General features: G+C 56.7%; 91 protein-coding genes, 1 tRNA gene, 1 other RNA gene and 1 pseudogene (1 of these 94 only partly in view). 62 read left to right on the top strand and 32 right to left on the bottom strand.

The features are described from left to right. Positions 1-75: 75 nt before the first annotated feature. The 4 genes and pseudogenes from QPM17_RS10935 to smpB all read right to left on the bottom strand — a co-directional run. Positions 76-590 (bottom strand): annotated as a pseudogene (locus QPM17_RS10935) (transposase); the annotation flags it as partial. A gap of 116 nt (positions 591-706) precedes the next feature. Further along, positions 707-1,088, bottom strand: a transfer-messenger RNA (tmRNA) gene (gene ssrA, locus QPM17_RS10930). Positions 1,089-1,170: 82 nt separating this feature from the next. Then, on the bottom strand, positions 1,171-2,598 hold the full coding sequence (locus QPM17_RS10925) for a WS/DGAT/MGAT family O-acyltransferase (RefSeq protein ID WP_285390751.1): 1,428 nt from the start codon (positions 2,596-2,598) through the stop codon (positions 1,171-1,173). A gap of 138 nt (positions 2,599-2,736) precedes the next feature. Continuing rightward, on the bottom strand, positions 2,737-3,216 hold the full coding sequence (gene smpB, locus QPM17_RS10920) for an SsrA-binding protein SmpB (protein ID WP_285390750.1): 480 nt from the start codon (positions 3,214-3,216) through the stop codon (positions 2,737-2,739). A 179-nt stretch (positions 3,217-3,395) separates the two neighbouring features. On the opposite strand from smpB, the gene QPM17_RS10915 reads away from it, so the two are divergent. The 3 genes from QPM17_RS10915 to QPM17_RS10905 all read left to right on the top strand — a co-directional run bounded on the left by QPM17_RS10915 (position 3,396) and on the right by QPM17_RS10905 (position 5,826). Next, the gene (locus tag QPM17_RS10915; protein ID WP_285390749.1) at positions 3,396-5,024 is read left to right on the top strand and encodes a sodium-dependent transporter; all 1,629 of its coding nucleotides are present in this window, start codon (positions 3,396-3,398) and stop codon (positions 5,022-5,024) included. Between the two features lie 77 nt (positions 5,025-5,101). Next, positions 5,102-5,548, top strand: coding sequence for a type II toxin-antitoxin system RatA family toxin (locus tag QPM17_RS10910; protein ID WP_285390748.1), 447 nt, complete (start codon positions 5,102-5,104; stop codon positions 5,546-5,548). Beyond that, a complete protein-coding gene (locus QPM17_RS10905; protein ID WP_285390747.1) occupies positions 5,545-5,826 on the top strand; it encodes an RnfH family protein in 282 nt (93 codons plus the stop codon). Before QPM17_RS10910 ends, QPM17_RS10905 begins: the two co-directional genes overlap by 4 nt. A 7-nt stretch (positions 5,827-5,833) precedes the next feature. On the opposite strand, the gene QPM17_RS10900 is transcribed toward QPM17_RS10905, so the two are convergent. Further along, complete coding sequence (locus QPM17_RS10900) at positions 5,834-6,160, bottom strand: outer membrane protein assembly factor BamE (RefSeq protein WP_285390746.1); 327 nt, start codon at positions 6,158-6,160, stop codon at positions 5,834-5,836. Positions 6,161-6,282: 122 nt separating this feature from the next. On the opposite strand from QPM17_RS10900, the gene fur reads away from it, so the two are divergent. After that, a complete protein-coding gene (gene fur / locus QPM17_RS10895) occupies positions 6,283-6,693 on the top strand; it encodes a ferric iron uptake transcriptional regulator (RefSeq protein WP_285390744.1) in 411 nt (136 codons plus the stop codon). A 100-nt stretch (positions 6,694-6,793) separates the two neighbouring features. Here the strand turns inward: fur and recN are convergent, their stop codons facing one another. Further along, complete coding sequence (gene recN, locus QPM17_RS10890) at positions 6,794-8,473, bottom strand: DNA repair protein RecN (RefSeq protein WP_285390743.1); 1,680 nt, start codon at positions 8,471-8,473, stop codon at positions 6,794-6,796. A gap of 245 nt (positions 8,474-8,718) precedes the next feature. On the opposite strand from recN, the gene grpE reads away from it, so the two are divergent. The 7 genes from grpE to greA all read left to right on the top strand — a co-directional run bounded on the left by grpE (position 8,719) and on the right by greA (position 18,612). Continuing rightward, positions 8,719-9,324 carry a nucleotide exchange factor GrpE gene (gene grpE / locus QPM17_RS10885; RefSeq protein WP_285390742.1) on the top strand — a complete coding sequence of 202 codons (606 nt, stop codon included), beginning with the start codon at positions 8,719-8,721 and terminating at the stop codon, positions 9,322-9,324. A 110-nt stretch (positions 9,325-9,434) separates the two neighbouring features. Then, the gene (dnaK, locus tag QPM17_RS10880; RefSeq protein ID WP_285390741.1) at positions 9,435-11,360 is read left to right on the top strand and encodes a molecular chaperone DnaK; all 1,926 of its coding nucleotides are present in this window, start codon (positions 9,435-9,437) and stop codon (positions 11,358-11,360) included. A 78-nt stretch (positions 11,361-11,438) separates the two neighbouring features. Then, positions 11,439-12,566 (top strand): molecular chaperone DnaJ, encoded by a 1,128-nt coding sequence (gene dnaJ / locus QPM17_RS10875; RefSeq protein ID WP_285390740.1) that lies wholly within the window; start codon positions 11,439-11,441, stop codon positions 12,564-12,566. Positions 12,567-12,586: 20 nt separating this feature from the next. Next, entirely contained in the window at positions 12,587-13,387 is an 801-nt protein-coding gene (gene dapB, locus QPM17_RS10870; RefSeq protein WP_285390763.1) for a 4-hydroxy-tetrahydrodipicolinate reductase, read from the top strand. A 401-nt stretch (positions 13,388-13,788) separates the two neighbouring features. Continuing rightward, a complete protein-coding gene (carA, locus tag QPM17_RS10865) occupies positions 13,789-14,913 on the top strand; it encodes a glutamine-hydrolyzing carbamoyl-phosphate synthase small subunit (RefSeq protein WP_285390739.1) in 1,125 nt (374 codons plus the stop codon). Beyond that, positions 14,913-18,128, top strand: coding sequence for a carbamoyl-phosphate synthase large subunit (gene carB, locus QPM17_RS10860; protein WP_285390738.1), 3,216 nt, complete (start codon positions 14,913-14,915; stop codon positions 18,126-18,128). Before carA ends, carB begins: the two co-directional genes overlap by 1 nt. Before the next feature lie 4 nt (positions 18,129-18,132). Next, complete coding sequence (greA, locus tag QPM17_RS10855; protein ID WP_285390737.1) at positions 18,133-18,612, top strand: transcription elongation factor GreA; 480 nt, start codon at positions 18,133-18,135, stop codon at positions 18,610-18,612. An 87-nt stretch (positions 18,613-18,699) separates the two neighbouring features. Here greA and yhbY read toward each other — a convergent pair whose 3' ends face one another. Then, positions 18,700-19,011: a ribosome assembly RNA-binding protein YhbY gene (gene yhbY, locus QPM17_RS10850; protein ID WP_137437277.1), complete on the bottom strand. Its 312-nt coding sequence runs from the start codon at positions 19,009-19,011 to the stop codon at positions 18,700-18,702. A 156-nt stretch (positions 19,012-19,167) separates the two neighbouring features. Here yhbY and rlmE point away from each other — a divergent pair, with 156 nt between their 5' ends. From rlmE to pnp, 14 genes are all read left to right on the top strand, one after another. Further along, complete coding sequence (gene rlmE, locus QPM17_RS10845; RefSeq protein ID WP_285390736.1) at positions 19,168-19,788, top strand: 23S rRNA (uridine(2552)-2'-O)-methyltransferase RlmE; 621 nt, start codon at positions 19,168-19,170, stop codon at positions 19,786-19,788. Between the two features lie 154 nt (positions 19,789-19,942). After that, complete coding sequence (gene ftsH / locus QPM17_RS10840; RefSeq protein WP_285390735.1) at positions 19,943-21,886, top strand: ATP-dependent zinc metalloprotease FtsH; 1,944 nt, start codon at positions 19,943-19,945, stop codon at positions 21,884-21,886. A gap of 93 nt (positions 21,887-21,979) precedes the next feature. Beyond that, positions 21,980-22,813: a dihydropteroate synthase gene (gene folP / locus QPM17_RS10835; protein ID WP_285390734.1), complete on the top strand. Its 834-nt coding sequence runs from the start codon at positions 21,980-21,982 to the stop codon at positions 22,811-22,813. After that, positions 22,810-24,153, top strand: coding sequence for a phosphoglucosamine mutase (gene glmM, locus QPM17_RS10830; RefSeq protein ID WP_285390732.1), 1,344 nt, complete (start codon positions 22,810-22,812; stop codon positions 24,151-24,153). The genes folP and glmM overlap by 4 nt, the downstream gene beginning before the upstream one ends. Before the next feature lie 74 nt (positions 24,154-24,227). After that, positions 24,228-24,986 (top strand): triose-phosphate isomerase, encoded by a 759-nt coding sequence (gene tpiA / locus QPM17_RS10825; RefSeq protein WP_285390731.1) that lies wholly within the window; start codon positions 24,228-24,230, stop codon positions 24,984-24,986. A gap of 49 nt (positions 24,987-25,035) precedes the next feature. Next, positions 25,036-25,410 carry a preprotein translocase subunit SecG gene (gene secG / locus QPM17_RS10820; RefSeq protein ID WP_285390730.1) on the top strand — a complete coding sequence of 125 codons (375 nt, stop codon included), beginning with the start codon at positions 25,036-25,038 and terminating at the stop codon, positions 25,408-25,410. Between the two features lie 7 nt (positions 25,411-25,417). Next, positions 25,418-25,502: transfer RNA gene (locus QPM17_RS10815), tRNA-Leu, on the top strand. A 329-nt stretch (positions 25,503-25,831) separates the two neighbouring features. Beyond that, entirely contained in the window at positions 25,832-26,293 is a 462-nt protein-coding gene (gene rimP / locus QPM17_RS10810) for a ribosome maturation factor RimP (protein ID WP_285390729.1), read from the top strand. A 42-nt stretch (positions 26,294-26,335) separates the two neighbouring features. Further along, the gene (nusA, locus tag QPM17_RS10805) at positions 26,336-27,829 is read left to right on the top strand and encodes a transcription termination factor NusA (RefSeq protein WP_285390728.1); all 1,494 of its coding nucleotides are present in this window, start codon (positions 26,336-26,338) and stop codon (positions 27,827-27,829) included. Between the two features lie 17 nt (positions 27,830-27,846). Beyond that, positions 27,847-30,432, top strand: a complete 2,586-nt coding sequence (gene infB / locus QPM17_RS10800; RefSeq protein WP_285390727.1) for a translation initiation factor IF-2 — start codon at positions 27,847-27,849, stop codon at positions 30,430-30,432. Then, entirely contained in the window at positions 30,432-30,872 is a 441-nt protein-coding gene (gene rbfA, locus QPM17_RS10795) for a 30S ribosome-binding factor RbfA (RefSeq protein WP_285390725.1), read from the top strand. Before infB ends, rbfA begins: the two co-directional genes overlap by 1 nt. Further along, positions 30,869-31,789, top strand: a complete 921-nt coding sequence (truB, locus tag QPM17_RS10790; protein ID WP_285390723.1) for a tRNA pseudouridine(55) synthase TruB — start codon at positions 30,869-30,871, stop codon at positions 31,787-31,789. Before rbfA ends, truB begins: the two co-directional genes overlap by 4 nt. 92 nt (positions 31,790-31,881) lie before the next feature. Further along, complete coding sequence (gene rpsO, locus QPM17_RS10785) at positions 31,882-32,151, top strand: 30S ribosomal protein S15 (protein WP_285390721.1); 270 nt, start codon at positions 31,882-31,884, stop codon at positions 32,149-32,151. 302 nt (positions 32,152-32,453) lie between these two features. Next, complete coding sequence (gene pnp / locus QPM17_RS10780) at positions 32,454-34,577, top strand: polyribonucleotide nucleotidyltransferase (RefSeq protein ID WP_422732753.1); 2,124 nt, start codon at positions 32,454-32,456, stop codon at positions 34,575-34,577. A 306-nt stretch (positions 34,578-34,883) separates the two neighbouring features. Here the strand turns inward: pnp and QPM17_RS10775 are convergent, their stop codons facing one another. The 9 genes from QPM17_RS10775 to QPM17_RS10735 form a co-directional block, all read right to left on the bottom strand. Next, complete coding sequence (locus tag QPM17_RS10775) at positions 34,884-35,750, bottom strand: alpha/beta hydrolase (protein ID WP_285390720.1); 867 nt, start codon at positions 35,748-35,750, stop codon at positions 34,884-34,886. Beyond that, positions 35,720-37,585: an Lnb N-terminal periplasmic domain-containing protein gene (locus tag QPM17_RS10770; protein ID WP_285390719.1), complete on the bottom strand. Its 1,866-nt coding sequence runs from the start codon at positions 37,583-37,585 to the stop codon at positions 35,720-35,722. The genes QPM17_RS10775 and QPM17_RS10770 overlap by 31 nt, the downstream gene beginning before the upstream one ends. Positions 37,586-37,678: 93 nt before the next feature. Continuing rightward, the gene (locus QPM17_RS10765) at positions 37,679-38,143 is read right to left on the bottom strand and encodes a DUF3015 domain-containing protein (protein WP_285390718.1); all 465 of its coding nucleotides are present in this window, start codon (positions 38,141-38,143) and stop codon (positions 37,679-37,681) included. Between the two features lie 171 nt (positions 38,144-38,314). Continuing rightward, on the bottom strand, positions 38,315-39,016 hold the full coding sequence (locus tag QPM17_RS10760) for an ABC transporter ATP-binding protein (RefSeq protein ID WP_285390717.1): 702 nt from the start codon (positions 39,014-39,016) through the stop codon (positions 38,315-38,317). A gap of 9 nt (positions 39,017-39,025) precedes the next feature. Then, complete coding sequence (livG, locus tag QPM17_RS10755) at positions 39,026-39,781, bottom strand: high-affinity branched-chain amino acid ABC transporter ATP-binding protein LivG (protein WP_285390715.1); 756 nt, start codon at positions 39,779-39,781, stop codon at positions 39,026-39,028. A gap of 6 nt (positions 39,782-39,787) precedes the next feature. Then, positions 39,788-41,059 (bottom strand): high-affinity branched-chain amino acid ABC transporter permease LivM, encoded by a 1,272-nt coding sequence (locus QPM17_RS10750; protein WP_285390714.1) that lies wholly within the window; start codon positions 41,057-41,059, stop codon positions 39,788-39,790. Continuing rightward, on the bottom strand, positions 41,059-41,982 hold the full coding sequence (gene livH, locus QPM17_RS10745; protein ID WP_285390713.1) for a high-affinity branched-chain amino acid ABC transporter permease LivH: 924 nt from the start codon (positions 41,980-41,982) through the stop codon (positions 41,059-41,061). The genes QPM17_RS10750 and livH overlap by 1 nt, the downstream gene beginning before the upstream one ends. 161 nt (positions 41,983-42,143) lie before the next feature. Further along, on the bottom strand, positions 42,144-43,256 hold the full coding sequence (locus tag QPM17_RS10740) for a branched-chain amino acid ABC transporter substrate-binding protein (RefSeq protein ID WP_285390712.1): 1,113 nt from the start codon (positions 43,254-43,256) through the stop codon (positions 42,144-42,146). 79 nt (positions 43,257-43,335) lie between these two features. Continuing rightward, the gene (locus tag QPM17_RS10735) at positions 43,336-44,181 is read right to left on the bottom strand and encodes a TPR end-of-group domain-containing protein (protein WP_285390761.1); all 846 of its coding nucleotides are present in this window, start codon (positions 44,179-44,181) and stop codon (positions 43,336-43,338) included. Positions 44,182-44,496: 315 nt separating this feature from the next. Here QPM17_RS10735 and QPM17_RS10730 point away from each other — a divergent pair, with 315 nt between their 5' ends. After that, positions 44,497-44,991 carry a MarR family winged helix-turn-helix transcriptional regulator gene (locus QPM17_RS10730; protein ID WP_285390711.1) on the top strand — a complete coding sequence of 165 codons (495 nt, stop codon included), beginning with the start codon at positions 44,497-44,499 and terminating at the stop codon, positions 44,989-44,991. A gap of 390 nt (positions 44,992-45,381) precedes the next feature. On the opposite strand, the gene lon is transcribed toward QPM17_RS10730, so the two are convergent. Beyond that, positions 45,382-47,832, bottom strand: coding sequence for an endopeptidase La (lon, locus tag QPM17_RS10725; RefSeq protein ID WP_285390710.1), 2,451 nt, complete (start codon positions 47,830-47,832; stop codon positions 45,382-45,384). A gap of 214 nt (positions 47,833-48,046) precedes the next feature. Between lon and QPM17_RS10720 the strand changes: the two genes are divergently transcribed. Then, a complete protein-coding gene (locus QPM17_RS10720) occupies positions 48,047-48,916 on the top strand; it encodes a thioredoxin family protein (RefSeq protein ID WP_285390709.1) in 870 nt (289 codons plus the stop codon). 98 nt (positions 48,917-49,014) lie between these two features. On the opposite strand, the gene QPM17_RS10715 is transcribed toward QPM17_RS10720, so the two are convergent. Then, positions 49,015-50,379, bottom strand: a complete 1,365-nt coding sequence (locus QPM17_RS10715) for a KamA family radical SAM protein (RefSeq protein ID WP_285390707.1) — start codon at positions 50,377-50,379, stop codon at positions 49,015-49,017. Positions 50,380-51,019: 640 nt separating this feature from the next. Between QPM17_RS10715 and aceE the strand changes: the two genes are divergently transcribed. From aceE to QPM17_RS10690, 5 genes are all read left to right on the top strand, one after another. Further along, positions 51,020-53,698 (top strand): pyruvate dehydrogenase (acetyl-transferring), homodimeric type, encoded by a 2,679-nt coding sequence (gene aceE / locus QPM17_RS10710; RefSeq protein ID WP_285390706.1) that lies wholly within the window; start codon positions 51,020-51,022, stop codon positions 53,696-53,698. A 10-nt stretch (positions 53,699-53,708) separates the two neighbouring features. Further along, a complete protein-coding gene (gene aceF / locus QPM17_RS10705; RefSeq protein ID WP_285390705.1) occupies positions 53,709-55,409 on the top strand; it encodes a dihydrolipoyllysine-residue acetyltransferase in 1,701 nt (566 codons plus the stop codon). A gap of 343 nt (positions 55,410-55,752) precedes the next feature. Continuing rightward, positions 55,753-56,286, top strand: coding sequence for a type IV toxin-antitoxin system AbiEi family antitoxin (gene abiEi, locus QPM17_RS10700; RefSeq protein WP_285390704.1), 534 nt, complete (start codon positions 55,753-55,755; stop codon positions 56,284-56,286). Continuing rightward, a complete protein-coding gene (locus QPM17_RS10695) occupies positions 56,279-57,205 on the top strand; it encodes a nucleotidyl transferase AbiEii/AbiGii toxin family protein (protein WP_285390702.1) in 927 nt (308 codons plus the stop codon). The genes abiEi and QPM17_RS10695 overlap by 8 nt, the downstream gene beginning before the upstream one ends. Before the next feature lie 113 nt (positions 57,206-57,318). Then, positions 57,319-58,557 (top strand): NADH:flavin oxidoreductase/NADH oxidase family protein, encoded by a 1,239-nt coding sequence (locus QPM17_RS10690; RefSeq protein WP_285390701.1) that lies wholly within the window; start codon positions 57,319-57,321, stop codon positions 58,555-58,557. 74 nt (positions 58,558-58,631) lie between these two features. Here QPM17_RS10690 and QPM17_RS10685 read toward each other — a convergent pair whose 3' ends face one another. After that, on the bottom strand, positions 58,632-59,774 hold the full coding sequence (locus QPM17_RS10685; RefSeq protein WP_285390699.1) for a DcaP family trimeric outer membrane transporter: 1,143 nt from the start codon (positions 59,772-59,774) through the stop codon (positions 58,632-58,634). Positions 59,775-59,980: 206 nt separating this feature from the next. Here QPM17_RS10685 and QPM17_RS10680 point away from each other — a divergent pair, with 206 nt between their 5' ends. From QPM17_RS10680 to astB, 6 genes are read left to right on the top strand one after another with little or no spacing between them, the layout of a single operon-like run. Next, positions 59,981-61,432 (top strand): exonuclease domain-containing protein, encoded by a 1,452-nt coding sequence (locus tag QPM17_RS10680; protein ID WP_285390698.1) that lies wholly within the window; start codon positions 59,981-59,983, stop codon positions 61,430-61,432. Between the two features lie 50 nt (positions 61,433-61,482). Next, the gene (locus tag QPM17_RS10675; RefSeq protein WP_285390697.1) at positions 61,483-62,700 is read left to right on the top strand and encodes an aspartate aminotransferase family protein; all 1,218 of its coding nucleotides are present in this window, start codon (positions 61,483-61,485) and stop codon (positions 62,698-62,700) included. Between the two features lie 15 nt (positions 62,701-62,715). Then, on the top strand, positions 62,716-63,732 hold the full coding sequence (locus tag QPM17_RS10670; RefSeq protein WP_285390696.1) for an arginine N-succinyltransferase: 1,017 nt from the start codon (positions 62,716-62,718) through the stop codon (positions 63,730-63,732). 28 nt (positions 63,733-63,760) lie between these two features. Further along, positions 63,761-64,807: an arginine N-succinyltransferase gene (gene astA / locus QPM17_RS10665; protein ID WP_285390695.1), complete on the top strand. Its 1,047-nt coding sequence runs from the start codon at positions 63,761-63,763 to the stop codon at positions 64,805-64,807. Positions 64,808-64,812: 5 nt separating this feature from the next. Next, positions 64,813-66,288 (top strand): succinylglutamate-semialdehyde dehydrogenase, encoded by a 1,476-nt coding sequence (gene astD / locus QPM17_RS10660; protein ID WP_285390694.1) that lies wholly within the window; start codon positions 64,813-64,815, stop codon positions 66,286-66,288. Between the two features lie 13 nt (positions 66,289-66,301). Then, positions 66,302-67,642: an N-succinylarginine dihydrolase gene (astB, locus tag QPM17_RS10655; protein WP_285390693.1), complete on the top strand. Its 1,341-nt coding sequence runs from the start codon at positions 66,302-66,304 to the stop codon at positions 67,640-67,642. Between the two features lie 287 nt (positions 67,643-67,929). Here astB and QPM17_RS10650 read toward each other — a convergent pair whose 3' ends face one another. After that, positions 67,930-68,571 carry a TetR/AcrR family transcriptional regulator gene (locus QPM17_RS10650; protein WP_285390692.1) on the bottom strand — a complete coding sequence of 214 codons (642 nt, stop codon included), beginning with the start codon at positions 68,569-68,571 and terminating at the stop codon, positions 67,930-67,932. 162 nt (positions 68,572-68,733) lie between these two features. Here QPM17_RS10650 and QPM17_RS10645 point away from each other — a divergent pair, with 162 nt between their 5' ends. Both QPM17_RS10645 and QPM17_RS10640 read left to right on the top strand, forming a co-directional pair. Beyond that, positions 68,734-69,813: an efflux RND transporter periplasmic adaptor subunit gene (locus QPM17_RS10645; RefSeq protein ID WP_285390691.1), complete on the top strand. Its 1,080-nt coding sequence runs from the start codon at positions 68,734-68,736 to the stop codon at positions 69,811-69,813. Then, positions 69,813-72,842 carry an efflux RND transporter permease subunit gene (locus QPM17_RS10640; RefSeq protein WP_285390690.1) on the top strand — a complete coding sequence of 1,010 codons (3,030 nt, stop codon included), beginning with the start codon at positions 69,813-69,815 and terminating at the stop codon, positions 72,840-72,842. The genes QPM17_RS10645 and QPM17_RS10640 overlap by 1 nt, the downstream gene beginning before the upstream one ends. Here QPM17_RS10640 and astE read toward each other — a convergent pair. The 6 genes from astE to QPM17_RS10610 form a co-directional block, all read right to left on the bottom strand. Beyond that, a complete protein-coding gene (gene astE / locus QPM17_RS10635) occupies positions 72,839-73,873 on the bottom strand; it encodes a succinylglutamate desuccinylase (RefSeq protein ID WP_285390689.1) in 1,035 nt (344 codons plus the stop codon). The genes QPM17_RS10640 and astE overlap by 4 nt on opposite strands. 26 nt (positions 73,874-73,899) lie before the next feature. Beyond that, entirely contained in the window at positions 73,900-74,622 is a 723-nt protein-coding gene (locus tag QPM17_RS10630; protein ID WP_285390688.1) for an ABC transporter permease, read from the bottom strand. Between the two features lie 3 nt (positions 74,623-74,625). Next, the gene (locus tag QPM17_RS10625; RefSeq protein WP_285390687.1) at positions 74,626-75,330 is read right to left on the bottom strand and encodes an ABC transporter permease; all 705 of its coding nucleotides are present in this window, start codon (positions 75,328-75,330) and stop codon (positions 74,626-74,628) included. Positions 75,331-75,381: 51 nt separating this feature from the next. Further along, entirely contained in the window at positions 75,382-76,134 is a 753-nt protein-coding gene (locus tag QPM17_RS10620; RefSeq protein ID WP_285390686.1) for a transporter substrate-binding domain-containing protein, read from the bottom strand. Between the two features lie 87 nt (positions 76,135-76,221). Next, positions 76,222-76,992, bottom strand: coding sequence for an ABC transporter ATP-binding protein (locus QPM17_RS10615; protein ID WP_285390685.1), 771 nt, complete (start codon positions 76,990-76,992; stop codon positions 76,222-76,224). Positions 76,993-77,105: 113 nt separating this feature from the next. Continuing rightward, on the bottom strand, positions 77,106-77,864 hold the full coding sequence (locus tag QPM17_RS10610) for an FCD domain-containing protein (RefSeq protein WP_285390684.1): 759 nt from the start codon (positions 77,862-77,864) through the stop codon (positions 77,106-77,108). A 248-nt stretch (positions 77,865-78,112) separates the two neighbouring features. Here QPM17_RS10610 and dctP point away from each other — a divergent pair, with 248 nt between their 5' ends. The 15 genes from dctP to QPM17_RS10535 all read left to right on the top strand — a co-directional run bounded on the left by dctP (position 78,113) and on the right by QPM17_RS10535 (position 93,964). Beyond that, positions 78,113-79,234 (top strand): TRAP transporter substrate-binding protein DctP, encoded by a 1,122-nt coding sequence (gene dctP, locus QPM17_RS10605; protein WP_285390683.1) that lies wholly within the window; start codon positions 78,113-78,115, stop codon positions 79,232-79,234. A gap of 101 nt (positions 79,235-79,335) precedes the next feature. After that, on the top strand, positions 79,336-80,040 hold the full coding sequence (locus QPM17_RS10600) for a TRAP transporter small permease subunit (RefSeq protein ID WP_285390682.1): 705 nt from the start codon (positions 79,336-79,338) through the stop codon (positions 80,038-80,040). Next, the gene (locus QPM17_RS10595; RefSeq protein WP_285390680.1) at positions 80,037-81,572 is read left to right on the top strand and encodes a TRAP transporter large permease; all 1,536 of its coding nucleotides are present in this window, start codon (positions 80,037-80,039) and stop codon (positions 81,570-81,572) included. The genes QPM17_RS10600 and QPM17_RS10595 overlap by 4 nt, the downstream gene beginning before the upstream one ends. 22 nt (positions 81,573-81,594) lie before the next feature. After that, positions 81,595-82,020, top strand: coding sequence for a GlcG/HbpS family heme-binding protein (locus QPM17_RS10590; RefSeq protein WP_285390679.1), 426 nt, complete (start codon positions 81,595-81,597; stop codon positions 82,018-82,020). A 40-nt stretch (positions 82,021-82,060) separates the two neighbouring features. Continuing rightward, entirely contained in the window at positions 82,061-83,533 is a 1,473-nt protein-coding gene (locus QPM17_RS10585; RefSeq protein WP_285390678.1) for an FAD-linked oxidase C-terminal domain-containing protein, read from the top strand. Continuing rightward, positions 83,526-84,590 (top strand): glycolate oxidase subunit GlcE, encoded by a 1,065-nt coding sequence (gene glcE, locus QPM17_RS10580; RefSeq protein WP_285390676.1) that lies wholly within the window; start codon positions 83,526-83,528, stop codon positions 84,588-84,590. Before QPM17_RS10585 ends, glcE begins: the two co-directional genes overlap by 8 nt. 160 nt (positions 84,591-84,750) lie before the next feature. Then, a complete protein-coding gene (gene glcF / locus QPM17_RS10575) occupies positions 84,751-85,959 on the top strand; it encodes a glycolate oxidase subunit GlcF (protein ID WP_285390675.1) in 1,209 nt (402 codons plus the stop codon). Positions 85,960-86,383: 424 nt separating this feature from the next. Continuing rightward, entirely contained in the window at positions 86,384-87,370 is a 987-nt protein-coding gene (locus tag QPM17_RS10570) for a thiamine pyrophosphate-dependent dehydrogenase E1 component subunit alpha (protein ID WP_285390674.1), read from the top strand. Between the two features lie 30 nt (positions 87,371-87,400). Beyond that, on the top strand, positions 87,401-88,429 hold the full coding sequence (locus tag QPM17_RS10565) for an alpha-ketoacid dehydrogenase subunit beta (protein WP_285390673.1): 1,029 nt from the start codon (positions 87,401-87,403) through the stop codon (positions 88,427-88,429). Continuing rightward, entirely contained in the window at positions 88,426-88,659 is a 234-nt protein-coding gene (locus tag QPM17_RS10560) for a biotin/lipoyl-containing protein (protein ID WP_285390671.1), read from the top strand. The genes QPM17_RS10565 and QPM17_RS10560 overlap by 4 nt, the downstream gene beginning before the upstream one ends. Positions 88,660-88,728: 69 nt before the next feature. After that, the gene (locus QPM17_RS10555; RefSeq protein ID WP_285390670.1) at positions 88,729-89,364 is read left to right on the top strand and encodes a 2-oxo acid dehydrogenase subunit E2; all 636 of its coding nucleotides are present in this window, start codon (positions 88,729-88,731) and stop codon (positions 89,362-89,364) included. Next, complete coding sequence (locus tag QPM17_RS10550) at positions 89,351-90,121, top strand: lipoate--protein ligase family protein (RefSeq protein ID WP_285390669.1); 771 nt, start codon at positions 89,351-89,353, stop codon at positions 90,119-90,121. The genes QPM17_RS10555 and QPM17_RS10550 overlap by 14 nt, the downstream gene beginning before the upstream one ends. 76 nt (positions 90,122-90,197) lie before the next feature. After that, on the top strand, positions 90,198-90,758 hold the full coding sequence (locus QPM17_RS10545) for a gluconate 2-dehydrogenase subunit 3 family protein (protein ID WP_285390668.1): 561 nt from the start codon (positions 90,198-90,200) through the stop codon (positions 90,756-90,758). A gap of 13 nt (positions 90,759-90,771) precedes the next feature. Continuing rightward, complete coding sequence (locus QPM17_RS10540; RefSeq protein WP_285390667.1) at positions 90,772-92,349, top strand: GMC family oxidoreductase; 1,578 nt, start codon at positions 90,772-90,774, stop codon at positions 92,347-92,349. Positions 92,350-92,758: 409 nt separating this feature from the next. Continuing rightward, positions 92,759-93,964: a porin gene (locus QPM17_RS10535; protein ID WP_285390666.1), complete on the top strand. Its 1,206-nt coding sequence runs from the start codon at positions 92,759-92,761 to the stop codon at positions 93,962-93,964. Between the two features lie 98 nt (positions 93,965-94,062). Here the strand turns inward: QPM17_RS10535 and QPM17_RS10530 are convergent, their stop codons facing one another. Continuing rightward, the gene (locus QPM17_RS10530; RefSeq protein WP_285390665.1) at positions 94,063-96,042 is read right to left on the bottom strand and encodes a sigma-54-dependent Fis family transcriptional regulator; all 1,980 of its coding nucleotides are present in this window, start codon (positions 96,040-96,042) and stop codon (positions 94,063-94,065) included. An 879-nt stretch (positions 96,043-96,921) separates the two neighbouring features. Here QPM17_RS10530 and QPM17_RS10525 point away from each other — a divergent pair. Both QPM17_RS10525 and QPM17_RS10520 read left to right on the top strand, forming a co-directional pair. Beyond that, complete coding sequence (locus QPM17_RS10525) at positions 96,922-97,683, top strand: LuxR C-terminal-related transcriptional regulator (RefSeq protein WP_285390664.1); 762 nt, start codon at positions 96,922-96,924, stop codon at positions 97,681-97,683. A gap of 235 nt (positions 97,684-97,918) precedes the next feature. Further along, positions 97,919-98,365 carry a DUF4124 domain-containing protein gene (locus QPM17_RS10520; RefSeq protein WP_285390663.1) on the top strand — a complete coding sequence of 149 codons (447 nt, stop codon included), beginning with the start codon at positions 97,919-97,921 and terminating at the stop codon, positions 98,363-98,365. A 24-nt stretch (positions 98,366-98,389) separates the two neighbouring features. Here the strand turns inward: QPM17_RS10520 and QPM17_RS10515 are convergent, their stop codons facing one another. Further along, entirely contained in the window at positions 98,390-99,361 is a 972-nt protein-coding gene (locus tag QPM17_RS10515) for a calcium/sodium antiporter (protein WP_285390662.1), read from the bottom strand. Between the two features lie 242 nt (positions 99,362-99,603). Between QPM17_RS10515 and QPM17_RS10510 the strand changes: the two genes are divergently transcribed. From QPM17_RS10510 to QPM17_RS10490, 5 genes are read left to right on the top strand one after another with little or no spacing between them, the layout of a single operon-like run. Next, positions 99,604-101,049: a YfcC family protein gene (locus QPM17_RS10510; RefSeq protein ID WP_340366527.1), complete on the top strand. Its 1,446-nt coding sequence runs from the start codon at positions 99,604-99,606 to the stop codon at positions 101,047-101,049. A 23-nt stretch (positions 101,050-101,072) separates the two neighbouring features. Continuing rightward, positions 101,073-102,302 carry an arginine deiminase gene (locus tag QPM17_RS10505; protein WP_285390660.1) on the top strand — a complete coding sequence of 410 codons (1,230 nt, stop codon included), beginning with the start codon at positions 101,073-101,075 and terminating at the stop codon, positions 102,300-102,302. 18 nt (positions 102,303-102,320) lie between these two features. Then, the gene (argF, locus tag QPM17_RS10500; RefSeq protein ID WP_285390659.1) at positions 102,321-103,322 is read left to right on the top strand and encodes an ornithine carbamoyltransferase; all 1,002 of its coding nucleotides are present in this window, start codon (positions 102,321-102,323) and stop codon (positions 103,320-103,322) included. Positions 103,323-103,336: 14 nt separating this feature from the next. Further along, a complete protein-coding gene (gene arcC, locus QPM17_RS10495; RefSeq protein ID WP_285390658.1) occupies positions 103,337-104,242 on the top strand; it encodes a carbamate kinase in 906 nt (301 codons plus the stop codon). Positions 104,243-104,294: 52 nt separating this feature from the next. Then, on the top strand, positions 104,295-104,450 hold the full coding sequence (locus QPM17_RS10490; protein WP_285390657.1) for a hypothetical protein: 156 nt from the start codon (positions 104,295-104,297) through the stop codon (positions 104,448-104,450). A 227-nt stretch (positions 104,451-104,677) separates the two neighbouring features. Here the strand turns inward: QPM17_RS10490 and QPM17_RS10485 are convergent, their stop codons facing one another. The 4 genes from QPM17_RS10485 to QPM17_RS10470 form a co-directional block, all read right to left on the bottom strand. Next, a complete protein-coding gene (locus QPM17_RS10485; RefSeq protein ID WP_285390656.1) occupies positions 104,678-105,769 on the bottom strand; it encodes an endonuclease NucS domain-containing protein in 1,092 nt (363 codons plus the stop codon). A gap of 155 nt (positions 105,770-105,924) precedes the next feature. Further along, positions 105,925-106,941: an Abi family protein gene (locus tag QPM17_RS10480; RefSeq protein ID WP_285390655.1), complete on the bottom strand. Its 1,017-nt coding sequence runs from the start codon at positions 106,939-106,941 to the stop codon at positions 105,925-105,927. 19 nt (positions 106,942-106,960) lie between these two features. After that, positions 106,961-108,712 carry a restriction endonuclease subunit S gene (locus tag QPM17_RS10475; RefSeq protein ID WP_285390654.1) on the bottom strand — a complete coding sequence of 584 codons (1,752 nt, stop codon included), beginning with the start codon at positions 108,710-108,712 and terminating at the stop codon, positions 106,961-106,963. Continuing rightward, positions 108,709-109,131, bottom strand: the 3' portion of a protein-coding gene (locus QPM17_RS10470) for a type I restriction-modification system subunit M (protein WP_285390652.1). 1,074 nt of this gene lie beyond the right edge of the window; 423 of the gene's 1,497 nt are visible here — the last part of the coding sequence; its start codon lies off the right edge, out of view — the gene reads right to left on this strand; the stop codon is at positions 108,709-108,711. Before QPM17_RS10470 ends, QPM17_RS10475 begins: the two co-directional genes overlap by 4 nt.

Raw genomic sequence — 109,131 nt, 5'->3', positions numbered from 1 at the left:
GTGTCCACTAGAAAATAAGTGGACACTATCCTGACGGCAGCAGCGCCAGGCTCAAGATGGGATTACCGGCCGCTTACGGTAAACCTTTTTATGATTCACATCTACGCCTTCCCGTCGCAACAGTTGGTGAACCCGTCGATAGCCAAACCGACGACGCTCATGGGCCAGTTCCGTAATGCGTTCGCTGAGCACACTGTCGCCAGCTGCAACGGTGGAGCGGTAGTGAAACGAAGCGCGGGATAACCCGACGAGAAAACAGGCCCTGCGTTGGGAAATCGGCGTTTGCTCCTGCATCGCCCGCACGGCCTCGCGCTTGTTCTCGACGGTCAGTACTTTCGGTTGAGAGCAGCCTTCAGAGCTTCGTTGTCCAGAAGAGATTCAGCCAATAGCTTCTTGAGCTTGGCGTTCTCATCTTCGACAGCCTTCAACCGGCGGGCTTCTGAAACCTCCATGCCGCCAAACTTCTTGCGCCAGGTGTAGAAGGTGGCGTCAGAAATGTTGTACTTGCGGCACAACTCCTTCACCGCCAGGCCTGCTTCGGCTTCCTTCAAAATGCTGATGATCTGCTCTTCTGAAAATCGCTTTTTCATGTTCATCGTCCTCTGCTGTGATGAACATTACTAAGCTGAAAACGGTTAAGCTAGAGGGGAGCAGGTCATAGAGGCAAAAAAAAGCCCCTGAAATCAGGGGCTTTCTTCTCTTTGGTTGGTGGAGACGGCGGGAATTGAACCCGCGTCCGCCAGTACTCAGCCTTGAGGTCTACATGTTTAGCGTCTCTCTATTGATTTAAGTTCAAGCGACCCGAGAGTCAGGGTGCAAGAACCGAGCTCTTTGAATCTTAGCCTTTAACCAGTGAGCTCTGGTTAAAGGAGCATCCCGTAAGCGATGACGTCCTGAGATGTTGCTTCCGGGCTACGGGCGACCCGGTCAGGACGGACCAAAACAGTTAAGCCGCTAGGCTAAACTGGTTGGACTGGTAGTTATCGTCGTTTGCGACTATTGCGTTGCAGCTTTGGATTAACGAGATTCGCTGCCATCTCGACATGCACTCAAGGGTTCGCCACCGGCGTCGAAGCCATGTCGTCCCCTTATGCTCAGTATATGTGTCCGAATTGCCGGACTTCAAGGTTTCTTTGTTGCTTTTTTGTGCGCCAGGGCAGGTAGTTGTACCTATGCCACTTTCCCTTTCTTGTCTTTCGTGCCGCCTTGTCGGCCTGCCAGCGCCACCTGGCTCAGGACCTCAAAGCTTTGTCGAAAATAGTCCATCACCAAATCTGGTTCGGCGTGGATGGCTTTATCGACGGTAATGCCGAACTGCACCGTGCCGTCGTAGCTGAGAATGCTCATACCGATACCGATATTGCCGCTTTGGGGCACCCAGAACATGGGTTGTGTCAGCTTGCCGCCCGCCAGGTACAGGGCATTTTTTGGTCCCGGCACGTTGGTCAGTACTGCGGAGGCTTTGTTGCTGAGCAGGTCCAGGGCCCGCCGTTCAATAACATCGGGGCCGCGGCCGAATAGATCCAGAAGGCTGTAGGTCACCTGGGCCTGGTAAGACCGCTTAAGCCGGTTCATATTCTCCTGTACCTGTCGAAAGCACATGATGGGGTCCTGCACTTCCACCGGCAGGGTAACCAATACCAGTCCGAACTTGTTGCCGAGGGTTTCGATGGGTTGATCAAGAGGCCGCAGATTAAAAGGAACGGCAACGCGAATTCCGCATTCCGGGATGGCTTCCTGATGCGCTGCAAAATGCCGCTGCAAAGCGCCGGTGACGGTGCACAGCAGGGTATCATTAATGGTGCCACCCAGTGCCTTGGCGCAGGCTTTTACGTCAGCCAGCTCCAGAGGCTCTGCCCAGGCAACCTGTTTGCGTCCGGAAAGAGCCTCTTTCAACCCGGTTTTGGGTTCAATGGGGGCGAGGCCGAGTTTGATCAGGTCCAGGGCCACGGCGCTGGCGGTCGACGCCAGTTTAAGGGGGTAATTAGGCTCTTCCCGAACGGACTGAATGAACAGTCTGCCCTGGTTCGTGGCGGTCTGGAGGTTGTCCACTGTGCGGTGGAGTAGTTGCTGGATTGCGGATCGCTTGCGCGGTTTTGAATGGCGCTTTGACACCACTTTGCTGAGTTTTGGTTCTGGCGTTTTATCAGTCAGTGACAGCATGACCCGGACCAGCGAGATGCCATCGGCAATACAATGGTGGACACGAATCAACAGCGCGCTGCCACCCTCATAATTGTCGATGTAATGCATTTGCCAGAGCGGCTGCCGAAAATCCAGAGAAGTACTGTTCAAGTCGCTGGCCAGTTTCTGGAGCTCGGCTTTGTCAGCTTTGCCCGGCAGGGCGATCTGATGGAGGTGATTATCCAGGTCAAACAGTGGGTCATCCTGCCAGTAGGCCCGGTCTCCGACCTCCACGACACGCTGCCGGAAGCGGTCGAAGCAGAGGAAGCGCTCCTCAATCGTGTGCCTGAGGCGGCTCATGGAAACGGGGCGGTCAAGCATCCACACTCCGCAGATCACCATGTGATTCTGGGGCGTGTCCATTCGCAGCCAGGCGTGGTCAACGGCGGACATGGGTGTCTGTTTAGGCGGCATAAGCTCTCCCTCTGCCCAGCACCGGGACTCCCGAGTATAGGCCTTTTGGAAATCTGAACAAAGAGAGAGTATGCGACACACCGGCCGGTGTTGCCCATGACCGGTGTCAGATATTTCGAGTTCTGTGCGGTGTCGTGATCAGAGGTTGTTGTCGCGCAGGATCCGCTGCTTCTGGCGGTTCCAGTCGCGCTCTTTTTCGGTGGCGCGCTTGTCGAACAGTTTCTTGCCTTTTACCAGGGCGATTTCGCACTTTACCTTGTTCTTTTTCCAGTACAGTGCGAGGGGAATGCAGGTATAGCCGGCCTGGTTCACCTTGCCCACGATCTTGGCAATTTCCTTCTCGTGCAAAAGCAGCTTGCGGGTACGGGTCGGGTCCGCGATGACGTGGGTGGATGCCGTGATCAGTGGTGTGATGTGAGAGCCGAGCAGCCAGGCTTCACCATCTTTCAGCAGCACATAGGCATCGGTCAGCTGCGCCTTGCCGGCGCGCAGGGATTTTACCTCCCAGCCCAGCAGGACGAGGCCGGCCTCGAAGCGTTCTTCAATGTGGTATTCGTGCTTTGCCTTTTTGTTCAGGGCAATGGTGGCGCTCGGTGCGCCGGGTTTCTTCTTGCTCATGAATCGATGATCCGGAGTCGGACAAGGAATTTACCGGGCGTATTCATGCCGGAAAAGCGCGCATTGTAGCTCAGTAGTGCCAGACTGGTCACGAAATCGGCGTGATTGGTTGTATCGGTGGTCGTATGGGGCGCGATTCCTCCGCTACAATGTGGTCTCAGATGTCGTCAGGAAATGGAATGCCTACTCCATACGAAACACCTATCGGGTCCTGGACCCGGCCAACCACTTTTTTCTGGGCTGCAACCGGAGCAACCTTCGGCCTGGCGAACGTGTGGCAGTTTCCGTACCTGGCGGGCAAACATGGTGGCGGGCTGTTTATTCTGCTCTATCTGTTCTGCCTGGTTCTGGTCACTCTGCCTTTGATGATAACCGAGTCCGCCATGGGGCGGCATTCCCGCCATGGTCTGGTGCTGGCGCTGGACGGGTACGTGCGTAGCGCGCGGGCCTCACAGTGGTGGGTCTGGGCTGGCCGGCTGGGTATCCTGGCCGCATTCCTGGTGCTCTCGTTTACTGCTGTCTTTGGCGCCATTGCCCTGGCGTACGTTTTCTACGGCGCCATGGGGATGTTCCTCGGCGCAGACGAGGCTGAGGCAGCGGGAATTCTTTCCACTCTGGTCTCGGATCCCAAAGACTATCGCGTGTTCATGGCCTGGCACGGGTTCTTTCTGCTGCTGGTGCTCTGGGTCTCCATGCAGGGCGTTGTGGAGGGTGTCGAACGTGCTGTGCGGGTGGTGGCGCCATCAATGCTGCTGATGCTGCTGGTGCTATGCGGTCTGGCGGCATGGACGGGGGAGCTTCGCAGTGCGTCGGACTTCATGCTCAGCTTCCACCCCGCAGATGTTACCCCGGAAAGCCTCCAGGCGGCGTTGTTTCATGCGTTCTTCACCCTTGGGCTGGGCATGGGGGTGTGGACCCTGTTCGGTGCCTATACACCAGTTGGCACGCGATTGAAGCGTTCGGTGCTTGCGGTTGTATTGATGGACACACTGGTCGCCATTGTCGCTGGCCTGGCGATTTATTCGCTGGTGCCGGGAGGGAGTTCCACGGAAGGTGAGCGTGGCTTCGCCCTGCTTTTCCTGTCCCTGCCGGTGGCATTGTCGGACCTGCCGGGTAGCCAGTTCCTGATTGCGACCGTTTTCCTGGTGGTTGTAATGATTGTATGGACAACTTCCCTTTCCCTGCTCGAGCCGGTGGTCGGGTGGTTCCGGGAGTGGACCGGAGCGCCAAGAGGCTGGTCAGTGTTTGTGATGGGGGCGCTGGTCTGGCTGGTGGGTCTGGGGTCCCTGCTGTCTTTCAATGCATGGTCGGAAGAGCGTTTTGCAGGGGGGACGGTGTTTCGGTGGCTCGAACTTGCCACGGGTGGCCTGCTGATTCCGGTGGTGAGTATCATGATTGCTGTTTTCGCTGGCTGGTGTCTCACACGGAATCTTACTTTCAGCATATTGGGGCGGGCTCCCGTCCTGTTCCGGAGTATCTGGTTCTGGGTTATGCGGCTGGTGCTTCCACTGGTTGTTGCGTTTATCGGTGTCCAGTATACGGTGGTTTCCCTGGCGACCATGTGCAGTAATGGCAGTGCTGCCCTCTGGTGCAATGAGGTATTGGCACCTGAACCGGTAAACCGACAAGGCTCTGGTGGAAGCTCCACCGAAGAAGACAACCACTCCACCGAGGAAGACAATCACGAGAAAGGGGCAGACCAGAAGGGCGTTGCGCCCACGCCAACGGAGGGCGAAAGCCAGCATGATGGTGCGGAGGGAAAGGAAAATGATCCCAACGAGGACGAGATCCTTTATCATAGCGTCTGACAAGGGCTGATTTCGCCCGAAAGGCTTCACGCAGTGCCATCTTTACAAGTACGTATCAAGCAGGACGTTCGCTTCCAATGCCCCATCAGATCGATAAAACTGCCCTGGTAATGCATCCGGCTGATCGCATGTTCCATCTGGTCAATGACGTAGCACGCTACCCGGAATTTCTCCCCTGGTGCGCAGAGACTGAAATCCACGAAGAAACAGGTGACCAGATCGTGGCTTCCATGGAAATCGCCAAGGGCGGTATTCGTCACCGACTGACCACTCGCAACCAGTTGTTGCTGCCGCACACCATTGAAATGAATCTGGTGGATGGGCCGTTTCAGAACCTGAGTGGGCGCTGGCACTTCAAGTCGCTCGACGACAATGCGTGCAAGGTGATTCTTACCCTTGAGTTCGAGTTTTCCGGATCGCTTTCACGCATGACATTCGGGCCCGTGTTCAGCCAGGCGGCAAACACAATGGTGGACGCGTTTTGCCGCCGTGCCGATGAACTTTATCGGGGAGGTGTATCGTGATCGATGTGGAGGTAGCATTCGCTCGACCGGACAGGCAGGAGATAATCAGCTTGCAGGTGGAGGAGGGTACCACCGCCGTGGAAGCGGTGAAGCGTTCCGGTATTACCGCTGTTTTTCCGGAGATCGATCCGGAAAAAGACGATATGGGGATCTTTGGCAAGGTGATAAAAAACCCGTCTGCCCATGAACTGCGGGACGGTGACCGGGTTGAAATCTATCGGCCCCTGAAAATCGATCCCAAGCAGGCCCGGCTGAACCGGGCAAAGAAGAAAGCCTGATACCGGCTCAGTAAGCCGGTGTTTCCTCAAGCAGTTGTGCTTCGTAGTAGGAATACTGATCGTTGTCGTAGTAGACAATGACCCTTTGTTCCTTGATGTCACCGCCGCTGCGCTGGAATGTGTACACGTAGTATTCCCGGGAAGGGTCAGCCGGATTGGTCATCAGGGGCGTTCCCAACAGGGAGTGAACCTGGCTGCGGGACATGCCCTTGGCCAGCGAAGTCAGCTCTTCGTCGGTGAGTATGTTTCCCTGCTGCACGTTGATTTTGTACACACCTGGGAAAGCACAGCCAGTCAGGATGAGAGTGAGAATCAGAGCTGTGATCTTTTGCATCGCCGGGGGAAATCCTCTATCTTGAAATCGCCTGCCAGGGGCAGGTGTGACACGGTCTGACCGTTAACATGCGGCTTCATCATACCGGAAGCCGTGAGGCACACCAAAGAGTGAATCGTAACATGTCATCTGAAAACACCGAATTGCGAAAAGTCGGTCTCAAAGTAACTCTGCCGAGAGTGAAAATCTTCAATATCCTGGAAAACTCCGAGGAGCATCATCTCAGTGCCGAGGATGTCTACAAAAAGCTTCTGGAGCAGGGTGATGACGTGGGCCTGGCGACTGTATACCGGGTGCTGACCCAGTTTGAGGCGGCAGGCCTGGTTCTGCGCCATAATTTCGAAGGTGGACATGCGGTTTTCGAGATGGCCGGCGACGACCATCATGACCATATGGTCTGTACGCAGACCGGGGAGGTCATCGAGTTCGTTGACGAAATCATCGAGGAGCGGCAGAAGAAGATCGCGGCAGAGCGGGGCTATGAGATTGTTGACCACAGCCTGATTCTCTACGTCAAACCCATCAAGTCCTGATTGTTTGGGCCGGAATCCATAAAAGAAAAAAGGGGCGGGTGTTCAGCCCGCCCCAACAACTCTCAGGATCGAGAGGGGAATTCTCTTGGTTCTCAAACGGTCAGTGATGTGTTGCCTGGCCTTTGGTGAACATTTCGTGGGCGTGGGCAATGGTGTGTTCCGTCATATCCACGCCGCCAAGCATCCTGGCCACTTCGGTTATCCGGCCATCGTCGTCCAGTGATTCGATTCTTGAGTAAGTGGCGTCCGCTTCCGTGAACTTGCTGACGAACAGGTGCTGGTGGCATTGGGCGGCTACCTGCGCCAGATGCGTTACGCAAAGAACCTGTCCGTTATCGCCCAGACTCCGCAGCAGGCGACCAACCACTTCAGCGGTTCCACCACCAATGCCTACGTCTACCTCGTCAAACACCAGTGTTGGTGTGGTGGAGGTCTGGGCAACCACCACCTGGATAGCCAGGCTGATACGTGACAACTCGCCACCGGACGCGACCTTGGCCAGCGGTCGCGCCGGCTGCCCCGGATTGGCGCTGACCAGGAATTCAATATCTTCCAGTCCGTGAGGGGCGGGTTCATCACCTTTGTTGCGGTTCAGGTGGGTGACAAACTGAACTGCCGGCATGCTCAGTTGAGCCAGCTCTTCCGCTATCCGCTGGTCCAGGTTGGCTGCGGCCTGTTGTCGTAACTCTGACAATTGTGTGGCCAGGGTGCTGAACCTGGCGTGCTGCTCTTCCAGTTCTGTTTCCAGTTTTTCAATGCTGCCTTCGCCATCGTCCAGCGAGGCAAGTTCGGCGCTAAGCTCACGGTGGAATTCAGGCAGGGTTTCCGGTGCGATGCGATGCTTGCGAGCCATCTGATAAATGGAACTCAGGCGCTCTTCCACCTCGGCCAGTCTGGCTGGATCTGCGTCATAATCTTCCACGAAGTGGCGCAGATTATCACCTGCCTCGGTAATCTGGATCTGGGCCTCGTTCAGCATCTGGATGGTTTCTGCCAGCGCTGGCACTTCTACCGGAAGCTGTTCCAGTTGCTGCAGCGCCTGCCGTACAAGGTCCGCCGCGCTGTTGTCATCTTCCGTGCATAGCAGGGTGGCCTGGTGACTGCTGTGCAGAACGGCATCTGCGTGGCTGAGCTGTTCCTGTTCTTTCTCCAGTTGCTCCTGCTCCCCTTCCTCCAGGGCCAGCCGGTCCAGCTCTTCAACCTGGTACCTGAGCAGTTGCAGGCGCGCTTCGGCTTCATCGGCATTCTGCCGGCGCTCGGTCAGCCGTTGATGAGTTCTATGCCAGGTTTTCCATGCCTCCCTGGTCTGGTCTGCCAGGTTCTCCACGCCAGCGAATTCATCCAGCAGTTTGCGGTGGGTCTCCTTGCGGAGCAGGGACTGGTGCTGGTGCTGGCTGTGGATATCCATCAGCATGCTGCCCAGATCCTTCAGGTGCACAAGCGGGGAGGGCTGGCCGTTGATGAAGGCGCGGGAGCGGCCATCCTTGCTGATAACCCGCCGCAGGATGCACTCGTTGTCGTCATCCAGCTCGTGCTCTTCGAGCCACTGCCTGGCTTCCGGAATAGCGGATACATCGAATGTGGCTGTGATATCTGCCCGCTTGGCGCCGTGTCGTACGGCACCGGCGTCAGCGCGACCGCCCATGGCGAGCCCGAGAGCGTCCAGTACGATAGATTTGCCGGCGCCGGTTTCCCCGGTAAGAGCTGTCATGCCCTTTCCAAACTGAAGTTCAACCCGCTCGGCGATGGCGTAATTGGAGACGGTGAGCTGTGTGAGCATGCAGATATCCTCCGCTCGTTTCCTGAATACTGTGGATGCATACAGTGACTGTGAATATATACAGGGATTTGCCGGTTTGCAAACATCCCCACAAGAATTTGTGAATGAATGATGGCCTCAACGGTTGAAACATTCGTTGCGGGCCCCATATCCGTTCGCAAACACGTTTTTCCCGGCTCTGTATGGCCGGGAGCCATAGTTAACCGGCCGTTGTTGTGGCCGTCGACGACCAAGCAGGAGTTGCCATGAGCGCTGACGAGAAGCGTAACGAACAGGTTGAGGAAGAACTGAAAGAGTCTGCTGAGGCGGCTTCCCGGGAACAGGGTGGCGCCGAGGATGCCTCAGAAAACTCTCCCGAGAGTGAGATTGAGGCGCTGAAGTTGCAGGCGCAGGAGTTCCAGGAGCAGATGCTGCGTTCCCAGGCGGAGATGCAGAATGTTCGCCGGCGGGCCGAGATTGACGTTGAGAAGGCCCACAAGTTCGCGCTGGAGAAGTTTGTGAAGGAACTCCTGCCCGTGGCGGACAGCCTTGAAAAGGCGGTTGAAAGCACCGAAGGGCATGAGGAAGCCGGCGATCTGGTGACCTCTATTCGTGAAGGGGTTGAAATGACCCTGAATCTGTTCATGAACAGCCTCAGGAAGTTCAATGTCGAGCAACTTAACCCTGTTGGTGAGCCATTCGACCCCCAGCAGCATGAGGCAATGTCCATGGTTCCGGCGCCTGACGCCGAGCCAAACAGCGTGGTGGCCGTGGTCCAGAAAGGCTACAAGCTGAATGATCGGCTGGTCCGCCCCGCGATGGTAGTGGTGGCCAAGGCCGAGGATGCACCAAAAATCGACGAACAGGCTTGAAAAGCAGATTAACGCGCCAATATAGCCAGTAAACAGGCAGCGCACCGGGGCTCCCGGAACAGCTTTTAAGTAGCCGGAACTGAATTGAACAATTGAATTGGAGTGTTTACATGAGCAAGATCATTGGTATCGACCTGGGAACGACAAACTCCTGTGTTGCCATCATGGATGGCGACAAGGTCAAGGTTATCGAGAACGCCGAGGGTGATCGCACTACGCCGTCCATTATTGCGTACACCGAAGACGGTGAAACGCTGGTAGGCCAGTCTGCCAAGCGCCAGGCGGTTACCAACCCGAACAACACCCTGTACGCCATCAAGCGTCTGATCGGCCGTCGTTTTGAAGATGACGTGGTCCAGAAAGACATCAAGATGGTGCCCTACAAGATCACCAAGGCAGACAACGGCGATGCGTGGGTAGAAGTGAAGGGTGAGAAGATGGCGCCTCCGCAGGTGTCTGCGGAAATCATCAAGAAAATGAAGAAGACCGCCGAAGACTACCTGGGCGAGAAAGTAACCGAAGCGGTCATCACCGTGCCGGCCTACTTTAACGACAGCCAGCGTCAGGCCACAAAAGACGCGGGTAAGATCGCCGGTCTGGATGTGAAGCGCATTATCAACGAGCCGACCGCTGCAGCCCTGGCCTATGGCCTGGACAGAAAGAGCGGCGACCGTACGGTAGCCGTTTATGACCTGGGTGGTGGTACCTTCGATATCTCCATCATCGAGATTGCCGACGTGGACGGTGAGCACCAGTTTGAAGTGCTGGCCACCAACGGCGACACCTTCCTCGGTGGTGAAGACTTCGACATGAAGCTGATCGAATACCTGGCTGATCAGTTCAAGAAGGACAGCGGTATAGACCTGCGTGGCGACTCGCTGGCGATGCAGCGCCTGAAGGAAGCTGCCGAGAAAGCGAAGATCGAGCTTTCCAGCAGTCAGCAGACTGACGTCAACCTGCCGTACGTAACGGCGGACGCCAGTGGTCCCAAGCACATGAACGTGAAAGTGACCCGCGCCAAGCTGGAGTCTCTGGTGGAAGAGCTGATTGAGCGCAGTCTTGCACCGTGCCGTACCGCACTGGAGGATTCCGGTGCCAAGATCGGTGAGATCGACGAGGTCATCCTGGTTGGTGGTCAGACACGCATGCCGCTGGTTCAGGAGAAGGTGAAGAACTTCTTCGGTAAGGAAGCGCGCAAGGACGTGAACCCGGACGAAGCCGTAGCCATGGGTGCTGCCATCCAGGCCGCCGTGCTTTCCGGTGACGTGAAGGACGTTCTGCTCCTCGACGTAACACCGCTGACCCTGGGTATCGAAACCATGGGTGGTGTGGCTACGCCGCTGATCGACAAGAACACCACGATCCCGACCAAGAAGTCGCAGACCTTCTCCACTGCGGAGGACAACCAGACTGCCGTGACCATCCACGTGGTCCAGGGTGAGCGCAAACAGGCGGCGCAGAACAAGTCACTGGGTCGCTTCGACCTGGCTGATATTCCGCCGGCGCCCCGTGGCACACCGCAGATTGAGGTCACCTTCGACATCGACGCCAACGGCATCCTGAACGTGTCTGCCAAAGACAAGGCAACCGGCAAGGAGCAGTCCATTGTGATCAAGGCCTCTTCCGGCCTGAACGAGGACGAAATCGAGAAGATGGTCCGTGATGCCGAGGCCAATGCCGACGAGGATCGCAAGTTCGAAGAGCTCGTCCAGGCCCGCAACCAGGGTGACGCGATGGTTCACACCGTTCGCAAGACTCTGGCTGATGCCGGTGACAAGGTAACGGACAGTGAGAAGGAGTCTATTGAAGCTTCCATCAAGGAGCTGGAGGAAGCGCTGGCCGGTTCCGACAAGGCGGACATCGAGGCCAAGACACAGAAGCTGACCGAAGCATCTTCCGAGTTGGCCCAGAAGATGTACGCGGACCAGGCAGAACAGGCACAGCAGGCCGGGGGTGAAGAGAGTGCCCAGTCCGGTTCTGGAGATGACGCTGTTGATGCCGAGTTTGAAGAAGTCAAAGACGACGACAAGCGATAAAACTTAAGATCATCAGGCAGTTGGAAAACGCGGGAGCTCTCCCGCGTTTTCCTCGTTTTACCAACAGGGTTTTAGAGCATGGCCAAGCGCGATTATTACGAGATTCTCGGGGTGTCCCGGGATGCGGATGAAAAAGAAGTCAAGCGAGCCTACCGCAAGCTCGCGATGAAGTATCATCCTGACCGGAATCCGGATGATGAAGACGCCGATCACAAATTCAAGGAAGCCAGTGAGGCCTACGAAATACTGGCGGATTCATCCAAACGCGCGGCCTACGACCAGTTTGGCCACGCCGGCGTTGATGGTTCTGCCGGTGGCGGATTCGGAGGAGGTGGCGGCGCCAGCTTCTCTGACATCTTTGGTGATGTGTTTGGCGACATCTTCGGTGGCGGTGGTCGCGGCCGCACCACCCGCGGCGCGGACCTGCGCTACACCCTGGAGCTGGACCTTGAGGAAGCCGTAAAAGGCAAGACCGTCCAGATCCGTATCCCCGGTCACACCGAGTGTGAAACCTGCGACGGCAGCGGCGCCGAAAAAGGCTCCCGTCCGGAAGCCTGTGGCACCTGTAATGGCATGGGGCAGGTTCGCATGCAGCAGGGCTTCTTCACCGTCCAGCAGGCGTGTCCCACCTGTCGCGGTTCCGGCAAGGTTATCAAGAATCCCTGCAAAACCTGCCATGGTGCTGGTCGCGTCCAGGAAGAAAAGACCCTTTCGGTCAAGGTGCCACCCGGCGTGGACACCGGCGACCGCATTCGCCTCTCTGGTGAGGGCGAAATGGGCGTCGATGGTGGCCCGCCCGGTGATCTGTACGTGCAGATTGCGGTTCGTGAACACTCCATCTTCACCCGCGATGGCCGTAATCTCTATTGCGAAGTCCCTATCAGCATCGTGGACGCCGCCCTCGGGGGAGAGCTGGAAGTGCCAACACTCGATGGCCGCGTGAAACTGAAAATCCCACCGGAAACCCAGACCGGTAAGCTGTTCCGCTTGCGCAACAAGGGCGTCAGCCCCGTTCGCGGTGGTCCATCCGGCGACTTGTTGTGTCGGGTGATGGTAGAAACACCGGTCAACCTCACCAAGCGTCAGAAAGAGCTGCTGGAAGAATTCCAGGAAACCCTCAACCGCGGCGATGGTAACAAGCATGGCCCCAAGAAAACGTCCTGGTTTGAGGGCGTTAAAAACTTCTTCGACGAAATGAAATTCTGAGGACAGCTGACATGGGCGACATAAGGGTAGCGATCATCGGCGCAGCAGGGCGCATGGGCAAGGTGCTGATCGAAGCTGTTGACGGTACGGAAGGCCTTGAGCTCGGAGCCGCCATTGTCGAGCCGGGTAGCAGCCTGATTGGCGCCGATGCCGGAGAAATGACCGGCATCGGCAAAACCGGCATAAGAATGGCCGGCAGCCTGGCGGAGGTGAAAGACAGTTTCGACGTACTTGTCGATTTCACTTTTCCGGACCTGACCCTGGAAAATGCGGAGTTCTGCAAAGCCAATGGCAAGATGATCGTTATCGGCACCACCGGCCTCACTGACGCCGAAAAAGAGCAGCTGGCTCTGGCGGCCGAACGTACCCCAGTGGTCTTCGCCCCTAACATGAGCGTGGGTGTCAACGTTACCCTCAACCTGCTGCGCACTGCGGCTGCAGCCTTGGGTGATGACTACGACGTCGAAATTATCGAGGCCCATCACCGCCACAAGAAAGACGCTCCCTCCGGTACCGCCCTGCGTATGGGCGAGGTAGTGGCCGATGCTCTTGGCCGCGATCTCAAAGAGTGTGCCGTCTATGGTCGTGAAGGCTTTACCGGCGAACGTACTCGTAAGGAAATCGGGTTTGAAACCATCCGTGCAGGGGATGTGGTTGGTGATCATACGGTTATGTTTGCCACTGAAGGTGAGCGTATCGAGATTACCCATAAGGCGAGTAGTCGGATGACGTTTGCCAAAGGGGCGATGCGAGCGGCGTTGTGGTTGGATGGCAAGCCTGCGGGGTTGTATGACATGCAGGATGTTTTGGGGTTGAAGTAGGGGGTTTGGTTTGAGTTGGTTTGTCGGATTACGAGGCTGGCGCCTCTAATCCGACCTACATGGGTTTCAGGATAATTCTGAGGCTGGTGGCTGGGTGCCCCCTCCGGGAATGTCTTCGGCCACGGATGGCCGAAGTCAAGCGCACATGGATGTGCTCGTAGCGTTTCCCGGAGGGGGCACCCAGCCATCGGCCGGTGTAGCGTCAAACCCAAATGAGCATGGACACAAAGCCTCATATTTCTTACAATGACGCGGTTTAACTGCACCAAGCGTAGCTTTGACAACGCTCTATAGAAAAAGCGGGACGGAGTTCAACTCCCTCTCGCTTTTTTGCGACCTGAATTTGCGCTTGCGTTCCTGTTCGTGACGAACCTGTACGCCACTCGATGAGGATACAAGCCTTGAGTACACCAGCCATCCTTGCACTCGCAGACGGAAGCCTGTTTTACGGCACCGCCATTGGCGCTGAAGGGGAAACCAGTGGGGAAGTGGTGTTCAACACCGCCATGACCGGTTACCAGGAAATCCTGACCGACCCGTCCTACTCCCGCCAGATTGTCACCCTTACATACCCGCACATCGGCAACACCGGTGTAAACGAAGAAGACATCGAATCTGATCGCGTCCAGGCTGCCGGCCTGATCATCCGTGACCTGCCGCTGCTTGTAAGCAACTGGCGCAGCACCGGTTCGCTGCAGGATTACCTGAAGACCAACAACATTGTCGGCATTGCCGATATCGATACTCGCCGTCTCACCCGCATCCTGAGGGACAAGGGTTCCCAGAATGGCGCCGTGGTTGCTGGTGCGGATGCCACCGCAGAACGGGCGCTGGAGCTGGCCAACGCCTTCCCCGGCCTCAAGGGTATGGACCTGGCAAAGGAAGTCACCGCAGAAAAAACCTGGACCTGGAGCCAGAGCGAGTGGAGCATCGACAGTGGCTATGGTGAGCGTACGGAATCGAAGTTCAAGGTGGTTGCCTGGGACTACGGCGTAAAGCTCAACATCCTGCGCATGCTGGCCGGCCGCGGCTGCGATATCACCGTAGTTCCCGCGCAGACACCCGCCTCAGAAGTGCTGGCAATGAATCCGGACGGTATATTCCTGTCCAATGGTCCCGGTGATCCCGAGCCTTGTGACTACGCCATCAAGGCCATCCGCGAAGTGCTGGAAACCGAAATTCCGGTGTTCGGCATCTGCCTCGGCCACCAGTTGCTGGCTCTGGCCAGCGGCGCAAAGTCGATCAAGATGGGCCACGGTCACCACGGCGCCAACCATCCGGTGCAGAACCTGAAAGACGGTACCGTGATGATCACCAGTCAGAACCACGGGTTTGCGGTGGATGAAACCAGCCTGCCGGATAACCTGGAGGCCACCCATAAATCCCTGTTTGACGATTCCCTGCAGGGCATTCGCCGTACTGACAAGCCCGCTTTCAGTTTTCAGGGACATCCGGAAGCCAGCCCGGGCCCCCATGACGTGGCGCCGCTGTTTGATGAATTTATTCGCCTGATGGAGGCACGTTGATGCCAAAGCGTACCGACATTAAAAGCATATTGATCCTCGGCGCTGGCCCCATCGTGATCGGGCAGGCGTGTGAGTTTGACTATTCCGGAGCCCAGGCCTGCAAGGCCCTGCGGGAAGAGGGGTACCGGGTTATCCTGGTTAACTCCAACCCGGCAACCATCATGACCGATCCGGTGATGGCCGATGCCACCTACATCGAGCCCATTACCTGGAAGACCGTTGAAAAGATCATCGAGAAAGAGAAGCCGGATGCGCTGCTGCCAACCATGGGTGGCCAGACCGCGCTGAACTGTGCCCTGGATCTGGAAAAGCACGGTATCCTGGAAAAGCACGGCGTGGAAATGATCGGCGCCAATGCCGATACCATCGACAAGGCTGAGGACCGTGACCGTTTTGACAAGGCCATGAAATCGATCGGTCTTGAGTGTCCGCGTGCCACCATTGCCCATTCCATGGCTGAGGCCTGGGAAGTTGCCGATGACATTGGCTTCCCCTGTATTATCCGTCCTTCGTTTACCATGGGCGGCTCCGGTGGGGGCATTGCCTACAACCGCGACGAATTCGAGGAAATCTGCACCCGTGGTCTGGACCTGTCGCCGACCAACGAGCTGCTGATCGACGAGTCCCTGATCGGCTGGAAAGAGTACGAGATGGAAGTTGTCCGCGACAAGAACGACAACTGCATCATCGTCTGTGCCATCGAGAACTTCGACGCCATGGGCGTGCACACCGGTGACTCCATCACTGTCGCGCCGGCCCAGACCCTGACGGACAAGGAATACCAGATCATGCGCAACGCCTCCCTGGCGGTGCTGCGTGAAATCGGTGTGGAAACCGGCGGCTCCAACGTACAGTTTGGTGTCAATCCGGATACCGGCCGTGTGGTGGTTATCGAAATGAATCCCCGGGTATCCCGTTCCTCGGCCCTGGCCTCCAAGGCTACCGGCTTCCCCATCGCCAAGGTCGCGGCCAAGCTGGCAGTGGGCTATACCCTCGATGAGCTGCGCAACGAAATTACCGGTGGTGTAACCCCGGCCTCGTTCGAGCCCAGTATCGATTACGTCGTCACCAAGATCCCGCGTTTTACCTTCGAGAAGTTCCCCCAGGCGGATGCCCGGCTGACCACCCAGATGAAATCCGTGGGTGAGGTAATGGCCATCGGCCGTACCTTCCAGGAATCCCTGCAGAAAGCCATGCGCGGCCTGGAAGTGGGTTCAGACGGCTTTGAAGAAAAGGTGGACCTGAGCACCACTGATGGCCAGGAAACCCTGACCCAGGAGCTGAACGTGCCTGGCGCTGAGCGCCTGTGGTATATCGGTGACGCCTTCCGTGCCGGTATGACGGTCGACGACGTATTCCGTAATACCCACGTGGACCCCTGGTACCTGGTGCAGATCGAGGACCTGATCCGCGAAGAGAATGCACTCAAATCTACCGGCAAGGCGGATATCGACCGCGATACCCTGTTCCGTCTCAAGCGGAAAGGCTTCTCCGATGCACGTCTGGCGAAGCTGCTGGGCATCTCCGAAGTCAGTATGCGCAAGCTGCGCCACGATATGAATATCCGTCCGGTTTACAAGCGGGTGGATACCTGTGCGGCGGAGTTTGCCTCCTCTACCGCGTACATGTACTCGTCCTATGAGGAAGAGTGCGAGGCGGATGCCTCTGACCGCGAGAAGATTGTGGTCATCGGCGGTGGCCCCAACCGCATTGGCCAGGGTATCGAGTTCGATTACTGCTGCGTTCATGCCGCCCTTGCGATGCGCGATGACGGCTATGAAACCATCATGATCAACTGTAACCCGGAAACCGTGTCGACTGATTACGACACCTCGGATCGTCTCTACTTCGAGCCGATTACTCTGGAAGACGTGCTGGAGATCATTAACGTCGAGAAGCCCAGGGGCGTGATTGTCCAGTATGGCGGCCAGACTCCGCTGAAACTGGCCCGGGGCCTGGAGGCGGCCGGTGTGCCCATCATTGGTACCAGCCCGGATGCCATCGACCGCGCCGAAGACCGGGAGCGCTTCCAGCAGATGATCGGCCGCCTGGGACTGATCCAGCCAGAGAACGCCACTGTCCGCAGTCACGAGGAAGGTATCCTGGCGGCGCGGGAGATTGGCTATCCGCTGGTGGTTCGGCCTTCCTACGTACTGGGTGGTCGGGCCATGGAGATTGTCTACGACGAAGAAGAGCTGGTTCGTTACATGCGCAATGCGGTGCTCGTCTCCAACGACAGCCCGGTATTGCTGGACCACTTCCTGAATGCTGCCATTGAGGTGGATATCGATGCCATCTGTGACGGCAAGGATGTGGTGATTGGTGGTATCATGCAGCACATTGAGCAGGCCGGCGTGCACTCCGGTGACTCCGCGTGCTCGCTGCCGCCGTACACGTTGCCGAAAGACGTGCAGGACGAAATGCGCGAAGCTGTGCGCAAGATGGCGATCGAACTGGACGTGATCGGGCTGATGAATGTTCAGCTGGCATGGCAGGATGGTCGGATTTACGTTATCGAGGTGAATCCCCGGGCTTCCCGGACGGTGCCATTCGTTTCCAAGGCTATCGGGGTTTCCCTGGCCAAGGTTGCGGCACGGGTAATGGCCGGAAAAACTCTGGCAGAACAGGGTTTTACCCAGGAAATTGTGCCGACGTATTATTCTGTCAAGGAGTCGGTGTTCCCGTTCAACAAGTTCCCGGCGGTGGATCCCATCCTGGGGCCGGAGATGAAATCCACCGGTGAGGTGATGGGCATTGGCGACAGCTTCGATGAGGCATTTGCCAAGGCTGCTCTGGCCTCTGGTGAGCGTTTGCCGGTGAAGGGAACAGCATTCATGTCGGTCCGTGACGTTGACAAGCCTGGTGCGGCCAAGGTGGCTCAGGATCTTGTGGATGCCGGTTTCAAGGTTATTGCCACCACGGGGACTGCCAAGGCACTGAAAGATGCAGGCATCACTGTTGACCGGGTCAACAAGGTTCGGGAAGGACGCCCGCACATTGTGGATGCCATCAAGAATGGCCAGGTGCAGCTGATTATCAATACCACCGAAGGGCGCAAGGCCATTTCCGACTCGGCGCAGATACGCCAGTCTGCCTTGCAGTCCAAGGTAACCTATACAACGACCCTGGCGGGTGGTGAAGCGTTCTGCAGGGCGATTATGTTCGGCCCCGAACGCACTGTACGCCGTCTTCAGGATCTACACGCAGGAAAGTAAGGCTATGGCTGACAGAGTACCCATGACAAAGGCGGGTGAAATCCGCCTCCGCGAGGAGCTTAAAAAACTCAAGTCCGAGGACCGTCCCCGGGTGATCGCTGCTATTTCCGACGCCCGTGAGCACGGGGATCTGAAAGAGAATGCGGAGTATCATGCCGCCCGCGAGCAGCAGAGCTTTATCGAGGGCCGCATCCAGGAAATTGAGGGCAAGCTGTCCGCGGCTCAGGTGATTGACGTCCATACAATTGAAAACACCGGTAAAGTGATTTTCGGTACCACGGTACATCTGCTTAACGTGGATACCGACGAGCAGGTGATCTATCAGATTGTTGGTGAGGACGAGGCCGACATCAAAGCCGGCAAGTTGTCTATATCTTCTCCGATTGCCCGGGCACTGGTGGGCAAGAGCGAGGGGGATGTGGTGGCAATCCGGGTGCCATCCGGCACTGTTGAATATGAAATCGAGCAGGTAGAGCACATCTGAGGCGCGACCTGCTTCGGGAGCCACAAAAAAGCCGGCTGGGAGATCCCGCCGGCTTTTTGGTTTTCGCGTCGGTAGGCCGAGACCGGCTCAGTGTTTTTGGCGGAGCAGGTTGGAGAGCTTGGGGTTGGGCTTTTTCGCCCGGCGCATGATAACGGCAATCTTGCCAATGGTTTGCACCAGCTCGGCCCCAGAGGCTTCACACAGGGCGGCAACCGCTTCCTGGCGGGCCTCGCGGTCCTGGCTGGCTACCTTGATCTTGATCAGCTCGTGGTCATTCAGGGCGCGTTCCAGCTCTTCCTGGAGCCCTTCTGTCAGGCCCTTGTCGCCAACAATGATCACTGGCTTCAGGTTGTGGGCTATGCCCCGGTACTCCCGGCGCTGTTCTGGCGAAAGACTCATTATGTAATCTCTTTATGGATGCGATTAACAAAACGTCAGCGGCGAAAGGGCCGACGATTACGTATAATCGCAGGATTGTAACAGATCGCCGGGCCGGTGAAATGGCAGTTACCACGTACCCGGCCCTGGGGTGAATTGTTTTTGTGGAGGTAGGTTTTGGCCCGTTCAAAAACCAGTGATCGCTGGCTCAAGGAACATTTTGACGATGTCTGGGTCAAAAAGTCCCAGGAAGACGGATATCGGTCCCGTGCAAGCTACAAGCTGATTGAGCTTGACGAAAAAGACCGGCTGTTCCGTCCGGGGCAGGTTGTTGTTGATCTGGGAGCCGCCCCCGGCGGATGGTCCCAGGTGGCGGTAGAGCGGGTTGGCGACAAGGGCGTAGTGATTGCCAGCGACATCCTCGAAATGAATCCGCTTGCAGGCGTTGAATTTGTTCAGGGGGATTTTACCGAGCAGTCGGTGCTGGATGAATTGCTGAAATTAATGGGTAGCCGACGGGCTGATGTTGTAATTTCAGATATGGCACCCAATATGAGTGGTATGGCGGCGGTGGATATTCCCAACGCTATGGGCCTGGTGGAGCTGGCGCTGGATATGGCGCAGCAGGTATTGAAACCAGGTGGAGTGTTCGTCGCCAAGGTCTTTCAGGGAGAAGGATTTGATGCCCTGCTGGCCGAGATGCGTAAAAGTTTTGGCACCGTTGTCAGCAGGAAGCCTGACTCCTCCCGGGCGCGATCAAGGGAGATCTACCAGGTGTGTAAGGGATTTAAGGGTTGACGCAGCCCCAGATCGCAAAGGCCATGGGAATGGAATTCCCTGCGGTGGTCGATACGGATAGGCCGAATCTGGTGGACGGGCGTACAATTGGTGTAAGGTGTCAGAAAAGGCTTTCTCCTGACGGGGCGATCCTTCAATTCACAGGTGATGATCCTTGAACGATATGGCAAAAAATCTGGTTCTCTGGCTGATTATAGCCGCCGTACTGCTGATGGTGTTTCAGAATTTTACTCCCACCACCACCGGCCAACAGGTAAATTATTCGCAGTTTGTGGAAATGGTGCAGGACGGACAGGTCCGTCAGGTAACCATTGACGGTCTGGAGGTTCAGGGTGTCCGTGGTGACGGTTCCCAGTTCCAGACTATCCGGCCCCAGCTGGCTGATCAGAAGCTGATGGACGATCTGCTGGCCAACCAAGTCGAAGTCATTGGCAAGGAGCCCGAGCGCCAAAGCCTCTGGACCCAACTGCTGGTGGCTGCCTTCCCGATTCTCATAATTATCGCCCTGTTCGTGTTCTTCATGCGACAGATGCAGGGCGGTGGCGGCGGCAAAGGGCCCATGTCCTTTGGCAAGAGCAAGGCCAAGCTGATGAGCGAGGATCAGATCAAGACCACCTTTGGCGATGTCGCCGGTGTGGATGAGGCCAAGGAAGACGTCAAGGAGCTGGTGGATTTCCTGCGGGATCCCAGCAAATTCCAGCGTCTTGGCGGCAGCATTCCCAAGGGCGTATTGATGGTGGGCCAGCCAGGTACTGGTAAAACCCTGCTTGCCAAGGCGATTGCCGGCGAAGCCAAGGTTCCCTTCTTCTCCATCTCCGGCTCGGACTTTGTGGAAATGTTCGTGGGTGTGGGCGCGTCCCGTGTCCGTGACATGTTCGAGCAAGCCAAGAAGCAGAGCCCCTGCATCATCTTCATCGACGAGATCGATGCGGTCGGTCGCCATCGTGGCGCCGGTATGGGTGGTGGTCACGACGAGCGCGAGCAGACCCTGAACGCGCTGCTCGTTGAGATGGACGGCTTTGAGGGTAACGAAGGCGTTATCGTGATCGCCGCCACCAACCGGCCAGACGTGCTGGACCCTGCGCTGCTGCGCCCGGGCCGTTTTGACCGCCAGGTTGTGGTCGGTCTGCCGGACATTATCGGCCGTGAGCAGATTCTGAAAGTGCACATGAAGAAGGTTCCACTGGCCGATGGCGTGGAGCCACAGCTGATTGCCCGTGGTACGCCCGGATTCTCGGGTGCTGATCTGGCCAACCTGGTGAATGAGGCTGCTCTTTTTGCCGCCCGCCGCAACCAGCGCCTGGTTTCCATGGAAGAATTCGAGCTTGCCAAAGACAAGATCATGATGGGCGCAGAGCGCAAATCCATGGTCATGAGCGAGAAAGAGAAGCGCAATACCGCCTATCACGAATCCGGCCACGCCATTGTCGGGCGGCTGGTGCCCGAGCACGACCCGGTCTACAAGGTGAGTATCATTCCCCGCGGCAGGGCATTGGGCGTCACCATGTTCCTCCCTGAGGAAGACAAGTACAGCCACAGCAAGCGCTTCCTGATCAGCTCTATCTGCAGTCTGTTCGGTGGCCGTATCGCCGAAGAGTTGACCCTTGGTTTTGACGGCGTCACGACCGGTGCTTCCAACGACATCGAGCGGGCAACGACCCTGGCTCGCAACATGGTTACCCGCTGGGGTCTGTCTGAAAAGCTTGGCCCGCTGCAGTACGATACTGACAGTGAAGAGCCGTTCCTGGGTCGCTCTGCCGGTCAGGCGCAGACAGTGTATTCTCCGGAAACGGCACAGCGGATTGACGAGGAGGTTCGCAACATTATCGATAGCTGCTATGAAACGGCGCGCCAGCTGCTGATTGATAATCGCGAAAAGCTCGACCTGATGGCTGAGGCCCTGATGAAGTACGAAACCATTGATCGCTTTCAGATCGATGACATCATGGAAGGCCGTGAGCCTCGCCCGCCAAAAGGCTGGGGCGATAATGGGCCTTCGGGAGGCGTTGCCGCTGATGAGCCGGAGCAGGCGCCTGCTCCGAAAGGCTCCGACGATGGACGTCAGCCAGGCGTTGGTCGCCCGGCCGGTGAGCACTGACCGGGTGTAACACCGCGTCAGAGATCACTAACCCAGATACGCCGCCCCGTCCGGGGCGGCGTTTGTTTTTGCAGGTTGCACTGAAGGTCGCTTATGCAAATGAACTTCGCGGGCCGAATTCTGGATATGTCTGGCTGTCACGTTATGGGAATACTTAACGTAACGCCTGACTCATTTTCCGACGGCGGTCGTTTTAACCAGGTTGATGCGGCGCTGGCCAGGGCCCGTGAAATGGCGGAGGACGGTGCGGTTTTTATCGATGTGGGCGGTGAGTCTACACGGCCCGGCGCGACACCTGTGCCAGTCGAGGAGGAGCTCGATCGGGTCTGCCCGGTGGTGGAGGCCATTGCCCGTGAACTTGATGTGATCGTGTCGGTTGATACCAGTTCACCGGCCGTTATGGGTGAGGTGGCAAAGCTGGGTGCCGGCATGATTAATGACGTCCGGGCGCTGCAGAGAGATGGCGCTGCGGAAATGGCTGCCAGGGCTGATATTCCTGTCTGTGTGATGCATATCCAGGGTGAGCCGGATTCAATGCAGGACGACCCTCGTTATCGCAATGTGAGGCGGGAAGTCAGCTCCTTCCTTACCGAGAGGATGCGGATCATCGAGAAGGCCGGAGTGCGGTCGGATAACATCATTCTGGATCCCGGTTTTGGTTTTGGTAAGTCTTTGCAGCATAATTTACAGTTGCTGGTCTCGCTGGAGCAGCTGCAGTTGCTGGGACATCCAGTGCTGGTTGGCATATCCCGCAAGAGCATGCTGGGTCATATCACCGGCCGCGACGTCAGTGAGCGCTTGCCCGCGAGCCTCGCTGCCGCGACAATATCGGCCATGAAGGGCGCATCCATTATTCGCGTTCATGATGTCAGGGAAACAGTCGATGCCGTCAAAGTGGTAGCGGCAATGGAGGAAGCTGGACGATGAGTGACAGAAAATACTTCGGCACGGACGGTATCCGGGGGCGGGTAGGTGAGTACCCCATTACGCCTGAATTCATGTTGCACCTGGGCTGGGCGGCTGGGCAGGCATTCAAGCGGGACGGCCAGCGTAACAGTGTGCTGATCGGAAAGGATACGCGCCTGTCGGGTTACATGTTCGAGTCTGCCCTGGAATCAGGTCTGTCAGCAGCCGGAGTGGACGTAAAGCTGCTGGGCCCCATGCCCACACCGGCTATCGCCTACCTGACCCGCACGTTCCGCGCCTCTGCGGGCATTGTGATCAGCGCTTCTCATAACCCGCATCAGGATAATGGCATCAAGTTTTTCTCGCCTGACGGCACCAAGCTTGATGATGCCCTGGAAGCCGAGATCGAACGTTGGCTGGACCGGCCGATTGAAGTCTGTGGAGCCAAGGAACTGGGTAAAGCGTTCAGGGTGGATGACGCTCCTGGCCGTTATGTGGAATTCTGCAAAAGTACAGTGCCCAACGAATTCTCTCTTGAGGGTTTGCACATAGTGCTGGATTGCGCCCATGGCGCCACCTATCACGTTGCTCCCAAGGTGTTCCGTGAGCTGGGTGCGACAATTTCCGTGGTTGGCGCAGATCCCGATGGACTGAACATCAACCTCAATGTGGGGTCCACGCACCTGGGTACGCTGCGACAGGCAGTACTGGAAAAACAGGCAGACCTGGGAATTGCCTTTGATGGCGATGGCGATCGGGTGTTGATGGTGGATCGTGACGGTTCTGAAGTGGATGGCGATGAGCTGCTGTACGTGATTGCCTCCCAGCGCCATGCTGCCGGTACCCTTAAGGGGGGCGTGGTCGGGACATTGATGACCAATCTCGGGGTTGAGCTGGCTCTCATGGAGCAGGGCATCGAGTTCGAGCGAGCCAAGGTGGGCGACCGGTACGTGATGGAGCGCCTGATCGAAAAAGGCTGGCTGCTGGGTGGTGAAGGGTCTGGTCACATGGTGATTCGTGACTGCACCAGTACCGGCGATGGTATTGTTTCGGCCCTGCAGGTATTGCTGGCCATCAGTCACGCTGACAGTTCGTTGGCGGACCTGCGCCGGGGTATGAGCAAGCTGCCACAGAAAATGATCAACGTGCGAGTCGACAAGCGTTTTGATCCCCTCGGGCGTGACGATATTGTCAGGGCGGTAGCAACAGCAGAGGCCAGGCTTGGTGGTGGTGGCCGTGTGCTGTTGCGGGCCTCGGGTACCGAGCCTCTGATCCGGGTTATGACGGAAGGGCAGGATGAGTCGGAAATTGTGAAGATTGCCGAGGAACTTGCTGTTGTGGTGGAGAATTCCCGGGCCTGATTTGTGCACAGGAGCAGTTGTCTGCTGTAAAAGACTGCTGTATAGTTCGCCCTCCCTTGATTCAGGGGTTTGTTATGCGCCGTAAGATCGTTGCCGGAAACTGGAAAATGAACGGGTCGAAGGACCTTGTGAATAGCCTGGTTGGTCAAATCCGGTCAGAGTTGGCATCGCTTGATAATGGTGTGGAGACTGTTATTATTCCTCCCGCCCTGTATGTCGGTGATGTTTTGAGTCAGGCCGGCGCCGCGCTGACTGTCGGCATCCAGAATGTTTCCTGCTGGGATTCAGGCGCCTACACCGGCGAAATATCCGCGGTCATGGCCAGGGACGCCGGTTGCAGTGTTGCGCTTGTAGGGCATTCAGAGCGCAGGCAGCTGTTCGGAGAAACCGACGAACAGGTTGCCGTCAAGGTCGGTAAGGCTTTGGCTTCAGGGTTGGACGCTGTTATCTGTGTCGGTGAGACCCTGGAAGAGCGGGAGGCAGGAAAGGCCGAGGAGGTTGTGTCCGCTCAGATCCGCAAGGCTGTCGCGGATGTCAGTAATGGTCAATGGTCGCAGGTTGTTGTTGCCTACGAGCCGGTATGGGCAATCGGGACCGGTAAAACCGCGACTGCTGACGACGCCCAGGCCATGCATGCCGCTATCCGTGGGGTGTTGAAAGAGCTCGGAGCTCCGGCGGAAGAGATAACGCTGCTTTACGGCGGCAGTGTAAAAGCGGATAATGCTGCCGCGCTTTTTGGTCAGCCGGACATTGATGGCGGCCTGATTGGTGGCGCATCGTTAAAGGCAGAAGATTTTGTAGGGATTTGCCGGGCCATGCCGGGCGAATCCTGAAAGTTAAAGGTTCGCAAAAGCCATTAGCACAAGTTATTAGAGAGACATTATGGATTGGGTAGAAACACTGGTTGTCGTTCTGCACGTGGTCATCGCGGTGGCACTGGTGGGTCTGGTGCTCATCCAGCATGGTAAGGGTGCGAATGCCGGCGCCGCGTTCGGGGGCGGAGCCTCCCAGACAGTATTTGGCAGCGAGGGCAGCAGCAGTTTTCTGACCCGGGCAACAACTTTGCTGGCCATTGTGTTTTTTGTGACAAGTTTTTCGCTGGCTGTATTTGCCAAGCAGCGTGCCGAAGTGGCAGGCGAGGCGGGTATTCCTGTTGTTGAGGAATCCCGTTCCGACGCCGGGCAGGCTGAGAGTGAAGCAGCGACTGAAGGCGAAACCGGGCGCGGGGATGAGAATGAACTCCCCGAGCTCGAGTAAGAGTGATGCCCAGGTGGTGGAACTGGTAGACACGCTATCTTGAGGGGGTAGTGGCGAAAGCCGTGCCGGTTCGAGTCCGGCCCTGGGCACCATATAGTAGAAAAACGGCTTGGACTTACCAGGCCGTTTTTTTGGTCAGTCCTTGACCAGCAAAGCCGGCATCTCTATACTCCGGCGGATATTGGAGCAGGCTCCGGGCACTATTTGCCCTGCCGGTTCCTGGCAGGCCAGGTGTCTGTCAGCAGGGGGTGTTTTACTGTGGTTATCCCCTGTGAGTTCTTGCAACAAAGGGCCCCACTTTTCAGGGGCTTTTTGATTAAGGGGCCTGGCGCATCAGGCCCTGGTGCATAAAAAGGGCTGATCAACAGCCCTTTTTTTGTTTTTGGGGTCGAAAAAAACGAGTAACGGAGACGCAATAGCCTTGTCAGCCAAGTTGAAGCAGCTGGAAGAAATACTCAGGCCGATCGTGGAAGGTCTGGGATACGAGTTTTGGGGCATTGAATTTCGGTCCCAGGGGCACCATTCCCTGTTAAGGATTTTTATTGACGATGCCGAAAACGGCATCGGCATTGAAGACTGTGAAAAAGTCAGCCGCCAGGCGAGCGGCGTGATGGATGTGGAAGACCCCATTCAGACAGAATATACCCTGGAGGTCTCGTCTCCGGGCATGGATCGGCCGTTGTTCCGACTGGAGCAGTATGAGGCATTCGCCGGCCATCAGGTCCAGATCAAATTACGGATGGCATTTGAGGGGCGTCGCAAGTTTCAGGGCCTGATTAAAGGTGTTGAGGGCGAAGACGTTGTCGTGGTTGTTGATGATCATGAATACCTGCTGCCATTCGATAGCATCGAGAAAGCCAACATCGTTCCAGTATTTGAATAAGTCAGTGGACGCAAAGTTTATTTTTAAGGGCAGGGCAATCCAATGAGTAAAGAGATCTTGCTGGTGGTTGAATCCGTCTCGAACGAGAAAGGTGTCGAGAAGGATGTGATCTTTGAAGCGATCGAGCTGGCACTCGCCACCGCTGCCAAAAAAAGGTATGACGACGAAGAGGCGGATATCCGCGTTTCCATCGACCGTCGCACCGGCGAATATGAGACTTTCCGCCGCTGGCTGGTGGTTGATAACGACGCTGTGCCGGCTCTTGGCACCGAGCTCACCATGCAGGAAGCCGAGGAAATCGATGAGAACCTGCGCCCCGGAGATATCTACGAAGAGAAAGTGGAGTCTGTTGCCTTCGGACGTATCGGCGCCCAGGCCGCCAAACAGATCATCTTCCAGAAAGTGCGGGAAGCAGAACGCTCCAAGATTGTCGACAGCTATCGCGACCGGGTCGGCGAACTGGTTTCCGGTACCGTAAAGAAAGTGACACGGGATAACGTCATTGTGGATCTGGGTGCAAACGCCGAAGCCCTGCTGCCCCGTGAACACCTGATCCCACGTGAGACATTCCGCATGGGTGACCGGGTCCGCTCCCTGCTGCAGGAGATTCGTACCGATCATCGCGGCCCGCAACTTATTCTGAGCCGTACCGATCCGCAAATGCTGATCGAACTGTTCCGCATCGAGGTCCCGGAAATCGCCGAGGAATTGATTGAAATCCGTGGCGCTGCCCGGGATCCCGGCTCAAGGGCCAAGATTGCAGTCAAAACCAATGATCGCCGGATCGATCCGGTTGGGGCCTGTGTCGGTATGCGGGGTTCCCGTGTACAGGCGGTTTCCAATGAGTTGGGTGGCGAGCGTGTTGACATCGTGCTCTGGGACGATAACCCCGCACAGCTGGTCATAAACGCCATGGCGCCTGCGGAAGTGGCTTCCATCGTGATGGACGAAGATCGTCATACCATGGAAGTGGCGGTTGCCGAGGACAATCTGGCGCAGGCTATCGGCCGTAACGGGCAGAATGTTCGCCTGGCGACGGAGCTGACCGGCTGGACACTGAACGTAATGACCGAGGAAGAAGCCGGCCAGCGTCAGGAACAGGAATACAACACCTTGCTGGAACACTTTACCAGCAACCTGGATGTGGACGAGGAATTTGCAGGAGTCCTCATAGAGGAAGGGTTTACGTCCATCGAGGAAGTGGCATACATCCCCATGGAGGAGATGCTTGCTATTGAAGGCTTTGACGAAGAGACCGTCACCGAGTTGCGTCGCCGTGCCAAGGATGCCTTGTTGAACCAGGCCCTGGCGAGTGAAGAGGCACTTGAGGGCGCGGAGCCCGCAGAAGATCTTCTGGCAATGGACGGTATGGACCGCGGCCTGGCATTCAAGCTGGCCGGCAAGGGTATCCGTACCATGGAGGATCTTGCCGAGCAGTCTGTTGATGATCTGCTCGACATCGAAGGAATGGAAGAAGAGCGTGCCGGCCAGTTGATTATGGCTGCACGCGCCCCCTGGTTTGAAGACCAGGCTTAATCGGGAGGAGGACCAGTATGGCTGATGTAACGGTAAAACAACTGGCCGCAGATGTAGGCGCTCCCGTGGATCGTTTGCTGCGACAGATTGTGGAGGCTGGCCTTAAGGCTCGCTCCGAGGAAGATTCTGTCACCAGTGATGAGAAGCAACAGTTGCTGACCTATCTGAGAAAGAATCACGGTGAGAGTGAGGCCGAGCCGAAAAAAATCACTCTCAAGCGCAAGACAACAACCACGCTGAAAGCGGGCCGTGCAAAAACGGTCAATGTTGAGGTTCGCAAGCGCCGTACATATATCAAACGTGCCGAGCTGGAGCCGGAAGCGGCCAAGCAGGAAGAGGCTCCAGCGGAGCAGCCTGCCGCAGCACCGGAAGAAACGCCAGCGGTAGCGGCTCAACAGGCACAGCCTGAAGAAACATCGAAGCCGGAAGCGGCGGCTTCAGAAACGCCTGCGGAAACATCAGAAGCCGAAGAGAAGCCGGCAACTGAAGAAAAACAGGGCGACAAAGAGAAAGAAGCAGCGAAGGTGGCTGCCGAGCAGGAACCGTCAGCGGTTCCCGCACCGGAAGACATGCCGATCCCGCCCCCTGAAGAAGGCGAAGGCAAGGATCGCAAGCCGAAGAAAAAGAAAGAAAAAGCTCGTGAGCGCGGCGACGAGCCGGACGAGGGCAAGCCCAAGAAGAAGTCCGCAGGGCATCGCGGCCCGCGGAACCGTCCGGTTGACGAACCTCTTGTTATTAGTGAAGAAGAGGAAGACACCACGCTGCGCAAGCCACTTCGTGCGAAAAAGAAACCCAAAGAGAAGCGTCACGCTTTCGAGAGGCCGACCAAGCCAATGGTAAGAGAAGTCGATATTCCCGAAACGATCACTGTGGGTGATCTTGCCCAGCGGATGGCTGTTAAATCCGCCGACGTCATCAAGAAACTGATGGGCATGGGGGTAATGGCGACCATCAACCAGGCCCTTGATCAGGAAACCGCCGTGCTGGTCACCGAAGAACTCGGTCACAAGCCGAACCCCGTCAGCGAAGATGCATTCGAGGAAGAGGTACTGAGCGAGTTTGTCTTCGAAGGCAAGGAAAAGACCAAGCGTGCACCGGTAGTGAGCGTGATGGGTCATGTTGACCACGGCAAGACCTCATTGCTGGACTACATCCGCCGCACCAAGGTGGCTTCCGGTGAGTCCGGTGGTATCACCCAGCACATCGGCGCCTATCACGTGCAAACAGACCACGGCATGGTGTCCTTCCTGGATACTCCGGGTCACGCCGCCTTTACGGCCATGCGTGCACGGGGTGCTCAGTGTACCGATATCGTCATCCTGGTTGTGGCAGCTGATGACGGCGTGATGCCGCAAACCAAAGAGGCGGTGGACCATGCCCGCTCAGCGGGTGTTCCGATCGTTGTCGCCATCAACAAGATGGACAAGGAAGGGGCCGATCCTGACCGCATCAAGACTGAACTGGCCGGTATGGAAGTGATTCCGGAAGACTGGGGCGGTGACGTCCAGTTTATTCCGGTATCCGCCCACACCGGAGACGGCATCGACGATTTGCTTGAAGCGTTGTTGCTGCAGGCCGAAATCCTTGAGTTGGAGGCGTCTCCGGATGCACCGGCCAAGGGTGTGGTTGTCGAGTCCAGCCTGGAGCGCGGTCGTGGTTCAGTGGCCACTGTGCTTGTCCAGAACGGCACCTTACGCCAGGGCGAAATGGTTGTCGCCGGTGGTTTCTTCGGCAAGGTTCGCGCCATGACCGACGAGGCTGGTAAACAGGTCAAGGAAGCCGGGCCTTCCATCCCGGTGGAAATCCTGGGCCTGAACGGTACTCCGAATGCGGGTGATGAGTTCTTCGCAGTAGCCGACGAGAAGAAGGCGAAGGAATTGGCAGAGTTCCGCCAGAGCCGCGAGCGGGAACAGCGCCTGCACAGACAGCAGGCTGCCAAACTCGAGAACCTGTTCGAGAACATGGGCAAGGACGAGGTCAAGACCCTCAACGTGGTCCTCAAGACCGATGTTCGTGGTTCACTGGAAGCCATTACCAAGTCGCTGAAGGATCTGGGCAACGAAGAAGTCCAGGTCAAGATCGTGTCCTCAGGCGTTGGCGGTATTGCCGAGACGGATGTGAGCCTGGCTATGGCCACCAATGCGGTTATCTTCGGCTTTAACGTGCGTGCAGATACAGCCGCGAAGCGACTGGTCGAGCAGGAAGGCCTGGATCTGCGCTACTACAGCATCATCTACAATCTGATTGATGATGTGAAGGCAGCTCTGACCGGCATGCTGGCGCCGGAATTCCGCGAGGATATTGTAGGCATCGCCGAAGTGCGTGACGTATTCCGTTCACCGAAGTACGGCCAGGTGGCCGGTTGTATGGTGATCGAAGGTACGGTCTACCGTAACAAGCCTATTCGTGTTCTGCGGGACAACGTGGTTATCTTCGAGGGCGAGCTGGAATCCCTGCGTCGCTTCAAGGATGACGTACCGGAAGTCCGTAACGGCATGGAGTGTGGTATCGGCGTTAAGGGTTACGACGTGAAAGTCGGTGACCAGATCGAGGTGTTTGATCGCGTCCGGGTCGAGCGCAAGCTTGAGTCTACGGGGGCCTGATGCCAAGAGAGTTCAGCCGGATTGATCGCATAGGCGATCAGATGCAGCGCGAGCTGGCCCAGCTTATCCAGCGGGAGGTCAAAGACCCGCGGGTAGGCATGGTCACGGTCAATGCCGTCAAGGTGAGTCGTGATCTGGGCTACGCGGATATATACGTGTCTTTGCTCACCACTGAGGAACTGACAGAGGAATCACCTCAGGTAAAGGATTCCCTGGCAGTACTGAACAAGGCTTCCGGCTTCCTGCGTGGCCAGATCGGCCGCGCCATGAAGTTGCGGGTGACACCCCAGCTGCGTTTCCATTTCGACACGCTGCTCGGACATAGCCGCCATATGGACAGCCTGATTCGCGAGGCGGTTGGCGACAAGCCTGCGGTCGACCGTAGTGAGGAGGCGGATGACGACAACGCCTCCAATGACGATTCGGAGCGAGACGCTTGAGTCGACGCCGCAAAGGCCGTGATGTAAACGGCATCCTGGTCATCGACAAGCCCATGGATATTACATCCAATGGCGTCCTGCAGCAGGTGAAACGCCTGTTTGGTGCAGCCAAGGCTGGCCATACAGGCGCTCTGGACCCGCTGGCCACTGGCGTATTGCCGCTGTGTTTCGGTGAGGCCACCAAATTTTCCCAGATGATGCTGGACAGCGACAAGGCCTATATCGCCACTGCGCGTTTGGGTGTCCGTACCGAAACCGGTGACAGTGAAGGTGCGGTGGTGGCTGAAAAGCCGGTGCCAACGGGACTGGACGCTGAAACCCTGGAGCCGGTCCTTGACCAGTTCCGTGGTGAAATCCAGCAGGTTCCATCCATGTACTCCGCGCTGAAGCACAAGGGTCGTCCCCTGTACGAATATGCGCGGGAAGGCATTGAAGTGGAGCGCCCGTCCCGTCCGGTCACCATCTACGAACTGAAACTACTGGAAGTGCGTGACACCGAGATCGACATCGCAGTCAGTTGCACCAAGGGCACCTATATCCGTTCGCTGGTGGAAGATATCGGCGAGGTGCTTGGCTGTGGGGCTCATGTGACCGCACTGCGTCGGACCATGGCGTCGGGGTTCACACTGGCCGACGCCTGCGCGGTCAGCACTCTGGAGGCCATGCGTGAACAGGGTGAGAGTCTGGATGGCCTGCTGGTGGCCCCGGACGCGGCTCTGTCCATGTTCCCGGAACAGGAACTGGAAGGCAGTGCGCTGGTATCGATATTGAACGGACAACCAGTTAGAATATCGGGTCAGCCAGTTGAAGGATACGTTCGCCTCTATGGCAACGGACGCTTCGTCGGGCTGGCGGAAGGATTCCCGGAAGGGGAGGCCACCAAACTGGTGCCTCGTCGTCTGGTGAAGAGCAGCTGACAACCGTTTTACAATGGTTGTGGCTGATTAGCCGGGCTGTAGAGATGCGTGGTTCGGCCGAATTCAATAGCATCGCGACAATGAGGTGAGTTATGGCACTTTCTGCCGATGAGAAAGCACAGATCGTTAAGGATTTTCAGCAGGGTGAAGGCGATACCGGTTCTCCTGAAGTTCAGGTTGCACTGTTGAGCCACAACATCAACAAGCTGCAGGATCACTTCAAGACCAACAAGCAGGATCACCATTCCCGCCGCGGTCTGATCCGGATGGTTAACCAGCGTCGTAAACTGCTGGATTACCTGAAGCGCAAGAACGCAGACCGCTACCTGGAGCTGATCCAGCGTCTGAACCTGCGTCGCTAGTCCGGTAGTAATTATCGGCCGGCGGGGCATTTGCTCCGCCGGTTGTGCTTCTCTCCTGCATCGTGCCTGTCAGTGAACTCTGAAGGAACTCCCTGTCGTATTGGAAAGCCGAAATTGATAGCAGGTTGTTGAAAAGCCCGGCCCCACGAGATCTTTCCTGGCCCGGGGTTTTACAACAGCCTGTTAGCTTTCAGACGGGTTGCTCTTCAGTTCATCAGTTCAGGCGTTGATGCATTTAAAACGGATAATCCGCAGGGGCGGGTTGTCTGAGTCAATTTGAAATGATGAATTCAGGAGTTACCGTGGATCTTAATCCCGTAAAGAAAACGTTTGAACTTGGCGGCAAGACCGTCACTATCGAGACTGGCCGTATTGCCCGTCAGGCTACCGGCTCCGTGCTGGTTACCGTTGATGATATTTCGGTACTGGGCACTGTGGTTGCTGCCAAGGAAGCCAAGCCCGGTCAGCCGTTCTTCCCGCTGACCGTCAACTACTTCGAGAAGACCTATGCCGTGGGCAAAATCCCGGGTGGTTTCTTCAAGCGTGAAGGCCGTCCGTCCGAGAAAGAAACCCTGACATCCCGCCTGATCGACCGCCCGATTCGTCCGTTGTTTCCCAAGGGGTTCATGAACGAAACCCAGGTCATCACCACCGTGATGTCTTCCAGCAAGAACCAGGACCCGGATATTGCCGCCATGCTGGCCGCCTCTGCCGCCCTGTCCATCTCCGGTATTCCGTTTGACGGTCCGATTGGTGCCTCCCGCGTTGGGTACACCAACGAGCGGGGCTATTTCCTGAACCCGACCTTCGAAGAGCTGGAAACCTCCCTGCTGGACATGGTCGTTGCCGGTACAGAAGATGCGGTTCTGATGGTTGAATCCGAAGCCAAGGGCCTGATCGAAGACCAGATGCTGGGCGCCGTACTTTATGGTCACCAGGAAATGCAGACCGCGATTACCGCCATCAAGGAGCTTGCTGCTGAAGTAGGCAAGCCTCGTTGGGAGTGGCAGCCGGAGCCTGAGAACACGGAGCTTCTCAATGCGGTTAACGCCGAAGCCGCGGCAGCCATCGAGGAAGCTTACAGCATCCGCGACAAGATGGAGCGCTACGCACGCCTGGGCGAAATCAAGACCGCGCTGGTTGAGAAGCTGGCGGGCGAAGAGGAAGGTCAGCCTTCTGCGGATGACGTAAAGAAGTACTTTGCCAAGGTTGAGAAAACCATCGTTCGCCAGCAGGTTATCGAAGGCAAGCCACGCATTGACGGCCGTGACAACAAGACTGTCCGCCCGATTGAAGTGGAAGTTGGCATTCTGCCCAGCACTCACGGTTCTGCCCTGTTCACCCGTGGTGAAACCCAGGCCATTGTGACCACAACACTGGGCACTGCCCGTGATATGCAGATTATCGATGCCCTGGAAGGTGAGCGTAAGGATCCGTTCCTGTTCCACTACAACTTCCCTCCGTACTCCGTCGGCGAAGCCGGTCGTGTCGGTACGCCGGGACGTCGTGAAGTCGGCCATGGCCGCCTGGCGAAGCGTGGTGTGGCTGCGGTTATGCCTTCCATGGAAGAATTCCCGTACACCATCCGTGCGGTTTCCGAGATTACCGAGTCCAACGGCTCCAGCTCCATGGCGTCTGTCTGTGGCTCCAGCCTGGCGCTGATGGATGCGGGTGTGCCCATCAAGGCACCGGTTGCCGGTATCGCCATGGGTCTGGTCAAGGAAGGCGACAAGTTCGCGGTTCTGACCGACATCCTGGGTGACGAGGATCACCTCGGCGATATGGACTTCAAGGTAGCGGGTACGTCTGAAGGTATCACTGCGCTGCAGATGGATATCAAGATCCAGGGTATTACCGACGAGATCATGGAAATTGCCCTCGACCAGGCCAACACTGCGCGCCTGCACATCCTGGGCGAAATGGCGAAGGTGATTTCCGCGCCGCGTAAAGAGCTTTCAAGCCGCGCGCCGAGCATCACCACCATCAAGATCAACCCGGAGAAGATCCGTGACGTTATCGGTAAGGGCGGTTCTGTGATCCGTTCTATCTGTGACGAGACCGGTGCCTCCATTGATCTGGATGATGACGGCAACGTGAAGATCTATGCCGACAACCAGGATGCAGCCAATGCTGCGATGAAGCGGGTCATGGAAATCACCGCGGAAATCGAAGTGGGTGCGATCTACAGCGGCCGCGTTGAGCGCATTGTGGATTTCGGTGCTTTCGTCAACATCCTGCCTGGCAAGGATGGTCTGGTGCACATCTCCCAGATCTCTGACCGTCGCATCGAGAACGTCACCGACGAGCTCAGCGAAGGCCAGGAAGTTCTGGTGAAGGTGCTGGACGTTGACAACCGTGGACGCGTAAAACTGTCCATGAAAGAAGTAAAGGAAGGCGAGCAGCCCACGGATCTCTCCGCGCTGTAAGGTTCTTGCTTCCGTAGGTCGGATTAGCCACAGGCGTAATCCGACAAAAAAGCCCGCCGCTCTCTCGAGTCTGGCGGGCTTTTTCGTTTTTCAGACTATGGACTTTGGTGCTAGAGCACGCCGGGCAAGGCTGTTCAGGAAACGCCACAAGCACGTCCATGTGGGCTCGGGCTCCGCCATCCATGGCTCCGCACGTTCCTGAACAGCCTTGCCCGGCGCGCTCCCCAGATCTGTCGTTACCGCTAACAAATACCTCCTCACCCGTAGGTCGGATTAGGCAAAGCCGTAATCCGACAACCCAGCCCCCTATTCACCATTAGCATCCATAAACCCAAGCACCGCTGCCTGATACCCCGGAATCACAAACGTCGACCCATGCCCCGTATCCGTCCGTAAAAACCGCTTCGGCTCCTCCGCCTCCTCAAACAACCGCTCCCCATGATGAAACGGGATAATCCCGTCCCGTTCACTGTGAATCACCATCACCGGCACCGGACTGATGTCGGCAATTCGTTCATGGGCTTCGTATTCATCCGTGATGGTCCAGCTCAGGGGAACCTGGAAGGGCCAGGTAAGCCAGAATTCGCTGAGTTTTTCGCGGGCGATGGCGCGGAAGCCGGAGAATGTGCCATCAAGGATCACGCCGTCCATTGGCGGTTGTTCGTCCCGTTCGACCCATTCGCTGGCCAGAGCGGTACCCAGTGCGCCACCGAGGCTCTGGCCCAGCAGGAACAGGGGCTGCCCCTGTACGTCGGGCTGGTCTGTCAGCCAGCGAAGGCCGGTCTCAGCGTCGTGCAGGGTGCCTTCTATGTCCGGTGCGCCAGTGGAGCGGCCATAACCCCGGTAGTCGATGAGGAAAACGTTATAGCGCCTCTCAGGCAGCCAGGCGACGTTCATGATGTGGCTGCTGATGTTCTGGGCGTTGCCGTGAAGGAAGTAGACTGTGCCTTTCGGTTCGGATTGCGCAGGCAACCACCAGCCGTGAAGGGTTTCGCCGTCAGGGGTGTCCAGGTACACGTCGTCGTATTCGAGATTCAGGCGGTCCGGTGTCACATAGGTGACCTGATCGGGGTAGAAGAACACACTGCTGCAGCCTGTCTGCAGCAGCAGGGTGAATACGGCACCAATGCTGGCCAGTGTTTTCAGAAGTACGCGTGGAGTCCGAGTTGCCATGTGCTGCGGTACCTGTCGTAGTGGTCTTCACGGCTGAATTTCGCGAACAGGCTGAATTCCCGCCCGAAGTGCCAGTTGCCCTCCAGGTAGGCCTCGTCCTGTCGATGCTGGCTGCTGACGATCCAGGCTCTGGTCTTCACGCCCCCCAGCAGGCTGAACTGGTTGCTCTGGTGCAATATGCCCAGGTCGGCACCCGGGGCGGCGTCGTAGCCCCTGCGCAGGTCGTCGTCGATTTCCAGGTCGGCGGTGGCGAAGGCGAAGGCTTGGGTGCCGCTGGCCAGCTGCCAGCTGCCGCCTGCGCCACCCTCAAGGTAAGGAGTGAATACACGGTCGGTTTCCGTGTCTGTGCGACGGGCGCCAAAGCCGACCTGCCAGGACAGTGGCGAGAAGAACTGGTTGCGGGGCGAGAGGGAGCGGATTTCCACGCCCGTGAGTTGCTCGATCTGCAATTCGTCGTTGTCAGTGTATAGGCGGGCATCCAGACGCAGGAACTGGAGCTGGGCACCGCCGCGATATCCGGCGGGCGGGTCGAGAACATCGTGATAGGCGGGGCGCAAGGTCAGCTCACTGAAGTTGCGATCCCCCAGTTGCCCACCGCTGATGCTGGCGCGGAAGGTGGCGTGCCCCTGATCATCACGGATGGCAGGCTCGGGCGGACCTTTCCGGGCTGCCACACCGCGGATCTGGCTACGTTCCCGTAGCAGATCGTGGGAGAGGGGCGCTGCATGTTCCCGCGGCCAGCCGTCAGCCTCGCTCTGGTAACGGACATAGTCGTAAGTGGTGTCCAGTACCCGTGCCCGCTCTTCATCACCCAATACCCTTACTTCCGGCGCATCGGCGTCCACATAGCCGTTAGCGATGGCTGCGGCCAGTGTCTGGTGTTCGTCGGGCAGGGCGTTGATGCTGTGGGTCACGTTCGTTGCGGCAGACGGTCGGTAATAGACTTCCTCCACCAGCCCCCGGTCCACAACCCAGCGAACGGTATCCGATGGAATGGCGTGGGTGCTGACTTCGTCCAGCAGGTTGGTGCCGGGGCGGGCCACGTCAATCAGGGCCAGAAGCCGGTATGCGCAGTTCTCATCGAAGAAGTAGTAATCGAAGTTGCGGTCGCGGATCTCCCAGGTGTGGGCAAGCATCATATCCACTTCCGGCTGGGTAAGGTTGAGCTGGTATTCCCAGAGGTCCCGATGCTCGATGTCCGAGTAGAGCCGGATCTTTTCGTAGTAGGGCTGTATTGAAGTGATGCCGGGATAGCCGCCAAAGATGCCCTTGTAGGCGAACAGAATCTCGCTGTCGTGGGCGGCGGCATCCGCAGCGTAGGAAATGGTATTAGCCAGGATCAGGTTGGTTTCCTCATCTTCCCGCGGCGGATCAAGGCGCAGGAAGGTGTGGCCAAACATTGACGAGGGACTGTTCAGGTACGAGGCCGCAAACACCAACGTCACCGTTTCGGTATTCAGCTCTTCGGCCCATTCGTCGTAGGCCGGGCAGTTGGCTGCCTTTGATGGCAAGTCCAGTTGCTGTCTCAGCCAGCGGTCCCTGGCCGGGAAGCGGCAACGGGCGTGGTCATCGCCCCTTCCGGGTTGGGTAATGGCTCTCAAAGTGGCGTCAAGTTCCGCCTCCGGCGAGGTTTTGCCCTGCTTACTGAGGAAAAAACTGTCATCGTCCGCCTGGCTGGTGTAGCCATCACCGAAGCGGTCGGGCTGATAATGTACAAGAGTCAGCCATGCGGGGTGTTGGTGGAGATCTCCGGTGTGCGGTAGTGGGTTGGCGTATGCGTGAATACCTGTTGCCAGCCAGAGCAGGGCCAGCGCGAACCGAAGCGAAGTGCGCATGGATGGTCAATCAGTTCCGGGTTAGAAGACGGGTGATATCTCGTTAATGGTTGCGCCGTCCCTGGCGCGCTGTTTCCTTTTCCGGATCGAGAATCAGGCAGCTACGTACTTGCTCAGTGATTCATCCTTTTCCAGCAGGGCTACGATCGCATCCACCGCTTCACCGGATGTGGTTTCCGAGGAGGGAAAGATGGTCGCAAAGTTGTCCTGCAGGACCTTGCGGAATGAATCCCGGTCGGCCTCGTCAACACCCAGCAGCACCGCCAGGGTATCCAGGTTTTCCCCGGAGCCGCGGGACATGTCGCGGGCAACCTTGTCGATATTGCTTTCCATGTACATGGCCATGGATTGTACAGACTGGTTGGTCTGACAGCCCAGTGTGCCGGTGGTCATGCCAAAGGTCTGGTTACCGAAGGTACCGTTGGTAGTCGCTGCCAGAACGTGGGGGGCGATACCAGACTGTCCTTTCCAGATCATGGCACCAACGCCACAACCTGGCTGAGCAAAAGCTAGGGTAGAGGCTCCCATAAGCAGTGCACCTGCGATGAGTTTTTTCATTATCCACTCCTTTTTGGTTTTAGCTGTCGTCGCAAACGCGCCGCATCCACCTGAGAGGGTCCCGGGAGCGGGCGCGCTAACGGCCCTGACTGATTTCCCGTGGAGACAGGTCGACCGTTGACCCTGAGTATAGTTCATATATCAGGAAGGCAAGTTGCAAACGTCTCCTGGCTAACCCCCAAGGTAGGCATTCTGGACATCCGGGTTGGCCAGCAGGTTCTTGCCGGTGTCGTGCAAGCGGATACGTCCGGTTTCCAGTACATAACCCCTGTCTGCCAGGTTAAGTGCCTGGTGGGCATTCTGCTCTACCAGGAAGACGGTAATGCCCTCCTCTCGTAACTTGCCGATGATCTCGAAGATCTGTTTGATCACCAGCGGCGCCAGCCCCAGGGAAGGCTCATCCAGGATGATCATGTTCGGTTTGCTCATCAGCGCCCGGCCGATGGCCAGCATCTGCTGCTCACCGCCGGACATGGTGCCGGCACGCTGGTGCTCCCGCTCCTTCAAACGTGGAAACAACTCATAGACGTGTGCCTGGCTTTTGCTGATTTCCGATTTGGTGTTGAAGAAACCACCCATGTGGAGGTTTTCTTCTACGGTCAGGCCGGAAAACACACGCCGGCCTTCCGGCACGATGGCAATGCCTGAGCGCATGATGTTGGAGGTCATGTCGCGGGTAATATCGCGGCCCTGAAAGATAACCCGGCCCGACGTGGCCTGGGGGTTACCACAAACCGTCATCAGTAGCGTGGTTTTGCCGGCGCCATTGGCACCGATCAGCGAAACGATCTCACCCTTGTTGACTTCAACGGATACGCCGTGCAGCGCCTCGATCTTGCCATAATGGGTATGGACATCTTCTAGTACTAGCATGGAAATTCCTCAGGCCTCACCCAGATAGGCTTTGATAACGTCATCGTTCCGGCGGATTTCGTCCGGCGTACCGCTGGCCAGGGGGCGACCCTGGTTGATTACATTGATGCGGTCGGAGATATCCATCACCAGGCTCATGTCGTGCTCAATCAGCACTACGGAGACGTTGTAGTCCTCTTTCAGGCTGATGATCAGCTGGTTGAGGTCCTTGGTTTCTGCGGGGTTAAGGCCCGCGGCCGGCTCGTCCAGCATCAGCAGTTTGGGCTCGGTCACCATACAACGGGCAATTTCCAGGCGTCGCTGTTGCCCATAGGCAAGATTGCCCGCCTCCCGGTTGGCCATGTCCATCAGGCCTACCCGATTAAGCCAGTAGGCGGCGCGGTCCAGGGATTTCTGCTCCCTCTCCCGGTAGTTCGGTGTTTTGAGAATACCCGAGAGCAGGTTGGTGTTGAGATGCCGGTGCTGTGCCACCAGCAGGTTTTCTACCACCGTCATGCGACCGAACAGCCGCACGTGCTGGAAGGTTCTGACCAGTCCAAGGCGTGAAATCTTGTAGTCAGGCTTGCCCTGAATCTCTCTACCTTCGAACAGGATCTTGCCCCCGGTGGGCTTGTAGAAACCGCTCATGCAGTTAAAGACCGTGGTTTTACCGGCCCCGTTGGGGCCGATAATCGCCACAATCTCATGTTCCTGTACGTCCAGCGACACCTGATCAACCGCCAGGAGCCCGCCGAAGCGCATCGACAGATTCTGTACTTCAAGCATTACCCGTCACTCCTGAGGTTTCAGTTCGATGTGGATGCGTCGCATGGGCATCAGGCCCTGGGGACGCCAGACCATCATCAATACCATGGCCGCGCCGAATATCAGCATCCGGTACTCGGAGAATTCCCGTGCCAGTTCCGGCAGGATGGTGACGGCGATGGCCGCAAGGATCACGCCCATCTGGGAACCCATGCCACCCAGTACCACGATGGCCAGGATAATGGCCGACTCCAGGAATACGAACGACTCAGGGCTGATAAAGCCCTGCTTGGAAGCAAACACGGTGCCCGCAAAGCCTGCAAAGAAGGCGCCAATGGTAAAGGCGGACAGCTTTACGGCGGTGCGGCTCAGCCCCAGGGATTTGGCGGCAATTTCATCTTCCCGCAAGGCTTCCCAGGCCCGGCCCACCGGCATGCGCATCAGACGCCGAATGGCAATCGCGGTGATCACCGCCAGCACCAGGGCAATCAGGTACAGGAAGATCACCTTGTGTTCACTGCTGTAGGCAATGCCGAAGGTTTCGTGGAAAGACGTGTTGCCCTCCTCCTTGACCCGGCGGCCGAATTCCATGCCGAACAGGGTGGGGTCGGGAATGCCGCCGATACCGTTGGGGCCGCCGGTCAGGCTGGTCATGTTGTTCAGCAGGATGCGGATGATCTCGCCGAAGCCCAGAGTAACGATGGCGAGGTAATCCCCCCGCAATCGCAGCACCGGAAAGCCGAGTACCAGCCCGAACAGAGCGGCAAGCAGGGCACCGATGGGCAGGGCGAACCAGAAGGAGACGCCATAGTACTGGGACAGCAGGGCGAAGGTGTAGGCGCCGACGGCATAGAAAGCCACATAGCCCAGGTCCAGCAGACCAGCCAGGCCCACCACCACATTCAGCCCCAGGGCCAGCATGATGTAGATAAGCACCAGCGTTGCCAGGTCAACTGCCCCGCGGGAAGCGATAAAGGGCCAGATCAGGGCTCCGATAACCATCAGTGTGAGAAGTGCGGACTCCAGCTTCAGCCGCCTGCTCTGCTCCATCGGCTTGCGGTTGGCAAGCGGATTGACGGCAGGCAGTTGGCGCAACGATCCCATTACGTTGTCCCGGAACAGCTGGAACAGGAAGACGATAACCGCTGCCAGCAGTACGCCGATGACCGTGGAGGTTTTTGCCCCCTCAAGGATGACCGATGTGCCCTGACTTTCCAGGTTGAAACCCAGAATGGGGTACGAGATGACAAGAGTAACAATGGCGCAAAACAGCGCGTGTTTCAGATTATGAGCAGCCATCAGATCTTTTCAACCTCCGGTTTGCCAAGCAGGCCGGTGGGTTTGAACAGCAGGATCAGGATCAGCAGTCCGAAGGAGACAACGTCCTTGTATTCGCCACTGAGGTAGCCAGAGGTCATACTCTCGGCAACGCCCAGGATGAGCCCGCCAAGCATGGCGCCAGGTATGCTGCCGATACCCCCCAGCACAGCCGCAGTAAAGGCTTTGAGGCCCGCTATAAACCCGAATAGTGGGTCGATGGAGCCGTAGTACATTCCCAGAAGCAGGCCGGCGACCGCAGCCAGTGCGGCACCAATCACGAACGTCGCGGAAATAATGCGGTTGGTGTCGATGCCCAGCAGGTTGGCCATACCCAGATCCTGTGAGACGGCACGGCAGGCGCGACCAATGCGGGAGCGGGATATGAACAGCGAGAGAATCGTCATGCACACCAGGGTAGTAATGAATATGGTGATCTGAATGTAGGAAATGGAGGTCTGGAACGAATCGGCAGCGCCAAACCGGAAACCACCTTCGATCAGGTCAGGGAAGCCGATGTTGCGGGATCCCTGGGCAAGGTGGACGTAGTTCTGCAGGAAAATCGACATACCGATGGCCGAAATCAGCGGTATCAATCGGTGTTTCCCCCGAACGGGCCGGTAAGCCACCCGTTCCACCGCCCAGCCCATGGAGCTGGAGACGATCATTGCGCAGATAAGTGCCACGATCAGTACCAGTGGCAGCCACGCTATGCCCAGGGCTGCCAAGCCGGTAATGGCGATCAGCGAGGTGTAGGCACCAATCATGTATATTTCACCATGGGCAAAGTTGATCATGCCGATGATGCCGTAAACCATCGTGTAACCAATGGCGATCAGGGCGTAGGTGCTCCCGATCGTCAGCCCGTTGATGAGCTGCTGAATAAAATACAGGAGGTCTTGCATCTGTGTGGGACTCCGATAGCCTGCCCCTTCCGCTGCATTCAGTCACGGTCCGGGGTGCCGGGGGTGCTGGATACAGGATCAACAGGAGCCTAGAAAAACACCTTCTCCCGGATCGCGGTGAGAAGGTGTTCTCATAATTACCGTTTGTTAACGATTGCGGCTTAGTTTACCGGAGTTTTGCTGCCATCTGAATGCCATTCGTAGACAACAAACTCGAAGGATTCCATGTCGCCTTTGCTGTCGTACTCAACAGTGCCAATTGGCGTCTGGAAGGTGCCCTCACGCAGAGCTTCGGCAACGTCGAACGGGTCGGTTGACTCGGCAGCCTCGATGCCATCGGCAATCAGCTGTACAGCGGTGTAGGAGGTCAGTACGAACGGACCTGACGGATCCTCGCCTTTTTCTTCAAAGGCCTGAACCAGCGCCTGGTTTTCCGCTTTTTCGTCGAAACTTGGCGGCAGAGTTACCAGCAGGCCTTCAGCTGCATCGCCGGCGATGGTGTTGATGTCCTTGTTACCCACGCCTTCCGGGCCCATGAACGTGGCGTCCAGATCAGCCTGTTGCGCCTGGCGCAGGATCAGACCCAGTTCCGGGTGATAGCCGCCATAGTAGACGTAGTCCACGTCGGCCTGTCGGAGTTTGGTGACCAGTGATGAGAAATCCTTCGCACCGGCAGTAATGCCTTCAAACATGGCCACTTCAACGCCGCCCTCTTCGAGGGTGTCACGTACCGCCGTAGCGATACCTTCACCGTACTGCTGTTTGTCGTGAACAACGGCAACACGATCCGGTTCCTGGCTGATCAGGTAGTTTGCGGCAACCGGTCCCTGCATGCTGTCAAGGCCGATGGTGCGGAACACCAGCTCGTAACCACGCTCGGTAATGGCCGGGCTGGTTGAGGCGGGCGTAATCATCAGGATGCCTTCGTCCTCATAGATGTCTGAGGCCGGTTGGGTCGAACTGGAGCAGAGGTGACCAACCACGAAGCGAACACCTTCATTCACCATACTGTTGGCAACGCTTACCGCCTGTTTCGGGTCACACACGTCGTCGTATTCAACGGCGACGAGTTTTTCTCCCATAACACCGCCTTCAGCGTTGATCTGTTCGATCGCCATCCGGGCGCCGGCAAATTGCATATCACCATATTGGGCGACAGGGCCGGTCATCGGACCTGCGATGCCAATCTTGATTTCGGCCGCAGCGTGGCCTGCGCCCATTACCGCGATGGAAGTACCAATAGCAGTTACGAGTTTCTTGACTGGTGTACTCATTGGGTCTGTCCTGTTTCAGGGTTATTCTTATGGTCTCAGGGATGTAAACAAACACCACACATGCTGCCTTGTCAAGCAATCAGGTGTCCGTCTGCTCCTCTTCTTCTGGGAAAATCAGTTTCTTGAAGCTTTCGTGGTCCCGAAGCTGTTCGAAGCTGGGGTCAACTGAAGCATCGTCCTTATACGCTTCAGAAATGTCGATGGCTTTCTGCAGCGTTGCCACAGCATCATCCCAGCGACCGATCTCGGCATAGGCGCAGGCCAGTTGGTAATGGGCGTGACCGTTTTCAGGCGCCAGTTTCAGGGCGCGTTGACACAGACTGATTGCCCACAGGGGCTCCTGCATTTCCAGTACTGCATCGGCCTTGTAGCTGAGCGCCTCCACGTCATCCGGGCGCAAGTCCAGTATGGCATCGTAAGCTGCAATCTTGTTTTGCTGAGAGGTTTCCTGGCTGGCTTTCAGCCATAGGGAGTGCACTTCGTTGGTACGCTCAATTTCTGCCTGATTCTGATGGATAATATCGGATTTCTGTCTGAGCTGGTCCTCAATAAATTCCAGGCGCTTCTCGTACTCCACCACCAGTTCGTTGACCCGCTTTTCGGCCAGGGTCGTGAGCTGGTTACGCATGTCGCGGATGGAATTCCAGCCAACCATCACCAGAATGGAAGTGGCGCCGGCAATCAGATAGAAGAAGTAGGTGACGGTATCGGTCGCGTAGGACATGGTCTTGTCCGCCACTGATAGTTCTTTGTCCACCACCTTTTCGATCAGTTCGGCCCGGGTGTTCATCATTTCCTTTCGTAGAGCCTTGCTTTCTTCCAACAGGTACAGCTCTACAAATGGTGTGTACATGGGCTCTTCCAGTGTGTCGATGCGCTGTTGTACGTCTTCGGAGGTAAGATTCTCCCCGGGTTCCTGCGCCATGGTTCCGGCACTGAAGAGCAGTGTCAGAAGGCATGAGGCGATGAGCGCTGTCAGCCGTTGTCCGGAGGGGAAGTGTGGGAAGTTGCTCTGTATTCGGGTAGTCATCTGGCCATGTCCGTTCGCGGAAATTCAAAACCCGGAGACCTTAGCATAGTGGCTGGCGGAAAAAATGCTGAGAATCGTAAAAGATCCGGCGGGTCAGGGTAGTAGATGTTGCGGTGATGTGGAGGCTGCAGCTTGCAATATCCGGAACAAAGACCTCTAATAGTTAGTGGTATAAACAATCTGATGACTAGGTACTGCTGGAGTGGTGCGTTGAACAACTATGAAGAGGTTTTGGTGGCGTTGCGTCGGGTGATCCGGGCAACCGACCTGCATTCCAAACGCCTGAGCAAGCATGCAGGGCTGACTGGCCCGCAGTTGCTGATTATGCGTAGTATTCGTGATCTGGGTGAGGTAACCATCGGCACTATCGCAGACAAGGTCAGTCTGAGCCAGGCCACGGTGACCACCATTCTGGACAGGCTGGAGCATCGCAAGCTGGTTTATCGTGTCCGCAGTACCCAGGACAAGCGCAAGGTGCACGCGCACCTGACGAACGAAGGCATCGACATACTGGCCCGTGCGCCACAGCCGTTGCAGGAGGATTTCATCAAGAAGTTCCAGAGCCTGGCAGAGTGGGAGCAGACGATGATTCTGGCTTCGCTTCAGCGGGTGGCCAATATGATGGACGCGGATGACATCGACGCATCGCCGGTTCTGGATGTGGGTCCGGTGCTTCGTGAGGATGGGTGGAAGGCCAAGGCCTGAGCTTTGGGGCTGGTCCCGGGGCGGGAGTACCTTTTCTTTGGAAAAAGAACTCGCTTCGCTCGGACACCTTTTTCTGGCAGAAAAGGTACTCCCGCCCCGGGACCGATTCCGGCTTAGCGGGTCGCGCCTGAATTTGTCGGATTACGGCTTCGCCTAATCCGACCTACGATTGCCGGGGCCAATGGTTTTCGGGTTGCATTTGTCGGATTACGCCTTCGGCTAATCCGACCTACGACTCCCGAGGCCGATGGTTCCCCGTAGGTCGGATTAGGCCCAACGGGCCGTAATCCGACAACCCATCCAAAGGGGAGTCTCCAACCCGCACACCCGTAGGTCGGATTAGGCGAAGCCGTAATCCGACAACCAGGCCCCATCATCTTCCCGGTTCCATCAATGTACCGACGCCCCCTTCTTCGGCTTATCCCCGAAACACACCTGAAACACATCGCTGTAATGCTTCGCGAAATTCACCGTCAGCCCTTCCTTCAGGTAATCCGGCAATTCCTCATAATCCCCCCGGTTTGCTTCCGGCAGTATGAGGTTGCTGATTTTCTGGCGTCGGGCGGCGATGACCTTTTCGCGGATGCCTCCGACCGGAAGTACCTGGCCGGTGAGGGTCAGTTCGCCGGTCATGGCGATGTTCTGCTGGGGTGCCTCCTTGCGGGCAATGGACAGCAGGGCGGTGGCCATAGTGACGCCGGCACTGGGGCCGTCTTTTGGCGTGGCTCCCTCGGGTACGTGCAGGTGCACGAAGGATTTGTCGAAAAAGGTCGGGTCGCCTTTGAACCGCTTGAGGTTTGAAGACACGAAGCTGTAGGCGATCTCGGCCGACTCTTTCATTACGTCGCCCAGTTGCCCGGTGAGCTTGAAGCCGCGCTGGGTGCTGTGAATGCGTGAGGCTTCGATGCTCAGGGTGGCGCCGCCCATGGCGGTCCAGGCCAGACCGGTGACCACGCCGATGCCTTTGAGGGACTTTTCCTTACGGAATGCCGGCTGCCCCAGATAGGTCTGCAGGTCTGCGACGCCCACCTTCACCGGTTTGTCCGGGTTTTCCAACAAGCGCACGATCCCTTTGCGGATGACCTTGTGCAGCAGTTTTTCCAGGCCGCGCACCCCGGCTTCCCGGGCGTAACCGTCGATGATCTGTTTGATGGCGGCGTCGGTAATGTTCATCTGCTTTTTCAGCAGTCCAGCCCGCTTCAGCAGCCGTGGCATCAGGTAATGCTTGGCAATGGCGAGCTTTTCCTCGGCAATGTAGCCAGACAGGCGGATAACGTCCATGCGGTCCAGCAGTGGCCGGGGAATGGTGTCCAGCTGGTTGGCGGTGCAGATGAACAGTACCTTGGACAGGTCCATGCGAACGTCCAGGTAGTGGTCAAGAAATTCCCGGTTCTGTTCCGGATCCAGGGTTTCCAGCAGCGCGGAGGCAGGGTCGCCCTGGAAGGAGGCGCCGACCTTGTCGATCTCGTCCAGCATGATCACCGGATTGGATACCTTCGAGTCTTTCAGAGCCTGTACAAACTTACCCGGCATGGCGCCGATGTAGGTACGGCGGTGGCCCTTGATTTCGGCCTCGTCGCGCATCCCTCCAACGCTGAAGCGGTAGAATTTCCGGCCCAGGGCGTCGGCTACGGAGTGGCCGATAGAGGTTTTTCCCACGCCCGGCGGGCCCACCAGCAGGAGAATGGAGCCGCTGACCTCGCCCTTGAACGTGCCTTCGGCAAGAAATTCAACGATACGGCTTTTGACGTCTTCCAGGCCGTCATGGTCACGATCCAGAATGCGGCGGGCCTCGGCAAGATCAAAGTGATCTTCCGACGTCAGGCCCCAGGGCACCTGCGTGAGCCAGTCAAGATAGTTGCGGGTAACGCCGTATTCCGGGGAACCCTGTTCCAGCACCTGGAGCTTCTGCAGTTCGTCGTCAAAGCGCTCCTGCACCTGCTCCGGGGGGTTGAGCTTTTCCATGCGTTCCTGGAAACGCTCTGCATCGGCGGTCTTGTCGTCCTTGGCCATCCCCAGCTCACGCTGTATGACCTTGAGCTGTTCCTTGAGGAAGAACTCGCGCTGATGCTTCTGCACCTTCTCGTTTACTTCTTCACTGATTTCACTCTGCAGCCGGGCCACTTCCTGCTCTTTCGCCATCAGCAGCAATACTTTCTCCATGCGCCGTAGCAGAGGCACGGTGTTGAGCACTTCCTGCAGTTCTGTCCCCTTGGCACTGGTCATGGAGGCGCCAAAGTCCGCCAGGGGGGAGCTGTCGTCTGGTCCGAAACGGGACAGGTATTGCTTCACTTCTTCGCCGTAAAGCGGGTTGGTTCTCAGCAGTTCCTTGATAGAGCTGATGATGGCCAGAGTATAGGCTTTCAGTTCGTCGGCAGCTTCTTCCGGCTCTTCCGGGTATTCCACTTCCACCAGATACGGTGGCCGACGCCGCAGCCATTGGGTAATACGGAATCGTTGCAGGCCCTGGGCGATAAACTGAACCTTACCGTCGTCCCCCTGGGCATGATGAACCCTCACAGCGCAGCCAGTGGTTTCCAGCTCCTCGCTGCCGGGAATGCCCTGCTCGGGATCGCTGTCTTCCACAAAGCAGATACCCAGCACCTTGTGGTCGGTTTCCCCCACCCGCTTGAGTGTTTCCTGCCAGGGGTTCTGGTTCACCACAATCGGTTGCACCTGGGCAGGGAAGAACGGCCGGTTGGAGACAGGCAGAACATACATGCGCCTGGGCATATGCTGTTTCGGCAGTACCAGGCTTTTGCTGTTCTCATCCTTGCCGATGTATTCAGTCGGGTCTTCTTCTGGTGCTTCAAAAGAGTCGTTGCGGTTGTCGTCGTTCATACCGTGCAAGCATCCTCCGGGAAGGTTGATCCGGGGAGCAGTGCTCCCGGCCCTAAAGCCTATGTAGCGGCGTCAGCGATTATTTCAAGGCACGTGATGGTATTTGCCGATATGGCTGCGGTGATGTCCGCGGTCTTGAATTTCTGCTCCCAGCCCCCAAAACCAAGAACAATCCGTTTACGACATTTCAGGAATCCACTTTCAGGTGCCACCCATGAGCAACTCGCCATACGTTTTTGAAGCCACCATGGACAACTTCCAGAAGGATGTCATGGAAGCCTCGTCCACAACGCCAGTACTGATTGATGTATGGGCGGAGTGGTGCGCCCCCTGCAAGCAGTTAATGCCACTGCTGGAAAAGCTCGCGGATGAGTACAGGGGCGGTTTCATGCTCGCCAAGGTCAATGCCGACGAGCAGCAACAGCTCACCGGCAGCCTGGGCGTACGCAGCCTGCCTACCGTGATCCTGGTGAAAGACGGTCAGGCGGTCGACGGCTTCAATGGCGCCCTACAGGAAAGCGAGATCCGCAAAATACTCGACAAACACATCGAGATACCGGAAGACGAAGAAGCACCCTATGACAAGGCCCATCGGCTTTGGGAAGAGGGTGACGTGGAAGCGGCGCTGGCGGTTCTCACCGAGATGAACCGTAATGATCCCGAAGACCTCAGGGTATTGATTGACCTGGCGCAGCTGAAGGCCGAACTGGGCGATCTGGAAACCGCAGAACAGGTGCTGGAAAGCCTGCCGCCGGAAGAAAAAATGCAGCACCAGGCCAAACAGCTGGCAGCGCGGATCAAGTTTCTCAAGGCTTCAGCCGAACTGCCGCCAGTCGCTGAGCTGGAAGACGCACTCGACAAGGACCCCAAGGACCCCAATGCCCTCCACCTGTTGGCACTGCATCACATCCTGCAGGAAAACAACGCCGAGGCCATGGAGTTGCTGATTCGACTCATGCAGGTGGATAGCAAATACAAGGACGAAGTTGCCAAGACCACACTGATTGAGCTGTTCGACAAGCTGGGCAACAACAACCCGGATGTGCGCACCTACCGACGTAAGCTCTACACTCTTATGCACTAGTTGGTAGTAGGTCGGGTAGAGCCGCAGGCGAAACCCGACGGGTATCCCACAAAAAAAACGGCCCCAGTCAGGGGCCGTTTGAGAGAAAGCTGAAGGCCTTAACCGTTGCCCTTCTTCATTTCTGCATACTCATCCTCAAAGAAGAACTTTTCCTCCCCGAGGGCGGGTTCCAGTTCATGCAGCCAGGTGGCCGTTTCGCTGTATTTGGCGAAGAACGGGCGCTGCACCCAATCCGGGTTGCGGGCCTGAATGAAGCGCAGCACGAAGACCTTCTCACCGTTGATCTCGGTAATGCCCTGCACCTCTACCTTGCCCGGGCCGGCACTCATTGACGGCCCACGGGCGGTGCGGGCCAGGCCGGACACCTGTTTCATGGCCTCGCGGTAGATGCGGAATGCTTCCACCAGGGGCACTTCAAAGTAGTTCTTGGCGCCGGTGTCGCGCTCCACAAACATGTAGTAGGGAATGATGCCGAGCTGCACTTCCTTGTCCCACAACTTTGCCCAGTCGTCGGCGTTGTCGTTTACGTGCTTGATCAGCGGCCCCTGGGCGCGGATTTCTGCACCCGTCGCGCGTAGGCGACGAATGGCCTCTTCCGCGATGTCGGTGGTGATCTCCTGCCAGTGGTTGTAGTGGGCCATGATGGCCACGTGCTTGCCGGCGTCTACGAGGCGTGCGAACAGGTCAATCAGTTCGTCGGCGTCTTTATCGGTCACAAAGCGGTACGGCCAGAAAGTGAGGGCCTTGGTGCCGATGCGGATGGTCTGGATGTGGTCAAACTCCGGCTGCAGCAGCGGCTCCAGGTACTGAACCAGGTTCTTGGTCTTCATCACCATGGGGTCGCCACCGGTTACCAGCAGGTCGCTGACTTCGGTGTGCTCCTGCAGGTAGCCGTGAAGCTTCTCGGCTTCGGTACTGGCCATCTTCAGATCTTTGTCACCCACGAACTGCGCCCAGCGGAAACAGAAGGTGCAGTAGGAATGGCAGGTCTGGCCCTGGGCAGGGAAGAACAGCACGGTTTCACGGTATTTGTGTTGCACGCCGTCCAGAACTTCGCCATTCAGTTCCGGCATGTTCATTTCCATCTGGCCAGCGGGATGCGGATTCAACTCGTCGCGAATCTCCTTCGCCACTGCCTGGATTTCTTTCTTGTCGGCGCCTTCCCGGTGCATGTTTGCCATGCGCTCGTAATGCTCGTCCTTCAGCATGCCTTTCTGGGGGAACACCAACTGATAGATCGGGTCGTTGGGAACCTTGTCCCAGTTGATCAGCTCGTTGATCACGTATTCATTTACGCGGAAAGGCAGCACGCTGGCGACTACCTTCATTTCAAACAGGGTCTCTTCAGGGAGATTCTGGATAACGTCAATCTTGTCGAGCTGGCGGTCCGTATAGACCTTGAAGCGCCGCTCTTCGAACTCGGCAGTTGGGATGCGGTTCGGGAACGTGACGATGGAGTTCATAGATCGCCCTCTTGGGTTGTGCGCCAATTCAGGAGGGTGGGGGTCGCCACCGCTCCGCTGGTTAAAAAACGGGCAGGCGAGTATACATAAATCCAAAAGCATTTTCAGGTCTAATTAAAAATGTCATGATTAAATCTTGACCGGTATTCGTAAATAGATGAAAAGTAGGCATAAAATGTTGATTATTCTGGTCTGTTTGAAGGGCCCTGGAGTCTTATTCTTTTAGCGCGATAACGTTTTCACTCTGGGTAATTATCCTACGACATTGGTCTGACATTGCTTGTTTGAAGACCAGAAAAGCGCCATTCTTACGTAAGTAACCGAAATAGTCCGGCATGCCAGCGCTTTATTGCTGCAAAAATTGAATTCTGGCACTGAAATGTAGTAATAATACTACGTAAATTTCGGGCTTCTTCGCCCGTGTGTATTGTTGCTGTCTGAATAAGCCGGGCCAAAAGCCGTTAAAGCAGGGACGTTTCAGGCAGTAAAACTGGCAATCGTGTTCTATGCTTGTTCAAGGTAACTGACAGGCGAATACCCATAAAAAACGTTCTGCATTCCATCGCAGCTTATCGACACTGCAAGGCGCCCGCTGCTGATCGTGGCGCACGCCGTACTTTTTATGCCAAGGGGAGGTTTGATGTACCAGGACGATGATCCCATTGAGACCAGTGAATGGCTGGATGCGCTGGAGTCTCTGATCGAACAGGAGGGCGTTGATCGCGCCAAGTACATTCTGGAAAGGCTCTCCGAACGAGCCAGCCGCGACGGCACCGAGTTGCCCTATTCCATCACCACGCCATTCCGCAACTCCATTCCGGTAACCCAGGAAGCGCGAATGCCTGGCGACCTGTTCATGGAGCGACGTATTCGCTCGCTGATCCGTTGGAACGCCATGGCGATGGTGCTGCGGGCCAACCAGCGCCCCGGCGAGCTGGGTGGGCACGTATCCTCATTCTCATCGGCGGCAACGCTGTACGATGTCGGTTTTAACTACTTCTTCCATGGCGGTGATGAAAAGCGGGAATCGGACCTTGTGTATTTCCAGGGCCATTCCTCACCGGGCATTTACGCCCGTTCCTACCTGGAGGGCCGCTTTGACGAAGAGCAACTGGACAAATACCGGGAAGAAGTAGACGGCAACGGCCTGTCTTCTTATCCCCACCCGTGGTTGATGCCGGATTACTGGCAGTTCCCTACGGTATCCATGGGGCTTGGCCCGATTCAGGCCATCTACCAGGCCCACGTGATGAAGTACCTGCACAGTCGTGAGCTGATCGACATGGGTGACCGCAAGGTGTGGTGCTTCGTGGGCGACGGCGAGTGTGACGAGCCCGAAACCCTGGGCTCCATCTCTGTGGCCGGCCGCGAGAATCTCAGCAACCTCATCTTCGTGGTTAACTGCAACCTGCAGCGTCTGGACGGCCCTGTACGGGGCAATGGCAAGATTATCCAGGAACTGGAAGGCGTCTTCCGGGGTGCCGGCTGGAACGTGCTGAAAGTGGTCTGGGGCCGCATGTGGGACCCGCTGTTCGAGAAAGATCAGGACGGCCTGATGCAACGGGTAATGGACGAAGCCGTGGACGGCGACCTGCAGAATTTCAAGAGTAACGGCCCGGCCTACACCCGCAAGCACTTCTTCGGTAAATATCCAGAGCTGTCCAAGATGGTGGAAAACCTCACCGACGAGGACATCAACAAGCTCAACCGCGGCGGCCACGACCCCTACAAGGTGTACGCGGCCTATCACCACGCCATTCACAATAATGGCGGACGGCCAACCGTGATTCTGGCGCATACCATCAAGGGTTACGGGTTCGGCACGGCTGGCGAAGCCCAGAATACGGCTCACTCCCTGAAAAAGCTGGATATAGAGCAGCTCAAGGCCTTCCGCGACCGGTTTGCGGTGCCCCTGAAGGACGAAGAGCTCAAGGACGTGCCGTACTACCGGCCCGCACCTGACAGCCCTGAAATTGTCTACATGAACAAGCGCCGGCAGGAGCTGGGCGGCTTCTACCCCAAGCGTCGCAAAGATTCTCAGCCGCTGCAGGCGCCGCCGTTGGATACCTTCAAGGCAGTGATCGAAGGCTCCAATGGCCGGGCGATCTCCACCACCATGGCATTCGTGCGCTTGCTGACGGCGCTGACCAAAGACAAGCGTATTGGCAAGCGGGTGGTTCCGATCGTGCCGGACGAAGCCCGTACCTTTGGTATGGAAGGCATGTTCCGCCAGCTGGGCATCTACACGTCGGAAGGCCAGAAGTACGTGCCGGAAGACCGTGACCAGATCATGTACTACAAGGAAGACAAGAAAGGCCAGGTCCTTGAGGAAGGGATCAACGAAGACGGCTCCATGGCGGCCTGGATGGCGGCAGCCACGTCCTACAGCACCAACAACTTTCCGCTGGTGCCGTTCTACATTTTCTACTCCATGTTCGGCTTCCAGCGTGTGGGGGATCTGGCCTGGGCGTCCGGAGATATCCAGGCCCGTGGTTTCCTGGTGGGTGGCACTGCCGGGCGTACCACGCTCAATGGCGAAGGCCTGCAGCACCAGGACGGCCACAGCCACATCCTGGCCCAGACCATTCCCAGCTGTAAGGCCTATGACCCGGCCTACGGTTACGAAATGGCCGTGGTCGTCCAGCATGGCATCAAGGAGATGTATGAAGACAACCAGAACGTCTTCTATTACCTGACCATCGAAAACGAAAACTACGAGCAGCCTGCCATGCCGAAAGGCAAGGACGCCAAGCGAGTGGAAGATGGAATCATCAAGGGCATGTACCTGCTGGATTCTGTTGAAACCAAGGGTCGCAAGAAAACCCCGCGAGTTCAGTTGATGGGGTCCGGCGCCATTCTCAACGAGGTGCGTGCGGCCGCCGAGCTGCTGAAGGACGACTTTGGCGTTGCCAGTGATGTCTGGAGCGTAACCAGCTTCAACGAATTGGCCCGGGACGGCCTGCACATTGAACGCTGGAACCGCCTGCATCCGGACGACACGCCCAAGAAGTCGTACATCACCCAGTGCCTGGAAAAACAGCAGGGGCCGGTGGTGTCCTCGACGGACTACATGAAGTTGTGGTCCGAGCAGGTGCGCGCTTACATCCCCAAAACCTACCTGACCCTGGGCACCGACGGCTTCGGCCGCAGTGACACCCGCGAAAAACTGCGGAGCCACTTCGAGGTGGACCGCTACTACGTAGCAGTAACAGCCCTGGCGGCCCTGGCACGGGATGGTGAAGTAAAGAATGACGTGGTTCTCGACGCTATGCGCAAGTACGGAATCGACCGCAATAAAACGAACCCGGTGCTGAGCTAAGGAGACCGCCATGAGTGAACAGGAAATAAAGGTTCCGGATCTCGGCGGTGCAGACGAGGTCGAGGTTATCGAAGTCCTCGTCAGCAAGGGGGATTCGGTTGAGGAAGAAGATCCGATACTGACGGTTGAGTCCGACAAGGCGTCCGTAGAGCTGCCGTCACCTGGTGCCGGCAAGATCACCAAAATCACCGTCAAGGTGGGTGACAAGGTCAAGGAAGGCGACGTTATCGGCATGATGGAGGCCAGTTCCGGCGAGGAAGAAAAAGCGGAAGCCGAGCCAGAAGACAAAGCCGAAGAGAAGGCTGAAGACAAGGCCGAAGACAAGGCCGAAGACAAATCCGAAGAGGAGACCAGGGAAAAGGCAGAAGAGAAGAAGCCGGCCCCGAAAAAATCCGGCGGTTCCCGCAAGGAAACCGTGCAGGTACCCGCGCTGGACGGCTTCGACGATGTGCCTATTATCGAGATCAACGTCAGTGAAGGCGACGAGATCGCAGTCGACGACCCGCTGGTCACGGTCGAGTCTGACAAGGCCACCATGGAAATCCCTTCTCCCTATGCCGGTAAGGTCGGCAAGGTGCTGGTGTCCGAGGGCGACAAGATCTCCGAAGGCAATGACCTGCTCGAGATGACCGTTGTGGAAGAAGGCGGGGAAGGCGGTGACGAGGAAGAAGCATCCTCCGAGTCGGCTGAGTCTTCCAGCGAGAAGGAACAGGAAAGCAAAGCTGAGTCCAAAGGCGAGCGCGAGGAGCCTAAGCCTGAGCCGGCTTCAGCAACCTACGAACCGCCCACTCCCGGTGCGAAGGTCCACGCTGGCCCGGCAGTACGCAAGCTGGCCCGTGAATTTGGTGCGGACCTGGCCCGCATCAAAGGCTCTGGCCCGAAGAACCGCATCCTGAAGGACGACGTGCAGGCCTATGTGAAGAGCCAGCTGCAGCAGACCCAGCAGGGCAGCACAGTGGCTGGTGGCGGTGGTGCCGGTATTCCCGGCGTGAAGCTGCCGGACTTCAGCCAGTTCGGTGACATTGAGCGTGAGTCCATGTCCCGCATGATGTTCGCTACGGCCAACAACATGCAGCGCAGCTGGCTGAACGTGCCCCACGTGACCCAGTTCGAGGACGCGGACATTACCGACATGGAGGACTTCCGCAAGTCGCAGAAAGCGGCCGGCGAGAAGAAAGGCGTGAAGATGACGCCGCTTCCGTTCCTGCTGAAGGCCTGTGCCACGGCGCTGGCGCAGCTGCCGCAGTTCAATGTGTCGCTGGATATGGACCGCAAGGAGGTGGTTCGCAAGCAGTACATCCATATCGGGATTGCGGTGGATACACCTAACGGGCTGATGGTGCCGGTGATCAGGGATGTGGACAAGAAGGGGCTTTGGGAGCTGGCCGAGGAAAGCGCGGACCTGGCCCAGAAGGCTCGGGACAAGCAGCTGAAGCCGGCGGAGATGCAGGGTGCCTGTTTTACCATCACCAGTCTGGGTGGTATCGGGGGCACGGCGTTTACGCCGATTGTGAATACGCCGGAGGTGGCGATTCTTGGTGTTTCCAAGGCGGCGATGAAGCCGGTCTGGGATGGCAAGGATTTCCAGCCGCGGCTTATGCTGCCGTTGTCTCTGTCCTATGATCACCGGGCGGTGAATGGGGCGGATGCGGCCCGGTTTACTTCGCTGTTGAGTCAGTTGTTGGGGGATATTCGTTCTCTTCTTCTCTGACTTTTGGTGATTGGTCGCTCTGTAGCCTGCGGGTTATAGGGCGGTCGCGAGGCCGGTCAGGCTATTCAGAACACGCCGCGAGTACGTCCTTGTAGGCTCGGTCGCGCCATCCCTGGCGCTCCACGGTTCTGAATAACCTGACCGGCCTCGCTTGTTCTGGCCTTGTTGATATCGTTCCTTCTAAGCCTAAGCCGATACCTTGTGGTCATTCTCTGTCGCCGATAAAACCCCTTTGCAAGTAGACGTTAATGACACTTTAAAATGGTAAATCTGACCATATAGATCTAATATGTGAACGATAACTGTACTTTTTAGTGTGGTTCGTGTGTGGCAAGAGGTTGCAATGAAACAGTCAGATGCCATCAAACGCCTGGCGGAATTCGACTTGAAAGGGCGTTACGTCTACTCCTCAAAAGATATGCCGAAACTGTTTCCCGGAGAATCCGAACGCAGCCGGCAGGCCACGCTTAGCCGTTTGGTCGGTAGTGGTATCCTTGAGCGGCCATCGAAGGGGGTATATGTCTATAGCCTGTCCCGACACAAAGGACCGGATATTCTGGAACAGGTAGCAAAAACCCTGCGCCGAGGCGAATACAACTATATCAGTCTGGAGTCAGCACTTTCTGAATATGGCGTCATCTCTCAGGTTCCGGTTGGCCGTATCACAGTTGTAACCACTGGCCGGAAAGGGGAGTACAGAACCCCGTATGGGGTAATTGAGTTTACCCATACCGAGAGGCCTGTTAGCGATATCCTCTCCAGCGTGCAGGATCGTGGGCGCCCGCTTCGAATTGCCACCAAGGCGGCAGCGTTGCGTGACCTTAAACGTGTAGGCCGAAATACCCAATTGATTGACCCTGAGGAAGCCCGTGCGTAAATACGATCAGGAAAACTTTCAGCGGCTGGTTTCACTGGCCATGCAGGATCCCAACCTGGCCAATATGCGACCCGTGATTGAAAAAGAGATCATCCATTTTGATCTCTTTTTTGCTCTAGATCAGGAGGGCTTGCTGAATGGTCTGGTGTTCCAGGGCGGAACTGCAGTTCGACTATGCTACGGAGGCAAGCGTTTTAGTGAGGATCTGGATTTTGCCGGTGGCGTGGACTTTTCATCCCAGCAACTCGGGCGGATGAAGGAGTGCATTCTGGACTACCTGAGCTCCCGATACGGACTGGAAGTGAGCGTTAAGGAGCCGAAGTCATTGCGCAAAGAACCGCAATACTCGGAGCGGAATGTGGACATGTGGCAGATAGCCATCACTACTTCGCCTGAGCGGCCGGATTTGCCGAAACAGCGGGTCAAACTGGAAGTGGCTAACATTCCTGCGTATACGGCCGGCCCGCAACCGCTGATCCGTACCTACGATTTCCTGCCGGATGGGTATGAAGACATACTGATCATGACGGAAGACAGAAGTGAGATCATGGCTGACAAGCTGGTATCCCTGCCCGCCACTCAAAAATATACCCGCCATCGCGATATCTGGGACCTGGCATATCTGTCACAGGAAAGGGCAAGCGTGCGCGCTGATCTGGTGGCAAATAAGGTTCGAGATTACCAAATTGAGAATTATGACGAGAAGCTGGAGGCTATGATCGGCCGGCTACCTCAAATCATTGAGGGTAAGCCCTTCAGGGATGAAATGAACCGGTTTCTGCCTGCCGATGTTATTGAGCGGACGTTAGCGAGAGAAAAGTTCTCCGATTTTCTGCTAAACCGGATTACCAGCCTGCTTACGGAAGTGCGGGATAGCCGCGAGTCAGATCAATCAGGTAAGCCTCCATTTTCGATGTAGCTGGACGCCGTGTGTGTTTCGTGCGGCATTCCGGCCAATGCAGCCGCTGTATTTCCTCTCCATGATCGGGTCTCGCCTTCTGGTATCCCCAGGCATTCTACGGAGACCGATCAATGAACGCCGCTGAACTTCTCTCGCAACCGCTGACCCTGAAAAACGGGGCGGTGATTCCCAATCGCTTTGCCAAGTCCGCCATGAGTGAAACTCTGGGTACGATGGACAACCGTGTCACCAAGGAATTGCCACGGCTATACAGGACCTGGGCCGAGGGTGGTGTCGGGCTTTCCATTACCGGGAATGTGATGATCGACCGCCGCCATATTGGTGAGCCGGGGAATGTGGTGCTGGAGGATGAGCGGGATTTTTCACTGTTGCAGGAGTGGGCGCGGGAAGGGGCACGGAACGGGTGTCAGTTGTGGATGCAGCTCAATCACCCAGGCAAGCAGAGCCCCAAGATGCTGAATAAGGCGCCGGTGTCGCCCAGTGCGGTGCCGTTCCGGAAGGAGTTGCAGGCGATGTTTGCAACGCCCAGGGCCCTGGAAGCATCGGAAATTGAGGAGATCATCCAGCGGTTTGCCACCAGTGCTGCGATTGCAGAGAAGGCGGGGTTTTCCGGGGTGCAGATTCATGGTGCCCACGGTTACCTGGTCAGCCAGTTCCTGTCGCCGCATCACAACCAGCGGGAGGACGAGTGGGGCGGTAGCCCGGAGAAGCGGATGCGGTTTGTGGTGGAGGTGTACAAGGCCATCCGGGTGGCGACGGGGCAGAGGTTCGCGGTTGGCATCAAACTGAATTCGGCGGACTTCCAGCGGGGTGGCTTTACCGAGGAGGAGTCCCTGGGGGTGATTGACACCCTGGCGGGTCTGGGGATTGATCTGGTGGAGATTTCCGGCGGCAATTATGAGAACCCGGCGATGGCGAAAGGCAATAAAGCGAGCACTGTTGCCCGGGAGGCCTATTTCCTGGAGTTTGCGGAGAAGGTCCGCAAGCGGGTGGATGTTCCCCTGATGGTAACCGGTGGCTTTCGCACGGAGTTAGGCATGGCGGAGGCCCTAGCGTCCGGAGCAACCGATCTGGTGGGGCTGGCCCGGCCGTTGGCGGTGGAGCCGGATTTCCCGAAGCGGATCATGGAGGGACAGGCATTCACCAGTTCTGTGCGGCCGATACGCACGGGCATTCGCATGATTGACGATATGGCGTTGATGGAAGTGAGCTGGTACACCCGGCAACTGGGGCGTATGGGTAAGGGTAAGGCGCCCAGGAAGCACGATAGGGGTGTGCTGTCGCTGATGGAAGTACTGGCAGTGATGACCAGCCGTGGGGTGCGGACACGATTGCGGGCAGGGGAGTAATTCTGAGACCCGCAAGCAAAAACCCCGGCCGGAGCCGGGGTTTCTGCTGAGTTAACTAACTTCTAACGGAAGGATTAGAAGTTGTACTGAGCCAGATACATGATGCGATTTGCATCGCCGTCGGTTCCGCCTTGGCTTTCGGTTTCCAGATTCTCGAACTGTACACCCATGTTAACGCTATCAACCGGGCTCCACATGTAGTTGACATACATAGACGTGTTCTGTTCTGTCGCGGTTGCTGCCACTGCTCCGCTTGCAACGGCGTCATCCAAATCTGACATTGACGTGCCGTAGCCTACGTTGACCGAGCGTCCACCACCCAGGCCAAAGCTAGCGCCCAGTGCACCGCCTACTGCTTCTATGGTCTCCAGATCGCCATTGGTGTCTACGTAAGCATCCGCTCCGGCAAAGTTGGTGCCCGCGCGATATACATAGGCATTGGCGCCATCTGCATAGTTGATCGCGCCCTGGATGGAGATCATATCGGTAATGGCAATTTTACCGGCCAGGAACGCACCATAACCGATGGCTGAATCATCGGCTGTACCTGTGTCGTAACCTGTTTGCTTGGCCATGACGGCTGCCGCGTAAGAAAATCCACCCTGTGAATCTTCAAGCTTTGCAGTCAGTGCAGGAGAGCTTGAGATGGCAGTGCCGCCTGAGTTTGCTACTCCGCCATAGTCGATCGGATTCTCGAGTGAGAAGGAGAGGGGGCCGCTCATGTAGGTGATTTGTTCGGTCCGGTCTTGTGTACCAGCAGTACCCGGAACGCCATCGAAGTCCACATTGGCGGTGTTACCGACCCAGGAGTTATAGTTAGACCAGTACCGGCCAATCCTGACATTATTATACTCGCCATAGGCGTGACGAATACGTGCATCAAGGCTGGCGCTGTTGTCGAAGTCGAATTCGATAACAGCTTTTACGCCTTCCGGATTTACAACAGAAAGACCAACACGGCTGGTGTTTGCGTCCATGCCGAAATGGCCGTCGGCCGTATCAGCATCGCCTTTTGTGATTGCACCGAAGTTACCGGCGCGGCCGCCGTTAGAAATATCTTCGTCTATGTCATAGGCCGCGACTACTCGAGCAAAACCGTAGAGGTTTGTCGTATAGTCACCGGTGCTCAATTCTACAGCACCAGCCTGGCCTGCCAGGCCAAAGATCGTCGCTGCTGCTGTCGCTCGAATTGCCATTCTCAGATTGTTGCTTTGCATCTTTGTTGTCTCCACACTTATTTTTGTTGGACCCACTTCAAAGTAGTTACCAATTCATGACATTTCAAATAAAATTTTGCATTCATTAGACGAATGTCTATGCAACGAAATCGCCGGGTTAGGGGAACTTTTTGAGAATTGTGTTTATTCATCATTTCCTGCAGGGAAATACATCTGTAATTTTCTGGAAATCGTAAACACAAGCCATGAAGAAAAACGCCCGAATTCTTGACTCCGCGACCTTCGCTTTTCTGGATATCGAAACCACCGGCGGCAATGCCTCCCACGACCGTATTACCGAGATTGGTATCCGTTTCTGGCGCGCCGGTGAGGTGGTGGGCGAGTGGCAGACACTGGTTAATCCGGAAACGCGCATTTCTTCGTTTATCCAGAGCCTGACCGGCATCTCCAATGACATGGTGGCGGATGCCCCGGTGTTCGCCGACCTGGCGGAGGAACTGGAGCTCCAGCTGAAGGACACCATTTTTGTCGCCCACAACGCCCGCTTTGACTACGGATTTATCAAGGCCGAGTTCCGGCGTCTGGGTGTGCTGTTTTCCGCGAAAGTGCTGTGCACCGTGAAACTCTCCCGCAGGCTCTATCCCGGCTTCCGGCGCCATAATATGGACGCCCTGATCGAGCGCCACGGGCTGGCGCAGGTTCAGCGCCACCGGGCCATGGGGGATGTGTCTGCCATGCTGTCTTTCTTTGATCATGCGCTGGTGGAAAAGGGTGCGCAAACCATGGAGGCGGCCATTGCAGAACTGCTGCAGCGGCCAAGCCTTCCCTCCAATCTTCCGGCTGACGTGCTGCAGGATCTGCCGCGGGGTCCGGGGGTTTATCGGTTCTATGGCGAAAATGACGTACTTCTGTACGTAGGTAAAAGTACTAACATCGCCCAGCGTGTGGCGTCCCACTTCTCTGGAGACCACAATTCCAGCCGCGGCATCCGCATGTCCGAGAGCCTGCGACGGGTGGACTGGACAGAAACCGCTGGCGAGTTGGGCGCGTTACTGCTTGAATTAAGGCAGATAAAGCAGTTGAAGCCGCTGTTCAACCGGCGCTCGCGGGCGGCGAAGAACCTGGTGAGTATTGAGCTCACAGGGAATGCCAGCGGGTATCTGCAGGCGCGGCTGGTTCGGGAAATTGAACCACACCGGCTGGGAGATTATTACGGACTGTTCCGCAGCAAGAAAGACGCGGAACGGGCGCTCAGCGGCATTGCGGCAAAGAACGATCTTTGCAACAAACTGCTGGGGCTGGAGCCGGAACACGACGGCCCCTGCTTTCAGCGCACACTCGGCCGCTGCAGGGGTGCCTGCGATGGCGGCGAGGATGTGGTGAAGTTCAACTTGAGGATGCAGATTGCCTTTCATGGTCTGCGCCTGAAAACCTGGCCGTGGAAAGGGCCGGTGGCGGTATTTGAGCACAATGCCACAACCGGCAGGACGGATATTCTGGTGGTTTACAACTGGATGCACGTTGCCACGCTGCATGATGAGAATGAGTTGGAGGATCTGTCGCTAAGGGGGCAGGCCGTGAATTTTGATCTGGACTCCTACAGGCTGGTGGCCAAGGCCCTGATGGGGCAGGATGGACGTTCGCTCAGGGTGGTTGAGCTGGACGCGGTGGGCCAGCCGGATGTGCACATGCCCTGAGTGGCGTATGATTGAATGTACCGTTTCATGTTTTTGTCTGAGAGAAACCGATGAACAGAGAACCCGTCAGCCGTGAATTGTTCGATGAGGTAATGGTCCCCAACTACGCACCCGGGGCTGTGATTCCCGTAAAGGGAGAGGGCTCCCACGTGTGGGATCAGGAAGGGAAGGAGTATATCGATCTGGCGGGCGGTATTGCGGTGACCTGCCTGGGGCATTCCCACCCCGGCCTGGTGAGTGCTCTGATGGATCAGGCCGAGAAGATCTGGCACCTGTCGAATGTGATGACCAACGAACCGGCGCTTCGACTGGCCAAAACCCTGTGCGATCTCACGTTTGCCGAGCGGGTGTTCTTTGCCAACTCCGGGGGTGAGGCCAACGAGGCTGCTTTTAAACTGGCCCGTCGCTACGCCTGGGAGCATTTCGGCCCGATAAAGAACGAGATTATTGCCTTCAAGAACTCTTTCCACGGCCGCACCCTCTTTACGGTCAGCGTAGGTGGCCAGCCCAAGTATCTGGAGGGCTTCGAGCCAGCGCCGGGCGGCATTTACCACGCCGATTTTAATGACCTGGAGTCGGTCAGGAAGCTGATATCCAAAGACAAAACCTGCGCAGTCGTGGTGGAGCCCATTCAGGGCGAGGGCGGGGTGATGCCCGCTGATCCCGAGTTTCTCAAGGGGCTTCGTCAGCTTTGTGACGAAAACGACGCCCTGCTGGTCTTCGACGAGGTCCAGTCCGGTGTTGGCCGTACCGGCCACCTTTATGCCTATCAGATGTACGGCGTGACACCGGACATTCTCTCGTCAGCCAAAGGTCTGGGCGGTGGTTTCCCGGTCGCAGCCATGCTGACCACGGAGAAGGTGGCCAAAAGCCTGGGTGTCGGCACTCATGGAAGCACCTATGGCGGCAACGCCCTTGCCTGTGCCGTTGCCCAGCGGGTGATCGACACCGTCAGCCAGCCGGACATCCTCAAGGGTGTGGCTACCCGTTCAGACCGGCTTCGCAAGGGCATGATGGACATTGGTGAGCGCTACGGGATTTTCAGCGAAGTTCGTGGCTCGGGCCTGTTGTTGGGCTGCGTGTTGACCGAAGAGTGGAAAGGCAAGGCCAAGGAATTTCTCAATGCCGGACTGGCAGAAGGTGTGATGGTGCTGATCGCCGGCCCCAATGTGGTTCGGCTGGCGCCGTCGCTGATTATTCCCGAACCGGACATAGACGAAGCGCTGGCACGCTTTGAAGCCGGCGTTAAAAAGGTATGCGGACAATAACCAGGGGAGCCGCCTATGTGGCTGGTACGTCCGGCTCAGCCGGGTGACCTGAAAGATATTCTCGACATTGCTGGCGGGCAGGGCCCCCGGATGTCATCCACCTTGCCCAAAAAAGAAGAAGCTCTGTCCCTCAAGATTGAGCAGTCCGCCCGCTCGTTTGCAGGCAGGAACAAGGCTGATGAGCCAGAAAGGTTCCTGTTTGTGCTGGAAGATACCGACACCGGTAAGGTTCACGGTGTGTCAGGTATCGATGCCCGGGCCGGAAATGGACAGCCTTTCTACAACTATCGCAAAGACGCTCTCATTCATGCGTCTCATGAGTTGGGCGTGTCCCGGCGGGTGGAGGTTCTCTACCCGTCCCATGCCCTGACAGACCACACCCTGTTGTGCTCATTCACCATAAAGCCGGAACTGCGCGGTTCAGACGCCTTTGAGCTGCTGTCACGGGCAAGAATGCTGTTTATTGCCGCCAATCGACATCTGTTTACCGATCACACTGTGGTGGAAATACAGGGCGTTCAGACAGAAAAAGGCGAGGTGCCTTTCTGGGACAGTCTGGGCCGGCATTTCTTCAACATGGATTTTGAAACCGCGGACCAGTATTCGAGCATGCTCAGCAAAACCTTTATTGCTGAACTCATGCCTCCAAACCCGATCTACGTCACTCTGCTGAGCAAGGCGGCCCGGGAGGCCCTGGGCCAGCCACACATCCAGACCCGTGCAACCTTCGAACTGTTGCAGCATGAGGGATTCTGGGGCGGCTGTTATCTGGATATTTTTGATGCCGGCCCCGTGCTTGAAGCCCGGACCGACACGGTCAAATCCGTTGTTACCAGCCGCCCGAAAACCCTGCACGCAGCGAATTCGGACGATGGTGAGCTTTGCCTGATTTCCGGCGGTGAGGGTGAGGAATTCCGCTGCACGCTGACGTCACTGACCGAAAGCCTTGGTGAGGAGGTCAAGGTGCCGCTGAAAACCTGGAAATGTCTGGGCAGGAACTCCGGTGACGACGTAAGGATCACACCATTATGAGCAGGGCGATCGCACGCAGGAGGCCGGTATGTTGTTGATCCGACCACTCCAGGACAACGATCTGGACGCCCTCTACGCCATGGCGCAGGGGGCAGGTAAAGGCCTGACCACGCTGCCGGCCGACCGGGAGCTTCTTCAGAAAAAGATTACCCATGCCAGGGACACGTTTAATCAACGCTGTGCCCCGGAAGCCGGGCTTTACCTGTTTGCCCTGGAAGACACCGAGCTAGGCCAGTGCGTGGGTATCAGCGGCATCCAGGCGCGCGTCGGTCTGGACGAGGTGTTCTACAATTACCGGCTCAGCATTACCGTGAATGCCTCTCGCGAGTTGGGCGTGCATGTGCGTACGCCAACGCTGCACCTGTCCAACGACATGACCGACACCACAGAGATCTGTTCGCTGCTGTTATCGGGCTCCCACCGTGGCGGTGGCACCGGGCTGCTGTTATCCCGCTGCCGCTTCATGTACCTGGACGACTTCCGGAAGCACTTTTCCGAAAAAGTCTTCGCCGAAATGCGGGGCGTGTCGGACGGTAATGGCCAGAGTCCCCTGTGGGATGCCCTGGGCAGCCAGTTTTTCGACATGGAGTTCAGCGAGGCGGACGTGCTTTCCGGCCTTGGCAACAAGTCGTTTATCGCCGAGTTGATGCCGAAGTACCCCATTTACCTGCCGATGTTGCCGGACTCCGCCCGGGCTGTGATCGGCCGGGTGCATGAAAACACCGCGCCGGCACTGAACATGTTGCAGGCGGAAGGATTCAACTTTAACGGCATGGTGGATATCTTTGACGGTGGTCCGGTAGTGGAGGCTTTCATACACAACATCCGCACCGTGCGCGAGGGCATTAACCGCCACGTGATGATCCGCAAGAAACCGCTGGACATGAACGTGCCGGCAGAAGAGCAGGTGATGATATCCAATCGTTCTTTCCGGGACTTTCGGGTAACCACCATACCAGCCGAGTGTATCGGGCTCGATACTGTCAGTATACCGGCCGAAGTGGCAGAAGCGTTGGAGATTGAATCCGGGGATCTTGTGCGGCTGGCCCCTTTAAAAGATACCGGAAGGAGGTAATCACTATGGCAAACATGACAGGCCAACTATTTATTGATGGACTCTGGCTGGAAGGCCACGGAGATCCGTTTGAATCCCTCCAGCCGGTTACTGGGGAAACGGTCTGGGATGGTATCGGTGCCAGTATCGAAGATGTGGACGCCGCTGTCCGCGAGGCCCGCAACTCATTTGTTGACTGGCGTAGGCGCCCGTTCGGTGAGCGTCAGGCTCTGGTGGAGAAATTTGGAAGGTTGCTGGAAGAGCACAAGGAAGAGCTTGCACACCAGATCGGGCTGGAAACCGGCAAGCCCCTGTGGGAATCCCGCACGGAAGTGGCTTCCATGATTGGCAAGATCGGCATCTCAGTCAGCGCCTACCACGATCGCACCGGGTACTCTGAGTCGGATGTCGCCGGCGGTCATGCCGTGTTGCGGCATCGGCCCCATGGCGTGGTTGCTGTGTTCGGCCCCTATAATTTCCCGGGACACCTTCCCAACGGCCACATCGTGCCTGCCCTGCTGGCCGGTAATACCGTGGTGTTCAAACCCAGTGAGCTGACCCCCGGCGTGGCGGAGATGACCGTGAAACTGTGGGAGAAAGCCGGCCTTCCTGCCGGTGTGATGAACCTGGTCCATGGGGCTGCGGCAACGGGTAAGTCGCTGTCTTCCCACCCGGGGGTGGACGGGCTGTTCTTTACCGGCAGTTCCACCGTCGGACACCTGTTACACAAACAGTTTGGCGGTCAGCCCGAGAAAATCCTGGCGCTGGAAATGGGAGGTAACAACCCGCTCATCGTTCAGCATGTTGATGACGTGGACGGGGCTGTCCACCATGCGCTCCAGTCAGCCTTTCTCTCCGCTGGTCAGCGCTGTACCTGTGCCCGGCGTCTGCTGGTGCCCAAGGGAACCAAGGGTGACAGGTTCCTTGAACGATTCACGGAAGTGGTCAGTCGCATCAAAGTGGGCGAGTTCGATGCCGACCCACAGCCGTTCATGGGTTCTGTGATTTCGTCCGAAGCAGCCGACAAGCTGCTGGCGGCCCAGAATACCTTGCTGACCCATGGCGGCAAGGCGCTGCTGGAGATGCAACAGCTGAAGGAAGGCACCGGCCTGCTGTCACCAGGGATCATAGACGCTACGGGCCTTGACCTGGTGGATGAGGAATTCTTTGGACCTCTGCTGACGGTTTACCGGTATAAAAGCTTCAATGAGGCCCTGGAATTGGCTAACAACACCCGTTACGGGCTGTCTGCCGGCATACTGACCGACGATCACAAGCTCTATGAGCGACTGGCGGAGGAGGTGCGTGCCGGCATTGTAAACTGGAACCGGCCATTGACCGGTGCCAGCAGTGCGGCACCCTTCGGAGGTGTTGGCGCCAGCGGTAATCATCGACCCAGTGCCTATTACGCCGCTGACTATTGTGCCTGGCCAATGGCCTCTCTGGAGGCAAAAAAGAGTGAAGTTCCGGAAAGCCTTGCTCCAGGATTAAATTTCGACTGACGGAAAGGTAAACATGCCCAAGCACGCGGTAGAAGCCAACTTCGATGGCCTGGTTGGGCCAACCCACAATTACGCCGGGCTCTCCTGGGGTAATGTGGCTTCGAAGTCCAACGTTCGCTCGGTATCGAACCCCAGGGAAGCGGCGCTACAGGGGCTGGCCAAGATGAAACGGCTGGCGGACCGCGGTTTCGTCCAGGGAGTGCTTCCGCCCCATGAGCGTCCGCATATCCCCACCTTGCGGGCAGTTGGATTCAGTGGGTCGGACAGCGACGTACTCAGGGCTGCCGCTGATCACAGCCCCTCCATCCTGGCGGCCGCATCTTCCGCATCGGCCATGTGGACAGCTAATGCTGCTACTGTCTCGCCGAGTGCGGACACCGCCGATCACCGCGTACACTTCACACCCGCCAACCTGAACGCCAAGTTCCATCGTTCCATCGAGCATGTGGTCACCGGTCGGGCACTGAAATCGATCTTTGCGGACGAATCACGGTTTGCCCATCACCCGGCACTGCCGTCGGTCAGCCAGTTTGGTGACGAGGGGGCCGCCAACCACACCCGCCTGTGTGGTGGCTATGGCGATCCTGGTGTGGAATTGTTTGTGTACGGGCAGATCGCCTTCAATGAACAGGCGCCGGCACCCAGAATCTACCCCGCCCGCCAGACCCTTGAGGCCTCCCAGGCCATCGCCCGACTGCACGGACTGAAAGACAGCCGCGTGGTCTACGCCCAACAGAACCCGGAAGCGATTGATGCGGGTGTGTTCCATAACGACGTCATCGCGGTGGGGAACGGAAATACTCTGTTCTACCACGAACTGGCGTTTCTGGAGGAAGAGCGGGTTCTGGCCGACATTCGCTCCAGACTGACCGGCGCGGAACTTGAAGCCGTGCGGGTCAGCAGTTCCCAGGTGCCGCTGGAAGACGCAGTGGCTTCCTACCTGTTCAATAGCCAGTTATTGAACACACCGGACGGCATGATGCTGGCGGTGCCGGGGGAGTGCCGGGAAATTGCCTCCGTCAGCCGCTACCTGGACGAGCTGGTGGAGGATGCGGGGTCGATTACTTCGGTGGAGGTTTTCGATGTCAAACAGTCCATGCGTAACGGCGGCGGGCCGGCGTGTCTGCGGCTACGGGTGGTGTTGAACGATGACGAGCTCAAAGCCATGCATCAGGGGGTTCTGCTCACCGATGCGTTGTATGAGCGGCTGACCACCTGGGTGGAGGCGCATTACCGGGAGGAGTTGTCGCAGGATGATCTGGGCGATCCGATGCTGCTAGATGAGGTTCGTAAGGCGCTTGATGAGTTGACGGGGATTCTGGGGCTTGGGTCCATATACGATTTTCAGCTCTGATTGGCCCCTTCAGTCTTGCTTCAGCGATAGCGCCTTTCGTAGGTCGGATTAGCGAAGCGTAATCCGACATTTCGGTTTCGACGCCAATATTTGTCGGATTACGCTTCGCTAATCCGACCTACATTTTTTGGTGTTGGATATTAGCCCGGAGTTTGGCGAGCAGCGGTGGGGGTGGTCTCCCGAAACCGTGGAGCGCCAGGGATGGCGCGACCGAGCCCTACAGGGACGTATTCACGGGCGTGTTTCGGGAGACCACCCCCACCGATGCGGTAACTCCCAATCATCACTCAAGAGGCAATCGAGGAAGTCAGCATCTCCATGGTGTGGCGGATCAGGGACTCGGCCGGAAAACTCTCCACCTGCCCGCTTTCTGCCATCTCGCTCTGGCATAGCATGATCACCCCGTGCAGCGCTCCACGGAGGTATAGAGCCGTCTCGACAGGATCCTGGATGCGGTCCCGATTCATGGTTCCGTCTTCCAGGCCCAGGTGAATCGCTCCTACCATCAGATCCATGGTTTCTGCCTTGCAGCAGAACATCTCGCCCGCCAGTTCATCGTCCGCCTCCGCCATGGCGGTAGACGCTGCGGTCAGGGCCGAGAAGTAGTCCGGCTCTTCCCGGTAGAACTGGTAATAGGCCACTCCCATGGCTCTTATCTGTGCCAGCCCTGTATCCGCTGTCTGGCGGGCTTCCTCGAAACGGCGGCAAAGGCTGTGGCCAGCTCGCAGCATGATACCTCGCTGGATTGCCGCCTTATCCTTGAAGTAGACGTACAGCAGTGCACGACTGAGGGCGGCGGTGCGGGCAATGTCGTCCATGGACGTGCGTTCGTAACCCTTCTCTGAGAACACCAGTTCCGCAGCATCCAGGATGGCGTCGTACCTGGCCTGTTTCTCTTTCTCTCTACGGGTTTTTAACGGCTCACTCATAGGGGATTCCGGTAATTGAGACTGCGCTCTCATGATACATGGTAAACGATGAGAACTGATATTGACAAATTGTCAAAGAATGACATTATGTCGGAAAATAGATTTTTGTCCATCGGATGGGCGAGCAAAATACAACGCGAACATGGAAGAGAGGACGTCTCAATGAGTACCACCCGGCATTACACCATTGTTGCCCTCGCAGCTGCTCTGACTCTGCTTGTCAGTGGCTGTAAATCCAGTGAACCATCGCCAGGCAATGATGTTGCCGCCGTGACGGTGCGCGCAGCCGAGGTGACCGGCGGCCAGACGGAGGGCGTGTCTCTCCGCTTTTCCGGTATCGTGCGGGCTGCCCAGCGAGCAACGTTAACGTTCCAGGTCAGCGGTACCCTGCGGGAGCGGGCGGTTGAGCTTGGACAGACTGTGAAAACCGGTGATTTGCTGGCGCGGGTATACAATCCCGCCCTGGAACCGGCGCGGGATTCCGCTGCTGCGCGCCTGGAAGAACTCAGAACCCAGTACAGGCAGGCCCAGCGCGAATGGGAGCGTTCCCGTCAATTGCATGAAAGAGGTGTGGTGTCTGAGCAGGGGCTGGAGCAACTGGCCTCCCGGCGGGACAGCCTGAAGGCAAGCATGGCCACCGCGGAAGCATCTCTTGCCGAGGCTACGCGCCTGCTGCAGGAAAGTGAGTTGAGGGCGCCATTCGGTGGCCGGGTTGAAGCGTTGCTGGTAGAGCGGGACGAGTTTGTGGCGGCCGGTCAGCCGGTGATGCGCCTGTCTTCCCCTGACGGTCGTGAGGTGGAAGTGCGGGTGCCCGCCTATATGCTTAACCATGTTTCGCTGGGGCAGTTGTTGCCGGTGTGGTCCGTGCAGCAGCGCAACCGACCCCCGGAAACCGGATCGATCGTGGAAATCGCCCAGTCCGGCGGCGTTCGTGGTGAGCTTCACCCGGTGCTGGTAAGTCTGCCAGCGGACACCCTGGAGCCAGGCGAACCGGTAGAGGTGGGGATCACTCCCCGCGAAACCGTCGCCACCACCGTGCCACTGCTGGCGGTCATGAAATCCAATGGTGGTGCCAGTGTGTTTCGTGTCTCTGATGGCATAGCCCGGCGAGTGCCGGTAACGGTTCAGCGGATCATCGGTGAACGCGTTGTGGTGGATGCCACCGACCTTACCGCCGGTGACCAGGTGGTATACGCCGGTATGACCCGGATTTCCGACGGCGATGCGGTGGAGGTGCGCTGATGTCATTGCGCCTGCTGAATTTCCAGCGCTTGCTGGGCATGGTCGTGACCATGCTTTGCCTCCTGGGCATCGCCGCCTACAGCACCATGCCCCGCCAGGAAGATCCTTCCTTCCCATACCGCGCAGGCCTGATCACCATCAACTATCCCGGCGCCAGTGCCGAGGCGGTGGAACGGCTTGTGCTGCAACCGCTCTCCGATGAACTTCGCCAGGTGGAGGAAGTGGATTTCTCCCAGGCCACCGCACGCACCGGCGTGGCGATTTTCAATGTTCGCCTGAACGACACCATCTACGATACCGATTCTGCCTGGGACCGGGTGCGCCAGGCCATGGAGCGCGCGCGCCTGGATTTCCCGGATGATGTCGGCCAGATGGTGCTGGATGATCGCTTGATTGATATTCCCGCCATCATCCTGGCGGTCAGTGGTTCCGGCTCGGTGACCGAGCTGAGCGATGTTGCCGAGCGGCTGAAGCAGAACCTGGCGGATATCCCCGGGGTTTCCCGCATTGAACTCGAAGGCGATGCAGACGAGCAGATTACCCTGGCGCTGGACGACGCTGCCATGTACCGGCTGGGCATCTCGCCGGCACGGGTGCTGGACACGCTTGCTCGCCGTAACCAGACCACACCCGGTGGTTTTATCGTGGCGGATGGTCGCCGCCTGTCGGTTTTACCGAACAGTGAATTTACCAGTGTAGAGGCCATTCGCGCCACGCCCATTGAACTGCCGGATGGCTCCCAGGTGCCCCTGGCTGCGGCAGCAGAAGTGTGGCGGGGGCCGGCTGAACCCCGGCAGCCCGAGGCCTGGTTCGATGGCGAACGGGTGGTGCTGGTCTCCATGATCATGGAGGAGGGAAGCACGGACGCGATCCGGTTCGGCGAGCGTGTTCGTGAGCGACTGTCGGTGATACGCGATGAGTTTGCTCCCTACGAGATCCGCGAGATGTTCTTCCAGCCTGACAAGGTGGAAGAGCGCCTGGATAACCTGGCCTGGAGCCTGGTGTTGTCGGTCATCATTATCGTGGCGGTTGTCTTCACTGGTATGGGTATCCGCATGGGCATCCTGGTGGCGTCGATCCTGCCCATGGTGGCGCTGATCAGTATCGGGCTTTACGACCTCGGTGGCGGAGTGCTGCACCAGATTGCGGTGATCGGCATGGTGATTTCGTTGGGGATCCTGATCGATAACGCCATTGTGATAGTGGAGAGTATCCAGGGTTACCTGGACGAGGGCATGCGCCGGCTGGACGCGCTGAAACGATCGGTTCGGGAGCTTGCCGGCCCTCTGGGAGCATCCACGGGGACCACCATTGCGGCCTTCATGCCGTTACTGCTTTCCAAGGGCGGTACCGCGGATTTTACCCGTGGTGTGCCAGTGATGATCATGCTCACCCTGTCGGTCAGTTACCTACTGGCCATTTCCGCAGTGCCTTTATTGGCAGCCCGTTTCCTGAAACCACGAAAGGTAGACGCCCGCGAGGACAGGTTGATCGGCCTGTCCCGGTTCCTCGGAAACCTGGTCGCAACACGGCCCGGCACGCTCATTCTTGCTGGCACCGCGCTTGTGGTGTTCAGCCTGGCGCTGACGCCATTCATGAAACAGCAGTTCTTCCCCAATGCGGATCGCCCACAGGTGGTGGTTGAGCTTTATATGCCAGAGGGCACGGACCAGGAGCGTACGTCCGCTGTTGCTGCGGATCTTGAGCGGGCCATTCGCACCCGCCCCGAGGCGCTCCTGGTGCACCGATTCACCGGCTTTACCGGCCCCAGCTTTTACTACAATCTGCAGCGGGAACCCCAGGCGCCAAACCGTGGCCGGATCGTGATATCGACACCCACCCTGGAGGACACCACCGGGCTGGTGCAGTGGATTCGGGAATACGCCGGGCAGGAAATGCCCGAGTTGCAGGTAACCGCAGGCATCCTTGGCCAGGGTCCACCCCGCGCCGCTCCGGTGGAAATACGGGTGTACCACGCCAACGATGAGGTCCGTGCCCAGGCGGTGGAACAGCTGTTTTCCGCCCTGCGCGGCGTTGATGGCACCGTGGATGTGCGTCACAACCTTGATATGGGGGTGCCCAGTATCGCCATCAATGTGGACGACGCCAGTGCTGCCCGCTATGGCCTCAACAGGTCTGACGTGGCCCAGAGCCTGTATGGTCAGAGCTTCGGTGTGGTAGCAGAACAGTATCGGCAGGAGAAGGACCCGATTCCACTGGTACTGCGTTCCCGTGAAGGCACCAGCCTGTCGCTGCCACGACTGCTGTCAGTGAACATTTACAACGATCAGGGTGACGCGGTGCCTCTGTCAGCTATTGCCTCGGTGGAAACCTCATGGGAGTCTGCCGCCCGGTATCAGCGTAACGGCACCCGGATGAATACTGTCTGGTCCAATCTCCATGCCGGTTACAGTTTCAGCCAGGCCCTGCAAGGCCTGGATGCTGCCCTTGAAGCCAATCCGTTGCCGCAAGGAACGCGGCTTGAAATGGGCGGCGATGCCGAGGGCTCAGGCGATGCCAACAACGCCCTGCTGACCACGGCCCCGATTGGTGTGCTGCTGTTGCTGTTTTTCCTGCTGGTGCAGTTCAATTCTTTCCGCCGCGTCGGCATTATTTTGCTGACGGTACCCCTGGCGACTGTGGGCATTTTCCCGGGGCTGGTGTTCTCCGGTTCGCCCTTCGGCTTTCAGTCGTTGCTGGGGGTGATTGCGCTGGTGGGTATCGTGGTGAACAACGCCATTGTGCTGCTGGATGTCATGGACCGGCAACTGGAGAAAGGGGATGCCATTCGCGATGCCGTTCGCAAGGCTGTAGAGCAGCGAACCCGGCCGATTCTGCTGACGACCGGCACTACGGTTGCCGGCCTGTTGCCACTGGCATTCTCCAGTTCAACCCTTTGGCCACCCATGGCCTGGGCCATTATCTCCGGGTTGCTGGCTTCCACGGTACTGACATTGCTGGTGGTGCCATCGGTATGTACCCACGTGATCAGTTGCAAAGTAGCTGAGCCAGAGAATGCACCGGCCTAGTTGCAGGGCCTGATCATCAGACCGACCCGCTGGCCCACGGGGACGTGTGGGTTGGGGAAGACAATGCCTTCGGGGCTATCGCCAACCCTGTAGCAGGTGGCATTGTCTTCCCAGATCACCGTGCCGGGGTCGTACATGGTGAAATTGGCGACATCGTCGGGGATGTGGAAGCGGAAGTTGTCACCGGTATTCAGGATCTCATGAACCACCTCGAAGACGGTTATCTCGTCTTGCGCTCCATCGCGCTCCGGGGCAGACTCACCCTTCATTCGTCGCCTCAGGGCATTACTGATCCCGGTCAACCGACTCAGGTCGTTCTGTCCGAACGGCCGCACCTTGCCGAGTTCTACGGTAAAACTTTCCGCTTTGAGCTCGGTGGAGGAAAACGAGGCAAAGGTGGTGCCTTCGCGATGCTGTAACAGCAGGGTGTCTACATCTGCCTCCAGCAGGAAATCGACCTGGCTTTGAGGCACATCCCGCCCGTCCACAAATGGATAGAGCGCAAACTTTTCCCGCAGAGAAGGGCGAATCGCGGTGTGCAGATCATAGTGGCTGAGATTGGCAGAATGCTGTGTGGCAAAGGCCTCACAGGCCCGCTCCAGTACCCAGGCACGCTCCGCCTCAGGAAGTCCCTGGTACTCGGGCTTGAGGTGAGCGCCGCCAAACAGCCGGTTGAGATTCACATCAATAAATCGCTCTCCGGCATCCATCGCGGGCGGGTTGCCGAGGATCAACAATACCGGACAGGCCAGCGTCCATTGGCCATCAAGCAATTCATTCAGCAGATTATTCAGAACCTCGATCGGTGCCGTTTCATTGCCATGGACCCCGGCAGAAACAATCAGAGATTCGTTATTGGGGTTGGGGCGATCGGCCGGAGGTTCCAGGTAAAGCAGCCCCGACCCCTGTAGCTGCAGCCCGGTACCGTCTTCAAGTACGACAACTTTCTCTGAAGAGGCATGCTCGGCTGTCGAAAGCGTGTGGGATAGCCAGTCGCGGCCAGGACCAAAAAGCAATTCACGAACGCTCATGTGCCTCCCTTACACCAAGAACGGACTCAGCCACTTACCGGTCGCTGATGACGTAGCAGGTAGTTTTCCAGTTTACGGAACGCGAACACCAGGATAAAGGTTAGTGCCATATACAGCAGTGCCACAAAGATAAAGGCCTCGAAAGGCGCATAGAACCGGGAGTAGATATTCCGCGCAGCACCTGTCAGATCCACCAGGGTCACCACACTGGCAATGGCACTGGCGTGAAGCATGAAGATGACTTCATTAGAGTAGGCCTGCACGGCCCGCCTGGCAGCACTGGGGAGGATTATGCGCCGCATGCGCAAAGCCCAGCTCATTCCGTAAGCTTTTGCCGCCTCAATCTCACCGCTGGGTGTAGCCACGATGGCACCGCGAATGATCTCTGTGGTATAGGCAGCGGTGTTCAGGGTAAAGGCCAGAAGGGCAGGGTAGAAAGCCTCCCGGAAAATGTCCCACCAGAACGTCTGCTGGATACCCTCAATCTGGGCAAGGCCGTAGTAGATGATGTAGAGCTGGATCAGCAGCGGCGTGCCGCGGAAAACATAGGTATACAGCCACACCGGCATATTGATCAGCGGGTTTTTCGATGTGCGCATGATCGCCAGTGGAATAGCGAGGATGAGGCCGAGAACCAGCGACAGGAAGACCAGTTGAACAGTGGTGACCAGCCCGCCCCAGTATTCCATGATGGTGGAGGCAGTAAAGATATCGTTCCGGTTGAGCAGCTCGGCGATAAATTCAGGCATGGTTCAGCTCCCCTGTACCACGCCAACATTGGCGCGCTTGGTGAGCCACTTGATAAACAGCTCGGAAATGGCCGTCAGGCTGAGGTAAACAAACGCCACCGGAATGAAGAAATGGAACGGCATGCGTTCGGCCTTGGCGGCTTCTTCGGCCACTCGCACCATGTCGGTAAGGCCAATGATGGAAACCAGTGCGGTGGTTTTCAGCAGTACCTGCCAGTTATTGCCAAGGCCGGGCAGCGCATGGCGCAGCATCTGCGGCAGTATAATCCGGTGGAACGTGCGCCAGCGGCTGAAGCCATAGGCGCGGGCGGCTTCAATCTGGCCGCTGTCCACAGCCAGGAAGGCGCCCCGAAAGGTTTCCGCCATATAGGCGCCAAAGATCAGGCCAATGGTGAGAACGCCGGCGATAAACGGATCAAACTGGAAGAAAAAATCCACGCCATAGGCGTCATACAGATAATCAGACAGGTTGTTAACGGCCACCTGACCGCCGTAGTAAAACAGAAGCATCATCACCAGGTCCGGTACGCCACGGATCAGGGTGGTGTAGGTGGTCGCTATCCCGATCGCCACCCGACTTCTGGACAGCTTGGCGGAAGCGCCAATCAGGCCAAGAGTCAAAGAGAGGGCAAGCGAAAGAAGCGCCAGCTCAATGGTGACCACTGCCCCATCCAGCAGGGCCGGGCCGTAGCCTTTCAAGTCGATCATGGAAACATCCGGTAAGCAGGGGCAGCCACTCTGGCCGCCCCTCGGCCTGGTTTACATCTTGATGTCGTAAGCGAAGTACTTTTCCATGATGGTGTCGTAGGTACCATCTTCCTTCAGGGTGGCAAGCGCCGCGTTCACTTCTTCAGCCAGTTCCTCGTCGCGCTTGCGCATGGCAACGCCGACACCCTGGCCGAGTTTGACCGGCTCGCCCACTTCCTTGAAGCCTTCCTTGCCCAGGATGGTCTGCTCGCCAACCGGATAGTCAACAAACACCACGTCCAGGCGCTGTCCTTCCAGGTCAAGGACCATGTCGTCCGCGGTGGTGTAGCGCTTGATGTTGACAATGCCGCCCATCTCCTCGGTTACGTAGGTGTCCATGGTGGTGCCGCGCTGCACACCAACGGTTTTTCCTTCCATGGCATCCATGTCGGTTACGTCGGTATCGAAGTCTTCACGTGCGAACCAGCCGCCCGGAGTGTTGTAGTAAGGCTCGGAGAACAGCACCCGCTCGGCACGCTCCGGTGTAATGGACATGGAAGACATGATCAGATCAAACTTGCGGGCGAGCAGACCAGGAATCATGCCGTCCCATGCCTGGATGACGAACTCGCAGTTTGCGTTCATCTCTTCGCACATGGCTTCGGCCAGTTCCACTTCGAAACCGGTCAGCTCACCGTTTTCATCCTTGTATTCGAACGGCTCGTAGGGCACATCGAATGCGATGCGAAGATCGCGCTCCTGGGCATTGGCGACACCTGCCATCATGGCCAGAGCGACGCTTGCTGCAACAATCATTTTTCTCATGAGTCATTTCTCCAATCGTTATTTGCCTTGTGGGCTTTATTATCGGCAGTGGTCTGCCTTTTTGCTGATTTCAAGATAGCACGCGCATCAGAAGTTGGGGGCCAGAAACTGTCTCATTCGCTCCGAATCCGGGTTGTCGAAGACCTTGTCTGGCGTGCCCTGCTCCTCAATCACGCCCTGATGCAAGAACAGGACCTGGGACGACACATCCCGTGCAAAAGACATCTCGTGGGTTACCACGATCATGGTTCTGCCTTCTTCGGCCAGATTCTGCATGACTCTTAACACTTCGCCTACCAGTTCAGGGTCCAGTGCGGAGGTTGGTTCGTCAAACAGCATGACTTCCGGCTCCATGGCCAGTGCCCGCGCGATGGCGGCCCGCTGCTGCTGCCCCCCTGACATCTGGGCGGGATAGTAGTCCTTGCGCTCGTAGATGCCGACCTTGTTCAGGTAGGCTTCGGCCCTTTCAATGGCTTCCTTTTTGGGGACTTTGAGGACGTGAACTGGGGCCTCGATGATGTTTTCCAGAACCGTCATGTGCGACCAGAGGTTGAAGCTCTGGAACACCATGGAAAGCCGGGCGCGAATCAGTTCAACCTGTTTGTTGTCGGCAGGAATGCGTTCGCCTTTGCGATTGGTTGTGAACCGAATCGGGTCGCCGTGCACGATAATGTCGCCGGAAGTGGGCGTTTCCAGCATGTTGATGCAGCGGAGAAAGGTGCTTTTACCGGAGCCGGAGCTGCCGATCAGGGATACAACGTCGCCTTTTTTTGTTTCCAGTGAAATACCCTTGAGTACTTCCAGCTGGTCAAAGGTCTTGTGAATATCCCTGCAGATCAGAGGCGCGGTTTCCGCCATAGATGGCTCCTGAGGCTGTCTTAACAAAGGCGCAAGTTTTACGGACAGTGGTCCCGAAAATCAATACCAATTAATTGTGGATGACTGAAGCCACGATGCAAGCTTTTCGCAAGTTACGCATTCTGTGATGTGGTGATGGTTGGCGCCGACCGGTTGAATGGCTCACGGATAATGGCGGTGCCCTCCTGCTCAAGCCCCCGCATGGCATCGCTGACAAAACGCACATGGGCCATGGCAATGCGCCTGGCGGTTTCGGGTTTTTTTGCCATTACGGCCTGATAAATGCGCTTGTGCTGGCGGGAGATCTTGTTGCGCATTTCCTCCCGCGGATTCAGGTTGGCCACCGACGCCTGGACGGTCAGCAGCATCAGATTCTTGAGGCCATTGAGCACGTGCACCAGCACCGGATTGTGAGAGGCCTCCACAATAGCCTGGTGAAAGCTGTGGTCTGGTCCGGCGTTGGTGAGCGGGTCAGTCTGTTCCAGCGCTGCGTAGGCTTTGGTGATGCGGTGCAGGTCCAGTGTGGTAGCGCGCTTTGCTGCAAGGTAGGCGGCCTGGCCCTCCAGTTGTTCCCGCACTTCCAGGAGGTCATAAAGTGTGCGGGGGTGGCCGTTGAACATCTGCAGCAGGGGGCTATCTTCGCCGTCTTCTTCACCACCGGGCAGGATGCGGGCTACAAAGGACCCCTTGCCATGTTTGGTTTCAATCACTCCGCGGCCCTGCAGTTCATGAAGGGCTTCGCGGATGATGGCGCGTGATACGGCAAGCCGTGATGCCAGCTGTCGTTCTGACGGAATCTTCTGTCCTGGTGCCAGTCCGCCGTCCAGAATAAGCCGCTCAAGTCGATAGGAAATGTCCTGCGCGATCGCCATGGTTGTTCCTGCCAGTGCCACTGGTCTGACCAGTGATTTTTGTTTCCCGGCAAATTGCTGAATTTGTTCCCGGACCAGTAAATATGGCTTATTCCGGGGCATTCGTCCATTGAGCATTCACAAAACTGGTCGGACCACCGGGCATTCCTCTGGACTAAACCCCGCCAGGCTACGAATATCGACCCAATGCCGGCACTTGTCGGCGTTTACCTGACGCAGATAACAACAACGTCAACGGAGATGTGTCGATGAATACCAACAACAATACCGAGCAAACCGTCGTCCCCAGGCGCAGTTTTCTCAAAACAGTCGCATTGGCCACTGCTTTCTGTGGTGCAACCCTGATGGGGGCGGGCCAGGCCCACGCAGCCACCACCTGGAAAATCCAGTCCGTCTGGGATGCTGGCACCGTCGGCTACGACCTGTTCGAGGACTGGTGTAATGGTATGGAAGAGAAATCCGGCGGTGAGCTGATTTTCAAGTGTTTCCCTGCCAAGGCTGTCGCCGCCGATAACAATTCCCTGTTCGATTCGGTTCGCAGTGGCGTTCTTCAGGGCATGAACCCGTTCACCCTGTACTGGTCGGGCAAGATTCCCGCGTCAGTGTTCCTGTCTTCGTACCCGGCCGGTCCTGACCAGCCCCACCAGTGGGATATCATGTTCTATTCCATGGGCATGCTGGAGAAGACCCGCGAAATCTACAAGAAGTTTGGTCTGTTCTACGTTGGCCCCATCCAGCACGATGCCAATATCATCCATTCCAAAGAGCCGGTAAACAGCCTCGATGACCTTAAAGGCCTGAAACTGCGGGTTCCCGGTGGCATGGTCGCCGAGGTGTTCCAGGCGTTCGGTGCTTCCACCGTAAGCCTGCCCGGCTCTGACATATTCCCGGCCCTGGAAAAGGGCACCATCGACGCAGCCGATTATGTGGGCCCGGCGGTGAACTGGGAACTGGGTTTCTCCCAGGTGACCGATTACATCCTGTTCGGGCCTCCGGGCGTCATGTCTATCTACCAGCCAGTGGACCTGATGGATCTGACCGTGAACATGCGTGCCTGGAACGCTCTGGATCCGAAACTCCAGCAACTGGTTGAGGATGAGGTGCGGATCTATTCCCAGAAGCACTACCTGACCATCCAGAAGCGCAACGTTGAGGCCATGGAGAAGTTCAAGAACGCGGGCGATACCGTAAGCCGTCTGAGCCAGGATGACGTGGATGAATGGCGTCGCAAGGCCATTCCGATCTGGTACAAGTGGGCAAACAAGGACGAGGATGCCCGTGCCATCTTCGATATCCAGATCGAGTACATGATGAACGAGACCGTCGGCTATATCGAGGAGTCTGACCTCGAAGGTGTGCCGGGCCGGTAACACCTTGCGGAACCAATAAAAAAAGAAATAGGGGGAAGGTCAGGGACGACTCCGAAGGAGGCGTCCCGCCTTCCCCGTTTTGTGGCTGAGGAAGTATCAACATGTCTGATCTTGAAGGTTTCGGGTTCGTAATGCCGCACTGGTTCTACTGGGGCTGGCTTGCGGTTATGCCGCTGATCATGATGGCCTGGGACAAGTGGAGCAGTGGTCATGGAGGCGAGGCTGCCGAACCGGAATTGACTCCGGGGGAATTGCAGGCGGAAGAGGATGACCCGCTGATCTATCTCCAGTTCGAGGGGAACTGGTTTACCAGGGCAGTGGACTGGATTTGTGACAAATCCGGCCTGTTCGTGTCGTTCTGGACAATCAATGCCGTTGTTTTCTATTTCTTCGGTGTGGTCATGCGCTATATCTTCAACATGCCGACCATCTGGGTCCATGAAGCCAGCTTCCTGCTGCTGGGGATGCAGTACATGCTGGCCGGCGCGTTTGCCATGCTTCATGGCGCCCATGTGCGTGTGGATGTGATGTACAACATGCTGCCGGCGCGGGGAAGAATTGGCCTGGACATCTTTACTTCCATGTTCTTCTTCATCTTTGCCCTGATCCTGCTGACTACCTCCTGGAGCTTCTTCCAGGATTCCTACGCTATGAATGAAACCACGGTTGAGACCTGGGGCATCCAGCACTGGCCGGCCAAAGGCATGATGGTAGTGGGTTCATCTCTTCTCCTACTCGCAGGTATATCCAAGTTGATCAAGGATATTGTCCTGTTTGTCCGTCTTGGCCGGGAGCGCACTGCATGACTACAAATACAACAACTGTGCCGGGTAGTAACCTCATCGGCAAGCTGAGTACCTGGCTGATGATTATCGCCACAGTGGCACTGGCGTTTGTCATCTGTGTCGAAATGATCAACATTCTTTTCTACGATCCGTGGAGCGACGAGAAATTCCTGTTCAAGCTCTCCGGCAGTCTTTCTGACGTCAAGGTCGGTCCTCTGACCTATCTGATGTTCGGTTCTCTGGCCGTGGCCCTGATGATGGGGCTGCCGCTGGCTTTCGTGACCGGTGGTCTCGGGGTGATGTTCATCTACCTGGTGGGCGACGCGATGATGCTGAACCTGGTGCCGGGTCGTATCTTCCCGATGATGACCAACTCTGACCTGGCGGCGATACCGCTGTTTATCTTCATGGCTTCCATGCTTGAACGCGCAGGCCTGATTGAGGAAATGTTCAGCGTGGTCTACAAGTGGATGGGGGGACTCAGCGGTGGTCTGGCGACAGCAACCATCCTGGCCTCTACCCTCCTGGCAGCGATGGTGGGTGTTATCGGAGCTGCCGTTGTCACCATGGGTATCATTGCTCTGCCGGCGATGCTCAAACGTGGTTACGACCAGAAGATCGCGCTTGGCTCGATCATGGCTGGCGGTACCCTGGGCATCCTGATTCCTCCCTCAATCCTGGCGATTCTCTACGCGGTTGTCGCCCAGCAGTCGGTCGGTGAGTTGTATCTCGGCTCCGTGATCCCGGGCCTGATGCTGTCCTCCCTGTACATTGCCTATGTGCTGATCCGCAGCTGGATCAATCCGAAGCTGGGACCGCCCGTGCCGGTGGACGAGCGAATTTCCCTGAAAGAAAAGCTCCTTCTCACGAAGAACCTGATTGCTCCCCTGATTCTGGTGTTTCTGGTGCTGGGTCTGCTGTTCGGTGGCATCGCAACGCCGGTAGAAGCGGCGGGTATCGGCTCCTTTGGCGCCATCGTGGTAGCCATCATGCATGGCAAGTTTTCTATTGGCGGGCTGCGGGAAGCATCGGTAACCACGACCAAGGCTTCCGCCATGGTGCTGTGGATCATGTTCGGAGCCTCGGTTTTCGTTGGCTTCTACATCCTTCAGGGTGGCCAGCAGTTTGTCACCGATGCCATCCTGGGGACGGGCATGTCGCCTTATGGCATTCTGTTCCTGTTGATGTTCCTGCTGGTGGTTCTGGGAATGTTCCTGGACTGGGTAGGTATTCTTCTGCTGGCAGTTCCCATATTCATCCCTATCGTCAAGGCGTTGGAGTTCCAGGGACTGTTTGGGTTCCCGCCGGTGGCCGGCGAAGACGTGGTGCTCTGGTTTGGCGTGCTCTATCTCGTCAACATGCAGATGTCGTTCCTCAGTCCCCCGTTTGGTTACGCCCTGTTCTACCTCCGTGGCGTATGCCCGCCGGAGATATCCATGGCTACGATTTTCAAGTCATCGCTGGTGTTCCTGGCTATTCAGGCGCTCGGCCTGTTCTTGTGTATCATGATACCGGGCCTCGTCACCTGGCTGCCGGGGCTGGTTTACGGTTAATAAATCGAAGGAGTAATGCTTTATGTTGACGATCAAACGACTGGATCTTGCTGACGCGCGGCTCCTCATTGAAGGGGCTGCGGAAAAAGCGCGGGAAATCGGCGTACCCATGTGTATCGCCATCACTGACGAGTCCGGCAACCTGATTGCGTTCGAGCGTATGGACGGTGGCAAGATAACAAGTGTGACGATTGCTCAGGACAAGTCATTTACCGCATCGGCGGCAAAAAAGGCAACCCATGAGTACAACGCAGTCAATGTGCCCGGCAAGCTGGCGTTTGGCATCCATACCGAAGTCGGTGGCCGCATAAGTTCTGTGGGCGGGGGCCTGCCCGTGGTTGTCGATGGTGAGGTTGTGGGCGGCATTGGCATCAGCTCGGGTACGCCCCAGCAGGACATGGACTGCGCCCAGGCCGGCATTGATTATTTTGAAACCAAACGTGGCTGAGGGTTGTCACACCTGAAACCACTCGCATCCAGAGGCTGATATGATCGCCAAGCCCAAAGCCAGCAGAGCGGAGCTGGCAGAGAAGTTCCGCGCGTTTATTGACCCGGACTTCGTCATTACTGATGACGAAACCATGAAGCCCTACGAGTGCGATGGCATGTCCATGTACTGTGAGATGCCGTTGCTCGTGGTGCTGCCGGAAACCGCGGAGCAGGTGCAGCGGGTAATGCGCATCTGTAACGAGTACGAAGTGCCCGTGGTGGCCCGTGGTGCGGGTACCGGCCTGAGTGCCGGTGCCATGCCGCACAAGGAAGGCGTGGTACTGTCGCTGGCCAAGTTCAACCGCATCCTGAACATCGACCCACTGGCGCGCACTGCGCGGCTGCAACCGGGCGTCCGTAACCTGGCTATCAGCGAGGAGGCCGCCCAGTTCGGCCTCTATTACGGGCCGGATCCCTCTTCCCAGATTGCCTGCACTATTGGCGGCAATGTGGCTGAGAATTCCGGCGGCGTACACTGCCTCAAATATGGCCTGACGGTTCATAACATTCTCAGTGTGGAAATGATTACCGCCGAGGGTGAGCGGGTAACCATTGGCAGTGATGCCCTGGATGTCTGCGGCATGGACCTGCTGGCGCTAATGACGGGCTCTGAAGGATTACTGGGTATTGTCACTGAAGTGAAGGTAAAACTGCTGCCCAAACCGGAAGTGGCCCAAGTGGTGATGGCCGGTTTCGACAGCGTTCAGAAAGCCGGTGATGCCGTGGGCGGCATTATCTCCCACGGCATTATTCCCGGTGGCCTGGAAATGATGGACGGTCACGCCATTATCGCCGCTGACGACTTTGCCCAGGCGGGCTACCCGCGGGAGGCAAAAGCACTGTTGCTGTGTGAAGTGGACGGCACCGAAGAAGAAGTACACGAGCACATCGCCCAGGCCGAAGCATTGTTCCGCGAACTTGGCGCCACCTCGGTCAAAACCTCCCAGAGTGAAGAGGAGAGGGCCCTGCTGTGGAAAGGCCGCAAATCCGCTTTTCCAGCCGTTGGCCGTATCTCACCGGATTATTACTGCATGGATGGCACCATCCCGCGGCGTTATCTGGCCCATGTATTGCTCGAAATGGAGAAAATGTCGGAGGAGTTCGGACTGCGAGTCGCCAACGTATTCCACGCCGGCGATGGCAACCTGCACCCGCTGATCCTGTTTGATGCCAACGTACCGGGGGAATTTGAACGTACCGAAGCCTTCGGTGGCCGAATCCTCAATCTTTGTGTGGAAGTCGGCGGCTGCATCACCGGAGAGCATGGGGTCGGTGTGGAAAAAATCCGCCAGATGGCGGTGCAGTTCAACGACGAAGAACTGCAGCAGTTCCACGACGTCAAGGCTGCCTTCGACCCTGCCGGTATCCTCAACCCGGGCAAGGGCGTTCCCGCCCTGCGTTTCTGCCAGGAATACCGCTCCCTGGAACACAAACAACACAAGCACGACACGGTGGACGCTGCGCATGGGTGATATCTCGCAGACACTTAAAGAACAGATTCTCCAGGCCCGACGGACCGGCCAGAAACTCAACATCGAAGGTGGTGGCACCAAGGCATTCATGGGGCGCACCGCCGATAACAATGCCGGCACCCTGAAACTGGGCGAACACACCGGCATTGTTGAATACCACCCGGTGGAACTGGTACTGACCGCCCGTGCCGGCACAACCCTGGCGGAAATCGAAGCGACCCTGGCGGAAGAAGGCCAGTGCCTCCACTTCGAACCACCCAGGTTTGGTGAAGGTTCCACCCTCGGCGGCACCCTGGCCTGCAACCTCTCCGGCCCTGCACGCCCCTGGTCCGGCTCGGTAAGGGACCAGGTGCTGGGCATCCGCCTGCTCAACGGCAAGGGCGAACACTTGCGCTTCGGCGGCCAGGTAATGAAAAACGTGGCCGGCTATGACACCTCCCGGCTCCAGGCTGGCGCCATGGGCACTCTCGGCGCCATCACCGAAATCAGCCTCAAAGTCATGCCCAGACCGGCGATGTCCCTGACCCTGGTTCAGGACATGGCGATGGATGACGTCATTCACTATATGAACAGCCGCGCCAAGGAGCCGAAACCCATCACCGGCGCCGCCTGGGTAGACGGCAAAGTCTATCTGCGCCTGGCAGGCGCCAAATCCGCCGTGGAAGCGACGGCGGAAAAATGGACCGGTGAAGTCATGGAGCAGGGCGACCAGTTCTGGCAGCAGCTGCAGCACATGCAGCACGATTTTTTTGCCGGCGACGAACCACTCTGGCGCTTCTCAGTCGGCTCCACCGCCGACAACCCGGAGCTGGACGGCCCCTGGCTGATCGACTGGGCCGGCTCCCAGCGCTGGTATCGCGGCGATGCCGACATGGCGAAACTGGAAACCCTGGCCCAACGTGCCGGCGGCCAGGTTAGCCTGTTCCGAGGCGGTGACCGCACCGATGAAGTGATGCACCACCAGCCGAGGGCGCTGAAGGAAATCCAGAGCCGGCTAAAAAAATCGTTCGATCCCGACGGTATTTTCAATCCAGGAAGGCTTTACAGCTGGTTGTAAAGTATCGAAAGGTTCGGGAGGTGAGCGGGTAACCCTCTTCTGAAACTGTACGGAGCCATGGATGGCGGAGTCCAAGCGTCACATGGATGTGCCGAAGGAGCGTGTTTCAGAAGAGGGTTACCCGATCACCTGTGCTCCAAATTCAGAAAGCAGGTAAACAATGCAAACCAACCTAGTTCAACAATTCGCCAACACCCCGGAAGGCCAGGAGGCTGAGTCCATCCTGCGAGCCTGCGTCCACTGCGGCTTCTGCACCGCCACCTGCCCAACGTACCAGGAACTGAACGACGAACGCGACGGCCCCCGCGGCCGCATCTACCTGATGAAAATGTTCCTGGAAGGCGAAGAAGTCACCGAAAAGTCCCGCGAACACCTCGACCGCTGCCTCACCTGCCGCAGCTGCGAAACCACCTGCCCCTCCGGCGTCAAATATGGCCGACTGATAGACATCAGCCGCGGACTGATGGAACAGGAAATGCCGCGGCCGCCTCAGGAGCGCTGGATTCGCTGGTCCCTGGCCCGCGTGCTCCCGAATCGACGGCTTTTTGGCCTGCTATTGCGCATTGGCCAGATTTTTCGCCCGGTATTACCTGGAAAACTTCGCACCAAGGTGCCGCCCAGAAAACAGGCCAGCCCATGGCCGGCTGCCAGCCACGAACGCATCGTACTGGCGCTGGCCGGCTGCGTTCAGCCCTCTGCCACGCCCAACACCAACGCAGCGGCTGCCCGCGTGCTCGACAGGCTTGGCATCACCATGGTGGAAGCACCGGAAGCCGGCTGTTGCGGCGCTGTGAATCATCATCTGTCGGAACACGAAAAAGCCCTGGAAGCCATGCGCCGCAATATCGACGCCTGGTGGCCCGCCATCGACGCTGGCGCGGAAGCCATTATCATGACCGCCTCCGGTTGTGGTGCCATGGTTCAGGAGTACGGCCACCTGTTGCGAGACGACCCGGTTTATGCCGCGAAGGCGCAGAAAGTCAGTGATATGACCATCGATCTTGGCGCCTTCCTGTTAGATCAGGACCTGGAAAAACTGAACGTCCGGAAGGATGCCGGCAAGGTTGCCTTCCACTGCCCCTGCACCCTTCAGCACGCCATGCAGCAGAGTGGGGTAGTCGATCAGGTGCTGCGCAAAGCGGGTATCGAGCTGGCGGACACCAAAGAGAAACACCTGTGCTGCGGTTCCGCAGGTACCTACTCGATTCTCCAGCCTGAGCTCAGCCAGCGCCTGCTGAACAATAAGCTAAAGGCTCTGACGGTAGACAACCCTGACAGGATCGTTACCGCCAACATCGGTTGCCAGATGCATCTGGAAACCAGTGCGAAGGTGCCGGTTCAGCACTGGATTGAGCTTCTGGATCAGTAAGCCCACCGTTCGAAGTCAGCGGGTATAACCCTCTGACTTCGCCCCTCCAAGGGCTTTTTAGTCCTACTCCTACTAAGACACCTCTGCTCCATGTCCCAACCAGGTCAGTCTCTTTAAGCCTGGAATCGAGGTTTTGTTGGTCTCGATCGATTACTGCTTGTCCCGAAACGTCTACCAAAGGCGGAATGCACCGCGCAGCTGTTTGATTAAGCCATACCGTCCCCGAACCTGGCGCAAGGTGTCGCACTCGTTGCGACAGAGTGTTCCAGCCTTGGGGTTTCTTGCATACATAAATGCCTATAAACAATAACTTAACCTATGGCATGAGAGATGCAGAAGAGGTTTAAGACAAGACCAGAAAGCTGCGCAGACTGTTTTAAAAGCAACTGTCTGTCACCGCATCACTGCAAAAGGGGATATAACAATGACGCCAACCCAGGAACAAGAAATCTGGATGTACCAGAACATGGTCACCAGTCGATTCTTCGAGGAAGCGATCGAGAAGATTTACATGGAGGGCAAAACTCCAGCGTTCAACATGGCCAAAGGGCCAATTCCCGGCGAGATGCATTTGTCCAACGGGCAGGAACCCTGCGCCGTGGGTGTGTGCGCGCATTTGAACAAGGACGACATCGTCGTTTCTACCCATCGCCCCCATCACGTGGCCATTGCCAAGGGCGTGGACCTCAAGCGCATGACGGCTGAAATATTTGGCAAGAAGTCCGGCTTGAGCGGTGGTCGTGGCGGCCACATGCATATTTTCGACCCCAATGTGAACTTCTCCTGTTCGGGGATTATTGGGGAGAGTATGGGTGTTGCAGCAGGTGCGGCGCTGTCACGAAAGATGCAGGGCAAACCGGGTGTGGCAGTCGCCTACCTGGGTGAAGGTGCCGCAAACCAGGGTGCGTTTCATGAAGCGCTCAACCTCGCCGCAGTCTGGAAACTGCCCGTTGTTTTCGTGATTGAGGACAACGCCTGGGGTATATCGGTCGCCAAGAAGGCCAGTACCGCAGTCAAGCACAATTCTGACCGGGCATCGGCCTACTCAATGCCTGGTGTTCATATTCCGGATAACGACCCCGTTCAGGTTTTTGAAAAGGCGGGCGAAGCCATTGAACGAGCCCGAAACGGAGAGGGGCCTACGCTTATTGAGATCGAAACGTCCCGGCTGGCAGGTCACTTCATGGGTGACGCTGAGGCCTACCGTCCCGCCGGTGAAAAGGAACATCTCGCTGAAATCGATCCAATCCCTGCTTTCAAGAAACGGCTGAGCGAGCGTTACCAGTGGACTGAGCGGGAGGATCAGGCTCTGAGAGAGCAGGCACGAGAAACCGTAAACGCTGCCATCAAGTACGCCCGCGACAGTGACTATCCGGCGCCGGAAGAGGCGTTGGACAAAGTGTTCGTTTGAGATTCAGGGCTAACAACCAGGAGAAGAACAATGACGCAGGTGAAAGAAAAAGAACGCAAATTAACCATTGCCCGTGCCATGGCCGAGTCCATCGCCATGGAGATGCGTGAAGACGAAACCGTGTTTGTGATGGGAGAGGATATCGGTGAGCTAGGTGGCGTATTTGGGAATACCCGCGGATTGTATACAGAGTTTGGTGCCGAACGGATTAAGGATACCCCGATTTCTGAAACAGCCTTTATCGGTGCAGCGGTCGGCGCCGCCTCGGATGGTATGAAGCCCGTCGTTGAGCTGATGTTCGTCGATTTCTTCGGGGTCTGCTTTGATGCCATCTACAACATGATGGCCAAGAACACCTACTTTTCCGGTGGTGAGGTCAATGTGCCAATGGTGCTGATGACCTCAACCGGCGGGGGCTACAGCGATGGCGGTCAGCACTCCCAGTGCCTGCATGCGACCTTTGCTCACCTCCCGGGGATGAAGGTCGTGGCACCGTCTAATGCCTACGATGCCAAGGGTTTGATGACAGCAGCCATTCGTGACCCGAACCCGGTGATCTTCATGTTTCACAAGTCACTGCAGGGGATGGGCTGGTTAGGCACCGAGAAAGAAGCCATCGTCCATGTGCCCGAGGGGACCTACGAAGTGCCGCTGGGGAAAGCAACCATCACTCGAGAAGGAACCGATGTCACGATCGTTGGTATTACCTCGGGCGTGCACCATGGCTTGAAAGCTGCGAAAGAGCTTGAGCAGCAGGGCGTCAGTGCGGAGGTTGTGGATTTGCGTTCGCTGGTGCCGCTGGACAGGGAAACAATACTCGAATCCGTGAAGAAGACTGGCCGACTGATTGTTGTGGATGAGGATTATCACAGCTACGGCATGACTGCTGAAATCATCGCTTCGGTTGCCGAAGTGGGCGTTCCCATGAAAGCTCCGCCCCAGCGGGTTGCCTATCCGGATATACCAATTCCGTTCACTCCGGTAATGGAGCAATGGGCTTTGCCCAGTGCGGAGAAAATTGTAAATGCGTTCTCAAAAATCAAGGAGACTGAACAGTGAGCACTGAAGTACTGATTCCGCGCGATTTATGGGAAGAAGATGATGAGGCGGTTATTACGTCGTGGTTGGTAAGCGATGGTGCCAGCGTATCCGAGGGGGACATGATCGCGGAGCTGATGGTAGCGAAAATTCAATATGAATTGTTCTCACCGGCTACCGGCACTTTGACGATCCTGAAAGAGATTGATGACGTGGTCGCTAAGGGCGATTGCGTGGCGACCATCGCATAGATACCTGGAGCTCACGCCATGTCAGATAACGATAAAACCAACGTGATCCCCCTGAGAGGGTTGCGGGGCATGATAGCCAACAACATGCGACGCAGCCTCGATGAGGCTGCGCAACTGACTCATCAGGCTGAATGCGAACTGGACGCTTTGCTGACCTACAAAAAAACGCTCGCAGAGAGAGGGACCAAGGTATCAATTGAGGACTTGTTGGCCGATTGCGTTGTGAGAACGTTGGCAAGGCACCCAGGACTGAATGGTCGCCTTGAGGATAAAGAGATACATCTCTACCGCAAGGTTCATTTAGGCTTCGCCATTGCCCTTCCTGGCGACAAGCTGATTGCGCCAGTGGTATTCGATGCAAATGAGAAGACCTTGACCGAAAGGGCTGACTCTCGAAGAAAACTGCTCGAGCGTGCAAGGGCTGGGAATCTGTCGGTACCCGAAATGACTGGGGGCACGTTCACCCTAAGCAATCTGGGGCGGTCCCGGGTGCGCTTCTTCACGCCCATCATCAATCTGCCGCAGTTGGCAATTCTGGGAATCGGTGAGGCATATACCAGGCCAGTCGAGGATTCAGACGGTCAGTGGGTTGTGCGCCGATTCATGGGGCTGTCGCTGACCTTTGATCATCGTGCTGTAGATGGCGGGCCGGCGGCGGAATTTCTCACTGACCTGTGTGGGGTGATTGAGCATGTTGGCGATTAAACACACCCTTGACGCAGGTCAGGAGATGACGCAAGGCAACTGTGCGTACAGTGCGCCCATGCCCATCCTCGACGGGCTGGCGCTCGAGCAACGGTTACTTGAGCAGGTCACTTCCGGGCAGAGCCGCTATGGCTATGCCATATGGAGAAGTCATCAGGCTCTGGTTGTACCTCGCAGTGCTACCCAAAGACCCGGCTTTGAGGACGCATCCAAATACTGTGAGTCTCAGGGCTGGCCGGTGGTCGTGCGTAGTACCGGTGGGGAGATGACGCCGCAGACGTCTGGATTCATCAACTTGTCGATGGTGGTTCGTAGCAACGGTGCTAAGACCGGCATTCGTGAAAGTTACGCACTGATATGCCAGCCGCTTATCCAATGGATGGCTGCGATGGGCATTCATGCATATTGCTCTCACGTCGATGGTGCGTTCTGCGACGGCGATTTCAACCTTGTGGTCAATGGCAAAAAAATTGCCGGAACCGCCCAGCGCCGCAAGCGCCTCAGGATTCCTGCACTAACCAGCCAGGAGGAGGACACAGCGATCCTGCTGCATGCCGTCATTCTGTGTGATGAGGGATTGGAACGGGTCTGGAGAATTTCCAATGAATTCTACAAAGCTTGCCAGCTTCCACCGTTCATTATTGGCGATCGTCATATTTGTATGTCTGCCATAACGAAGGAGCACGGTGAGCCTTTTATCACTAGAGCAATAAGAGACTTGGACAAGGTTGTACAACAACACATCTCCATGCTCTGAAGAGTTGATCAAATTGTCGTTCAACGGAACCGTTTGATCATAAAACCAAAGTAACCAGAAGGTAACCGGAGGGGTTATGAACAATGACAAAAAAACGGAAAACCACCCGAAAAATGCAAGCCCTCAACTGAGTCGCCGTGGCTTTATTGCAGGTTCTGGCGCTGCATTGGTCGGTGGTGCTGTGTTGATGTCCGGCACGGGACTATTTGCTGCGGATAGCAAAGCGGCGCGGAAAATCGGAGAGGAAAGCAACCGGACACTGCTGCGGATGGCGCGGGATATTTACCCCCACGACGATCTTGAAGATAAGTACTACCGGCAGGTAATGGTACCGCTTGCTCAGAAAGCCGAGACCGACCCGAAGCTGATGGAGCTTCTAACCGTCGGGGTAGAGGCTCTGAATCAGGAGTCGAAAGCCCGATATGGCACAACATACCTCAACGTTGAAACAGAGGACGAGCGAGTTGTCGTGCTGAAAGCCATAGAGCCTTCTGCCTTTTTCCAGAAAATCAAAGGCGATCTCATGATGGGAATTTATAACAACCCTGAAATCTGGAAAAAGTTTGGGTTTGGTGGTTCGTCATGGGAGCACGGTGGCTATATCAACCGCGGTTATGACGAAATCGATTGGATTTGAGGGGGGCAGACAGATGGCTAAGTTTGATTTGAATGACGACAGTTTGGTGGTAATCATTGGCTCCGGTGCCGGTGGTGGCACCCTGGCTAATGAGTTGGCACAGAAAGGCATTCGTTCAGTTGTGCTGGAGGCTGGCAAGCGGTTCAAGATGTCAGATATCGAGAACGACGAGTGGAAGATGTTTGGCAAGATTTCCTGGCTGGATAAGCGGTACGTTGAAGGTCCTGCCCGATTAGCGAAAGACTTCCCGAATTTGCCTGCGTGGATCGTCAAGGGCGTTGGTGGCGCCACCGTGCATTGGGCCGGGGTTGCGATGCGGTTCCAGGAGCATGAGTTCAAGATGAAAACTACGAACGGTACCGTGCCGGGGGCGAATGTGTTGGACTGGCCGATTACTTTGCAAGAGCTGGAGCCCTACTATGAGAAAGCCGAGAAAAAGATGGGCGTCTGCGGTACCAAGGCCACCGGCATGCCTTTCCATGGTAAGAGCAGCCACTACAAAGTGGTTGCAGAGGGTGCGAAACGGATTGGCGCTCATTGCGAGCAGGCACACCTGGCAATCAATACCCAGCCTCGCGATGGGCGGCCTGCCTGTCAGGTTGCAGGCTTCTGCATGCAGGGCTGCCGTATCGGCGCAAAGTGGTCGACCATGTACACCGAAATTCCAAAAGCCGAGGCCACCGGAAACGTTGAGGTGCGCCCAGAGTCTATGGTGCTGCGCATTGAACATGACGCGAACGGTAAGGCTAATGGCGTGCTTTACGCCGATGCCAATGGCAATAAGCATCTGCAGAAGGCGCGTGTTGTGGCCGTCGCTGGCAACTCCATCGAGTCCCCGCGGTTGCTACTCAATTCGGCTTCCAACATGTTTCCAAATGGATTGGCAAACTCTTCAGGTCAGGTTGGCCAGAACTACATGACCCATACAACTGGCGGCGTTTACGCGGAATTTGAAAAGCCCGTCCATATGTATAAGAGCACGGTTGTGCCTGGAGTTGTTACAGAGTGGCAAGATAACGACCCTACGCGTGGACATCTAGCAGGTTACGAACTGGAGATCCTGCATCTGGGCCTGCCGTTCATGTCTGCGTTCATGAACCCTGGCAAGAGCGGCTGGGGCCGGGAATTGGCTGAGTCACTGGAGAATTATGACCACATGGCGGGATTCTGGATCTGCGGTGAAGATATGCCTGTGGAATCCAACAACATCACTCTGCACCCGACAGAAAAGGATCAGTACGGACTGCCGGTGCCAGTTGTTTATAAAACCGACCACATCAATGATACCCGAATGCGTAATCACGCTTATGCGCGCTCCAAGGAGCTGTTTGAGTCGGTGGGTGCGTTCAAAGTGAATGATCTGCCGCCTTATCCGGCCAGTCACAATATGGGGACTAATCGCATGAGTAAGCACGCCCGTGACGGTGTGGTCAATCGTTGGGGGCAAAGTCACGATATCGACAACCTGTTCGTCTCTGATGGCAGTCAGTTCACGACGAGCGGAACAGAGAATCCGACTCTGACGATCGTTGCTTTGACTATTCGGCAGGCAGATTATATTGCAGATCAGATGAAGAAAATGAATATATAAAAGTTGCATGCTTCTAATATCATTCTAATTACTGCATTGTTAATTAAAGCCCCGCAAATTTTGCGGGGCTTTTTTTGTTTTCAGATATACCTATTAATTTAAGGTTTACATTTTGTGTCATTGAGTTGGAACACTCTGTGTCGATAAATATCATGCAGCGGATATAACAAATAAAAGATATCAAAATACTGTTTCAATTCAGTTAATTGCATATTTAATTGTTTTGGCATTGATGTTGCTGTTAATGAAATTGAAAATTCGATTAGCGGTAAGTTTAAAAGAGGCTTATATGGAAAAATATATTTCATTATAAATTGCTGTTAAACAGTTGATTGTTAAAAATTTTAAATGGCGCGATACGGAATAAGCCGGCGCGCTCTCTGCCTAAAACAATAAGCAGGAGTAAAAAATGAAAATTAACAAAATGTCTAGAATAAGCCACAATATCCACCGTCCGTTGACATCGCTCGCGGCAGTTGGACTGTTGGGTGGCTTGGCAACTACCGCAATTGCTGACGTTCAAATTGGCGAAGTCGCTAGTACTCAAATATCAATTTACGGCATTCTTGATGCGGGAATACTCTATCAAGATAACGTAACCACCAATGGCGGCAGGAAGCTAGGCGTGGAAACCAGCGGGCTTACCCCGACTATCCTCGGCTTCAAAGGATCGCGCACTCTGGATAACGGTTGGAACGCCTTCTTCAATTTGGAAGCCCACTTCGACCTTGATACCGGTATGTTCCACGGTTCCGGTGATGCGGAAACCGATGCTGATGACGGCAGCGGCCGGCTCCTCTTCCGGCGCCAGGCCAATGTGGGTCTTTCTGGTGACTGGGGTACGGCTATCATCGGCCGTCAGTATGGTCCCGCCGTGTTAGCCCATCTTGGAACCGAACCACGTGCATTCAAAGAACAGTTTTCGAATACTTATGCATGGGCCTACAGCCAACTGTTTACCACAGTAAACGATTCGGCGGGCCAAGCGGGCAGGAACGCGAACAATGATGTCGGTTTCTTCTTCAAAAACGCGGTGCAATATCGCAATAACCTGGCTGGTGTTGACTTCGGGATTCTCTATTCTTTTGGGGGGCAGGAAGGCTCTACAGCCGAGGGAGATGTTGTATCTATTGGTGCCGCCTACACTGCCGGGCCCCTTACGCTATCCGGCTCTTACCAGAATATGCGTGACCAACAAACCTCTGAAGACCTGGTTACAAGCTGGGCTTCAGGGGCAGCATACAACGTGGCTGACTGGACCTTTAAGGTCAATTTCATCAATACTGAAAACAAAGATGCGACCGGCGCTGAAGTGCTGGACCTGGACGCTCTGAGTTTTGGTGTTGATTGGAAGTGGAGCCCCAAAAACAGTGCCACAGTTGCTTATTACATCAACGAAGACAATGCGCCAATCACCAGCCCCGAAAGCAAGTCATTGGTTGTCAGCAACGATTATAACCTTTCTGATTCAACTAGCCTTTACGCCCAAATGGCGTATGTCGATGCCGATGACATGGGGGTTGTTTCTCAGTATGCCACTTCGATTGTCGCGAATCCGGCCCCGGTCAATGACAAGACTACACTAGTCAATGTTGGTGTGAATTTCGCGTTTTAACACCCGCCGGATTATAGTTCAGATCGAGTCAACCCATAGCTCGCCCTACCCGGTACAATCGTGCCGGGTTTTTATATAAAGAAAGCGAGGCTCCCTGTCTAGCTTTCTTGGGGCTCTAGCAGCAGTCCGTGCATTTTGATTTTTCGGTGCAGTGTTGATCGGCTTACCCCCAACGCCTTGGCGGCCCTGGTGACTATCCAGCGATTCTGCTCTAGTGTGGCAATGAGACGCTCCCTCTCAGAAGAGGAATAACTGGAACCCGGGTGGTCAGAATGTGCTTCTGGTAGGTCTGGGACAATGTCTGCGTCGCACGGCTTAAAAACTTCATCTGGCAGGTCATCAAGCTGTATCCGCTCGCCATCGCTCATACAGACCGCATACTGGAGAACATTTTTTAACTGTCGGATGTTACCCGGCCACGGGTAATTGGTCAGAGCCTCTTCCGCTCGTGGTGAGAGGGAGATTGGGGCGTCCCCTGGCTTGAGCCCGTCCAGAATCTTGTGAACCAGATGGCGCTTGTCATCCCTATCCTTCAGGGAAGGCAGCGCAACCTTGAACATACTGATCCGGTAATAGAGATCCTTTCGGAAATCTCCTTTACTCACATAATGTTCCAGGTCTCTGTGGGTGGCGCAGATCACGTTGATATCAACGGGAACAGGTTTCACCTCGCCGAGGGGTACTATTTCGCTTTCTGCGAGTACACGTAACAGCCTCGCTTGCAGTTCCGTTGGCATGTCGCCGATTTCGTCCAGAAATAAGGTGCCGCCATTACTCGCTTCAATCTTGCCGATCTTGCCGGATTTCAGCCCTCCGGTGAACGTTCCGGCTCCGTATCCAAAAAGCTCACTTTCAATGAGCGACTCTGGAATGGCAGCGCAGTTTACGGTGACAAAGGGCTTATTCTTGCGATCGCTGGCGTCATGAATGGCTCTTGCCCAGACCTCTTTGCCGGTGCCCGTCTCGCCCTGTAGTAAGACGCTGAGGCCTTTATCAATGATGCGAGTGCATCGCTTGGCCTGCTGAAGTAACGCCGGATCCTCTCCTGCCGCTTCAAACAGTTTCTGGTGGCTGGTGTTTAGTGCCGACCTGGCTGGCGGTAGCGAAGGCGAATGAAGGATTGAGGGCTGTCTGGGTTGGCTTTGAAGCGGCGTCGCATTCAGTGCCATCTGATACTGGTATTCCTGCCCATTCATCAGGAACCGATGGATCAAGGGGGAGGCCTCGGTCAGCTTGTCAATGCTGATGTTGAAAGCGTCCTTGAAGTTCTTCCCAACAAGGTCGTACCGGTTTCGGCAATTGAGCTGAAGTAGCGCTGGGGTCGTTGCAGCGACAATCGTGCCCGCCTCGTTGAAAGCAATCAGCGATGTGGTAGCGTGGAAGGAGTCGGTGAGACTCACAACATACTGGCTCCTGTAGGCTTTCCGGAAAATGAGTGCCTCAATTTCGTCAGCGGTTTCTGTGACGAAGTTGAGGGCGAGCGCCTGGGTCATTCGATTTCCACTGGCAAAAGTGGACATGTCCAGTGCCCCCAGGACGGCACCGTCCGCGCCGATGAGTGGTGCAGCTGAGCAACTGAAGGAATGAAGGGTTTTGCTGTAGTGGTCGCTCGCGTCTACTGTGACCGGGCGATTTTCTTCAAGACAGGTACCCAATCCATTTGTGCCAACAATAGCTTCCTGCCAGAGTGTTCCCAGGCGAATACCTTTGGACTGCAGTTCGAGGGCGAGGTCTGAATCGGTAAATGTTTTGACGGTAGCGCCTTCGGCATCGCTGATCAGAACGCTGTAGCCACTCTGTTTTGCAATTCGGCGGACCCGCTCTAGAATCGGCGCCGAGTCGAACAACAATTGTTCGAGAGGTTCCCGTTTTTCCCGGATCTCGTTTTCGGTAAGGGTATGAAGTTCAACCTTTCGCTGAGGAGAGATTCTGTGTTTGTCTTTGCAGCGTTCCCAAGACGTCTTGATGTAGCTTGCATTGGCTCGCTCGTCGAGGAAGGGGTCTTGACTGGATGAACTGCCAGATTTGCGAGTGTGGCGCATATTCTCCTCCTCACTAGCACCATGGCCATTGCTCATCAGGTCATGGTTTGATTATTGTTATCTTCTCCGATCAGACCCTTCTGCCGAGCAATTTTAGTGGGAATGCAGCTCAAGCTCATATTCCGGAATACTCTAGCCCTCCCTGGTCGTGGTTCCCAATTGGTCGGCAGTGAGGCACTGTCGAACGTGCTGGATTTCATTATTGCATCCGTAAAGTACAGCTCATATAGATGTGAAAGTCAATTAAATTGGTCAGGATCTGGCCACATGCACAGCGTTACCAAGGGTGTCGTTTCATTTTCGGCTCAACTCGATAAGTTGCGAAAAAAAGAGCGCGGGAGCCGCGCTCAAAAGCCCTGAGTGGCAGCAACAAACCAGAACTCAGGGAGATCCCACACTGAAGGCGGAGACAAGGCTGAAAGCCAGCAAATTCGGGGCCAATCATAGATTTTCCAGGGCAGGCTGTCGGTTGTCCGGTTGGGCCTGCATATTGCCGCCGGGTAAATCCGCAGTGTTCGCTACAGACTGTTGATTCCTACGAGTCAGACTGTCGCATGACTGAGTAGATTGTTTGCCTGACCCGCCGTGATGATCGGGGTGAATGTTCAGACTGGAATCGTGACAAGCCTTAGCCTAAAGCTTGTCAGAACGGTCAGTGGCGCAAGGCGGCGGCCGATATTTTGAATGCAGTTGGCAGGACTCGCAGCGGACTTAAAGCTCAGCGATTTCCCGTGGCATGAAGCTTGAATGGATTAGCGATGGCGGCATTCCGGAGGATGCTTTGAAGGGGGGCAGCGTAGTTTGGTATGCCAGCCGATTCGGTGGGCAATGCTCAGATCCGAACGAATTCAAGGGCGTGTTTAACCACCTCGGATCGATGCGCTCCAGTCGAGACTTCTCTTGGGAGGAAGAAACATGCTCAATCAACTCAATGCCCAACACCATTGTGAGAGCCTCCAGCAGGAATTGCCCACGATGCCGGACCTTGACTTCGGACGGGCGAAAGCCGGGGGCCGGCCCTCTTTCAAGATTCTGGTCGCTGACGGCCATCCCATTTTCCGATATGCCATGCGATCGGTTTTTGCTGCCGTCCCCGCCTCCTGTGAGATTGTTGAGGCTTCCTGTTTCGGCGCCGTCACGGACATAGTAAGCAAGGACGATGCTCTGGGTCTTGTGATGCTGGATCTGGACATGCCCGGCATGTGTGGGCTCGGTGGTCTGACTGGTTTGCATGTCAAGGCCCCGGGCCTGCCGGTCATACTCATGTCCGCGAAGGAAAACAGACAGGTCGCGCTGCAAGCGATCAAGCACGGGGCGACAGGCTTTATCGCAAAATCTTCGTCACAGACACAGGTCATCAAAGCTGTCCACAGAGTGCTGACCGGTAAGGTCTGTCCTTTCGTGAGTCTCGGTGCCCGTGACAGGCAGGTGACGCCAGACTTTCCTTCAAACGGAACTCGAGTGGGAATTGAGCCAGAAAGGTTACGGTCATTGACTCGGCGGCAGCTGCTGGTTCTGGACAGAATGGCTGCGGGTGAATCGAACAGGCAGATTGCGTATCGGTTGGACTTGGCCGAAACAACGATAAAGGGGCACGTTTCGGCGATCCTGCGAAAATTGCGTGTTACCAATCGGGTACAGGCCATTCTGGCCACCAAGTATCTCGCGGATGTTTAAATTCCCTGAGACCAGACTCTTCGGCCACTAGGTGTCCGGGCACTAGGTGAGTGCATCAAATATACTACTCCTGTCAGATCGGCCATCGCCGTAACACATTGCGAACAGAACCAAAGCTGCCGGGGCAGCATTGGATTGAACTACCGGACGCCTGATCTGTGGCCTGTGCCTCTCACTCGCCTGTGGTTTTGTTTATAATGCCCCGCCATTAAACGAACCACAGGGAGTGGAACCCATGCCATGGAGGCAGGCCGCCGTTTTCGCATTTCTCGTAATCCCCTCCGTTTCAGCAGCAGAAGTGTACACCTGGATAGACGAGCAGGGCGTTGCCCATTTCACTGACATAAAGCCCAGCGAACGCGAGCACGAACATGTGGAACTGAGGCGCCCCTCATTGATTCCCATGCGGGAGAACATTACCCGGGGCAAGCGGGTGAGCACCATCAACGAGCAGGTTAATCGCAGCCTGGAATCCGGTAACGGGGCCGAGCGGGCATCATCTGAAAAACAGCGGGCGCGGGAGCGCGAACGCAAGAACGCCCGGTGCGCGGGTTACCGGCAGAAGCTGGACCGAATCCAGCAGCAGCTGCGAGCCGGTTACTCCAACGACCAGGGCAACCGCCTGCGGCGGCAGCGCCGGGAAGTCAGTCAGAAACTATCGCGGGAATGCATGCTCGGCTGAGCGTCACAATGCGGCTAGGCCGCTTCAGGTAGTGAAGGTGGTTGCGATCAGGTACGCCGTGTAGCCAACAAAGCAGGCCAGCAGCAAACCGCCTTCAATGCGATTGATCCGCCCCGGGCCCCGGAAACCATAGCCCAGCACGAAAAGTGACAGGGTCAGTGCCGCCATCACGGCGATATCCCGGCTGAATACCTCCGGCGCCACCGCCATCGGGCTGATGGTGCCAGCGATGCCCACAACTGCCAGAGTGTTGAACAGGTTGGAGCCCAGAATATTACCCAGGGCAATGTCATGCTCTCCCTTGCGGGCCGCAATAACAGAGGATGCCAGCTCGGGAAGGGACGTACCCACCGCCACAATGGTCAGGCCGATGATCAGGTCGCTCACCCCAAAGCCGTGGGCAATCTCAACCGCGCCCCACACCAGAATCCTTGAACTGACAATCAGTACTAGCAGGCCGACAATCAGCCACAGTACCGCGTTGCGAAGCGGCATGGAGCGATGGCTCATCTCCTCGGCAATTTCCGCGCCCAGAGCATCGGACTTCCGGGTCATGCCCTGGCGGATTGACCAGGCCATCAACAGGAAAAATACACCCAGCAGCACCAGGGCATCCATCAGGGTCAGCTCTCCGTCCCACAACTGCCAGGCGGCCAGTGCTGTTACCACCGTAAGGATTGGCAGCTCCTTGCGCATCACCTGGGAGTGAACCGCAATCGGGCTGATCAGGGCGGTGATGCCCAGAATCAGCGCAATATTGGTGATGTTGGAACCGTAGGCGTTTCCCAGTGCCAGGCCCGGGTTGCCCTGGGTCGCTGCCAGTGCTGACACCACCATTTCCGGCGCTGAGGTGCCGAAGCCAACCACGACCATGCCGATGAGCAACGGCGGCATACCGAAATGTTCTGCCGTTACCGCAGAGCCTTCGACGAATTTCCCGGCGCTCCATACCAACAGGGCAAGACCGAAAGCAATTGCCAGAAGCGAAAGAAGCATGGTGGTTTCCTGAATGCGTGTTGCTGGGGGCGGCGGCACAAATGATGCGAACCAGTCTGGTTCCCGCGAATACTAAACGCAAATCTACGCGTTGTTATCTCAGCAGATGTGCGGATAGGTAGTAGTGGCAATATCTGGCTCATGCGGAGTTGATTCTGATCACTTTCCATACTGCCTTCGAGGTTCATACTTGGAATGATGGACAGCACCATCAGTAAGCCACTATGGACAGGAGACGCCACGTGACTGATGAAAACCTCCCCTCATCGAACCCTGAAGAAGATCTGGCAACACGATTTCCTACCGCCTACACCATCCTGTTCCTGCTGATCATTCTGGTCGCAGCGTTAACCTGGATTATTCCAGCGGGGCAGTATGATCGCTCAATGAACGAAGAAGTAGGGCGGGAAGTTGCCGTACCCGGCACCTATCAGACCGTCGACCCGAACCCGCAGGGCTTTGTTGATGTGATGCTGGCGCCCACAGCGGGCTTTTACGACCCGGACAGCTATGCTGCCAATGCCATTGATGTGGCCCTGTTCATCCTTTTTCTCGGGGGATTTCTGGGGGTGATGAACGCCACCGGTGCCATCGACACGGGCATCCGCAGTGCCATGCATCGACTGGAAGGGCGAGAGATATGGATGATTCCGATACTCATGACGTTGTTCGCACTCGGGGGTACCACCTACGGCATGGCAGAGGAGACCCTGGCTTTCTATGCCATTCTGATTCCGGTGATCATCTCGGCAGGGTATGACGCTGTTACCGGGGTCGCCATCATTCTGGTGGGTGCCGGTATCGGCGTACTGGGATCGACTATCAACCCCTTTGCAACCGTGATTGCGGCCAACGCCGCTGAAATTCCTTTTACTGACGGCATTGTGCTGCGATTTGTGCTTCTTGTGGGAGGCCTCATTATCTGTGCGGCTTACGTTATGCGCTACGCCCACCGGGTCAAGGCGGATCCGTCCCGCTCAGTGGTTGCCAAACAGAGGGATGCGCATCGCAAGCTTTTCCTCAAGGGCCATGATGAGCTGGAAGATTTCGAACTCACCGGTACCCAGAAAATTGCCCTGATCATATTCGCGCTCACCTTCATCGTGATGATCTGGGGAGTGTCTTCCCAGGGCTGGTGGATGGCCAGAATGGGAGCCCTGTTCTTTGGTGCTGCCATTGTGATCGGCATCATCGCCCGCTTGGGCGAGAAAAAGCTGACCAGCAGCTTTGTTGACGGCGCGCGGGATCTGCTCGGCGTGGCCCTGGTCGTCGGACTTGCCCGGGGCATTGTGGTGATCATGGAGCAGGGCATGATTGCCGATACCATTCTGCACAGTGCGGAAACCACCCTGGGAGGATTGCCGGAACTGGCCTTTATCAACCTCATGTTCTGGATCGAGGTGGGTATGAGCTTCTTCGTGCCCTCTTCATCCGGCCTGGCGGTACTCTCCATGCCGATCCTTGCGCCGCTGGCGGACTTTGCCAACGTGGGGCGTGACCTGGTGGTGACCGCCTATCAGTCAGCCAACGGCCTGGTAAACCTGATTAACCCGACCTTTGCCGTGGTGGTTGGCGGCCTCGCTATAGGCCGTGTTTCTTACGACCGCTGGTTGGCATTCATCTGGCCCCTGTTACTGATTCTCACTGTTTTCATCAGTGTGGTGATCAGTATCGGCGCTTTTCTGTAATCCAGAGCAAAGGAACATGCGACATGGCTGAACAAACACTTGGAGTTCACTCCGAAACCGGTACCCTGCGGCAGGTCATCGTCTGCCGCCCGGGACTGGCCCACCGCAGGCTGACTCCCACTAACTGCGATGCTTTGCTGTTTGACGACGTATTCTGGGTCAAGCAGGCCCAGAAAGACCACGACGTCTTCGCGGGGATCATGCGCGCCCGGGGCGTAGACGTGCTTGACGTTAACGAACTGCTGGCAGAAACCCTTGATATCCCCGAAGCACGGGCCTGGATTCTGGACAACCGGATTACCTGGAACCATATCGGGGTTGGCATGGTGTCTGATCTACGTGCCTGGATGGACGAGCTTCCCGGCCAGGTCCTGGCAGAGTTCCTGATCGGCGGACTGGAAGTCGGTGATCTGCCTTTCGATCCGTCAGGGCTGTTTGGCAATCATCTGGGGTATCACGGCTTCGTGCTGCCGCCGCTACCAAACTTCCTGTTCACCCGGGATAACAGCGCATGGATCTATGGCGGTGTCACCCTGAACCCGATGTACTGGGCCGCGCGAAAACCGGAAACGCTACTGATGAGCGCAATTTACCGGTTCCATCCGAAGTTCTCCGGCAAAGTCAATGTGCATTGGGGCAACCCTCTTGAAGACCACGCCCTGGCGACTCTGGAAGGGGGTGACGTGATGCCGGTGGGTAATGGCGTGGTGCTGGTTGGAATGGGGGAGCGGTCATCCCCGCAAGCCATCGGCCAGCTGGCCAGGGCGCTTTTTGCCAGTGGCGCTGCAGAGCGAGTGATCGCGTGCCAGATACCCAAAACCCGCTCGGCCATGCACCTGGATACGGTGTTTACCTTCTGTGGCGGCAATGTGGTGACCAGCTTCAAGGAAGTGGCCGACCAAGTGGTGTGCTACGACCTTGGGCCGGGCAAGGACGGCAAGCACCTGTCGTTTCACCAGGATCCCCGCCCTTTGTTTGACGTTGTGGCGGAGGTGCTGGGTTATCCCTCTCTGGAAGTGGTCGCAACCGGTGGCGATACGCCCGCCGAGCGGGAGCGGGAACAATGGAACGATGGCAACAACGTGCTGGCACTGAGCCCGGGTGTCGTCATTGGTTATGACCGCAATGACGACACCAATGCCGCCCTGGAAGCTGCGGGCATAGAGGTTCTCGCCATCCCTGGTGCGGAACTTGGCCGGGGCCGGGGCGGTGGGCGCTGCATGAGCTGCCCGACAATAAGAGACGCAGTCTGACAAGGAAGGAGCAGAACCATGGCTTTCAATCTCAAGAACCGGAATTTCCTGACCCTGCGGGACTTTACGCCGCGGGAAATCAGTTTTTTGCTCAAGCTTTCCGCCGACCTGAAAACCGCCAAGTACGTCGGTACCGAAGTGCCAAAGCTGCAGGGCAAAGACATTGCGCTGATCTTTGAAAAGAACTCCACCCGAACCAGAGTGGGGTTTGAGGTTGCGGCGTTCGACCAGGGTGCCCGGGTCACCTATCTGGGGCCGACCGGCACCCATATCGGCCACAAGGAGTCGGTGAAGGATACCGCCCGGGTGCTTGGCCGCGTTTACGATGCCATCGAATACCGGGGCTTTGGCCAGGCTGTGGTCGAAGAACTGGCGCAATACGCCGGCGTGCCCGTTTACAACGGGCTGACCAACGAATTCCATCCCACTCAGATACTGGCGGATTTCCTGACCATGCAGGAGAACGTGGAAAAGCCGCTGCGGGATGTGGCCTTTGTGTTCATCGGGGACGCTGCCAATAACATGGGTGACAGCCTGCTGATCGGCGGCGCCAAAATGGGAATGGACGTACGCCTGTGTGCGCCCAAAGCCTGCTGGCCCAGCGACGCGATTCAGAAGGAAGCGCAGACCCTTGCCACCGGTACCGGCGCCCGGATTATGATCACGGAAGACACTGATGCTGCGGTTGCGGGTGTGGATTTTGTCTACACTGACGTGTGGGTGTCCATGGGCGAGCCCAAGGAGAAGTGGGCAGAGCGGATCAAACTGTTGCAGCCCTACCAGGTCAATGCTGCCCTGATGGAGAAAACCGGCAACCCCCGCGCCAGGTTCATGCATTGCCTCCCGGCCTTCCATAACACCGAAACAACGGCGGGCAAGGAAATACAGTCGGAGTTTGGCATCGACGCCATGGAGGTCACCGACGAGGTGTTCGAAAGTCCTGCTTCCATCGTGTTTGATCAGGCGGAAAACCGGATGCACACCATCAAGGCGGTGCTCGTTGCCACTCTTGGAAACTAGATAAGGAGATCGACATGCTTGTGGTAGCAGCACTGGGCGGCAATGCCCTGTTACGGCGCGGTGAGCCCCTGACCGCCGAGGCCCAGCGCACCAACGTGAAAATCGCCGCAGAATCACTGGCCGAAATTGTCCGGGCAGGTCACCAGCTGGTCGTCACCCATGGCAACGGCCCCCAGGTAGGCCTGCTGGCACTGCAGGGCGCTGCCTACAAACCTGACGAGGCCTATCCGCTGGACGTACTGGGCGCGGAAACAGAAGGCATGATTGGCTATATCATCGAGCAGGAGCTGGAGAATGCCCTGGATCATGACCGGCCAGTGGCAACCCTGCTGACCCAGGTTCTGGTGGACAAGGACGACCCCGCCTTCAAAAAACCCACGAAATTTGTCGGGCCGGTGTATGACAAGGAAGAGGCCGAGACCAAAGCCGAAGCCGCCGGCTGGCACATCGCCCGGGATGGTGACAAGTGGCGGCGGGTGGTACCTTCGCCCAAGCCCTTGGAGATACCCGATATGCGGGTGCTGCAACTGCTGCTGGAGCAGGGTGTTGTGGTGGTCTGCGCAGGAGGGGGCGGTATCCCCATTCTTCGCCGGGATGACGGCAGCATGATTGGCATCGAAGCGGTTATCGACAAGGATGCCGCCAGTGCATTACTGGCTAGCCAGTTGGGTGCCGATGCCCTACTTCTTCTCACCGATGTGGACGCCATCTATCGCGATTTTGGCAAGGACACCGCCACACCCATCCATGAGCTGACCCTTGATGAAGCCCGCAAGCTGGACCTGCCAGCCGGCTCCATGGGGCCCAAAATGGCTGCCGCCGGCAACTTCGCCGAAAGCGGTGGTATCAGTGGCATTGGTAAGCTGGAGGATGCGCTGGCGATTCTTGAGCGCAGGGCAGGTACCTGTGTTGTGAGGTAGGGCGTGGTATAATCACCTTGGTAATGTACAGCCAACCAGGGAGATATCCACTATGGCGAAGAAGCGGGCGAAGCCCACACAACACAGCGCTATTCAGCGCGAACTGAAAACCCCGAAGTACCAGATGCGGGTGGTGGAAGACAAAAGCAAGTACAAGCGCAAGCGTGATAAAACCGTACGAATCGAGGATTTCCGCAAGGCTGCCTGAAGGGCTGTTTTACGGAAGTCTTCGGTTTGATCAATACCCGGTTGACTCTTTGGTGGGCCATGGTGGCTGCACTCAAGAAATAGAACCGCACTGATTGCCGTTCCTCCAGCGCCAGCGCCCGCTCAGTCCCACATGAGCCGAATATGGGTAATATTCGGCTCATAGGCCAGCCCAGGACGACTAGGGCTGGGCAACCTTCGGAGGTGGAAGTGAGCCCCGACAGGCCATTAGAAGATGTTCCATGCGCTCTTTAGACGGTTAACGGTGTGGCTCCACTTCGGCGTCGTCGGTTTGCAAACTGTATTCTGGTTTCCGAAAAGGCCGACTTCGCTAAATGCACTCTCCTTGGGAACGGTGTGCAACCAGCGAACGGGAACAAGATATTCTGCTGCTTCGTCGTCCACGTCATGGACCAAGTGGGCGTAGGGCCCACTGGTATCCATCTCTGGGATGGTTTTCAGTCCGTCGGGTGTCTCGAACCGGTGTTGGTCGGCCCGTTCCCGTTCACCTGTGACAATGCCGACACCCACGTAACCGGTTTTGGGGATATTGACCCAAAACCGATCGCCCTCAGACAGCATTGAGAGGGTTTTGGAGTACCAGTCCGCACCTCCGCCAGCAATGAAGCCAAGCTCGCGTGCCAGTTCCCATGGCCGGTTGTCGCCGAAAGAGACATAGAACTCGCCATTCCAGGGTTCCTTCTTGCCTTTGGTTACAGCGCGTTCCTGGTTTTCATCCGGATCAATCATCCAGGCGCGGCTCAAATACTGCTGTCCATTGTCCTCAAAGGCGGCGAAAAAGAGTGCATTGATGGATATCTGAGCATACTCGTTTAGGTAGTTGATGATACGTTCTGAACTGGCGTCGAGGGAGGTCGCGACCACGACCATTTGATGGCTGTCATTGATAGTGATATCCGAGAGTGGTGTTCGGAACTTCGTTGCGAAAGCCTCGTCGAGCGTCTGGTGTTCCAGTTTGTAGGTTTGGGCAAAATTAAGGTAGATATCTACTATGTCGGAATCAGATAGATTAGCTACCCATGACGCATAGTCAACGGTTTGTGCCACCACATCGCGGGGTGTTTTATTGCGCTTTAGTTCAACGATGATGACGGAACCATTGGCATCCATCGCGAGCAGGTCGATGAGTTTGTCGTAGCTGGTGCGCACCTGTCGGCCGATGAGTAGCCAATCGGCATTCAGGATTGAGATATCCTTCATAACCTGGTCTTCAAGCAGAGCCTCGTCTGCCAGGGCTGCCGGTTTTAGTTTTTTCGGCTGGTCGCCGCCAATACGCCAGATGCCTTGTTCGATTGCCATAACTTGCCTTTTGACACTGTCAGGATTTTGCGAGGTTTATTTTTTGTGTTTTGTGGTAAACCACACTTGAGAATTCTATCTCTCACGTCTAATATTCATCGCAACACGGCCCCAATCGGTGGATCCGCTTTGCGGTGAAGCTGCTGCGGGGTTTTTTATTGCCTGCTTTTCGGGAAACACTCCCAATCTCCCCACTCGTCCGCTACGCCAAAAGCACCCCAGCCAATTCCCAGCGATTCGTTTTCCGGGAACTCCGCGAGTAAATCAGAGAACCTTTGCCACCAGCTTGAAGCCGGATTGATGGCGCTTAGCAGCTTCTGGCAGATGCATAGCAACAGGAATGGCCGCGCCGGAATGTGCTCATTCCCCGGTTTCCAAGCGCTATTAAGGTCCGGGACTACACCTTCGGGTGGTTTTTTGGGCTGGTCAATGACGTTGCGATTCCAGAGACGACTATGATGAGCGCACACGTTTCTAAGGTAATTCAGACTCCGTAGCCATGAGGCTAAGGTTCGGCCATTCTCAACGCCGTATTTGTTGGCGATGGCATCCTGGTCGTCCAGGCGCATGCCATCATAAAGCTCCGACAAAGTGTTAAAATCCCAAACCTCACAGGCAATCCAAATGGGTAGAGGGTGCCCGTACTTGTTCTTGTTGTGCTTGATGAAGTCTTCTTTAGAGCGGGCGATTTGAGTTGCCTGCTTCTTCATCCAGTCGACATGCCGAGGCAGGCCAGTCGTGCTGTCGGCATCTTTGGCGAAACCTTCGAATAGCAATTCAGGGTTCAGGTAGGCAAAGGGATCATACTTGCCGAGTGTATGAGCGATATCGACCCGCAAAGCAACCTCAATGCGCTCCAGAGCGTCCAGTACGAGCAAACGGAGTTTCTTGTCGAACACGTAGAGGTGTACGGCGGCCTCAAACGAGGAACCCGGTTTAAAGGTGTCCAGAACGGTGCTGGTAGCCCTTGTCTTTTTGCCTTTCCGGATGCCCTTCCCGATGGGGCAGAACAGGCCAGAACGTTCTCGAAACGGGTGCCAGTAGCCGCTAAGGCGGTAATATCCGATGCGCTCCAGGTACTCCAGTGCCTTTGGTTCGTCCGTGACAGCAAGGCCTCTGCTTTTCAGTTTTTCGAGCTGCTCTTGGTAGCTGAGCCATGGCTTCTGGTACACGCGGGCCTTCCTTTCCTCGTTAAGTGAGTGCTTTCTCTACAACCGCCTCGGCCAACTGGCAGCGGGTTTCGCCGGCCTGGTTGAGGCGTTCCTTGAGTTGGTCGCAGAGGGCCATGAGTTCATCGACTTTTTGGACGATGCGGTCTTGCTCTTCTGCAGATGGTAAGGCAACCGGCATTTTCTTCAAGATTCCGTGATTCAAGTTCGTCATGGTCGTTCCGACGGAATTGCCGGTTAGATAATCTCTAACGGTGTCCGTTGAAAACAGCAGCAGGATGAACTGCCTGTTAATGGCGGGGTGAAACCGCAGTACGAAACTGCCTGTGCCACATAGCCATCCAGTCTCTCTATCTGTTACTACTGCGCAACGCCCAACCTCACCTCGTCTGGCCATCACGATGTCACCCTTGGCCAGTTGATAGCTGGATAGTTCCTCGGCTTTAGTCGGGGTGACACTGACGGATGAATCTTCTTTGATGTGACCCTTGACCATGTGAGATGGATTAATCAAAGGAATCCCACCTACAACATAGTCATGCTTGTGAATCATTGAGCCAAATGGTCCGGTCGATATTTCATCAGCAATATCCTGGAAGTAAGCCCAGGCCCAGTGTGCAGGCGCGGTGTAACTGTGCTGTGTATTGTCCAGTTGAGTTAGTGCTCTTGGCTGCTTGATTCTTTTCTCGCCTGCAAGCGCCGTTTTTCTTGCATGGATTTCGGTTAGCAAGTCGATGGCAGGCTCATCCCCCGAACCCTTCTCGACTAACCGCCCCATCGCTGCCAGTTGCAGGATGGTTTGCTTTAGCTTGTCGATGCTCTGCTTGGTGGAGAACAGGGTGTCGAAGTGGGCGGCGAGGCGGGTCCAGTTGTCGGCCAGTTCGGTGGCGTTTTCGGATTGGGTGAGGGTGCCGAGCAGGGTGTCCACGAGGGTTTCGTGAGCTTCGAGCTGGTCGCTGGTTTGCTGTTCCAGTCGGTCGCAGAGGGCCATGAGTTCATCGACTTTTTGGACAATTCGCTTCTGCTCGGCGAAAGGGGCCAGCGGTATGCAAATAGACTCCCATTTTGAACGGTTAATAATGGGAGTTGCAGAACCGGTGGCATTTTCACGGATAGCCTTTTGAAAAAACTTAGCGCTTATCGCAAAAAATAGGTAATCGGATTCAACAAGAATCGGTCGAATTTTGTTCAGCTGCTGATTGAATCCGCACCGCTCGCTCACTTTTGCCGTTTTCCCGATTGAACCTCCAATACAAACCGTCAGAATATCTCCAGGAAGCGCCTCCTCTGTATGCGCTGCCCCCTCCTCTGATAACGATTTTTCGGGTTTGGTAATCTTTCCCCTAACTGTGACTTGTCCCGGACCGATAAATGGAATATCGCCAGAAAAAAAACTCGCATTCTTAGTGCTTGGGGTTTTTCCTGTAGAAGTTAAGCCGGTTTCCCGAAGAGGCACCCAAGCCCAGGTAGAAGGAACCTGAAATGGCTGCGGAATTGGTGTTTCGTTCTTTGGAGGCTGTGGAGTCCCACGCTTTCCGTTTCCGGTATTTGCCTTCTGAGTTGCTATGCGCTCAATGAGTTGTTCCGCAGGCTCATCCCCCGCATGCTGTTCCGTCAGCTTGCCTCGCAAGGCTAGCTCTAGGATTAACTCCCGCAGCTTCTCAACCCCAGTCAGCTCAACCTTGCCATTACTCCCCCGGCCACTGCTGGATCTCTTCGTAACCGCACCGGTCCACAAATCTAGGTGCTTGGTAATCAGCTCCTGTGCACTCACGCTGCACCTCCGTCGGTGTTCTCAGTGCTGTTGTGAGAAAGCGCATCGGCCAGAATGTCCCGCAGCTGGTGGCGGATTTCCTGGATTTCGGCCTGTTGCTGTTCGTATTTGGCCAGCAGTTCGTCCGGGTCGTGGCTGACCTGTTCACCCTCATGAGGGTTCTTGATGTCCAGGTTGTAGTTGCGGGCCTTGATGTCGTCGATGGACACTTTCCAGGCCTGCTCGGTTTCCTCGCGGCTGGCGAAGCCGTCGGCTTCGCTGCCCCACCAGTCGATTTCGGTCTGGAATTCGGCAAAGCGCATAGGCTTGGTTTTGTTGTAGCTCTTCACGCCCTCTGGATAGGGATGCTCGTAGTACCACACGTTCTCCGTGGGCTTGCCTTTGGTGAAGAACAGCAGGTTGGTCTTGATGCCGGTGTA

This window comes from Marinobacter azerbaijanicus (genome assembly GCF_030250645.1).
GTDB lineage: Bacteria > Pseudomonadota > Gammaproteobacteria > Pseudomonadales > Oleiphilaceae > Marinobacter > Marinobacter azerbaijanicus.
The sequence above is the reverse complement of the archived record's forward strand: the minus strand, read 5'-3'. Positions and strand labels throughout refer to the sequence as shown.

Bases quoted from the DNA above. Each gene is read 5' to 3' on its own strand.
- QPM17_RS10620 (WP_285390686.1), bottom strand. From the start codon at position 76,134: ATGAGAAAAATGATTGTTGCAGCAAGCGTCGCTCTGGCCATGATGGCA.
- smpB (WP_285390750.1), bottom strand. From the start codon at position 3,216: ATGAGCAAGAAGAAACCCGGCGCACCGAGCGCCACCATTGCCCTGAAC.
- yhbY (WP_137437277.1), bottom strand. From the start codon at position 19,011: ATGAGTCTTTCGCCAGAACAGCGCCGGGAGTACCGGGGCATAGCCCAC.
- nusA (WP_285390728.1), top strand. From the start codon at position 26,336: ATGAGTAAAGAGATCTTGCTGGTGGTTGAATCCGTCTCGAACGAGAAA.
- livG (WP_285390715.1), bottom strand. From the start codon at position 39,781: ATGCTTGAAGTACAGAATCTGTCGATGCGCTTCGGCGGGCTCCTGGCG.
- QPM17_RS10670 (WP_285390696.1), top strand. From the start codon at position 62,716: ATGTGGCTGGTACGTCCGGCTCAGCCGGGTGACCTGAAAGATATTCTC.
- QPM17_RS10640 (WP_285390690.1), top strand. From the start codon at position 69,813: ATGTCATTGCGCCTGCTGAATTTCCAGCGCTTGCTGGGCATGGTCGTG.
- QPM17_RS10775 (WP_285390720.1), bottom strand. From the start codon at position 35,750: ATGGCAACTCGGACTCCACGCGTACTTCTGAAAACACTGGCCAGCATT.
- QPM17_RS10610 (WP_285390684.1), bottom strand. From the start codon at position 77,864: ATGGCGATCGCGCAGGACATTTCCTATCGACTTGAGCGGCTTATTCTG.
- recN (WP_285390743.1), bottom strand. From the start codon at position 8,473: ATGCTCACACAGCTCACCGTCTCCAATTACGCCATCGCCGAGCGGGTT.
- QPM17_RS10600 (WP_285390682.1), top strand. From the start codon at position 79,336: ATGTCTGATCTTGAAGGTTTCGGGTTCGTAATGCCGCACTGGTTCTAC.
- infB (WP_285390727.1), top strand. From the start codon at position 27,847: ATGGCTGATGTAACGGTAAAACAACTGGCCGCAGATGTAGGCGCTCCC.
- QPM17_RS10765 (WP_285390718.1), bottom strand. From the start codon at position 38,143: ATGAAAAAACTCATCGCAGGTGCACTGCTTATGGGAGCCTCTACCCTA.
- astD (WP_285390694.1), top strand. From the start codon at position 64,813: ATGGCAAACATGACAGGCCAACTATTTATTGATGGACTCTGGCTGGAA.
- QPM17_RS10530 (WP_285390665.1), bottom strand. From the start codon at position 96,042: ATGAGCAATGGCCATGGTGCTAGTGAGGAGGAGAATATGCGCCACACT.
- rpsO (WP_285390721.1), top strand. From the start codon at position 31,882: ATGGCACTTTCTGCCGATGAGAAAGCACAGATCGTTAAGGATTTTCAG.
- folP (WP_285390734.1), top strand. From the start codon at position 21,980: ATGCAAATGAACTTCGCGGGCCGAATTCTGGATATGTCTGGCTGTCAC.
- abiEi (WP_285390704.1), top strand. From the start codon at position 55,753: ATGAAACAGTCAGATGCCATCAAACGCCTGGCGGAATTCGACTTGAAA.
- QPM17_RS10625 (WP_285390687.1), bottom strand. From the start codon at position 75,330: ATGATCGACTTGAAAGGCTACGGCCCGGCCCTGCTGGATGGGGCAGTG.
- QPM17_RS10910 (WP_285390748.1), top strand. From the start codon at position 5,102: ATGCCCCATCAGATCGATAAAACTGCCCTGGTAATGCATCCGGCTGAT.
- QPM17_RS10485 (WP_285390656.1), bottom strand. From the start codon at position 105,769: ATGGCAATCGAACAAGGCATCTGGCGTATTGGCGGCGACCAGCCGAAA.
- QPM17_RS10925 (WP_285390751.1), bottom strand. From the start codon at position 2,598: ATGCCGCCTAAACAGACACCCATGTCCGCCGTTGACCACGCCTGGCTG.
- glmM (WP_285390732.1), top strand. From the start codon at position 22,810: ATGAGTGACAGAAAATACTTCGGCACGGACGGTATCCGGGGGCGGGTA.
- QPM17_RS10770 (WP_285390719.1), bottom strand. From the start codon at position 37,585: ATGCGCACTTCGCTTCGGTTCGCGCTGGCCCTGCTCTGGCTGGCAACA.
- QPM17_RS10520 (WP_285390663.1), top strand. From the start codon at position 97,919: ATGCCATGGAGGCAGGCCGCCGTTTTCGCATTTCTCGTAATCCCCTCC.
- QPM17_RS10645 (WP_285390691.1), top strand. From the start codon at position 68,734: ATGAGTACCACCCGGCATTACACCATTGTTGCCCTCGCAGCTGCTCTG.
- grpE (WP_285390742.1), top strand. From the start codon at position 8,719: ATGAGCGCTGACGAGAAGCGTAACGAACAGGTTGAGGAAGAACTGAAA.
- secG (WP_285390730.1), top strand. From the start codon at position 25,036: ATGGATTGGGTAGAAACACTGGTTGTCGTTCTGCACGTGGTCATCGCG.
- aceE (WP_285390706.1), top strand. From the start codon at position 51,020: ATGTACCAGGACGATGATCCCATTGAGACCAGTGAATGGCTGGATGCG.
- rbfA (WP_285390725.1), top strand. From the start codon at position 30,432: ATGCCAAGAGAGTTCAGCCGGATTGATCGCATAGGCGATCAGATGCAG.
- QPM17_RS10490 (WP_285390657.1), top strand. From the start codon at position 104,295: ATGGCGAAGAAGCGGGCGAAGCCCACACAACACAGCGCTATTCAGCGC.
- QPM17_RS10595 (WP_285390680.1), top strand. From the start codon at position 80,037: ATGACTACAAATACAACAACTGTGCCGGGTAGTAACCTCATCGGCAAG.
- aceF (WP_285390705.1), top strand. From the start codon at position 53,709: ATGAGTGAACAGGAAATAAAGGTTCCGGATCTCGGCGGTGCAGACGAG.
- QPM17_RS10680 (WP_285390698.1), top strand. From the start codon at position 59,981: ATGAAGAAAAACGCCCGAATTCTTGACTCCGCGACCTTCGCTTTTCTG.
- QPM17_RS10715 (WP_285390707.1), bottom strand. From the start codon at position 50,379: ATGAACTCCATCGTCACGTTCCCGAACCGCATCCCAACTGCCGAGTTC.
- arcC (WP_285390658.1), top strand. From the start codon at position 103,337: ATGCTTGTGGTAGCAGCACTGGGCGGCAATGCCCTGTTACGGCGCGGT.
- argF (WP_285390659.1), top strand. From the start codon at position 102,321: ATGGCTTTCAATCTCAAGAACCGGAATTTCCTGACCCTGCGGGACTTT.
- QPM17_RS10690 (WP_285390701.1), top strand. From the start codon at position 57,319: ATGAACGCCGCTGAACTTCTCTCGCAACCGCTGACCCTGAAAAACGGG.
- glcE (WP_285390676.1), top strand. From the start codon at position 83,526: ATGGGTGATATCTCGCAGACACTTAAAGAACAGATTCTCCAGGCCCGA.
- QPM17_RS10760 (WP_285390717.1), bottom strand. From the start codon at position 39,016: ATGCTAGTACTAGAAGATGTCCATACCCATTATGGCAAGATCGAGGCG.
- QPM17_RS10590 (WP_285390679.1), top strand. From the start codon at position 81,595: ATGTTGACGATCAAACGACTGGATCTTGCTGACGCGCGGCTCCTCATT.
- glcF (WP_285390675.1), top strand. From the start codon at position 84,751: ATGCAAACCAACCTAGTTCAACAATTCGCCAACACCCCGGAAGGCCAG.
- QPM17_RS10740 (WP_285390712.1), bottom strand. From the start codon at position 43,256: ATGAGTACACCAGTCAAGAAACTCGTAACTGCTATTGGTACTTCCATC.
- QPM17_RS10900 (WP_285390746.1), bottom strand. From the start codon at position 6,160: ATGCAAAAGATCACAGCTCTGATTCTCACTCTCATCCTGACTGGCTGT.
- dnaK (WP_285390741.1), top strand. From the start codon at position 9,435: ATGAGCAAGATCATTGGTATCGACCTGGGAACGACAAACTCCTGTGTT.
- QPM17_RS10650 (WP_285390692.1), bottom strand. From the start codon at position 68,571: ATGAGTGAGCCGTTAAAAACCCGTAGAGAGAAAGAGAAACAGGCCAGG.
- lon (WP_285390710.1), bottom strand. From the start codon at position 47,832: ATGAACGACGACAACCGCAACGACTCTTTTGAAGCACCAGAAGAAGAC.
- astE (WP_285390689.1), bottom strand. From the start codon at position 73,873: ATGAGCGTTCGTGAATTGCTTTTTGGTCCTGGCCGCGACTGGCTATCC.
- astB (WP_285390693.1), top strand. From the start codon at position 66,302: ATGCCCAAGCACGCGGTAGAAGCCAACTTCGATGGCCTGGTTGGGCCA.
- QPM17_RS10615 (WP_285390685.1), bottom strand. From the start codon at position 76,992: ATGGCGGAAACCGCGCCTCTGATCTGCAGGGATATTCACAAGACCTTT.
- QPM17_RS10545 (WP_285390668.1), top strand. From the start codon at position 90,198: ATGAACAATGACAAAAAAACGGAAAACCACCCGAAAAATGCAAGCCCT.
- QPM17_RS10535 (WP_285390666.1), top strand. From the start codon at position 92,759: ATGAAAATTAACAAAATGTCTAGAATAAGCCACAATATCCACCGTCCG.
- QPM17_RS10685 (WP_285390699.1), bottom strand. From the start codon at position 59,774: ATGCAAAGCAACAATCTGAGAATGGCAATTCGAGCGACAGCAGCAGCG.
- QPM17_RS10915 (WP_285390749.1), top strand. From the start codon at position 3,396: ATGCCTACTCCATACGAAACACCTATCGGGTCCTGGACCCGGCCAACC.
- dctP (WP_285390683.1), top strand. From the start codon at position 78,113: ATGAATACCAACAACAATACCGAGCAAACCGTCGTCCCCAGGCGCAGT.
- dnaJ (WP_285390740.1), top strand. From the start codon at position 11,439: ATGGCCAAGCGCGATTATTACGAGATTCTCGGGGTGTCCCGGGATGCG.
- QPM17_RS10555 (WP_285390670.1), top strand. From the start codon at position 88,729: ATGATAGCCAACAACATGCGACGCAGCCTCGATGAGGCTGCGCAACTG.
- QPM17_RS10540 (WP_285390667.1), top strand. From the start codon at position 90,772: ATGGCTAAGTTTGATTTGAATGACGACAGTTTGGTGGTAATCATTGGC.
- QPM17_RS10565 (WP_285390673.1), top strand. From the start codon at position 87,401: ATGACGCAGGTGAAAGAAAAAGAACGCAAATTAACCATTGCCCGTGCC.
- astA (WP_285390695.1), top strand. From the start codon at position 63,761: ATGTTGTTGATCCGACCACTCCAGGACAACGATCTGGACGCCCTCTAC.
- QPM17_RS10515 (WP_285390662.1), bottom strand. From the start codon at position 99,361: ATGCTTCTTTCGCTTCTGGCAATTGCTTTCGGTCTTGCCCTGTTGGTA.
- QPM17_RS10585 (WP_285390678.1), top strand. From the start codon at position 82,061: ATGATCGCCAAGCCCAAAGCCAGCAGAGCGGAGCTGGCAGAGAAGTTC.
- carB (WP_285390738.1), top strand. From the start codon at position 14,913: ATGCCAAAGCGTACCGACATTAAAAGCATATTGATCCTCGGCGCTGGC.
- QPM17_RS10570 (WP_285390674.1), top strand. From the start codon at position 86,384: ATGACGCCAACCCAGGAACAAGAAATCTGGATGTACCAGAACATGGTC.
- QPM17_RS10675 (WP_285390697.1), top strand. From the start codon at position 61,483: ATGAACAGAGAACCCGTCAGCCGTGAATTGTTCGATGAGGTAATGGTC.
- QPM17_RS10630 (WP_285390688.1), bottom strand. From the start codon at position 74,622: ATGCCTGAATTTATCGCCGAGCTGCTCAACCGGAACGATATCTTTACT.
- QPM17_RS10505 (WP_285390660.1), top strand. From the start codon at position 101,073: ATGGCTGAACAAACACTTGGAGTTCACTCCGAAACCGGTACCCTGCGG.
- QPM17_RS10550 (WP_285390669.1), top strand. From the start codon at position 89,351: ATGTTGGCGATTAAACACACCCTTGACGCAGGTCAGGAGATGACGCAA.
- fur (WP_285390744.1), top strand. From the start codon at position 6,283: ATGTCATCTGAAAACACCGAATTGCGAAAAGTCGGTCTCAAAGTAACT.
- QPM17_RS10525 (WP_285390664.1), top strand. From the start codon at position 96,922: ATGCTCAATCAACTCAATGCCCAACACCATTGTGAGAGCCTCCAGCAG.
- livH (WP_285390713.1), bottom strand. From the start codon at position 41,982: ATGCAAGACCTCCTGTATTTTATTCAGCAGCTCATCAACGGGCTGACG.
- tpiA (WP_285390731.1), top strand. From the start codon at position 24,228: ATGCGCCGTAAGATCGTTGCCGGAAACTGGAAAATGAACGGGTCGAAG.
- QPM17_RS10720 (WP_285390709.1), top strand. From the start codon at position 48,047: ATGAGCAACTCGCCATACGTTTTTGAAGCCACCATGGACAACTTCCAG.
- QPM17_RS10750 (WP_285390714.1), bottom strand. From the start codon at position 41,059: ATGGCTGCTCATAATCTGAAACACGCGCTGTTTTGCGCCATTGTTACT.
- greA (WP_285390737.1), top strand. From the start codon at position 18,133: ATGGCTGACAGAGTACCCATGACAAAGGCGGGTGAAATCCGCCTCCGC.
- QPM17_RS10735 (WP_285390761.1), bottom strand. From the start codon at position 44,181: ATGGCGCAGGAACCCGGGGAGAATCTTACCTCCGAAGACGTACAACAG.